The 115,343-nt window shown below is 58.6% G+C and carries 104 protein-coding genes and 4 pseudogenes (2 of these 108 running past the window's edge); 55 read left to right on the plus strand and 53 right to left on the minus strand.

The genetic code is table 11. The annotated features are described in order from the left end of the window. From ACSAMW_RS07870 to ACSAMW_RS07905, 8 genes are all read left to right on the plus strand, one after another. A protein-coding gene (locus ACSAMW_RS07870; RefSeq protein WP_500593999.1) for a glycosyltransferase crosses the window boundary here: on the plus strand, positions 1–3,120 show its 3' portion. The gene continues 1,245 nt to the left of window position 1, outside the view; the window shows 3,120 of its 4,365 coding nt (coding positions 1,246–4,365); the start codon falls outside the window, past its left edge; it ends in the stop codon at positions 3,118–3,120. 251 nt (positions 3,121–3,371) lie between these two features. Next, positions 3,372–4,838: a UbiA family prenyltransferase gene (locus ACSAMW_RS07875; protein WP_500593433.1), complete on the plus strand. Its 1,467-nt coding sequence runs from the start codon at positions 3,372–3,374 to the stop codon at positions 4,836–4,838. Next, entirely contained in the window at positions 4,835–6,148 is a 1,314-nt protein-coding gene (locus tag ACSAMW_RS07880; protein ID WP_500593434.1) for an FAD-binding oxidoreductase, read from the plus strand. The genes ACSAMW_RS07875 and ACSAMW_RS07880 overlap by 4 nt, the downstream gene beginning before the upstream one ends. Next, positions 6,145–6,885 (plus strand): SDR family oxidoreductase, encoded by a 741-nt coding sequence (locus tag ACSAMW_RS07885; protein WP_500593435.1) that lies wholly within the window; start codon positions 6,145–6,147, stop codon positions 6,883–6,885. Before ACSAMW_RS07880 ends, ACSAMW_RS07885 begins: the two co-directional genes overlap by 4 nt. 10 nt (positions 6,886–6,895) lie before the next feature. Next, the gene (locus tag ACSAMW_RS07890; RefSeq protein WP_500593436.1) at positions 6,896–8,935 is read left to right on the plus strand and encodes a hypothetical protein; all 2,040 of its coding nucleotides are present in this window, start codon (positions 6,896–6,898) and stop codon (positions 8,933–8,935) included. A gap of 13 nt (positions 8,936–8,948) precedes the next feature. Next, positions 8,949–9,884 carry an NAD-dependent epimerase/dehydratase family protein gene (locus ACSAMW_RS07895; RefSeq protein WP_500593437.1) on the plus strand — a complete coding sequence of 312 codons (936 nt, stop codon included), beginning with the start codon at positions 8,949–8,951 and terminating at the stop codon, positions 9,882–9,884. Between the two features lies 1 nt (position 9,885). Beyond that, positions 9,886–11,175: an NAD(P)/FAD-dependent oxidoreductase gene (locus tag ACSAMW_RS07900; protein WP_500593438.1), complete on the plus strand. Its 1,290-nt coding sequence runs from the start codon at positions 9,886–9,888 to the stop codon at positions 11,173–11,175. Further along, positions 11,169–11,570, plus strand: coding sequence for a GtrA family protein (locus ACSAMW_RS07905; protein ID WP_500593439.1), 402 nt, complete (start codon positions 11,169–11,171; stop codon positions 11,568–11,570). Before ACSAMW_RS07900 ends, ACSAMW_RS07905 begins: the two co-directional genes overlap by 7 nt. 59 nt (positions 11,571–11,629) lie before the next feature. Here ACSAMW_RS07905 and ACSAMW_RS07910 read toward each other — a convergent pair whose 3' ends face one another. The 7 genes and pseudogenes from ACSAMW_RS07910 to ACSAMW_RS07940 form a co-directional block, all read right to left on the minus strand. Next, positions 11,630–13,954, minus strand: coding sequence for a hypothetical protein (locus ACSAMW_RS07910; RefSeq protein ID WP_500593440.1), 2,325 nt, complete (start codon positions 13,952–13,954; stop codon positions 11,630–11,632). Between the two features lie 496 nt (positions 13,955–14,450). Then, entirely contained in the window at positions 14,451–15,452 is a 1,002-nt protein-coding gene (locus ACSAMW_RS07915; RefSeq protein ID WP_500593441.1) for an MraY family glycosyltransferase, read from the minus strand. Continuing rightward, positions 15,449–16,396: a UDP-glucose 4-epimerase family protein gene (locus tag ACSAMW_RS07920; RefSeq protein WP_500593442.1), complete on the minus strand. Its 948-nt coding sequence runs from the start codon at positions 16,394–16,396 to the stop codon at positions 15,449–15,451. Before ACSAMW_RS07920 ends, ACSAMW_RS07915 begins: the two co-directional genes overlap by 4 nt. Continuing rightward, positions 16,393–17,304: a glycosyltransferase gene (locus ACSAMW_RS07925; protein ID WP_500593443.1), complete on the minus strand. Its 912-nt coding sequence runs from the start codon at positions 17,302–17,304 to the stop codon at positions 16,393–16,395. Before ACSAMW_RS07925 ends, ACSAMW_RS07920 begins: the two co-directional genes overlap by 4 nt. Before the next feature lie 21 nt (positions 17,305–17,325). Then, complete coding sequence (gene rfbA, locus ACSAMW_RS07930; RefSeq protein WP_500593444.1) at positions 17,326–18,213, minus strand: glucose-1-phosphate thymidylyltransferase RfbA; 888 nt, start codon at positions 18,211–18,213, stop codon at positions 17,326–17,328. 231 nt (positions 18,214–18,444) lie between these two features. Continuing rightward, positions 18,445–19,176 carry a CatB-related O-acetyltransferase gene (locus ACSAMW_RS07935; protein WP_500593445.1) on the minus strand — a complete coding sequence of 244 codons (732 nt, stop codon included), beginning with the start codon at positions 19,174–19,176 and terminating at the stop codon, positions 18,445–18,447. Between the two features lie 142 nt (positions 19,177–19,318). Further along, a pseudogene (locus ACSAMW_RS07940) lies at positions 19,319–20,730 on the minus strand (MBL fold metallo-hydrolase RNA specificity domain-containing protein). A gap of 244 nt (positions 20,731–20,974) precedes the next feature. On the opposite strand from ACSAMW_RS07940, the gene ACSAMW_RS07945 reads away from it, so the two are divergent. Continuing rightward, positions 20,975–21,253 carry a hypothetical protein gene (locus ACSAMW_RS07945; RefSeq protein ID WP_500593446.1) on the plus strand — a complete coding sequence of 93 codons (279 nt, stop codon included), beginning with the start codon at positions 20,975–20,977 and terminating at the stop codon, positions 21,251–21,253. Between the two features lie 80 nt (positions 21,254–21,333). On the opposite strand, the gene ACSAMW_RS07950 is transcribed toward ACSAMW_RS07945, so the two are convergent. Both ACSAMW_RS07950 and ihfB read right to left on the minus strand, forming a co-directional pair. After that, complete coding sequence (locus ACSAMW_RS07950; protein ID WP_500593447.1) at positions 21,334–21,603, minus strand: lipopolysaccharide assembly protein LapA domain-containing protein; 270 nt, start codon at positions 21,601–21,603, stop codon at positions 21,334–21,336. A 17-nt stretch (positions 21,604–21,620) separates the two neighbouring features. Beyond that, the gene (gene ihfB, locus ACSAMW_RS07955) at positions 21,621–21,920 is read right to left on the minus strand and encodes an integration host factor subunit beta (RefSeq protein ID WP_500593448.1); all 300 of its coding nucleotides are present in this window, start codon (positions 21,918–21,920) and stop codon (positions 21,621–21,623) included. Positions 21,921–22,250: 330 nt separating this feature from the next. Between ihfB and ACSAMW_RS07960 the strand changes: the two genes are divergently transcribed. Continuing rightward, entirely contained in the window at positions 22,251–23,573 is a 1,323-nt protein-coding gene (locus ACSAMW_RS07960; RefSeq protein WP_500593449.1) for a hypothetical protein, read from the plus strand. Positions 23,574–23,677: 104 nt separating this feature from the next. Here ACSAMW_RS07960 and rpsA read toward each other — a convergent pair whose 3' ends face one another. From rpsA to mtnA, 7 genes and pseudogenes are all read right to left on the minus strand, one after another. Further along, positions 23,678–25,360, minus strand: a complete 1,683-nt coding sequence (gene rpsA / locus ACSAMW_RS07965) for a 30S ribosomal protein S1 (RefSeq protein ID WP_168084725.1) — start codon at positions 25,358–25,360, stop codon at positions 23,678–23,680. Between the two features lie 134 nt (positions 25,361–25,494). After that, positions 25,495–26,181: a (d)CMP kinase gene (cmk, locus tag ACSAMW_RS07970; protein ID WP_500593450.1), complete on the minus strand. Its 687-nt coding sequence runs from the start codon at positions 26,179–26,181 to the stop codon at positions 25,495–25,497. A gap of 168 nt (positions 26,182–26,349) precedes the next feature. Then, a pseudogene (locus tag ACSAMW_RS07975) lies at positions 26,350–27,255 on the minus strand (prephenate dehydrogenase/arogenate dehydrogenase family protein); the annotation flags it as partial. Between the two features lie 93 nt (positions 27,256–27,348). Continuing rightward, positions 27,349–28,455 carry a prephenate dehydratase gene (gene pheA / locus ACSAMW_RS07980; protein WP_500593451.1) on the minus strand — a complete coding sequence of 369 codons (1,107 nt, stop codon included), beginning with the start codon at positions 28,453–28,455 and terminating at the stop codon, positions 27,349–27,351. Continuing rightward, complete coding sequence (gene serC, locus ACSAMW_RS07985; RefSeq protein WP_500593452.1) at positions 28,455–29,537, minus strand: 3-phosphoserine/phosphohydroxythreonine transaminase; 1,083 nt, start codon at positions 29,535–29,537, stop codon at positions 28,455–28,457. Before serC ends, pheA begins: the two co-directional genes overlap by 1 nt. Before the next feature lie 74 nt (positions 29,538–29,611). Further along, a complete protein-coding gene (gyrA, locus tag ACSAMW_RS07990; protein ID WP_500593453.1) occupies positions 29,612–32,287 on the minus strand; it encodes a DNA gyrase subunit A in 2,676 nt (891 codons plus the stop codon). A gap of 447 nt (positions 32,288–32,734) precedes the next feature. Further along, positions 32,735–33,811 (minus strand): S-methyl-5-thioribose-1-phosphate isomerase, encoded by a 1,077-nt coding sequence (gene mtnA, locus ACSAMW_RS07995; protein WP_500593454.1) that lies wholly within the window; start codon positions 33,809–33,811, stop codon positions 32,735–32,737. A gap of 103 nt (positions 33,812–33,914) precedes the next feature. On the opposite strand from mtnA, the gene ACSAMW_RS08000 reads away from it, so the two are divergent. Genes ACSAMW_RS08000 through ACSAMW_RS08015 form a run of 4 tightly spaced genes read left to right on the plus strand, consistent with a single transcriptional unit; the run spans position 33,915 to position 37,431 of the window. After that, positions 33,915–35,246, plus strand: coding sequence for a TRZ/ATZ family hydrolase (locus tag ACSAMW_RS08000; RefSeq protein ID WP_500593455.1), 1,332 nt, complete (start codon positions 33,915–33,917; stop codon positions 35,244–35,246). 42 nt (positions 35,247–35,288) lie between these two features. Beyond that, positions 35,289–35,987, plus strand: coding sequence for a bifunctional 2-polyprenyl-6-hydroxyphenol methylase/3-demethylubiquinol 3-O-methyltransferase UbiG (ubiG, locus tag ACSAMW_RS08005; protein ID WP_500593456.1), 699 nt, complete (start codon positions 35,289–35,291; stop codon positions 35,985–35,987). A 2-nt stretch (positions 35,988–35,989) separates the two neighbouring features. Further along, positions 35,990–36,661, plus strand: coding sequence for an N-acetylmuramic acid 6-phosphate phosphatase MupP (gene mupP / locus ACSAMW_RS08010; RefSeq protein ID WP_500593457.1), 672 nt, complete (start codon positions 35,990–35,992; stop codon positions 36,659–36,661). 29 nt (positions 36,662–36,690) lie between these two features. Further along, positions 36,691–37,431: a YciK family oxidoreductase gene (locus ACSAMW_RS08015; RefSeq protein ID WP_500593458.1), complete on the plus strand. Its 741-nt coding sequence runs from the start codon at positions 36,691–36,693 to the stop codon at positions 37,429–37,431. Positions 37,432–37,572: 141 nt separating this feature from the next. Here ACSAMW_RS08015 and ACSAMW_RS08020 read toward each other — a convergent pair whose 3' ends face one another. The 6 genes from ACSAMW_RS08020 to ACSAMW_RS08045 form a co-directional block, all read right to left on the minus strand. Beyond that, positions 37,573–38,364, minus strand: coding sequence for an iron-containing redox enzyme family protein (locus ACSAMW_RS08020; protein ID WP_500593459.1), 792 nt, complete (start codon positions 38,362–38,364; stop codon positions 37,573–37,575). 68 nt (positions 38,365–38,432) lie between these two features. Further along, entirely contained in the window at positions 38,433–40,871 is a 2,439-nt protein-coding gene (locus ACSAMW_RS08025) for an EAL domain-containing protein (protein WP_500593460.1), read from the minus strand. A 152-nt stretch (positions 40,872–41,023) separates the two neighbouring features. Beyond that, complete coding sequence (locus ACSAMW_RS08030; RefSeq protein ID WP_500593461.1) at positions 41,024–41,656, minus strand: DsbA family protein; 633 nt, start codon at positions 41,654–41,656, stop codon at positions 41,024–41,026. A gap of 3 nt (positions 41,657–41,659) precedes the next feature. Then, on the minus strand, positions 41,660–42,598 hold the full coding sequence (trhO, locus tag ACSAMW_RS08035; RefSeq protein WP_500593462.1) for an oxygen-dependent tRNA uridine(34) hydroxylase TrhO: 939 nt from the start codon (positions 42,596–42,598) through the stop codon (positions 41,660–41,662). Between the two features lie 167 nt (positions 42,599–42,765). After that, the gene (locus ACSAMW_RS08040) at positions 42,766–43,059 is read right to left on the minus strand and encodes a BolA family protein (protein ID WP_500593463.1); all 294 of its coding nucleotides are present in this window, start codon (positions 43,057–43,059) and stop codon (positions 42,766–42,768) included. A gap of 6 nt (positions 43,060–43,065) precedes the next feature. Next, on the minus strand, positions 43,066–43,596 hold the full coding sequence (locus ACSAMW_RS08045; RefSeq protein ID WP_500593464.1) for a DUF2059 domain-containing protein: 531 nt from the start codon (positions 43,594–43,596) through the stop codon (positions 43,066–43,068). Between the two features lie 202 nt (positions 43,597–43,798). On the opposite strand from ACSAMW_RS08045, the gene ACSAMW_RS08050 reads away from it, so the two are divergent. Then, a complete protein-coding gene (locus ACSAMW_RS08050; protein WP_168084743.1) occupies positions 43,799–45,193 on the plus strand; it encodes a class II fumarate hydratase in 1,395 nt (464 codons plus the stop codon). Between the two features lie 32 nt (positions 45,194–45,225). Beyond that, on the plus strand, positions 45,226–45,429 hold the full coding sequence (locus ACSAMW_RS08055; protein WP_500593465.1) for a DUF6316 family protein: 204 nt from the start codon (positions 45,226–45,228) through the stop codon (positions 45,427–45,429). Positions 45,430–45,501: 72 nt separating this feature from the next. Here the strand turns inward: ACSAMW_RS08055 and pap are convergent, their stop codons facing one another. Beyond that, the gene (gene pap / locus ACSAMW_RS08060) at positions 45,502–46,989 is read right to left on the minus strand and encodes a polyphosphate:AMP phosphotransferase (RefSeq protein WP_500593466.1); all 1,488 of its coding nucleotides are present in this window, start codon (positions 46,987–46,989) and stop codon (positions 45,502–45,504) included. Between the two features lie 84 nt (positions 46,990–47,073). On the opposite strand from pap, the gene mnmC reads away from it, so the two are divergent. The 6 genes from mnmC to ACSAMW_RS08090 all read left to right on the plus strand — a co-directional run bounded on the left by mnmC (position 47,074) and on the right by ACSAMW_RS08090 (position 56,417). Then, the gene (gene mnmC, locus ACSAMW_RS08065) at positions 47,074–49,089 is read left to right on the plus strand and encodes a bifunctional tRNA (5-methylaminomethyl-2-thiouridine)(34)-methyltransferase MnmC2/FAD-dependent 5-carboxymethylaminomethyl-2-thiouridine(34) oxidoreductase MnmC1 (RefSeq protein ID WP_500593467.1); all 2,016 of its coding nucleotides are present in this window, start codon (positions 47,074–47,076) and stop codon (positions 49,087–49,089) included. A 118-nt stretch (positions 49,090–49,207) separates the two neighbouring features. Further along, positions 49,208–50,974, plus strand: a complete 1,767-nt coding sequence (locus ACSAMW_RS08070) for a sensor domain-containing phosphodiesterase (protein WP_500593468.1) — start codon at positions 49,208–49,210, stop codon at positions 50,972–50,974. Between the two features lie 360 nt (positions 50,975–51,334). Further along, entirely contained in the window at positions 51,335–53,107 is a 1,773-nt protein-coding gene (locus ACSAMW_RS08075; protein ID WP_500593469.1) for an N-acetylglutaminylglutamine amidotransferase, read from the plus strand. A gap of 3 nt (positions 53,108–53,110) precedes the next feature. Continuing rightward, a complete protein-coding gene (ngg, locus tag ACSAMW_RS08080; protein WP_500593470.1) occupies positions 53,111–54,856 on the plus strand; it encodes an N-acetylglutaminylglutamine synthetase in 1,746 nt (581 codons plus the stop codon). Positions 54,857–54,947: 91 nt separating this feature from the next. After that, positions 54,948–56,123 carry an osmoprotectant NAGGN system M42 family peptidase gene (locus tag ACSAMW_RS08085; RefSeq protein WP_500593471.1) on the plus strand — a complete coding sequence of 392 codons (1,176 nt, stop codon included), beginning with the start codon at positions 54,948–54,950 and terminating at the stop codon, positions 56,121–56,123. A 63-nt stretch (positions 56,124–56,186) separates the two neighbouring features. Next, on the plus strand, positions 56,187–56,417 hold the full coding sequence (locus ACSAMW_RS08090; RefSeq protein ID WP_168084755.1) for a YheU family protein: 231 nt from the start codon (positions 56,187–56,189) through the stop codon (positions 56,415–56,417). A 28-nt stretch (positions 56,418–56,445) separates the two neighbouring features. Here ACSAMW_RS08090 and csrA read toward each other — a convergent pair. After that, positions 56,446–56,610 (minus strand): annotated as a pseudogene (gene csrA / locus ACSAMW_RS08095) (carbon storage regulator CsrA); the annotation flags it as partial. A 155-nt stretch (positions 56,611–56,765) separates the two neighbouring features. Further along, on the minus strand, positions 56,766–57,095 hold the full coding sequence (locus ACSAMW_RS08100) for a YnfA family protein (protein WP_500593472.1): 330 nt from the start codon (positions 57,093–57,095) through the stop codon (positions 56,766–56,768). Between the two features lie 214 nt (positions 57,096–57,309). On the opposite strand from ACSAMW_RS08100, the gene ACSAMW_RS08105 reads away from it, so the two are divergent. Then, positions 57,310–57,462: a DUF3309 family protein gene (locus ACSAMW_RS08105; protein ID WP_163007607.1), complete on the plus strand. Its 153-nt coding sequence runs from the start codon at positions 57,310–57,312 to the stop codon at positions 57,460–57,462. A gap of 74 nt (positions 57,463–57,536) precedes the next feature. Here ACSAMW_RS08105 and ACSAMW_RS08110 read toward each other — a convergent pair whose 3' ends face one another. The 4 genes from ACSAMW_RS08110 to ACSAMW_RS08125 form a co-directional block, all read right to left on the minus strand. After that, complete coding sequence (locus ACSAMW_RS08110; RefSeq protein WP_500594000.1) at positions 57,537–59,561, minus strand: TonB-dependent receptor; 2,025 nt, start codon at positions 59,559–59,561, stop codon at positions 57,537–57,539. Between the two features lie 198 nt (positions 59,562–59,759). Beyond that, positions 59,760–61,415, minus strand: coding sequence for a cation acetate symporter (locus tag ACSAMW_RS08115; RefSeq protein WP_168084759.1), 1,656 nt, complete (start codon positions 61,413–61,415; stop codon positions 59,760–59,762). After that, entirely contained in the window at positions 61,412–61,723 is a 312-nt protein-coding gene (locus ACSAMW_RS08120; RefSeq protein WP_168084761.1) for a DUF485 domain-containing protein, read from the minus strand. The genes ACSAMW_RS08115 and ACSAMW_RS08120 overlap by 4 nt, the downstream gene beginning before the upstream one ends. A 166-nt stretch (positions 61,724–61,889) precedes the next feature. Beyond that, positions 61,890–62,741 carry a glycine betaine ABC transporter substrate-binding protein gene (locus ACSAMW_RS08125; RefSeq protein WP_500593473.1) on the minus strand — a complete coding sequence of 284 codons (852 nt, stop codon included), beginning with the start codon at positions 62,739–62,741 and terminating at the stop codon, positions 61,890–61,892. 291 nt (positions 62,742–63,032) lie between these two features. Between ACSAMW_RS08125 and ACSAMW_RS08130 the strand changes: the two genes are divergently transcribed. Then, the gene (locus ACSAMW_RS08130; protein ID WP_500593474.1) at positions 63,033–64,589 is read left to right on the plus strand and encodes a glycoside hydrolase family 17 protein; all 1,557 of its coding nucleotides are present in this window, start codon (positions 63,033–63,035) and stop codon (positions 64,587–64,589) included. Here ACSAMW_RS08130 and ACSAMW_RS08135 read toward each other — a convergent pair. Then, positions 64,551–64,925, minus strand: coding sequence for a hypothetical protein (locus ACSAMW_RS08135; RefSeq protein ID WP_500593475.1), 375 nt, complete (start codon positions 64,923–64,925; stop codon positions 64,551–64,553). The genes ACSAMW_RS08130 and ACSAMW_RS08135 overlap by 39 nt on opposite strands. A 209-nt stretch (positions 64,926–65,134) precedes the next feature. On the opposite strand from ACSAMW_RS08135, the gene ACSAMW_RS08140 reads away from it, so the two are divergent. The 3 genes from ACSAMW_RS08140 (at position 65,135) to ACSAMW_RS08150 (ending at position 68,205) form a co-directional block, all read left to right on the plus strand. Further along, positions 65,135–66,433 (plus strand): alpha/beta fold hydrolase family protein, encoded by a 1,299-nt coding sequence (locus ACSAMW_RS08140; RefSeq protein ID WP_168084767.1) that lies wholly within the window; start codon positions 65,135–65,137, stop codon positions 66,431–66,433. Then, complete coding sequence (locus tag ACSAMW_RS08145; protein ID WP_500593476.1) at positions 66,426–67,202, plus strand: MlaA family lipoprotein; 777 nt, start codon at positions 66,426–66,428, stop codon at positions 67,200–67,202. Before ACSAMW_RS08140 ends, ACSAMW_RS08145 begins: the two co-directional genes overlap by 8 nt. A gap of 148 nt (positions 67,203–67,350) precedes the next feature. Beyond that, positions 67,351–68,205, plus strand: a complete 855-nt coding sequence (locus tag ACSAMW_RS08150) for a pirin family protein (RefSeq protein WP_500593477.1) — start codon at positions 67,351–67,353, stop codon at positions 68,203–68,205. A gap of 6 nt (positions 68,206–68,211) precedes the next feature. Here ACSAMW_RS08150 and ACSAMW_RS08155 read toward each other — a convergent pair whose 3' ends face one another. Continuing rightward, a complete protein-coding gene (locus tag ACSAMW_RS08155) occupies positions 68,212–69,150 on the minus strand; it encodes a lipid A biosynthesis lauroyl acyltransferase (protein WP_500593478.1) in 939 nt (312 codons plus the stop codon). Between the two features lie 120 nt (positions 69,151–69,270). Here ACSAMW_RS08155 and minC point away from each other — a divergent pair, with 120 nt between their 5' ends. The 11 genes from minC (at position 69,271) to ACSAMW_RS08210 (ending at position 80,919) form a co-directional block, all read left to right on the plus strand. After that, on the plus strand, positions 69,271–70,026 hold the full coding sequence (minC, locus tag ACSAMW_RS08160; RefSeq protein WP_500593479.1) for a septum site-determining protein MinC: 756 nt from the start codon (positions 69,271–69,273) through the stop codon (positions 70,024–70,026). A 137-nt stretch (positions 70,027–70,163) separates the two neighbouring features. Beyond that, positions 70,164–70,979 carry a septum site-determining protein MinD gene (gene minD / locus ACSAMW_RS08165; protein WP_500593480.1) on the plus strand — a complete coding sequence of 272 codons (816 nt, stop codon included), beginning with the start codon at positions 70,164–70,166 and terminating at the stop codon, positions 70,977–70,979. Continuing rightward, entirely contained in the window at positions 70,976–71,230 is a 255-nt protein-coding gene (gene minE, locus ACSAMW_RS08170) for a cell division topological specificity factor MinE (protein WP_168084773.1), read from the plus strand. Before minD ends, minE begins: the two co-directional genes overlap by 4 nt. A 63-nt stretch (positions 71,231–71,293) precedes the next feature. Continuing rightward, on the plus strand, positions 71,294–71,929 hold the full coding sequence (locus tag ACSAMW_RS08175; protein WP_500593481.1) for an RluA family pseudouridine synthase: 636 nt from the start codon (positions 71,294–71,296) through the stop codon (positions 71,927–71,929). Between the two features lie 862 nt (positions 71,930–72,791). Then, positions 72,792–74,081 carry a M18 family aminopeptidase gene (locus ACSAMW_RS08180; RefSeq protein ID WP_500593482.1) on the plus strand — a complete coding sequence of 430 codons (1,290 nt, stop codon included), beginning with the start codon at positions 72,792–72,794 and terminating at the stop codon, positions 74,079–74,081. After that, positions 74,078–76,246: a mechanosensitive ion channel domain-containing protein gene (locus ACSAMW_RS08185; protein ID WP_500593483.1), complete on the plus strand. Its 2,169-nt coding sequence runs from the start codon at positions 74,078–74,080 to the stop codon at positions 76,244–76,246. The genes ACSAMW_RS08180 and ACSAMW_RS08185 overlap by 4 nt, the downstream gene beginning before the upstream one ends. Positions 76,247–76,524: 278 nt before the next feature. Further along, positions 76,525–77,607, plus strand: a complete 1,083-nt coding sequence (locus tag ACSAMW_RS08190; protein WP_500593484.1) for an ABC transporter substrate-binding protein — start codon at positions 76,525–76,527, stop codon at positions 77,605–77,607. 22 nt (positions 77,608–77,629) lie between these two features. Continuing rightward, positions 77,630–78,472, plus strand: coding sequence for an ABC transporter permease (locus ACSAMW_RS08195; protein WP_500593485.1), 843 nt, complete (start codon positions 77,630–77,632; stop codon positions 78,470–78,472). Further along, a complete protein-coding gene (locus ACSAMW_RS08200) occupies positions 78,459–79,256 on the plus strand; it encodes an ABC transporter permease (RefSeq protein WP_500593486.1) in 798 nt (265 codons plus the stop codon). Before ACSAMW_RS08195 ends, ACSAMW_RS08200 begins: the two co-directional genes overlap by 14 nt. A gap of 1 nt (position 79,257) precedes the next feature. Next, positions 79,258–80,247 carry an ABC transporter ATP-binding protein gene (locus ACSAMW_RS08205; protein WP_500593487.1) on the plus strand — a complete coding sequence of 330 codons (990 nt, stop codon included), beginning with the start codon at positions 79,258–79,260 and terminating at the stop codon, positions 80,245–80,247. An 18-nt stretch (positions 80,248–80,265) separates the two neighbouring features. Next, a complete protein-coding gene (locus tag ACSAMW_RS08210; RefSeq protein WP_500593488.1) occupies positions 80,266–80,919 on the plus strand; it encodes an HAD family hydrolase in 654 nt (217 codons plus the stop codon). A 120-nt stretch (positions 80,920–81,039) separates the two neighbouring features. Here the strand turns inward: ACSAMW_RS08210 and ACSAMW_RS08215 are convergent, their stop codons facing one another. Beyond that, positions 81,040–81,627 carry a tRNA-uridine aminocarboxypropyltransferase gene (locus tag ACSAMW_RS08215; protein ID WP_500593489.1) on the minus strand — a complete coding sequence of 196 codons (588 nt, stop codon included), beginning with the start codon at positions 81,625–81,627 and terminating at the stop codon, positions 81,040–81,042. A gap of 819 nt (positions 81,628–82,446) precedes the next feature. Further along, positions 82,447–83,031, minus strand: a complete 585-nt coding sequence (locus ACSAMW_RS08220; RefSeq protein ID WP_500593490.1) for a hypothetical protein — start codon at positions 83,029–83,031, stop codon at positions 82,447–82,449. Between the two features lie 257 nt (positions 83,032–83,288). Here ACSAMW_RS08220 and ACSAMW_RS08225 point away from each other — a divergent pair. The 3 genes and pseudogenes from ACSAMW_RS08225 to ACSAMW_RS08235 all read left to right on the plus strand — a co-directional run. Continuing rightward, a pseudogene (locus ACSAMW_RS08225) lies at positions 83,289–83,600 on the plus strand (transposase); the annotation flags it as partial. Between the two features lie 356 nt (positions 83,601–83,956). Beyond that, positions 83,957–84,730 carry a hypothetical protein gene (locus tag ACSAMW_RS08230; RefSeq protein ID WP_500593491.1) on the plus strand — a complete coding sequence of 258 codons (774 nt, stop codon included), beginning with the start codon at positions 83,957–83,959 and terminating at the stop codon, positions 84,728–84,730. 56 nt (positions 84,731–84,786) lie between these two features. Next, a complete protein-coding gene (locus tag ACSAMW_RS08235) occupies positions 84,787–85,533 on the plus strand; it encodes a hypothetical protein (protein ID WP_500593492.1) in 747 nt (248 codons plus the stop codon). A 147-nt stretch (positions 85,534–85,680) separates the two neighbouring features. Here ACSAMW_RS08235 and ACSAMW_RS08240 read toward each other — a convergent pair whose 3' ends face one another. The 4 genes from ACSAMW_RS08240 to ACSAMW_RS08255 form a co-directional block, all read right to left on the minus strand. Next, entirely contained in the window at positions 85,681–85,803 is a 123-nt protein-coding gene (locus ACSAMW_RS08240) for a PA1414 family protein (RefSeq protein ID WP_267874401.1), read from the minus strand. A 256-nt stretch (positions 85,804–86,059) separates the two neighbouring features. Continuing rightward, complete coding sequence (locus ACSAMW_RS08245) at positions 86,060–86,437, minus strand: transcriptional regulator (protein ID WP_500593493.1); 378 nt, start codon at positions 86,435–86,437, stop codon at positions 86,060–86,062. Between the two features lie 93 nt (positions 86,438–86,530). Next, positions 86,531–87,862 (minus strand): DEAD/DEAH box helicase, encoded by a 1,332-nt coding sequence (locus ACSAMW_RS08250; RefSeq protein ID WP_500593494.1) that lies wholly within the window; start codon positions 87,860–87,862, stop codon positions 86,531–86,533. Between the two features lie 87 nt (positions 87,863–87,949). Further along, positions 87,950–88,804, minus strand: coding sequence for an EamA family transporter (locus ACSAMW_RS08255; protein WP_500593495.1), 855 nt, complete (start codon positions 88,802–88,804; stop codon positions 87,950–87,952). A 134-nt stretch (positions 88,805–88,938) separates the two neighbouring features. Here ACSAMW_RS08255 and ACSAMW_RS08260 point away from each other — a divergent pair, with 134 nt between their 5' ends. The 4 genes from ACSAMW_RS08260 to alkB all read left to right on the plus strand — a co-directional run bounded on the left by ACSAMW_RS08260 (position 88,939) and on the right by alkB (position 93,110). After that, complete coding sequence (locus tag ACSAMW_RS08260) at positions 88,939–89,862, plus strand: LysR family transcriptional regulator (RefSeq protein ID WP_500593496.1); 924 nt, start codon at positions 88,939–88,941, stop codon at positions 89,860–89,862. Positions 89,863–89,997: 135 nt separating this feature from the next. Continuing rightward, positions 89,998–90,561 (plus strand): peptidylprolyl isomerase, encoded by a 564-nt coding sequence (locus ACSAMW_RS08265; protein WP_500593497.1) that lies wholly within the window; start codon positions 89,998–90,000, stop codon positions 90,559–90,561. Positions 90,562–90,614: 53 nt separating this feature from the next. After that, positions 90,615–92,447 (plus strand): ABC transporter ATP-binding protein, encoded by a 1,833-nt coding sequence (locus tag ACSAMW_RS08270; RefSeq protein ID WP_500593498.1) that lies wholly within the window; start codon positions 90,615–90,617, stop codon positions 92,445–92,447. A gap of 3 nt (positions 92,448–92,450) precedes the next feature. Next, positions 92,451–93,110 carry a DNA oxidative demethylase AlkB gene (alkB, locus tag ACSAMW_RS08275; protein WP_500593499.1) on the plus strand — a complete coding sequence of 220 codons (660 nt, stop codon included), beginning with the start codon at positions 92,451–92,453 and terminating at the stop codon, positions 93,108–93,110. Between the two features lie 89 nt (positions 93,111–93,199). Here alkB and def read toward each other — a convergent pair whose 3' ends face one another. The 4 genes from def to ACSAMW_RS08295 all read right to left on the minus strand — a co-directional run bounded on the left by def (position 93,200) and on the right by ACSAMW_RS08295 (position 95,932). Then, positions 93,200–93,727: a peptide deformylase gene (def, locus tag ACSAMW_RS08280; RefSeq protein WP_500593500.1), complete on the minus strand. Its 528-nt coding sequence runs from the start codon at positions 93,725–93,727 to the stop codon at positions 93,200–93,202. A gap of 6 nt (positions 93,728–93,733) precedes the next feature. Then, on the minus strand, positions 93,734–94,672 hold the full coding sequence (locus ACSAMW_RS08285; protein WP_168084803.1) for a YihY/virulence factor BrkB family protein: 939 nt from the start codon (positions 94,670–94,672) through the stop codon (positions 93,734–93,736). A gap of 120 nt (positions 94,673–94,792) precedes the next feature. After that, complete coding sequence (locus tag ACSAMW_RS08290) at positions 94,793–94,975, minus strand: CsbD family protein (RefSeq protein ID WP_168084804.1); 183 nt, start codon at positions 94,973–94,975, stop codon at positions 94,793–94,795. A gap of 117 nt (positions 94,976–95,092) precedes the next feature. Further along, on the minus strand, positions 95,093–95,932 hold the full coding sequence (locus tag ACSAMW_RS08295) for a CvfB family protein (RefSeq protein WP_500593501.1): 840 nt from the start codon (positions 95,930–95,932) through the stop codon (positions 95,093–95,095). A 246-nt stretch (positions 95,933–96,178) separates the two neighbouring features. On the opposite strand from ACSAMW_RS08295, the gene ACSAMW_RS08300 reads away from it, so the two are divergent. Together ACSAMW_RS08300 and ACSAMW_RS08305 are read left to right on the plus strand one after the other, a co-directional pair. Beyond that, positions 96,179–96,898, plus strand: a complete 720-nt coding sequence (locus tag ACSAMW_RS08300) for a TorF family putative porin (RefSeq protein ID WP_500593502.1) — start codon at positions 96,179–96,181, stop codon at positions 96,896–96,898. Between the two features lie 85 nt (positions 96,899–96,983). Continuing rightward, positions 96,984–97,853, plus strand: coding sequence for a DUF6279 family lipoprotein (locus ACSAMW_RS08305; RefSeq protein ID WP_500593503.1), 870 nt, complete (start codon positions 96,984–96,986; stop codon positions 97,851–97,853). A 30-nt stretch (positions 97,854–97,883) separates the two neighbouring features. Here ACSAMW_RS08305 and ACSAMW_RS08310 read toward each other — a convergent pair whose 3' ends face one another. The 3 genes from ACSAMW_RS08310 to cysK all read right to left on the minus strand — a co-directional run bounded on the left by ACSAMW_RS08310 (position 97,884) and on the right by cysK (position 100,627). Then, a complete protein-coding gene (locus ACSAMW_RS08310) occupies positions 97,884–98,411 on the minus strand; it encodes a GNAT family N-acetyltransferase (protein ID WP_500593504.1) in 528 nt (175 codons plus the stop codon). Positions 98,412–98,621: 210 nt separating this feature from the next. Next, complete coding sequence (locus ACSAMW_RS08315) at positions 98,622–99,560, minus strand: aspartyl/asparaginyl beta-hydroxylase domain-containing protein (protein ID WP_500593505.1); 939 nt, start codon at positions 99,558–99,560, stop codon at positions 98,622–98,624. 92 nt (positions 99,561–99,652) lie between these two features. Then, the gene (gene cysK, locus ACSAMW_RS08320; RefSeq protein WP_500593506.1) at positions 99,653–100,627 is read right to left on the minus strand and encodes a cysteine synthase A; all 975 of its coding nucleotides are present in this window, start codon (positions 100,625–100,627) and stop codon (positions 99,653–99,655) included. A gap of 134 nt (positions 100,628–100,761) precedes the next feature. On the opposite strand from cysK, the gene ACSAMW_RS08325 reads away from it, so the two are divergent. The 3 genes from ACSAMW_RS08325 (at position 100,762) to ACSAMW_RS08335 (ending at position 104,007) form a co-directional block, all read left to right on the plus strand. Then, the gene (locus ACSAMW_RS08325) at positions 100,762–101,838 is read left to right on the plus strand and encodes a DUF748 domain-containing protein (protein ID WP_500593507.1); all 1,077 of its coding nucleotides are present in this window, start codon (positions 100,762–100,764) and stop codon (positions 101,836–101,838) included. A gap of 131 nt (positions 101,839–101,969) precedes the next feature. Then, entirely contained in the window at positions 101,970–102,815 is an 846-nt protein-coding gene (locus tag ACSAMW_RS08330) for an AAA family ATPase (RefSeq protein WP_500593508.1), read from the plus strand. A 13-nt stretch (positions 102,816–102,828) separates the two neighbouring features. Continuing rightward, positions 102,829–104,007, plus strand: a complete 1,179-nt coding sequence (locus ACSAMW_RS08335; protein WP_500593509.1) for a vWA domain-containing protein — start codon at positions 102,829–102,831, stop codon at positions 104,005–104,007. A gap of 106 nt (positions 104,008–104,113) precedes the next feature. On the opposite strand, the gene ACSAMW_RS08340 is transcribed toward ACSAMW_RS08335, so the two are convergent. The 3 genes from ACSAMW_RS08340 to ACSAMW_RS08350 are packed head-to-tail and all read right to left on the minus strand — an operon-like array spanning position 104,114 to position 105,973. After that, complete coding sequence (locus ACSAMW_RS08340) at positions 104,114–104,635, minus strand: DUF2937 family protein (RefSeq protein WP_500593510.1); 522 nt, start codon at positions 104,633–104,635, stop codon at positions 104,114–104,116. Positions 104,636–104,644: 9 nt separating this feature from the next. Beyond that, entirely contained in the window at positions 104,645–105,421 is a 777-nt protein-coding gene (locus tag ACSAMW_RS08345; protein WP_500593511.1) for a class II glutamine amidotransferase, read from the minus strand. Positions 105,422–105,445: 24 nt separating this feature from the next. Continuing rightward, complete coding sequence (locus ACSAMW_RS08350; RefSeq protein ID WP_500593512.1) at positions 105,446–105,973, minus strand: MFS transporter; 528 nt, start codon at positions 105,971–105,973, stop codon at positions 105,446–105,448. 111 nt (positions 105,974–106,084) lie between these two features. Here ACSAMW_RS08350 and ACSAMW_RS08355 point away from each other — a divergent pair, with 111 nt between their 5' ends. Both ACSAMW_RS08355 and ACSAMW_RS08360 read left to right on the plus strand, forming a co-directional pair. Beyond that, positions 106,085–108,127, plus strand: a complete 2,043-nt coding sequence (locus ACSAMW_RS08355; RefSeq protein ID WP_500593513.1) for a S9 family peptidase — start codon at positions 106,085–106,087, stop codon at positions 108,125–108,127. A gap of 31 nt (positions 108,128–108,158) precedes the next feature. Further along, positions 108,159–108,623, plus strand: a complete 465-nt coding sequence (locus tag ACSAMW_RS08360) for a Crp/Fnr family transcriptional regulator (protein WP_500593514.1) — start codon at positions 108,159–108,161, stop codon at positions 108,621–108,623. Positions 108,624–108,628: 5 nt separating this feature from the next. Here ACSAMW_RS08360 and ACSAMW_RS08365 read toward each other — a convergent pair whose 3' ends face one another. Next, positions 108,629–108,874 carry a hypothetical protein gene (locus ACSAMW_RS08365; RefSeq protein WP_500593515.1) on the minus strand — a complete coding sequence of 82 codons (246 nt, stop codon included), beginning with the start codon at positions 108,872–108,874 and terminating at the stop codon, positions 108,629–108,631. A 178-nt stretch (positions 108,875–109,052) separates the two neighbouring features. On the opposite strand from ACSAMW_RS08365, the gene ACSAMW_RS08370 reads away from it, so the two are divergent. Both ACSAMW_RS08370 and ACSAMW_RS08375 read left to right on the plus strand, forming a co-directional pair. Continuing rightward, positions 109,053–109,523, plus strand: a complete 471-nt coding sequence (locus ACSAMW_RS08370; RefSeq protein ID WP_500593516.1) for an RNA methyltransferase — start codon at positions 109,053–109,055, stop codon at positions 109,521–109,523. Between the two features lie 59 nt (positions 109,524–109,582). Next, positions 109,583–110,086, plus strand: a complete 504-nt coding sequence (locus tag ACSAMW_RS08375; RefSeq protein WP_500593517.1) for a DUF2892 domain-containing protein — start codon at positions 109,583–109,585, stop codon at positions 110,084–110,086. 58 nt (positions 110,087–110,144) lie between these two features. Here the strand turns inward: ACSAMW_RS08375 and ACSAMW_RS08380 are convergent, their stop codons facing one another. After that, the gene (locus tag ACSAMW_RS08380) at positions 110,145–110,594 is read right to left on the minus strand and encodes a YcgN family cysteine cluster protein (RefSeq protein ID WP_168084821.1); all 450 of its coding nucleotides are present in this window, start codon (positions 110,592–110,594) and stop codon (positions 110,145–110,147) included. A 166-nt stretch (positions 110,595–110,760) separates the two neighbouring features. Here ACSAMW_RS08380 and ACSAMW_RS08385 point away from each other — a divergent pair, with 166 nt between their 5' ends. After that, the gene (locus ACSAMW_RS08385) at positions 110,761–111,357 is read left to right on the plus strand and encodes a nitroreductase family protein (protein ID WP_500593518.1); all 597 of its coding nucleotides are present in this window, start codon (positions 110,761–110,763) and stop codon (positions 111,355–111,357) included. 5 nt (positions 111,358–111,362) lie between these two features. On the opposite strand, the gene ACSAMW_RS08390 is transcribed toward ACSAMW_RS08385, so the two are convergent. The 4 genes in view from ACSAMW_RS08390 to ACSAMW_RS08405 are tightly spaced (at most 58 nt apart) and all read right to left on the minus strand, a layout consistent with a single transcriptional unit that may run on beyond the window. Then, complete coding sequence (locus ACSAMW_RS08390) at positions 111,363–112,295, minus strand: D-2-hydroxyacid dehydrogenase (RefSeq protein ID WP_500593519.1); 933 nt, start codon at positions 112,293–112,295, stop codon at positions 111,363–111,365. Positions 112,296–112,324: 29 nt separating this feature from the next. Next, positions 112,325–112,618: a YcgL domain-containing protein gene (locus tag ACSAMW_RS08395; RefSeq protein WP_500593520.1), complete on the minus strand. Its 294-nt coding sequence runs from the start codon at positions 112,616–112,618 to the stop codon at positions 112,325–112,327. After that, the gene (gene rnd, locus ACSAMW_RS08400) at positions 112,615–113,751 is read right to left on the minus strand and encodes a ribonuclease D (protein ID WP_500593521.1); all 1,137 of its coding nucleotides are present in this window, start codon (positions 113,749–113,751) and stop codon (positions 112,615–112,617) included. The genes ACSAMW_RS08395 and rnd overlap by 4 nt, the downstream gene beginning before the upstream one ends. Before the next feature lie 58 nt (positions 113,752–113,809). Continuing rightward, positions 113,810–115,343, minus strand: the 3' portion of a protein-coding gene (locus tag ACSAMW_RS08405; protein WP_500593522.1) for a phosphoethanolamine transferase. Its footprint extends 77 nt past the window's final position; 1,534 of the gene's 1,611 nt are visible here — the last part of the coding sequence; its start codon lies beyond the right edge, outside the window — the gene reads right to left on this strand; the stop codon is at positions 113,810–113,812.

The following is a 115,343-nucleotide window of genomic DNA, read 5'->3' on the forward strand; positions in this document are numbered from 1 at the left end:
ATAACCTGCCTGCAAGAGTTGCTGGCACAACAGAATTTTGCTACCCCATTGGCTGATGTCTCACAAATTCTGCCTGGTCGCTTCATTGATGCGATTCCTCAAAATATCGTAATCAAAGAGGATATGACGCCCTCCTTGATCGATATCGAATGGGAAAGTGTGGAAGGCGTAGCGTTGGGTCACCTGCTGATGCGTGCCCTGCTCCTACTCATTGCTTCTGCCAACCCGTTTGTAGCCAGCTCGTCAGCGCCAAACCGCCGTGAGTTCATCACCTCGGTGTTTCATGCCGCAGGTTTAAGCGTGACGGCCGCACAGCTGGAAAGCTATATTGCCAGGGAAGCGGGTTTCCAACAGAAAGTCACTGGCAGGCCTGCCCAGGAATTTCTTGACTGGGCGCCTAATGAACCTATTGACCAGAAAAAGATTTCCAGCCGTTCGACGATACAGAGCAAGATTTACTACAGCGATGAAAACGGAAACTTCTCCGAAACGTCCACTCGAACAGCCGAAATATTTCCAGGCAAACAAAAAATAACTTTCAATTTTGCCGAATTCGAACACGCCACCAAATTTATTCGTGTAGACCCTGTAGACACTCGCATCTCATTTTCGATCAACCACATGCGCCTACTAAATGAAGGCACCAGTGCGTGGGAGTGGAACGGCCGTTTCGATGACCTGCAAAACAGCTCGGGGCTCATGCAAGTGGCCCGTCCCGATTGTTCGGGCTTTTTCCTGAGCATGGATGACGATCCAAATTTTCAGCTTCCTATCGATTTGATGACGTTGCATCCACAGACCGGTCTGGCTCTTGAGCTAGAAGTGGTATTGCACACCGATGAGCGCATTGCTCTGGAGATGAAGCTGGAAGATTTGCCAGATGCTAAGCCAGCACAAAAAGACCTGCATGAGCCGCTTCAACTTTTGCTGGGCATCAACGAAAATCTGAAACAACAGCTTGCGGACCAAGAGGCAAAGCTTAATGAGTTGGCGGCTAAGCTAAATGTCCGAAGTGATGCTTACATACAAGAACCTAGTGTTCAAGCAGCGCTGCATGACAAGGATGTGCATATCACCAATCTTGTCAACGACCACGCACGCCAGTTAAGAGACAAAGATACCCATATCCACAACCTCAATTTGCAGGCTATCGCGATCCATTCGTCTTTGAGTTTCCGGGCTACCCGGCCGCTACGTTTGGCGGGCCGCCTAGCCCGCAAGGGAAAACGTGCCATAACGTTGGCACGCGGTATTGTGTACCGCAATGGCGGGTTGAGCTATACGTTGAAGAAAGTACTGAAGGTGCTGCGTACCGGTGGTGTTGCGGAGCTCAAAGCTGCTTTGCGCCGAGCACGCATGGGGTATGGCAATACGACGGCAGCTAATAACCTGGACGAGATTCCAGAAACCAGCTACAGCGCCTGGGTACGCGAGTACGACACCTTGACCGATTCCGATCGGGACAAGGCTCGGGGTGATATCGCCCAATGGGCAAATGCGCCGTTGATCTCCATCCTGATGCCGGTCTACAACCCGCCTTTGCAGATGCTTGAAGAGGCCGTAAAAAGCGTGCAGGCCCAGCTCTATCCTAAGTGGCAGCTCTGCATTGCGGATGACGCATCGACCAATGCGGAAGTTAAGGCCTGCCTTAAGCGCCTGAGCAAATCAGACAAGCGGATAAACGTCGTCTACCGCAAAAGTAATGGCCATATCTCAGCAGCCACTAACTCGACGCTTGATATTGCAAAAGGCGATTACGTTGCGCTGATGGACAATGATGACATGCTCCCTGAGCATGCATTGTATTGGATCGCCCGCACGGTAGTGGAAAACCCTGGCGTGGCGCTGATCTACTCGGATGAAGACAAGATTGACATCCACGGTAACCGATCGGCGCCTTACTTCAAAACGGACTGGAACAACTATCTGTTCCGCTCCCATAACATGATCAGCCACTTGGGTGCCTACCGCCGTGACCTTGTTGAGCAAGTTGGTCGCTTCCGTATTGGTATGGAAGGGTCGCAAGACTATGACTTGGCCTTGCGCTGCGTAGAACAGGTGAAGGACGAGCACATACTGCATATTCCCCGCGTGCTTTACCACTGGCGCGTCCATGCGGGCAGTACCGCCATGTCGCCAGGCGAAAAACCTTATGCGCAATTGGCCGGCCAAAAAGCCTTGGACGAGCACTTGGGCCGTATTGGCGTAGCTGGGCACACAGAACTGCTGGACTTCGGTATGTACCGCGTGCACTACGACCTCCCAGCGAATGAGCCATTGGTTAGCCTAGTCATACCCACGCGAAATGCCAAGGCGCTGGTGAAGCAATGTATCGACAGTATTGTCGACAAAACGCTTTATAAAAATTACGAAATCATTCTTGTAGATAACGGTTCGGATGAGCCTGACAGCCTTGCTTACTTTGATGAGCTGCGTCAAATGCCCAACGTCCGCGTAATACGTGATGATGGCCCGTTCAACTATTCCGCCTTGAACAATCGGGCAGTTGAAAGTGCTAAAGGCGAGCTGATTGGCCTGATCAACAATGATATTGAAGTTATAAACCCTGAATGGCTGGGCGAAATGGTCTCCCTGGCGCTGCAACCTGGCGCTGGCGCTGTGGGCGCACGCTTGTGGTATCCAGACAACCGACTGCAACATGGGGGCATCCTCATGGGCCCGTTGACCCTGGCGGGCCACGCCCATAAATATATGCCAAAGGGGCACCATGGCTACTTTGGCCGGGCATCCTTGATTCAAGGCATGTCCGCAGTAACCGCCGCTTGCCTTGTGGTACGCAAAGCAGTGTTCAAAGAAGTAGGCGGCCTGAATGAAGTCGACTTGAAGATCGCGTTCAACGATGTTGACCTTTGCCTCAAGATTAAATCAGCGGGCTATCAGAATATCTGGACGCCTAATGCAGACTTGTACCATCACGAATCGGCAACTCGAGGCATTGAAAACACACCTGAAAAACAGGCTCGTTTTCAAAGCGAAGTTTCGTATATGCAAGAAAAATGGAAAGGCTTAATAGCCTGGGACCCTTGCTACAATCCTAACCTGACATTCGACAGTGAGGATTTTGCCATAGCATTTCCGCCTCGCATTGCCAGAGTGTAAAATGAGCGAATATAACACGCGTTATTTTAAGCCTTGGTGAGACTCGAACATGAGCCACGAAACTGATACAGGTGGACGGCAGGATACCTTGGGGAAAAAGGCTCGCTCCTCTGGGGCGATCAGCATGCGAACGCCTGCCGGCCCTTTGAGGATTTTTCACTGGGATGGCCGCCGCGGATGAAAATTAGATCCGCGGCCCTTGGCTTATCGCACCTTAATGCACCTGCTAGTCCCGGAATTGAGACCTCAGAATGAATAACGTCACTTCTTCCGCCTTGGCGTCGACGCTTCCAGGCCAAGCGCCGCCACTGGTGGTTGACCTGGATGGCACCCTGCTCAAGTCGGACATGCTGTTCGAATTGGGCATGGCGTTCGTCCGCCAGCACCCGCTGCGTGCTTGGGAGCCCTTACGCTGGCTTGGGCAAGGCAAGGTTGCCTTGAAAGAAGGCCTTACCAACGCCTGCGAATTCGACGTCACTGTTCTGCCATTCGACGAAGCAGTGCTGGAGCTGATCGACGAGGCACGGCAGCAGGGCCGTCCAGTGGTACTGGCCACCGCCAGCCCTCAACAGATCGCTGACAATATCAGCACCCACCTGGGTGTATTCGATCAGGTGCTGGCAACGGGTGCTGGCATAAACCTGAGTGCTCATCGCAAACGTGATCGCCTCGTTGAACTCTATGGCGAGAAGGGCTTCGACTACGTGGGTAATTCCCATGACGACCTTGTGGTGTGGGCCTCGGCACGGCACGCCTATCTTGCCAATCCGGACAGTGGGGTTGAAGCCAAGGCAGCCAAGCAGTGCTTGATCAAACAGGTTATACATTCCAACCCCAGTGGGGTTCGCCCGTGGGTGAAAGCTTTCCGCCTTCACCAGTGGATGAAAAACATCCTGGTGTTCGTGCCATTGTTGGCAGCCCATCAGATCACTAGCATGAGCCTTTGGCTGGCAGGCATTCTCGCTTTTCTGCTCTTCGGTCTGTGCGCCTCAAGTGTCTATATCCTTAACGATCTTCTCGACCTTACCGACGACCGCCACCACAAAACCAAACGTAACCGGCCCTTCGCCTCAGGGAAGGTAAAGATCAAACACGGCATACTCGTGTTTCCGCTTTTGCTCGTGGGTTCTTTCGCCACGGCGGCCTTGCTGCTTCCATGGGCATTTTCCATTGCGTTAGCCTTTTACTACGTGATTACCCTGGCGTACTCCTTTGCATTAAAGCGAATGATGGCACTGGACGTAATAACCCTGGCCTTGCTGTACACAATGCGCATTATTGCAGGCACCGCTGCTCTGGGCCTGGAACTCACGTTCTGGCTCCTCGCCTTCTCCATGTTTATCTTCCTGAGCCTGGCCCTGGTCAAACGCTATGCCGAATTGCACGATGCTCGACTCAAAGGCAAAAGCGGTAAAACACGGGGGCGGGGCTATTACCCTAGTGACCTTGAAATGCTGTCCTCCCTCGGCGCAGCCTCGGGTTACCTGTCTGTGATGGTGATGGCTTTGTACATACACGATGGCACTACTGCCATGATGTACACGCATCCACAGATCATCTGGCTTGCATGCCCGCTGCTGCTGCTATGGATCACTCGCGTGTGGATGCTGACGCACCGCGGCGAAATGCATGATGACCCGGTGGTCTTTGCCATCAAAGACAAACCTAGCCTACTAATTGGCTTGTTGTTCTGCCTCGCATTTTGGGCTGCAGCATGAGCGGGCCTTTGTATTCGTGGGGGCGCTATCCCTACACCCCTCAAACAGGGCACTGCGCTTCCTGGCGGGACGAATGGGCTGATCGACTAAAAACCCTCGGCCAGGCACACGGCACCACCCTGCCCTACGGTAACGGGCGTAGCTACGGTGACAGTTGCATGGCTGCAAGCGGCCACGTGCTTGAAATGCGTAGCACCCGCAAGTTCATCGCTGCCGATTGGGCTACTGGAACTGTTACAGCCGAAGCCGGTGTGACCTTGGCTGATGTGCTTGCATTGAGTGTGCCGCAAGGCTGGTTTTTGCCGGTTACGCCAGGCACGCAGTTTGCCACCCTAGGCGGCGCCATCGCTAATGATGTGCATGGCAAGAACCACCATGTGCGCGGCACGTTCGGGCGCCATGTGCGTGCCTTCGAGCTAGTGCGCAGCGAAGGTGTTCTGCGCTGCTCAGCCCACGAAAACCCAGCACTGTTTGCGGCAACCATTGGCGGCCTAGGCCTGACCGGAATAGTCACATGGGCCACGTTCCAACTGATCCCGATCCACTCCACGCAGATGGATACGCAAAGTCAGCGCTTCGGAAACATTACCGAGTTCTTTTCGCTGTCCAACGAATTGGACCACCAGCATGAGTACAGTGTGGCCTGGGTGGATTGCCTTGCCCGCGGGCAACAGTTGGGCCGGGGCGCTTATTTCACGGGCGACCATGCCACCTATGGCGAGCAAGTGTTGCCCCATCGCAAAAAGCTCAGCGTACCTGTTACGCCTCCTCTGTCGCTAATCAATAAGCTGTCGTTGCGAGCGTTCAACGAACTGTACTGGCGTCGCCAGCCTAGCCAGCGGCGGTATGCCAAGGCGGACTACGAGCCCTTTTTCTATCCACTAGATAGCCTGTTGCACTGGAACCGTATCTACGGGCCTCGTGGCTTTCGGCAGTACCAGTGCGTGATCCCTGAAAACGACGGCGAATATGCTGTGCGTGCCTTGCTGGAAACAATCGCTACGAGCAACCAGGGTTCGTTCCTGGCAGTGCTCAAACGTTGCGGGGATCTACCCTCGCCTGGTTTGCTCTCATTCCCTCTCAAAGGCGTGTCGCTGGCACTGGACTTCCCTGTCCAGCATCGAGAACGAGATGCGCTGTTCACTCGCTTGGACGCCATTGTGCGTGAGGCTAATGGCAGGCTGTACCCGGCGAAAGACGCACACATGGCGGCCCCCGACTTCCAGCGCGGCTACCCGAATTGGGAAGCACTGGAACGCCATCGTGACCCCTCCATTCAATCTGCCTTCTGGGCCCGAGTTACTGCATGAAAAATATAGTGATAATTGGCGCTACATCTGCCATCGCCCAGGCTTGCGCTCAGGTCTGGGCCCGCCAGGGGCATCACCTGATGCTGGTGGGTCGTTCGGAAGGCAAACTTAATGCGGTAAAAGCGGATGTGCAAACCCGTGGCGCCGCGAGCGTGACAACGCTAGTTCAAGACCTAGCAGACGTAAACGCTGGCCAGAGCATACTGGAGGCCTGTCAAGCTCAGTGGGCACAGATCGACTATGTACTGGTAGCCCACGGCACACTTCCAGACCAAGCCAAGTGCCAAGACGATGTGAACTACGCGATTCAGGAGTTCAACACGAATGGCCTTTCTGTGATTGCTCTTTTGACCACCCTTGCCAAACAGCTTGAAACCCAGCGTCATGGCACACTCGGTGTGATCTCATCTGTGGCAGGAGACAGGGGCCGTGGTTCAAATTACCTATATGGCGCAGCCAAAAGTGCTGTGAGTGAGTATTGCAGCGGGCTACGCGCACGCTTGAGCAAATTGAACGTCCATGTGCTCACGATTAAGCCGGGGTTTGTTGCCACGCCTATGACAGCAGGGCTGCCTTTGCCAGAAAAGCTAACAGCAACACCAGAGGCTGTTGCAGCGGACATCATCAAGGGGTTTGAGAAGAAACGGAATGTCCTGTACACACCGTTTTTCTGGTGGCCCATCATGATGATTATCAAAATGATCCCCGAATTCATCTTCAAAAAACTATCTATCTGACTGGCCGACAATGACCTCTATTACTCGCCTTTATAAAGCCATTGTCATGACGCTGGTTGGCATCGTGCTGCTACTGACCGTATGGGGCGCCTACCATCAGTTCTCCCCAGTCCCCTTCTGGGATATGTGGAACGGTTATGTAGGTTTCTTCCAGCAAATCGACCAAGGTAATACAAGTGCCTGGTGGGCACCTCACAACGAACATCGCATCATCCTGACCAGGGTGATATTTTGGTTGAACTTCACTTTATTTGGAGGCATTCAACCGCCGTTGATCGTACTCAATTTTCTGTTAATGGGCCTCGCATTCTGGGCGTTTTATGGCTTTTTGAAACGGACGGTTACATCGGTTAACCGCACTGCGGCGTTTGGGGCAGGTGGTCTTATTCTAGCGTTATGTTTTTTCTGGTCGCAAAGCGAAAACATCAACTGGGGTTTTCAGAGCCAATTCTACCTAGCGCAGCTGCTACCCTTGCTGGCCCTACTCTGGTACTGCATATCGATTCAAGATAACAAGCCAACCTATTTCCTACTATCCACTATCGCTGGCATTGCCAGCGTAGGCACCATGGCCAATGGGATTATGATCCTGCCCATCATGGTGTTGTATGGACTTGTCCAACGACAACCACTGTGGAAACCCATTTTTCACGCAGCCTTGGCGGGCATTCTCGGTTACTTGTATTTCGACGGACCTGCTGCAGACTCTGTGAAGCACGCAGGCCTTGTTAACACTTTCATAGCGCAACCTACGGATTTTATTCAGTATGCCCTTAGCTATCTAGGCAATCCATTCTATTTCGCCGCCCTCGGGGCATCTTGGGGTATAGGCCTTGCCATTGCAGCAGGCGCAGGGTTGATAATAGCGAGCGCAGTATTGACGGTTTATTATTTGCGCAGCCCAAAACGACACTCGTTGGAACTGGCGCTTCTAGGTTTCGTGCTCCACATAGGCGGAACCGCCATCGGCACTGCTGGCGGCCGTCTTAGCTTAGGGGTATGGCAGGCCTTCAGCAATCGCTATAGCACCCCCGCTATTATGGCGTGGTGCGCGCTGATTATTTTACTGTGCAGCTTCGTGAAAAAACCCATTGCGAACAGGCTGTTTTCAGGCTTAGTAGCGATAGCGTTGTTACTTCTGCTCCCTTTTCAGATGTCGGCACGTTCGGATAACGCGCCGGAAAAATCCAAAAAATTGGTAGCGGCCTTGGCTATGGACATGCGCATAAATGACGAACCTCAGCTGAAAACCGTATTTCCTTCGCCTGATCTTGTCATGCATATCAGCCAATGGGCAATCGCTCATAAAACCTCAATATTCAATGAGAAACCTATAAGAGATACGGGCTACATGATTGGGCGCACTGTCGAGCGGACAACCGAACGCGCCTGCTCCTATAAAGCGAATAATATCAGTGTGACCGAAGTCAACGATGAATACGCTCGCGTTTCAGCTTTGATTGAGGCCAAGCCGACGATAACAGGCGAGCAGAGGCTTCTTTTTACAGATGAGGCCAATACAGTCGTGGGTGCTGCGATAGCACAGCGTTCCAACTTTGCAGGGTATATAAAGCGCTCGGCGCTGGGCAAACAGCTTATGCTCGCAGGAGAAGACAGCGCGTGTAGCATTCGTATCCAACTACCCAAACTATATTTCTCTTCGTTCGACTTTGCCCCAGCCAAGCCAGGGGAAATAGCAGTTACAGGCGTACAAGCGGACGCCATTTGGGCAGAAGGCAGTGACTCCTGGCACTCGACTATCGATGGGCTTAAAGTCTATGGCTCATGGAAATCTTCTGATGCCGACAGAGGCACGATTACACTGGATTTGAACAAAGGGGATTCGATCCTTTACCGTTCCGGCCCTGTAAATACACGGCAAATCATAAAGGTTGACGGTACAGGCGCAACCAGCCTACCGGTCACACTGGAATGGACCACCTTGAAATTTGATGCGCCGGACCTCCCTGCCCGCTTCAAGGTCAGCATTTCTGACGACGGGGACGGCTGGGGCGAATGGTCTGCTGTGGCCGTTAAGGCAGCTCAATAATATGGAAAAGCGTATGGACAACAAGATCATCATTCCTGGTGGCGCAGGGTTGGTAGGGCAAAACCTGGTCGCACATCTGCGCAGAGCGGGTTACCACAACCTTGTGATTCTGGATAAGCATGAGGCAAACCTGGCCGTTCTCAAACGAATGCACCCAGACCTTACTATTGAACAGGCTGACCTCGCAGAACAAGGCCCATGGAGCCAGCACTTTGCTGGTGCCGACACGGTAGTGATGCTGCAAGCTCAGATTGGTGCGCCCACTGAAGACCCCTTCACCCGCAACAACCTGACCAGTACTGAACGCATTATTGAAGCCATCAACGCTCACAGCGTGCCGTATACCGTGCATATCAGCTCATCAGTGGTGGAGTCTGTCGCCGATGACTTCTACACGCGCAGCAAAACTGCTCAGGAAAAAATGGTGCTTGCAAGCGGCATTAATTGCGTAGTGTTGCGCCCTACCCTGATGTTTGGCTGGTTCGACCGCAAGCACCTGGGGTGGCTCAGCCGTTTCATGCAGAAGGTACCGGTATTCCCCGTTCCAGGCGATGGGAAGTTCATGCGCCAACCACTGTATGTGGGTGACTTCTGCAGCATCATCATGAGCTGCATACAAAGCCGCACGGCGGGCAACGTTTACAACATTTCGGGCCTGGAAAAAATCGACTACATCGATATTATTCGGCAGATCAAAAATACTACCAAAGCCAAGTCCACGATCGTCAAAATCCCCTACAGCCTGTTCCACGCATTGCTATGGACATGGGCCCTCTTTGACAAGAACCCGCCGTTCACAACCTCGCAGCTAGAAGCTCTGATAGCACCGGACGAGTTTGAGGTGATCGACTGGCCTGGCATTTTCAACGTCACGCCCACACCGTTCAGGAAGGCGATCGAAGAGACCTTCCTGGACCCGACTTATAGCAAGATCGAGATGGAGTTTTAACATGGGCCAACGTATTGCGGTGCTAGGCGCTGGCCCTATGGGCTTGGCGGTAGCCTATCAACTCGCACGAGATGGCCATACGCCCGTCGTGTATGAAGCAGATGACCGAGTGGGTGGAATGACCGCCACGTTTGATTTCGCAGGCATGGATATCGAACGTTATTACCATTTCCACTGCATTTCGGACCATGCGTTTCTAACCATGCTGGATGAACTGGGCCTGTCGCAGAAAATGCGCTGGACCGAAACCCGCATGGGTTACTGGTACCAGCAGCGCTTGCAACCCTGGGGCAACCCTATTGCACTTTTGAAATTCAAAGGGCTAAGCCTTACGGCCAAATTTCGCTACGGCCTGCATGCATTCCTTTCAGTGAAACGCAATGATTGGAAGCCTCTCGACAATGTGGAAGCCACTGGGTGGATCAAACGCTGGGTAGGCAAAGAAGCCTACGACGTGATGTGGCGCAACCTGTTCGCCTATAAGTTCTATCACTACTCAGATAACCTGTCAGCAGCCTGGATATGGAGCCGCATCAGGCGTATCGGCCGTTCACGCTACAACCTCTTCAAGGAGAAGCTGGGATACCTCGAAGGCGGCTCGGCCACCTTCCTCAATGCCATGCACAAGGATATTTTGGCACACGGCGGTGAGGTACGGTTAGGTAAGCCGGTGACCAAGGTGCAGATTGCCAACGGCCGCGTTCATGGCGTTGAAACTGCAGAGGGGGCAGAGGCTTTCGACAAGGTAATCAGTACCGTACCGCTGCCTTACGTTGGGCGGCTGATGCCAGACCTGCCAGCGACCCTGCTTGATCAGTACGCTGCCGTGCCAAACGTGGCTGTGGTATGCGTAATTGCCAAGTTGAAGAAAGCGGTAACGGAAAACTTCTGGCTTAATATCAATGACCCGAACATGGACATCCCTGGTTTAGTGGAATACACCAATCTGCGCCCCATGGACCAGCATGTCGTTTACGTACCTTTCTACATGCCCGGCGAGCACGAAAAGTATGCAGAGCCTAATGAGCACTTCACAGCAAAGGTGAAGCGCTATCTACAGACTATCAACCCCTCATTGCAGGACAGCGACTTTATCGACATTCGGGCCAGCCGGTACCGTTATGCTCAGCCCATCTGCAAGCCTGGGTTCCCAGCTACCCTGCCGCCAGCCAAATTACCCATTAAGGGCCTTTGGGTAGCGGACACGTCCTACTATTACCCTGAAGACCGGGGCATTTCCGAAAGCATCGACTTTGGCCGCGGCTTGGCGAAGGACGCAGCGCAATGCTGAAGGGGTTCCTTACGCCGCAGTTTCTGGCCTTTTTGGTGACAGGCGGCTTCGCGGCAATTGTCAATTTCTGCTCGCGCATCCTCTACAATCTATGGCTTAGCTATTCCTGGTCTGTCATTCTTGCCTACATCACGGGCATGATTACAGCTTTTGCCTTGGCAAAACTGTTCGTATTCAAGGAAAGCAAGAATTCGCTTCGTCATTCTGCATTATGGTTTTTAGCTGTTAACGCGATTGCCGTACTGCAGACTTGGGGAATCAGCGTACTACTTGCGTTCCATGTTTTGCCTGGCCTTGGAATAGATTTCTACAACAAAGAGCTGGCCCATGCAGTGGGTGTAATTTTTCCAGTGTTTACCAGTTATTTAGGCCACAAGCACCTTTCATTTAAGTAGACCTGAATATAAACCCACCTTGTATAGCTGGCGAGCATTGGCGCCAGCTATACAGTTTTTTATCTTGAGATCTTGATCATAGAATCAAGCCCGCTACATGCTGAAACCACACCATCTTGAGCAAACCCTAATCCGACCTCAAACGTACCTTCGAGTTTCCGTACATCTAAAACTGCGTCGTATCCAGCATTTAGCATAGAGTCTGATTGAAAATGCTTAACTAGATCCAGCCTTGCTAGAGAAGGCATATCAAATGCAAAAATTCCTTGAGGACCTTTTAACAACAAAATCGCCTTTCCCCCTTCAGGATAAGAGTTTACCGAAGGTGTGACCCACCCGCTTACAGCTATGTGTGACTCTACACCACGCGTTTCACCTGTGATCGGGGTGCCGTTTAGATAATCGATAACACCAGTACATGCTATTGAAGGCAAATGCTCGATCCTAATTGGTACGGCGATTCCCAAGAGTCCTGAAGCAGTCTCACGCGCGGGCGGCTTAAAGCTATAGAACGAGACCTGAAAATCAGGTTTCCATATGCTGCCTTCACTTCCCGATGCGGAAAAAGTAATATTTTTAACTTTTCCCATTTTATTCAGATCAACATCAGAAAATAGCCTGACGAAATCCTTACTGCTTTCAACGATAGGCGAGACCAGAAATTTAGTCTTGGTCATAGAAGAAATTATTCGATACTCTCTTTTTTCACCGTTAGCAAGATCAAACTGCGCCTTAAGAGAAGAGGGTTTGAAAATGGTGGAAATTAATTTACCTAACAATGTCTGTTGAATATCAACAGTCATGTAGAGGTTGCCCGAGTACTCTGGCAGTTCTACAGCCTTGTCAAAACTTCCTAACTCTTTCTTAATCTCATTGAATACGGGGACTTTATCATCCACTCGCTTCAACACCAAATAATCACCTGAAAGCTTAGTAGGGCTATACATGGAAAAAATGGAAGGCCAGCTAAGCCCGTCTTCCAATGAGGGTAGTCGCCCGTCAATAGGCTGAATACGGAAAACCACGTTCTCAGGTGCTTGCTTAGAGCTTAAATGACTCGCATTCATTTCTAGCAACTGCGGCGTGTATGCAGAATAACTTTGAAAAACTGGCCGAGGCTTCCAGTCCGCACCAGAGGCAATTAGCGCTGTTTGCCCATAGGAGTACACATCTGTAGTACCAGAGATGTCAGGAAAACCTGAAGTCTCTGAAATTTTAGTCATTTGGTCATTGAAGCGTTGAGCTATGGCTCCGGGGTGCCCGATGCGCAGCGCTAGCCCTTCCACATTCGCATAGGCATTGTGATAGGCATGAGTCCAGTGCTGTACCGGATTGAAGGAAGTATTTGCGCAGGTCACAAACAAACCAGTTAGAAAACCTGTACAAGTAAAACCAAGCCCCCTAAGCGACTGTAGTGCAGGCCAAAGCATTATTGAGACCAGCATTAGCGCCAAACCGCTAATCACTGCATGACCATCATCCCTTACGAAGCCAGCTTTGAAGCTTAAAAACAGGTAAATTGCTACAGAGACAATTGTGAGCGCGTTTGATAAAAACGAATTTCTTTTTACTGACCATATACCGTATATCAATACGACCGCGCCGATCATATAGACAGCTACAAGCAAAAGCCCTTCATAGATAGCCATCGCTTCCGTATAGCCCGCTATGATTGGAAGCGAACTCGAAAAATATTTAAAAAGCAAAATTGGTTTTTGTCCGAACGCCACCCAGACGGAAAGACATGAAAATACCGGAATGAGGCAGGTTGCAGCCGCCATCAGGAAGCGTCGTCGATAAGCGAGTAATGCCGCACCTAACCCAATGCATGATACACAGGCTACGACCACACTGAGTTTTATGAGAGGAAGGAACCCTATGGCAGGCAACGATACCAAAAGCAGCAGATCTTTTAACCTAACCCTACGCTCATTTGGCAGCCCTTCAAAAATCAATGTAAAAATCAGAAAAAAAGGTAAAACCATTAAAAAAGCATCTTTTTTTACCCCCCATAAGAAAATCACGCCCGCACAAACCAACATTGGAAGAAAGCGTTTCCGTTGGTAAAAAAGGCCATACAAGCCAATAGAAAGTGAAGCAGCTAAATAAGTAGATATCAACACATAGCTAGTATCATACACTGGCGAGTAAAACCCTGTATAGATATTAGCCAAAGGTCCAAATGTAAAAACTATATCGGTGCCAATTTGTAGTCCATGGTCGACCGCGTACGACATCCCAGCTTTCCAGGCGGGGTCGAGCTCATCCATCGGAGCCGTGGGCAACAATGTAACAAAGCAAAATAAAGAACTCAAAAAAGCTAGCACACAGGAAATTAACCAAAGTTTTTTCCGTGAACTTGATGCAATTAACTCCTGATGCATTTTTCCCCCACCAAAAACAGTTAAGTACGGCTATGCCATTTGGCTTCTATACTTCGCCATAGGCGCAAGCGTGAACGTATGCGCATCGATAGGCGAATAGCAGTACAGGATACTCAAATAAGGGCCTGTTGCAATGAGAATGGTGATTTTTAGCAGATAGATCGCTTGTCCATCACGCGAAATAGGTTTTGTGCAGAATCGCTCAGGAACATTCTATTCGTGCGCACACCCACATTCAGCAAAGTCCGTACCTTCAGGGGTAGACCATCCGCTCGTGGCTGAGCGCTACAAGCTCTTAGACGAGCCCCACGTCTTTGTATAGGGCAGGAAATCGTCTGATGCTCAAAAAACCTGCTGAATGCTCTGTCCGAGAGCTAGTTCGCAAGATACCCAAACGTATGGCCTTGATCGAAAATCTAGCAACGCCTTCGCGACATATGATCTGCAGGGATTATAAGATCCGAAACTCGGCGCACCGCTGCTGATAGGCTGTAATTCACATACCTGCTTTGAACCTTGCCGTCAGCACGACAAGCGGACAACCAGCCACCAACATACCCTGCCAAAGGCTCATCCCCCCATTACCCATTACATAAGCAATGGGCAAAAGCCAACACACATTTAGTACCCCCACCGCCGCCGTCACCTTCCCATGGCTCCCATACCGCATCGCCGCATGCTGATACGCATGGCTACGATGGGCCTCATACACCTTCTCCCCTCGCTTCAACCGCACCAGTAGCGTCCAGGTGGCATCGACCACAAAGACGCCCATCAATACCAGCCCCGCCCAGAACACTAAGGGCGCGTGGGACGAAATCTTCAGCCACAGCAAAGCAATGGCTACCCCTAGGAAGCCGCTGCCCGCATCCCCCATGAAAATCTTGGCAGGGGGCAGATTCCAGCACAGGAAACCTGCTGAAGCCGCCGCCAGCAGCAATGCCAGCGCTACATCGGCGGGTGTGGCATACAGGTAAGCCAGCAGCGCAAACCCCAGGCACACGGTAACGGCCTGCACACCTGCAATGCCATCGATCCCGTCCATGAAGTTGTAGAGGTTGAGCAGCCACACCACCCCGATTACCAATGGCACTGCCAACCAGGCACCGCTCAGGGTGAAGCCATTCCATAGGGGTATCACAGGCAAAGTGTTCAAAAGCGCCAAACCTATTCCTGCAGCCGCGAAATGGCCCAGCAAGCGCCAGCGCGCGGGAATATGCCCGTGGTCGTCAGCAAAACCAATCGCTGCCACGGCCATGCCGGGAATGGCCAATACGCAAGCATCTGCCACTGTGGCCCAGCCGGTCAGTACCAACAGGGGCAGCCCTAGCATAAACGCCGCTACGATACCCACCCCGCCGCCGCGTGGGGTGGGCACGGTATGGGAACTGCGTGCGTTGGGCACGTCCATCAGTTGCTTGTGTAATGCATAACGACGTACTGCCCCAGTGAACCCGGCAGAGAGTACGAACACAACGAGGTAGATGAGGCCGCTCACAGGCGCTCCTTGTGATAAGCCTCGGCGGTAAGGCGCAAGCCTTCTTCGAGCGATAGTGGGGGTTGCCAGCCTAAGTGGGCTGCGGTGTGGTCCAAGCTGACTTCCAAAGGGTCGCACAGCCGGCTGACCACCGCCTGCTTGCCTAACGCCCTGCCCGCCCAGCGCAGCCAACCTGCAGGCATATTCACCAAGCGTGGCTTTTTGCCCAAGGCGCGAGCCAACGCTGCCATGGTTTGGGCGGTGGTAGGCTGTTCCCGGTCCCGCACCAGGAACACGCCTTGGGCAGCAGCTGCGTCCAGGCAGTGCACTGCCAGGTCTGCCAGGTTATGAACGCCGACCATACTGCGGCGGTTGTGCAGCGCCCCAAACGGCAAGGGCACCCCACGGTCCAGCGCTTTCATCATGGCTCGGAAATTGGCCTTTACACCGGGGCCATAGACCAAAGGCGGCCGGATGATCGTTACTTGAAGGCCTGTGCGTGCCGCGAGTTCAAGCAGCCCTTGTTCGGCTTCCAATTTGGCTTGGCCGTAGGGGTCTACCGGCGCAGGTTCATCCAGCGAGGTAAAAGGCGAACGGCCAAGGGTACGCTCCCCATTCACCTTGATGGTACTGATAAACACAAACTGGCGTACGCCGCTCGCAGCCGCATGGGCTGCCAACCGCACGGTCGCATCCCGGTTGGCTTCACGGTAGGCGTGAAGTGGGTCCGCCACGCTGTCAGCCATCACGTGCACACGGGCGGCGCAGTGAATCACCGCATCCACGCCTGAGAGATCCGGCAAGGTGGTTGATAGCAAGTCATAGGCAACCGCCCTTCCCGGCCCTTGCCACTGCCCCGGCTGACGTACAGCGGCCAGCGGCAGGCTGTTGCCTTCCACTAGCCGATCTACCACCGCACGCCCTACAAAACCGTTGGCACCGGTCACCAGCACAAGCCGCTTCATGTCAGTGGCCCTTTGAAACAGGCCAACAACAGGCACAGCCCTGCAAAATAAAGCCGATCACGGGGCCTGCGACGGCATTGGCGGGCGTTGCGAGCCAGCCAGAGCAAGCCTGATCGGCCATTAGCCAATGGCCTGCTCAACTGTGGTGGGCAACCTACTAGCCCGGCTATCAAGCGGACCTGGCCAAACCACCATCCCTGGCGGATACGCTGAAAACGTGCAAGCAAGGGCCGTACGCCCACGTTTGCACCTACCACATTACTGGCGTGCTGCCGGTAGCGAAGGCCGGGCGTAGGGTCTATAAACCACCGCCACCCGGCGGCACGGCACAGGGCATACAGGTACCAGTCATGAAGGGCCACGGCTGCCAGTGCCTCACCTTGCTCTTGTATGTTGGCCTTCAGGAACGCTGCCACCGCTGAGGTGAACACATAGGTGCACCCGGGCCCGGCGGCTTCGAAGAAGTGATCATAGGCCACTTGGGGCTGGGCCTTGTCCAGCAGGCAGGTTTTGCCACTCGGCCAAAACGCAATAACGTTGGAGGAGTAGGCTGCGCAGCGTTGCGCCACCAACTGCTCGGCCGCTCGCTTGAGCTTTCCAGGCAACCAGTGATCATCCTGGTCGCTGAGGGCTACTAGGTCAAAGCCTTCGAAAGGCACGGTGGCCAGGAGATGAAAAAAGTTGGCTGCGGCGCTGCCAAAGCGTTGGCTGCCGCCTATCAACTGTATGCGAGGGTCGGCTGCCGCACGCATGCGGCAGCGCGCCAGGGTGTCGTCTGTACAGGCATCTACACTGATGAACAGCTGAACGGCCACGCCTTCCTGGGCCAGAATGGTATCGATCTGCTCGTCTATCCAAGGGCTGCCATTGAAGGCAGCCAACAGGACCGCAACGCGTTCACCCGGCACGTACAGTGACCTGACAGCGCATTACGCCTTGGACTCGCCTGCGATTTTCAGCAAGTATTGGCCATACCCTGTTTTCGACAGGCGCTGCCCCTGCTCCACCAACTGGGCTTTGCTGATCCAACCCGCATGGAAAGCGATTTCTTCCAGGCAAGCCACTTTCAGCCCCTGGCGGTGCTCAATGGTGTGCACGAAGTGGCTGGCTTCCAACAGGGACTCATGGGTACCGGTGTCCAGCCAGGCAAAGCCGCGGCCAAGCAGTTCCACGTTCAGCGTGCCCTGCTCCAGGTAGGCGCGGTTCAGGTCAGTGATTTCCAGTTCGCCACGGGGCGACGGCTTGATGGATTTTGCAATCTCCACCACCTTGCTGTCGTAGAAATACAAGCCAGTGACCGCGTAGTTGGACTTGGGCGCAGTGGGCTTTTCCTCGATGCTGAGCGCGCGGCCTTGGTCGTCGAACTCCACCACACCAAAGCGCTCCGGGTCTGCAACGTGATAGCCGAATACCGTGGCACCGCTTTCCTGGCTATTGGCCGCGTGGAGATTATCGGAGAAGTGCTGCCCATAGAAGATGTTATCGCCCAGGATCAGGCAGCTCGGGGCCCCGGCCAGGAACTCCTCGCCAATGATGAACGCCTGGGCCAGGCCATCCGGGCTTGGCTGTACGGCATAGTGCAGTTCGATGCCCAACTGGCTGCCATCACCCAGCAGCTTCTTGAACGAAGGCAGGTCATCCGGTGTGGAAATGATGAGAATCTGCTTCATGCCCGCCAGCATCAACACAGACAACGGGTAATAGATCATTGGCTTGTCATACACCGGCAACATCTGTTTGGACGTGCCGAGGGTAAGCGGATGCAGGCGAGTACCTGAACCCCCTGCCAGAATGATGCCCTTGCGCTGTTGTGACATGTTACAGGTTCCTTTTTTCCTAGGCCTTCGCTGGGAAGGTGCTGCAGTTCCATAGTGCCTTGCGCCATGGCGCCGGCATCGGCTCAGTATAACCAGCCGCTTTTGCAGCGGATCAGGCCGGAAACAATACCAAATACAATTACTTGAGGGTAGAAATCCTAACCGCTGCGAATGCCCCCTACCGCACTGACGGCCATTCACGCGCCAACGGCACAATTGATAACGATAGATTCACTGGATACGAAGCGGCGCATTGCTGATGGTCAACAGGTGGGTTTCAACCAGCGGCAGCGCGCCCTGGGTACCCAGTTCCTTGAGCAGCAAGGCGGGATTTTCTACAGCATGCTGGCCCAGCGCGCTCAATTGATAGTCCCACCAGTGGCTGGCCAGCAAAGCCTGCCGGGTAGGCTCGTCAAACCGATAGCGCACCACACGGGCCGGGGAGCCTGCCACGATGGCATAAGGCGGCACGTCCCTGTTCACCAGTGACTGGGCACCTATGACCGCTCCGGTTCCGATGGTTACACCTTTCATCACGATAACGTCTCGGCCAATCCAGACGTCATGGCCGATCGAGGTGGGAAAATCCATGCCTTGGTCAGAGGCGCTATGGGCGTCTGGCTGGTAATCCAGGCGTGCCTGTAGCACCGCGTGGCTGGTGGACAGCCAGTCCAGCGGATGCGATCGCCGATCCTGGCCGATGATGACACGCGCCGCCACTGAACAATAACGACCTATATGGCTGACATGGTGTAGCTCGCACCCACTGACGATATCGGTCTGTGCACCGATATGAAGCTGGCGTGAATACACTTTTACATCGTGCAGTTTCACGCCCTGCTCCAGCAGCAGCACCATGTTGTCGCGCCTCAGCCCACGAATGCCGCTGTCCAGCCGGCATCCATGGCGTGCGAGGCCGCGCTTGAGCTTAGCGCTCAGCCACATTCGCGTGAACACATTCATTACACGGGTCGGGTCCTTGCCTGTCAGGGCCGGGATTCCCAAACCGCTGCAGCGTTATAGTTCTGATAAACAAGCCGAGCCGATTATAGAGTGTGTTGTGGAAAAGCTTCGATTATTTTCATCTGACACAAGCCGGCGCAGGTCAGGGTTGAGTTACCAGGTGCATGGCTGGGTACGCGGACGCCAGTGCCTGCGCCAGGCCATTTCTTGCCCTGGCTTCGCCGTGCACCAGCCGTACTTCACGGGGCGGCTCTGGGATTCCCCTCACAAAGGCAAGCAACCCGGCCTGGTCTGCATGGGCCGAATAGCCTGCCAAGGTGGCCACGCCGGCGCGAATGTCGTACCGCTCGCCATCCAGATCGATACCCATGAAACCCTCCGCGCCTTCGGCGGCCTGTATCACAGCACCCGGCGTGCCTTTGGCCTGGTACCCCGAGAACAGCACGTTATGGCGAGGGTTTCTTAGCATGGCTTTGAGGTAATTGACGATACGGCCGGCAGAGCACATGCCGTTGCCAGCAATCACGATCGCAGGGCGCAATGTGCTGGCCAGGTAATTGACCGTACGCTGATGCTGCTCATGACTATCAAGGGTAATCAGCTGTGGAAAGGCCAACGGTGATCGCCCAGCCTGTGTACGGCCTTGGGCCTCTTCGTTCCAGTGAGGCTGTAAACCCGATAGGCCTGGGTAATACGGCTGGCCAGCGGGGAGTCCAGAATCACCGGCAGCTGTGGCCAATCCACCGCGCCGGCTACACCCGGCGAGCCGCCCATGTCCTTATCGCGCAAAATGGTCTCGATGTCTGCCAGCAGCTCCTGAGCGCGCCCTAGGCTAAAGGACGGGATCAGCACTGTGCCTTGGTCCTCTAAGGCCTTTTCGATCAGCCTTTCCAGCCGCGCTGTCCGCTTTTCCTGTGCGCCATGCACCCTGTCGCCGTAGGTGCTTTCCAGTACCAGCACATCAGCACGTTCCGGTGACACGGGGGGCCGCAACAGCGCCGAACGGCCGCTGCCCAAGTCTCCGGAAAACACCACTCGCTGGCTTTCAAGCGCACGGGATGCACGAATATCGAACTCTACATACGCTGAGCCCAGCACATGCCCGGCTCGCTGCAGCCGGATGCGGCATTGGGAAGGGCCACTGGCTTGGAGCACATGCCAGTGGTCATAAGGCAGCGCAACGATCCGACGCTTCACACTTTGGATGTAACGCTCTACAGGTGCCTGGTCTCGGGTCACCATCAGCCGGAACGCATCTTCCAGCATCAAAGGAAGCAGGTGCGCAGAAGGCTCGCTGCACAGGGTAGGCCCTTCAAAACCTGCTGCCAGCAACCAGGGAATACGCCCCACATGGTCCAGGTGTACGTGGGTCACCACCAGCGCGGAAATACCTGCGATATCGAATTCGATCCCATTGCCCTGCAAGACCGCTTCATTGCCTTGGAACAGCCCGCAGTCCACCAACACGCTGCAGGCTTCGCTTAGGTGCAATTGGTGACAGGAGCCTGTGACCCCTTGGTGGGCGCCGTGATGAGTGATTGTAGGAAATGGCACGGTTCAGCGTTCTCTAACGGGCTTTTGGAGCGGGGATTTAGCCGTGCAAAGGCTGGGATCACTATAGGGTGAGGTCTTAAACAGGCTGGGCCCAATGCCATCATCACCAAACTTTTCTACGCTTTCTGTTACGTATAAGGTAGGTTTGCGGAAACCGGTGGTAATGCCGGCACGGCGTGACATGAATCAGCACATAGCCGAAAGGCTCGGGCAACGTACCGGGGCCAGCAGGATAAGGACGGGCATGAGACGTTTTTTAGTTGCGATAGCATTGGTTGCACTGTGCGGATGTGCGTCAGATTCGCAATCCGAGGTGCGGCAGGGGAAAAAGGGGCTGCACGTCAACTGCTCTGGGCTGATGTCCTCTTGGAACAAATGCTACAAGCGGGCTGAAAAAGCCTGCAACGGCGATTATCGAGTACTGGCGCGTTCGAGCCAGGAAGGCGAGGAAGCCGCCGACTATCCCTTCGGGCTTAACCCGGCAGGGTACACCAGCCGAAGCATGATCATAATGTGCCGCTGACCTACGTTCTGCCTAGATAGGCACCAGGGCCGCCGTGATCGGATTGGGGCCGCCTTCAAGGAAGGCGTACCGGCTACCCTCTATACGCCGGGCGCATTGGCCTTCTGGCGGATCGCAGCACGGCGCAGGCGCCGGCGACCCCGCATGGCAATGAACCAGCCAATCAGCGGGCCTACTGCCAGCCCAACCAATAATGCCAGGAGCACCATTGCAGATACGGGCCATTCAGGGCTTGCAAACCCCAGGAAGCTTAAGGCCACCTTCTGGGAGTTCTCCATCACAAATAGCAGGCACGCTGCTGCCACACTCAATACCAGCAAAACCTGAAACAGGCGCGTGATGCTACGCACGGGCTTACCTCCAGCACTCAAGCGGTTTCACCCGCTTCGTCTTCATTTACACGATCCCGCAATTCCTTGCCTGGTTTGAAATGCGGTACAAACTTGCCATCCAGCGTCACAGACTGGCCGGTTTTTGGATTCCTTCCCACACGCGGGGAGCGGTAGTGCAGCGAAAAACTGCCAAAGCCGCGAATCTCAATCCGGTCCCCCGTGGCCAGGGACTGGGACATTTGCTCAAGCATGGTCTTGATAGCCAGCTCTACGTCCTTGGACGACAGCAGACCCTGATGCGTGACTATGCGTTCGATCAGTTCGGACTTCGTCATGTTTTTCCCTTCTTTATCAAGAAGCTAGGAAACTGCAGGAAGGTTGTAGCATGGCTGGCACGGTTTGAACAGCTTAAGTATTGACTTTTATGAGGTTTTACGGGCGTCGTTGTTTTGACTAAGGGAAAGCCGTCGCGCCCTGCCAAAGCGCTGCTTCCCCCTGAGCCATGCAACATCCGGCAAATCAAATTAACTTATACCTTCCATCGTAAGTGACTTAGCCTCTTGGCCGCTCTCTGCTCACACCTGAAACGCAGTGCAGCCTAGGTGCTTCTACTAGGACAGGAGACCTTCACAGGGATGCCGTTTGCATGAAATAACGGTAATCGCATGGCTATAAAACTGGAACTGTTAACCCAGAACCAAGAAGAAATCTTGTTTATCCACCGCTATTGGGCTACGGACGAAGCCGGTGCCTTTGTTGAACCCGTAAGCGCTTTGTTGCCCTTTCGCGATATTCCTCATGGCGGCGCGGTGGCCGCCTATATTCGCGAACGTTGCAATGCCTACGATGAGGACCAGGCGTGCTCCCGATGTGGCGATCCTATCAAGCTCAACTGTCGCTCCGACCTGAAAAAGTACGTATGCCCAACGCAGCAGCAGTGCGAGGGCTGCAAACGATTGAAGGAGGCCTACAAGCGACAATGCGAGGAAGAAGCCGCTACTGCACTCAATAACTGGCTAGCCGAGCACGACACGCAGCAACGTCACATAACCTGCGACTATCAGGCCATACACGATGCCCACGCACTTTTGCTGATCGCCCTTGAAGCGGCTATCACACCGCGGCTCACCACTGGCAGCTTCTGCGCTGGCGACTGCGAGGCGTTGTGCCCCGGCAACCCTGCCTCATACCTCAAGCAGCTGTATTCAGCAGGCATTCTGGTGCACCGCCCATTCGAAGCGATGGCAGGTACCTACTTTCTGAAGGATGACGCGCTGTGGTTCAAACACGACCAGGTTCAATACTCGCTGGCGCCTGACAGTGGGTCAGGCAGCACCGATGCCCTGCTGACCGAGCTTGCATCACGACACCTGTCCGATGGACCAGGCATTGCGCAGCTGTGGCTGACGTATGCGTTGCAGGATGTGATGGCGTATTTCTGGAGGGAGTGCAGAACCTACAACCATTGGCTGGAACCCGATGTAGCCACAGACGTTGAAAGCAGCTTCCGAAACGCGTTGCATACCTACAGCGTGGCGCAGCTTTGGTCAGTAGCTTGGCGAGTGATACGGGACGCCGCCAGCCTAGCCAACCGTACTTATTACAACCGGGAAAAAGCAGCAGCCACAATTCCGGGCAAGGTCCGCCGCTACCTGGAGAAAGTACAGCGAGAAGGAGGTACTCCAAAAGCCTGGACACGACGCGAAGACCACCCAGCCGGCACCTTGGGCATGGTGTTTTGGCATATGTTCGACATCGACGAGCACACGCCGGGTGTGGACGCGTTGCGCGTTCTTTCTCAGCTCGGAAAGCAGGCAACGCCCCCTGAAGAGACGTTATTACACAGTGCCCATTGCCTGGTAAAAGCTGCGGCTGAGAAAGAAATGGGGGCTCAGGTATTGCTTGATGTGGCGGAGCTTGTGCAAGACGGTGAAGGTATACAAGAAGCTATTCAGCGTGTTTTTGCCAAGCACGGGTTAAAGGTTTAAACCTAACCGGCTCTTTTTTCACGGGCTTCGCCCGCTCCTACAGTGTCAGGGCAAAAAAAAGGGGTGGCCGAAGCCACCCCTTTTCATTTAATGGTTAACAGAACTCAGTTCTGCTTTTCCATTTGAGCGCGGAGCAGATCACCCAGGGTGGTCGGGCCGGCGCTTTCAGAGCTTGGCTTCTCGCGCAGGCTCTGGATTGCTTCTTTCTCGTCTTCAACGTCCTTGGATTTCACGGACAGCTGAATAACGCGAGACTTGCGGTCGACGCTGATGATCTTGGCTTCGACTTCTTCGCCTTCTTTCAGCACGTTGCGCGCGTCTTCAACGCGGTCACGGCTGATTTCGGAGGCTTTCAGGGTCGCTTCGATGTCATCAGCCAGGGTGATTACAGCGCCCTTGGCGTCAACTTCTTTAACGATACCGCGGACGATGGCGCCCTTGTCGTTGACAGCAACGTAGTTGGAGAACGGATCGTCTTCCATCTGCTTGATGCCCAGCGAGATGCGCTCACGCTCTGGGTCAACGGACAGAATAACGGTTTCCAGCTCGTCGCCCTTCTTGAAGCGGCGTACGGCTTCTTCGCCAGCTTCGTTCCAGGAGATGTCGGACAGGTGAACCAGGCCGTCGATGCCGCCATCCAGACCAATGAAGATACCGAAATCGGTGATCGACTTGATGGTGCCGGAGATCTTGTCGCCCTTGTTGAAGTGGCCAGAGAAGTCTTCCCATGGGTTGGACTTGCACTGCTTGATGCCCAGGGAGATACGACGACGCTCTTCGTCGATGTCCAGAACCATGACTTCCACTTCGTCGCCGACTTGAACGACTTTCGACGGGTGGATGTTCTTGTTGGTCCAGTCCATTTCGGAAACGTGTACCAGGCCTTCCACGCCTTCTTCCAGCTCTGCGAAGCAGCCGTAGTCGGTGAGGTTGGTAACGCGTGCATTCACGCGAGTACCTTCTGGGTAACGTGCCTTGATAGCAACCCATGGGTCTTCGCCCAGTTGCTTGAGGCCCAGGGATACACGGTTACGCTCGCGATCGTACTTCAGAACCTTGACGTCGATCTCGTCGCCAACGTTGACGATTTCCGAAGGATGCTTGATACGCTTCCAGGCCATGTCGGTGATGTGCAGCAAGCCGTCCACGCCGCCCAGGTCCACGAATGCGCCGTAGTCGGTGAGGTTCTTGACGATACCTTTGACCTGCTGGCCTTCTTGCAGCGATTCCAGCAGCGCTTCGCGCTCGGCGCTGTTCTCGGCTTCCAGGACGCTACGACGGGAAACGACAACGTTGTTGCGCTTCTGGTCGAGCTTGATGACCTTGAACTCGAGCTCTTTGCCTTCCAGGTGAGTGGTGTCGCGTACTGGACGCACGTCGACCAGCGAACCCGGCAGGAACGCACGGATACCGTTGACGTCGACGGTGAAACCACCCTTGACCTTGCCGTTGATGACGCCCTTGACCACTTCTTCGGCAGCGAAGGCAGCTTCCAGAACGATCCAGCACTCGGCGCGCTTGGCTTTTTCACGGGACAGCTTGGTTTCGCCAAAGCCATCTTCCACCGCGTCCAGCGCGACGTGAACTTCGTCACCGACCTTGATGGTCAGCTCGCCAGCTTCGTTGAAGAACTGCTCGAGCGGGATGACGCCCTCGGACTTCAGGCCAGCGTGTACAGTCACCCAGTCGCCGTCGATGTCGACAACAGTACCGGTGATGATAGCGCCAGGCTGAAGGTTGAGGGTTTTCAGGCTTTCTTCAAAAAGTTCTGCAAAGCTTTCGCTCATTTTAATTCCTGTAGATTGAGCCGGAGGCCGGCCCACAACCACGATCCAGTTAACGTGGGCTGCGTTTAAATAAGGAAAACCTTCAGGGGCAGCGGCCATCGCCGCTTACGCTGGAACCCCTTGGGTTTTCCGGGTCAGGCGAGATCGCGTTGTGCGACCTCGCTCATGATTTTGTCGAGCACCTGTTCGATGGACAGCTCGGTTGAGTCGAGCTGTATGGCATCGGCAGCCGGTTTGAGCGGTGCCACTGCCCGTTGCGTGTCGCGTTCGTCGCGCACACGTATCTCATCCAACAGACTCGCCAGACTAACATCATCGCCCTTTGCCTTCAACTGCAAGTAACGGCGACGTGCGCGTTCGTCCGCGCTGGCGGTGAGAAAGACCTTCAGTGGCGCATCTGGAAACACCACGGTGCCCATGTCCCGCCCATCTGCGATAAGGCCAGGATGCTCTCGAAACGCCTTCTGGCGCTCCAGTAGAGCCTCGCGCACCGCAGGAATGGCAGCCACTTGTGAGGCACCGGCGCCCACCTGCTCATTGCGAATGGCCTGCGACACATCATCCCCTTCAAGGATGATACGGTCCAGCCGATGATCGGTTGCCGCGACGAACTGCACGTCCAGGTGCTTGGCCAGCAGTACCAGTGACGCCTCATTGCTCAGGGCCACGCCATGATTGCTGGCGGCGAATGCCAACAGGCGATAGAGCGCGCCGGAGTCCAGGAGGTTCCAGCCCAGCTTCTCTGCCAGCTTGCTGGCAACGGTGCCCTTGCCTGAGCCACTGGGCCCGTCGATGGTGATGACCGGAGCTTGAAAATTCACAACTGACCCTCTTTGACCCGTGCATTCCCGGGCGCCAGGCCACTGGGAAGGCTGAAATGAAAAAACGAGCATCCCATGCCATTGGCTACCGGCAGCCATGATACCCGATTGGTGTTACAGGCGACCCTGCAATCAGGCTCATTCCCCACCTTGATACGGCTTGCTTCTGGCGCGCTGGGCAAGGATCTCGCCAAAATGCTCGCGAGCGGCACGCGCCTGCGTGAACGTTCTCAGCAGCTCATCGCTGTCACGCTGGCTCACTGCCTCGCGCAGCGCATCCAGGTCGGCCCGGTAGGCGTCCAGCTGGCGAAGCACGGCGTCGCGATTCGCGAGGAAGATGTCATGCCACATGACAGGGTCACTGCCAGCGATGCGGGTGAAGTCACGGAACCCCCCTGCGGCGTAGCGGAAAATCTCCAGGCTCTCATCGCGGCGAGCCAGCGAGTCCACAAGGTTGAAAGCCAGCAAGTGAGGCAAGTGGCTGGTGGCGGCCAGCACCTCATCGTGGCGCGCAACATCCATATGCTCCACATCAGCCCCTAGGGCTCGCCAGAGTGCATCGATAACGCTCAGCGCTGCAGGCTCGGTTTCAGCCAGCGGCGTGAGAATCACCTTGTGGCGCTGGAACAAGGCGCTGTTGGCCGCCTCTACCCCGCTCTGCTCAGAGCCTGCAATGGGATGGCCCGGCACAAGGCGGTGTAGGTGAGACGGCAACGCCACCCGGGCAGCACGCACGATATTGCCTTTGGCGCTGCCCACGTCCGTGATGATTGCATTGCCCAGGTCCAGCTCAGCCAGCATGGCCAGCACTCGCTCCATGGCAAGGATAGGCACGGCCAACTGGATGACATCGGCCCCCACACAGGCTTCGCCCAACGACGCCACACAGCGATCCGTCACCCCCAGCTCCACAGCCCGCGCCCTGGACACAGGGTTCAGGTCTACCCCCACCACTTCGGCACAACAGCCGCTGGCACGCAGCCCCTTGGCAAACGAGCCACCAATAAGGCCCAGGCCGACCACCACCAAGCGGCCAATGAAGGGCGCACGGCCGGTGGAGTGTTCATTCAACATGGAAAAGGTCCGCAAAGGCACAGGCACATCGATAACGGTACGGCATGCCGGGTTGTACAGTGCGGCCGACAGGCGACCGCAGGTGTAATAGGGTCAGAGCACAGCCTTTGGATAGGAGCCCAGTATTTTCAGCGCTACGGATTCGTTGCTGATCTGCTCCAGCACCGCCTTGATCAGCGGATCCCGGTGATGGCCTACGAAATCGATAAAGAACACGTACGTCCACTTGCCACTGCGAGAAGGCCGCGTCTCGATGCGGGTGAGATCGATGTGGTTTTCATGGAAGGGCATCAGCAATTCGTGCAACGCGCCTGGCTTGTTCTGCATCGACACGATGACAGACGTTTTGTCGTCACCGGTAGGTGGCACTTCCTGGTTGCCGATGATCAGGAAACGGGTCGCGTTGTCGGGCCGGTCTTCGATTTTTTCGGCCAGGCGCTCAAGCCCGTAAAGCGTCGCCGCCATGTCACCTGCGATGGCAGCGGAATTCCACTCCCCTTTTACCCGCTTGGCCGCTTCGGCGTTGCTGGACACCGCCACACGCTCCACGTTGGGGTAATGGGCATCCAGCCATTTGCGGCACTGGGCCAGGGACTGGGCATGGGAGTAGATGCGCGAAATGCTGTCCGTCTTGGTGTTGGGGCCAATCAGCAGGTGATGGTGAATACGCAGCTCCACCTCCCCGCAAATGACCATGTCATGCTCAAGGAAGCTGTCCAGAGTATGGTTAACCGCGCCTTCAGTGGAGTTCTCTACCGGCACCACGCCAAAATTCACCGCACCGGCCACCACCTCACGGAACACTTCATCGATAGCCGCCATGGGCTGGCTGATAACGGCGTGGCCGAAGTGCTTCATCGCCGCTGCCTGGGTAAACGTCCCTTCAGGGCCCAGATAGGCTACTTTCAGCGGCTGCTCCAGCGCCAGGCAGGTGGACATGATTTCGCGGAACAGCCGCGCCATCTCTTCATCACCCAAAGGCCCCTGGTTGCGGTCCATCACGCGCTTGAGCACCTGCGCCTCACGCTCGGGGCGATAGAACACCGGTGTTTCGCCCACGGCCAAGGTGGCCATCTTGACCCGCGCCACTTCCTGGGCACAGCGCGCACGGTCGCTGATCAGTTCCAGGATTTTCTCGTCAAGGTTATCGATGCGCAGGCGCAGTGCCTTGAGCGCCTGATCGGAGCTGGCGTCGGTCATCAGGCGCGCTCCTTCTCGAATTCGGTCATGTAAGCGATCAGCGCCTCGATAGCGTCTTGCCCCAGGGCGTTGTAAATCGAAGCACGCATACCACCGACGGAACGGTGGCCCTTGAGGTTCAACAGCCCCCGCGCATCGGCACCGGCCAGGAAGGCCGCATCCAGGCGCTCGTCCGCCAGGCGGAAGGGCACGTTCATCCACGACCGGGCCGCGGGTGCGATGGGGTTGCTGTAGAAGGCGCTGTTGTCGAGGAAGCCGTAGAGGCGGTCCTTCTTGAGCCGGTTGCGCTGCTCCATCACCGTTACCCCGCCCTGCTCTTTCAGCCACTCGAACACCAGCCCAGAGAGGTACCAGGAATAGGTCGCCGGCGTGTTGTACATGGAGTGGTTATCCGCCGCCACCTTGTAGTCGAGCATGGTGGGGCAGATAGCCCGGGCATTGCCAAGCAGGTCCTCACGAATGATGACGACTACCAGGCCGCTGGGGCCGATATTCTTCTGGGCGCCGGCATAGATCATGCCGTAGTCCGCCACATTGATAGGCCGCGAGAGTATGTCCGAAGACATGTCCACCACCAGGGGTGCTTCGGCCCGCGGCACCGAATGAAACTCCAGCCCGCCGATGGTTTCGTTACTGGCATAGTGAACGTAGGCAGCGCCCTGGGTAAGCTGCCACGTGCTTTGTTCGGGAAGGTCCAGGTAATCCTGGCCTTTGGCACTGGCCGCCACGTTGACTGTGCCATAGCGCCGGGCTTCGTCGATGGCCTTGCGCGACCAGATGCCCGTGTCGATGTAGTCCGCCACGCCGCCTTCAGGCAACAGGTTGAGCGGAATCACGGAAAACTGCTGGCTGGCACCGCCCTGCAGAAAGAGCACCTTGTAATTCGAGGGGATGGACAGCAGGTCGCGCAGGTCTTGTTCGGCCTTTTGTGCCACGGCCGTGTAGTCTTCACTGCGGTGGCTCATTTCCATGATGGAAAGGCCTTTGCCATGCCAGTCGAGCATCTCCGCCTGGGCGCGCTTCAAAACAGCTTCAGGCAGCGCGGCAGGGCCTGCGCAGAAGTTAAAGGCTCGGTTGCTCACGTCACTCTCGCTCTACAAAAGGGATATGCCTTGCATCGCCGGGCGCTCGGGCACCCGGCTGCCTGTCTAACCTGTTACTCGTCGTCCAGCGGTGCATCGCCGGTGTCGCCCAGCTCATCGGCCGGGGTTTCGACGCCATCTTCCGGCGCGTCGATCAGCTCCTCGACCATGCTCTGCGCCAGCGCGTCCTCGCTTTCGAACAGCTCCACTTCTTCCTCTGAAGGCTCCTGTACACGCTCAAGGCCTACCAGTTTCTCATCGGTAGCCAGCTTGATCAGCGTTACACCCTGAGTGTTGCGGCCCAGGCTGGAAACTTCACCGACGCGGGTGCGCACCAGGGTGCCCTGGTCGGAAATCAGCATGATCTCTTCGCCTTCCAGCACCTGAACAGCGCCTACCAGGCGACCATTGCGGTCGTTGCTGACCATAGCGATCACGCCCTGGCCGCCACGGTTGTACTGGGGGAACTCGGCAATCGCAGTACGCTTGCCATAACCGCGCTCAGAGGCCGTGAGGATCTGGCTGCCTTCTTCAGGAATGATCATGGAGATCAAGCGTTGGCCTTCGGCCAGGCGCATGCCGCGAACGCCGCGGGCGGTACGGCCCATGGGGCGCACATCTGCCTCGTTGAAGCGGGTTACCTTGCCTGCGTCGGAGAACAGCATCACTTCGCGCTGGCCATCGGTAATGGAGGCGGAGATCAGGACGTCGCCTTCATCCAGCTCCAGCGCGATCAAGCCTACGCTGCGCTGACGGCTGAACTGAGGCAGCGGCACTTTCTTCACGGTGCCGTTGGCGGTGGCCATGAAGATGAAGTGGCCCTCGGTGTACTCCTCCACCGGCAGCATGGTGGTGATGTACTCGCCTTCGCTCAGCGGCAACAGGTTCACCAGCGGGCGGCCACGGGCGGCACGAGAGGCTTCGGGAATTTCGTAAGTCTTGAGCCAGTACACCTTGCCTTTGCTGGAGAAGAGCATAAGCGTGGTGTGGCTGTTGGCAACCAGCAGGTGGGAAATGTAGTCCTCGTCCTTCACACCCGTGGCGGATTTGCCCTTACCGCCGCGACGCTGCGCCTGATAGGCCGCCAGCGGTTGGGTTTTGGCGTAGCCGCCGTGGGAGATGGTCACCACGCGGTGCTCTTCGGGGATCATGTCACCCAGGGTAAGGTCCAGGCGCGCGTCCAGGATCTCGGTGCGGCGCACATCGCCATATTCGGCACGAATGAGTTCCAGCTCTTCGCGGATCACTTCCATCAGGCGCTCGGCGCTGTTGAGGATGCGGATCAGTTCGCCGATCTGGTTGAGAATTTCCTGGTACTCGGCCAGCAGCTTCTCGTGCTCAAGGCCGGTCAGGCGGTGCAGGCGCAGGTCCAGGATAGCCTGGGCCTGTTCCGGCGACAGGAAGTACTTGCCGTCGCGCATGCCATACTGCGGGTCCAGGTTCTCCGGCCGGCAGGCATCGGCGCCCGCACGCTCGACCATGGTCATCACCGCCGAGGATTCCCAGCCGGTGGATACCAGTGCTTCCTTGGCCTCGGAAGGCGTAGGGGACGCCTTGATCATGGCAATCACGGGGTCGATGTTGGACAGGGCAACGGCCTGGCCTTCGAGGATATGCCCACGCTCGCGCGCCTTGCGCAGCTCGAACACGGTACGGCGGGTGACCACCTCGCGGCGGTGGCGCACGAATGCTTCGAGCAGGTCCTTGAGGTTCAGCACGCGCGGGCGGCCGTCGATCAAAGCCACGATGTTGATGCCGAACACGGCCTGCAGCTGGGTCTGGGCGTACAGGTTGTTGAGGATCACCTCCGGCACTTCGCCACGGCGCAGCTCGATCACGATGCGCATGCCGTCCTTGTCGGACTCGTCACGCAGCTCGGTGATGCCTTCGAGCTTCTTCTCCTTCACCAACTCGGCGATTTTCTCGATCAGGCGCGCCTTGTTCAACTGGTAAGGCAGCTCGGTGACCACGATCTGCTGGCGGCCACCCACCTTGTCGATGTCTTCTACCGTGGAGCGGGCACGCATGTAAATGCGGCCACGGCCGGTGCGGTAGGCTTCGATGATGCCCTGGCGGCCATTGATGATGGCTGCAGTGGGGAAGTCCGGGCCTGGGATGTGCTGCATCAGTTCGTCGATGGTCACGTCCGGGTTGTCGATGACGGCCAGGCAGCCATCGAGCACTTCGCCCAGGTTGTGGGGCGGAATGTTGGTGGCCATGCCGACCGCGATACCGCTGGAACCGTTGACCAGCAAATTGGGGATGCGGGTTGGCATCACCGCCGGGATCTGCTCGGTGCCATCGTAGTTGGGCACCCAGTCCACGGTTTCCTTGTGCAGGTCGGCCAGCAGCTCATGGGCCAGCTTGGTCATGCGCACTTCGGTGTATCGCATGGCCGCCGCATTGTCGCCGTCCACCGAACCGAAGTTGCCTTGGCCGTCTACCAGCAGGTAGCGCAGGGAGAATGGCTGCGCCATGCGCACGATGGTGTCGTACACCGCCGTATCGCCGTGGGGGTGATACTTACCGATCACGTCACCGACCACACGGGCCGATTTCTTGTAGGGCTTGTTCCAGTCGTTGCCCAGCTCGCTCATGGCGAAGAGCACCCGGCGGTGCACCGGCTTCAACCCGTCGCGGGCGTCCGGAAGGGCGCGCCCCACGATTACGCTCATGGCGTAGTCGAGGTAGGACTGCCGCAGTTCGTCTTCGATATTGACCGGTAGGATTTCTTTGGCCAGTTCGCCCATGAGAAGCCTTATTCCTTAATGTGATGAAACTCAGCCGAGCCAGCATTTGGCCAGCAATCTACCTGACGACGTGCGCCTCACAAACAGCGGGCGGCACCTATGGAAATAGCCGCCCTGAAAGCGCTGGATCTTACCACAGGGCGCGTCAGGGGCCTATCCCCCTCGGGGCTTTGGAGGAGAAGCGTATTCGCCGAAAAACGCTCAGAGCGGCGCGTAGGGGCTGCGGCAGTCGTTACAACCTTCGTGAACCCTGTTCGCCGGCTTTGCCGGCTCCCACAGGGGTTCCACACACAAAGAGAGGTTACTAGGCTGTGTGCGAAATGTTCTGACGCGAAGGTCAGGCAAGGCGAAAACAGCTGAGGAAGCGGAGTTTACTGGTTGTAAATGAGCATTCCGAAGCTGTTTTCAACGCAGCATCACCGAGTGACAGGACTTTTCGAACATAGCCTAATGCAGCCGCTTGCGGCACATAAGCTGGTTCATCTTGGCGGTATCAGGCCGCTCCACAACGCCCTTTTCTGTCACGATCACATCGATCAGGTCGGCCGGGGTCACATCGAACACTGGGTTGAAGGCTTCCACGTCCGCGCCAAACCGCACGCCGCTGACTTCAAGCAGTTCGCTGCCAGTACGCTCTTCGATGGGAATGTCTTCACCAGTGGCCAGGCTCATGTCGATGGTAGAGCTAGGCGCCACCACCATGAAGCGCACGCCGTGGTGCATGGCATTCACAGCCAGTTGGTAGGTGCCGATCTTGTTGGCCACGTCGCCATTGGCCGTAATACGGTCGGCGCCCACGATTACCCAGGTAATGCCCTTGGTTTTCATGATATGGGCCGCAGCCGAGTCGGCATTTAGTGTTACCGGTATGCCCTCATTGGCCAACTCCCAGGCCGTCAGGCGCGAGCCCTGCAGCCAAGGGCGGGTTTCGTCAGCGTATACCCGTTCCACCATGCCTTCGATCCAGGCCCCCCGGATCACGCCCAGCGCAGTACCAAACCCGCCCGTGGCCAGCGCGCCCGTATTGCAATGGGTGAGCAAGGCCTGAACGTTGCCCTGGTGCTTGCGGATCATGTCCACACCCAGCTGCGCCATGGTCAGGTTGGCTTCACGGTCACTTTCATGAATATCCGCCGCCTCTGCTTCCAGTGCGGCCACGGGCGACTCGCCGCTACGCAGCCGGGCCAGGCGCTCGCGCATACGGTTGAGCGCCCAGAACAGGTTCACGGCCGTGGGGCGGGAAGCTGCCAACAGCGCCATGTCGGCGGACACGGCGGCGTGCCAGTCGCCACCGGCTTCGAGCCGGCGTGCCGCCGACAGAGCCACCCCATAGGCGGCGGCGATGCCGATAGCCGGTGCGCCACGCACCACCATGCTGCGAATGGCCTCGGCCACGCCGGCCGCATCGGTGTAGCGCAGCCAGGTTTCAGAGGCCGGCAACAGGCGCTGGTCGAGGAGGAACAAGGCACCTTCACGCCAATCGATCGCCTTTACCTTCTCAGCCGCCAACAGTCGATCGCGCATGCCGTACCCCACTCAAGCCTTCAAAACCGCCGATTATACCGCCCCCCCAGGAAACACGCTCGGGTATACTTCGGCCACGTGTTCCTCCTATCGGAAGCTGCCCATGCCCCCTGCCCCTACCCTCGACCTTTTGCTGCTGCCAACCTGGCTCGTGCCTGTTGAACCGGCAGGCGTGGTGTTCAAGGATTACGCGCTGGGTATCCGCGACGGGGTGATCGACTTTCTAGGGCCACGGGCCGACGGCATTGCCCGCTCAGCCGTGGAGGTGATCGAGCTGCCAGGCTGCGTGCTCACCCCTGGGCTGGTCAACGCCCATGGGCATGCCGCCATGAGCCTGTTCCGTGGCCTGGCTGACGACCTGCCACTGATGAGCTGGCTGCAGGACCACATCTGGCCCGCCGAAGGCCGGTGGGTGGATGAAGCGTTCATTCAGGATGGTGTGGACCTGGCCATTGCCGAGCAGATCAAGGGCGGGATTACCTGCTTTGCGGACATGTACTTCTTTCCCACTGTGGCGGCAGACCGTGTACACGAGGCGGGGCTGCGTGCACAGATTTCCATCCCGGTACTGGATTTTCCTATTCCCGGCGCCCGGAGCAGTGACGACGCCATTCGCGAAGGCATCGCCTTGCACGATGCCCTGCGCGAGCACCCTCGCATCACCCTGGCATTCGGGCCTCACGCTCCGTACACGGTAGGCGACGACAACCTGCTCAAGGTGCAAGTGCTCGCCGATCAGCTGGATATTCCGGTGCAGATGCACGTTCATGAAACGGCTTTCGAGGTGCAGCAGGCGACGGAAACCACTGGCGAGCGGCCCCTGGCGCGGCTGGCGCGCCTTGGCATGCTGGGCCCACGCTTCCAGGCTGTTCACATGACCCAGGTGAGCGACGACGACCTGGCCCTGCTGGTGGAAAACAACTGCAGTGTGGTGCATTGCCCTGAATCCAACCTCAAGCTGGCCAGCGGTTTCTGCCCGGTAGAGCGGTTATGGCAGGCCGGGGTGAATGTGGCCATCGGTACAGATGGCGCGGCCAGCAACAACGACCTGTGCCTGCTGTCCGAAACCCGTACTGCAGCGCTTCTGGCCAAAGCCGTGGCGGGCAGTGCCACGGCCGTGGATGCCCACAGGGCCTTGCGCATGGCCACGCTCAATGGCGCCCGCGCCCTGGGCCTGGATGCCTGTATCGGCTCGCTCGAAGTAGGCAAGGCGGCTGACATCGTTGCCGTGGACCTGTCCGGGCTGGCGACTCAGCCGGTCTATAACCCCGTGTCCCAATTGATCTATGCCGCTGACCGTCACTGTGTAAAGCACCTCTGGGTCGCCGGTAAACCATTGCTGCAAGACGGCCAGCTCACCGGGTTCGACGAGGGCGAGCTTGTCGCCCGCGCCCGCGCGTGGGGTGAACGTATTGCAGAGGGCGAGGCCCATTGAACAGGCTGCCCATTTTTTTCCTATTTGCCCCAAGGACTGCCCATGAGCAACGTCGACCACGCTGAAATCGCCAAATTCGAAGCCCTCGCCCACCGCTGGTGGGACCGCGAAAGCGAGTTCAAGCCGCTCCACGAGATCAACCCGCTGCGCGTGAACTGGATTGACGAACGGGCGCCTTTGGCCGGCAAGAAAGTACTGGATGTAGGCTGCGGTGGCGGTATTCTCAGCGAAGCCATGGCCCTGCGAGGCGCGACTGTTACTGGTATCGACATGGGGGAAACCCCACTGGCTGTGGCGCGCCTGCATCAACTGGAGTCCGGCGTACAAGTGGACTACCGGCAGATCACGGCCGAAGCCATGGCCCTCGAAGCCCCGGGCGAATATGACGTGGTCACCTGCCTGGAGATGCTTGAGCATGTGCCAGACCCCTCGTCCGTGATCCGCGCCTGCGCGCGTTTGGTCAAGCCTGGCGGGCAGGTGTTCTTCTCCACCATCAACCGCAACCCCAAGGCCTACCTGTTTGCCATCATCGGCGCCGAATACATCATGAAGCTGCTGCCCCGTGGCACCCATGATTTCAAGAAATTCATCCGCCCGTCCGAGCTGGGCAGTTGGAGCCGCGATGCCAGCTTGCGTGTGAAAGACATGATCGGTTTGACCTATAACCCACTGACCAAGCATTACAAGCTGGCCTCGGATGTAGACGTCAACTACATGATCCAGACCGTTCGGGAGGCCTGACTATGCGCCTGGACGCCGTGTTGTTCGACATGGACGGGACGTTGCTCGATACCGCCCCTGACTTCATTGCTGTAGGCCAGGCCATGCTCGCCCATCGGGGCCTGCCCCCCGTGAACGACCAGGTGGTGCGTGATGTGGTGTCTGGCGGTGCGCGCGCCATGGTCAGCGCCCTCTTCGACCTTCCCGTGCAGGCACCTGAATTCGAGGCCCTGCGCCTGGAGTTCCTGGAGCGCTACCAGAACGCCTGTGCGGTTCACACTCGCCTGTACGATGGCATGGCCGAGCTGCTGGTGGATATCGAAAAAGCGGGCCTGGCATGGGGTGTGGTGACTAACAAGCCGGTGCGGTTCGCAGAGCCCATCATGGCGCAATTGAACCTGGCACAACGCTCCCGCGTGCTCATCTGCCCGGACCACGTCACTCATGCAAAACCGGACCCGGAACCGCTTACGCTGGCATGCACTACCTTGGGCCTGGATCCGTCGCGGGTGCTGTTCGTGGGTGATGACCTGCGTGATATCGAATCAGGCCGGGAGGCGGGGACCAAAACGGTCGCCGTGCGTTACGGCTATATTCACCCAGATGACAACCCTGACCATTGGGGCGCGGACGCCGTGGTAAACGATGCATGGGAACTGCGCGACCTGCTCGATCGCGCGCTCTGCGGCTGCTGACCGCCCCACCTACCGCAAGGAGAGGTGTAATGTTCACGTATCAGGCAGCACCAGACCTGCTGGCGGACCGAGTGATACTGGTCACAGGTGCGGGCCGAGGCATCGGTGCAGCGGCAGCCATGGCCTATGCCGCACATGGCGGGCAGGTGATTTTGCTGGGCAAGACCCGTTCGAACCTGGAGGCAGTTGCCAACCAGATTCGTACTGCCGGGCACCTGGAGCCCATGGTGTACACACTGAACCTGGAAACTGCCACGACAGCCGACTATGAGAAGCTTGAGGTGCAGCTGGACGACCGTTTCGGACGGCTTGACGGCTTGTTGCACAACGCTTCGATACTCGGCCCTCGCGCCACCTTGGACGAAACCCCTGACGCGGAATTTGCCCAAGTGATGCGAGTCAATGTGACGGCCACCTTTATGATGACCCGTGCCCTGCTGCCGCTACTGCACCGCTCAACCGATGCGTCGGTGATTTTCACGTCCAGCAGCGTGGGGCGCAAAGGCAGGGCTCAGTGGGGCGCCTACGCGGTGTCCAAGTTCGCCACTGAAGGGCTTATGCAAACCCTGGCTGACGAGTCCGCTGGCAGCTCGCTCATCCGCGCCAACAGTTTGAACCCAGGCGGAACGCGCACCCAGATGCGTGCCGAGGCGTACCCGGACGAAAACCCTGACCGCGTGCCTACGCCTGAACAGATCATGCCGGCCTACCTGTACCTGATGGGGCCGGACAGCGCTCATAAGAATGGCGTGGCCTTTGATGCGCAGTAGGCACTAGCCCGGGCTCACCGAGGTGAGTTCCCACCATGTCCCAGGTGGCAGGTTCCCGGTCTACGCCTTCGGCTACGACCGGTCCTACAGCACGCAGCGCATGGCATGACTCTAAGGGAGCCAGAGCCTGCCACATACCGCTCACGCGATCGCTTCGCGCTCCCGGTGCACGGCCTTGTTTTCGATTTCCATGCACCGTTCCAGGAACAGGAACATGTAGTCGTAACTTTTGCAGATGGCTTTGCGCAATTCGCCCTGCAGCGCAACGGAGGGTGTGTTGCCTACCAGGGTGCAGATGATTTCCAATGCTTCCCATGGGTGAGCATCGTCGTATTGCGCATGCATTTTCAGCCACTTCATGGCGCGCTTGCGGGTGTCTTCAGGGAACGCATTGGCATAGACATCACTTGAACACACCACGGCCGACCATTCGCCCGTCGCACCTTCGATGGCATAGTTGGTCGCGGCCATGGCAATGGCCAGCGACTCGGTAGCACAGGCCTGCCAGCACCAGTGGCTCAGTGCCTGCAACTCAGGCGGCACTTTCTGTGCCTGTAGCTCTTCCAAGCTCACGCCGTGGCCGGCGCACCAGTTCACCCAATAGTCCGCATGGTTGAGCTCTACGCGAATATTGCGCATCAACCAGCGGCGAGCCATGTCTTCACCGGGGTGCCGGCCAAATCGGGTCTTGGTGAGATTCTGTGCCATGTACAAGGAAAACTGCTCTACCACTGGCCAGCCCCCGATCAGGTACTGACGCATGGTAGCGTGGCTCAGTGCATTGTCTCGCATGCGCTGATAAAGCTCATGCTGTACCACCCGGCGCTTGGCAATGCTGCAATCACGCAGCAACTGCTGGGCCCAGGCCGGGTAGCTGCTGGCTTCCATCAGCGGCCCGGTGCGGGTAAAACCTGAGTCTGCTATATCGTTCATCGACAACTTCCTTTCTGTTGGTGAAAAACTACCGCCTGGCATGAATGAAAGCCTTCCGGCTCACAGGTTCAGGGTGCTTCACGAACCTTGTCGCCGCACCGCAAGCTTTCGCAGGTGAACAAGTGAGGGCGTTCGATCAGATAGCCCTGCGCGTAGTCCACGCCTATTTCCATCAACGCCTGCTCGATCAGAGGTGTTTCCACGAACTCGGCAATGGTGCGCTTGCCCATCACATGCCCAATATGGTTGATCACCTCGACCATGGCACGGTTGATGGGGTCATCAAGCATATCTTTGACAAAGCTGCCGTCGATCTTAAGGAAGTCTACCGGCAGGTGCTTTAAGTAAGCGAACGAAGACATGCCCGCGCAGAAATCATCCAGCGAGAAGAGGCAACCCAACGCCTTCAGTTCATTGATGAACCGGATGGCGCTCCCCAGGTTGGAAATGGCACTCGTCTCGGTGATTTCAAAGCAGATCAGATGGGGTGCAATACCATACCGGCGGAACTGCTCACGAAGATAATCCAGGAAATCGTCGTCGCCGATACTGATCCCGGACAAATTGATAGCACATACCGCCAGTGGTGTCCCGCCCTCGTCCATCGCCTGGCGAATGACCTTGAAGACGTTCTGCACCACCCACCGGTCCAGCGCTGTCATCAAACCATAACGCTCGGCCGCCGGAATAAACGTATCGGGAAGAATCAAATGGCCCGCTTCATCCTTGAGGCGCAGCAGAATCTCTACATGCTTGGCCTGCCCAGCACCATGACGGTCATTGGCCAGCAAGGCAATTTCCTGAGCGTAAAGGATAAAACCATCTTCTTCGATCGCCAGGCGCAGGCGCTGTATCCACGCCATTTCGCCAAAGCGGTTAGACACTTCCGAGTCGTCGGCGTGGTACACCTGAACCCGGTTACGGCCCTTTTCCTTGGCCATGTAGCACGCCATGTCGGCTGCGCGCAGCGACAGCTCAAGCGTTGCAGGCAAGAGGTTGAGGTGAACCAGGCCAATACTCACAGAGGTCATGAAGGGCCGCCCCTTCCACACAAAATGCAGGCTGTGCACGCTTTCACGCAGGTATTCGGCAATGCGCTCGGCGTGCTCCGGGGCGCAATCCTCCAGCAACACACCGAACTCATCGCCGCCCAGCCGAGCCAACGTGTCGGTTTCCCGCAACCCGGCCTGCAGCACTGCGCAGATATGGCGCAGCAATTCATCGCCTGCAGCGTGGCCGCACGTGTCGTTCACGAGCTTGAACTGGTCCAGGTCCAGGAACATCAATGTATGGCGGCCCTTGCCGTTGCTCATTCGGCTCAACGCCTGCTCCAGGCGCACTTCGAACTCCCGCCGGTTGGCAAGCCCGGTGAGCGCGTCATGGCTGGCCTGCCATGACAGGTTGGCAATGTACTGTCGCTCCTGGGTCATGTCGTGGAGCACCAGCACCGTACCGCTGATGCGCCCATCGGTCTGGATGGGCGCACCCACCAGCGTCACTGAGACCGTGCTGCCGTCCAGCCGCTGAATCAGCTTGGCGTGTTCGCTGCCCCCAGCCAATTGGCCGTTCAAGATCCGTTCGATAAGCGTGAAACAATCCTGGTCAACGCCCTCGTCCAGCAGGTTGAACAATGCAGACAGCGGTAAACCGGCAGCCTGCTCAGCCTTCCAATGGGTAAGTTGTTCAGCAGCCGGGTTCATATAGGCGATGGCCCCGGTCACATCGGTTGCAATCACGCCGTCGCCAATGGACGCCAGTGTGACCTGTGCCCGCTCCCGTTCAAGCAGCAGCGCCTGTGCCATGTTATGGCGCTGCCTGAGCAACTTGCGCGTGATCCATAAGGCCAGGCCGATCAGCACGAACGCCGTGATCAGGTTGGTGGCAATCAGCAGCCGTTGGAGCACGCGGCTGCCTTCCCCCAAGGCGTCACTAAAGGCCTTGGCGGCTGGCGTGACCGCCTCGTTGACCGCCACGATCTGCTCTTTCCAGTGATTCATGTCAGCACTGGTGGCCGTTCCTGCCTCCACCGCACTGTGCATCTGCTGAGCAATGCCGTCGAGCTGGCCGAGGTAGCGATCGCCGATGTTCCACAGCTCGATGGCCCTGGCAAAGTAAGCAATGTGACGAAAATTGAGGAACAGCCAGATGATGCCGTCGAAATCCTCGGGGTGGTTGCCACCCTGCGCCAGGTCGCGCCGCGCCAGTTCGACGTCGGGCTCGGGGCGGTCCAGCGCATGGCGCAGCTCGCGGCTACCTTCAGGTACTAGCATGGCTTCCCGGTACTTCAGGAATACCGCTTCCTGCCGGTTATCGGCATACAGGCTCAGGTAGAAAATCGCGTCTTTCTGGCCCTTGGACCAGAGGCTTTCGCCTGCCACATAACCACGCACTGCAGAGAGCGCGTAGAGGCTTATGCAACCCAGTAGCGCCAGCAACAGCACCACGGCGATGAACGGCCAGGCAATGCTGATGAGTCGTGGCGTTTCGGGCGTCCGATTGTGCTTCATGTCATCCTTTGCGTCGCAGAAGCCGGGACACAAGAAAACGAGAGTCCGGCGCACCGTAAGCGGGGTTTGGCCAGTGTTTGCGGGCCCTTGGCCATGCACCCTGCTTGCCTATGCCGCAACCGATGCTTCGGGGGTGAAGTGGCATTGAGCGACTATAGCGCGGTGGCGCGATCAAGCCAACGTGCCAGCAAGGGCGCCAGTTCTTTCAAGGGTTGATAACCATTGGTGAGTAGAGCAAATTGGCGGTCGTGTTCGGCCAGTACCGTTGGAAAACCAGAGATACCCAGCGACTGGGACCATTGAAAGTCGCCCTGGGTTGCCTCGGCAGTCGATGCCAGGTCGAATGTTTCAGCGAAACGTATACGCGACATGCCGGCCGCTTCGGCGATGTCCACCAGGGCCGCTGTGCAGGTTACATCCACGCCGTCCCGGTAGAATGCCTGGGCAACGCCTTTGGCCATCGCCCAGGCGAGGCGTTCATCGATACGGCGAGCCGCCACCACAGCACGGCAGGCCGGCTCGGTGTCATAGACGAAACCCGCCGGCATGGCCCCTTCGAACCGAAAAGGCTGGCCTGTGGCTTCGTTTACGCTGTGCCAGTGCTCGAGAATGCGCGCGCGCGTTGCTGGGTCCAGTGGCGTACGGCCCGTACGCAGGCCGCCGACTACAAGGTGCACCCCCACCCCTGCCGCTGCCGCCTGATCGATCAGCCCCTCCATTACAGGTGCGAAACCCCAGCACCATGAACACAGCGGGTCCATCACGTATACCAGGCGGTTCGACATGGCTCAGGCCTCGGTCGCTTTGCGGTAGTTATGACCAATAGGGTGTGGTTGGTTGCGGGCCTTGGCCAGTTCGATCTGCTTCTGCCGGTCGATGGCGCTGCGGCGGGTTTTCTCGCTCAGGCTGTCCCAGCAATAGCCGCAGCTGATGCCAGGCGTGTAGTGGGGCGATTCCCGATCTTGGGCGCTGATGGGCATGCGGCAGGCGTGGCACTGATCGTACTCGCCTTCGGACAGGTCGTGCCGAACGGTTACCCGGTTGTCGAACACAAAGCAGTCGCCTTGCCACTTGGTGTCTTCCTGGGGCACCTCTTCCAGGTATTTAAGGATGCCACCCTTGAGGTGGTACACCTCTTCGAACCCTTCCCCAAGCATGTAGCTGGAAGCCTTCTCACACCGGATGCCACCGGTGCAGAACATGGCGACTTTCTTATGGCGGGCGGGGTCGAAATTGGCCTTGATGTAGTCCGGAAACTCACGGAAGGTCTCGGTCTTAGGGTCCATGGCGCCCTCGAAGGTACCGATGGCGACTTCGTAGTCATTACGCGTGTCGATCAGCAACACTTCCGGGTCGCTGATCAAGGCGTTCCAGTCCTGAGGCTCTACATAGGTGCCAACCTGTTTGTTTGGGTCCACACCGGGCACCCCAAGGGTCACGATCTCTTTCTTGAGCTTGACCTTGGTACGGTAGAACGGCTGCTCGTCGCAGTAGGATTCCTTGTGGTCCACGCCCACTAGGCGAGGGTCGCTGCGTAGCCAGGCCAGCAAGGCATCAATGGCGGTACGGGTACCGGACACCGTGCCGTTTATGCCTTCGTTGGCCAGCAGCAGGGTGCCTTTAATGTCATTGCTCAACAGCACATCGAGCAGGGGCTGACGCAGGTCGGTGTAGTCGTTCAGGGTGACGAACTTGTACAACGCCGCCACAACAATAGGGGGAGTCATCTTTGCTTCTCCTGGTGGTCACCCTCGCAAAGGGCGGACCGGGCGATTGGGAATACGCGCCGTGGTAAACGGCGGCGCGCATTCTAGCAAAGGGATCAGCCGCTGTGTTGCCTAGGCTTTGTACGAAAAGTGGCTGTGCTCGCCGACCTTTCGTACAAACTCCAGCGTCAATGCCCGCCTGCACACACCGGCGACGCAGGGGCGGCACCGACAGCGGCCCACTCCTCCGGGGTATAGGTGTGAAGGGCCAGCGCATGGAACTGGCCCATCAACTCGCCCAGCGTGCCATACACCAACTGGTGACGTTTGACGCTGTTCAGGCCCAGAAACCGCTCGCTGACCACCACGGCTTTGTAGTGGGTCTGCTCGCCACGGCTGTGCATGTGGCTTTCATCTGCCACGCTCAGGTGCTGCGGCTGCAGCAGGCCCAAGGCCTGCTCAATGCGGGTTTGCATGGTCATGTGCGATTACTTCTTCTTGGGAGCGTCTTTAGCCGGTTCAGCTGCCTTGGGTGGCGTGACCTCGGCGGTCATGTCGGCCAGCAGCTTGTTCACCGCCGGTACGGCGGGCTCCAGGTGCTTCTGGCTCAGCTCGACCGACTGCTGGGTAACCTTGGGCATGGTGTTCAGCACTTTCTGGCCCAAAGGGCTTTTGTAGAACTTGACCAGGTCTTTGAGCTCTTGTTCGCTGAAATTGTCGGTATACAGCTTGATCATGTCCGGCTTGACCTGGTTCCAGCCAATGGCCTTGTCCAGCTCTGCATTGGCCTTGGCCTGGTAGGTTTCCAGCGTGGCTTTCTTGCTTTCCGGGGCACCGGATTGTTCGAAGCGCTGGGCGAACATCTGCTGCACTTGCATGTATACCGGAGTGCCGATCTTGTCGGCATGCGCCATCATCAGAAAGGCTTCCGCACTGGCGTTATGGCTGGCGGTATCGGCCATCACCGGCCCGGCGCAGGCCAGAACAGCCGCTGTGCAAAGGGCGCGAACTCGATTCATCGATTTTCCTTACTGTGGCAATAGGAGCAACAAGTGGGCAAGCCCATGAACGGACCATTCTGCGCCCAACCCGACCGGTGGCTCAACCCTCCCTGACGAGTTGCCCTGCCCTGCACCTGGCCGCTGCCCCATGAAAATCAGGGAACCCCACCTGTCTGGCAGCGCCTAACCTGGCTATAGAACCTTCACAAGCGAGCATGAAATGACCCGCATTGAAACCGACAGCATTGGCCAGATCGACGTCCCTGAAAACGCTTACTGGGGTGCCCAGACGCAACGTTCATTGATCAACTTTGCCATCGGCGACCAGCGCATGCCCTTGCCGGTCGTGCACGCCCTGGCCCTGATCAAGAAAGCCGCGGCCCGTGTAAACAGCCGTAACGGCGACCTGCCGCCGGACGTTGCACGGTTGATCGAGCAAGCTGCCGATGAAGTGCTGGCTGGCAAGCACGACGGCGAATTCCCCTTGGTGGTGTGGCAAACCGGCAGCGGCACCCAAAGCAACATGAACGTTAACGAAGTGATCGCCGGCCGCGGCAACGAACTCGCAGGGCAAGGGCGCGGAGGCAAGGCACCGGTACACCCCAATGACCATGTAAACCGCTCGCAAAGCTCCAACGACTGCTTCCCCACGGCCATGCATATCGCGGCAGCCCAGGCTGTACAACACGATTTGCTGCCGGGCATCGCCGAGCTGTCTGCAGGCCTTGCCGAGCTGTCTGCCCGTCATATGCACTTGGTGAAGACTGGCCGTACGCACATGATGGATGCTACGCCCATCACCTTCGGCCAGGAACTCTCTGCCTTTGTGGCCCAGCTCGACTATGCTCAGCAGGCTGTCCGTGCGGCCATGCCGGCCGTTTACGAACTGGCTCAAGGGGGTACGGCCGTAGGCACCGGGCTTAACGCCCCAACTGGCTTTGCCGAGGCAGTGGCGGCAGAAATTGCCGCGCTCTCAGGCCTGCCTTTTGTCACGGCGCCCAACAAGTTTGCGGCCCTTTCAGGCCATGAACCCTTGGTGACATTGGGCGGTGCCCTGAAAACGCTCGCTGTGGCACTGATGAAGCTGGCCAATGACCTGCGCCTGCTGGGTTCCGGGCCCCGCGGCGGCCTGGCCGAGGTTCGCTTGCCGGCCAACGAACCTGGTAGCTCCATCATGCCCGGGAAGGTCAACCCTACCCAATGTGAAGCGCTGTCCATGCTGGCCTGCCAAGTATTAGGCAATGATGTCACGATCAGCATGGCGGCCAGCCAAGGCCACCTGCAGTTGAACGTGTTTAAACCGGTGATTATCCATAACCTGTTACAATCGATTCGCCTGCTGGCGGACGGCTGCCGCAACTTCAATACCCATTGCGTTGCCGGGCTAGAGGCAGACACCGAAAAGATGGCCGAGCACTTGGAGCGCGGCTTGATGCTAGTGACTGCACTCAACCCTCACATCGGTTATGACAAGGCAGCGCAGATTGCCAAGAAGGCCTATGGGGAGAACCTGACCCTTCGCCAGGCAGCGCTGGACCTTGGCTACTTGACCGATGAGCAGTTCGACCAATGGGTGCGCCCGGAGAACATGTTGTCTTCCGGAAGCAACGGCTAACCCTTCGGCTTTCAGTTCGTTCGGAGATTCACATGTTCAGCAAACGCGCAGAAGAACCTGCCCTCGCTACGCACTTTCGTAGCGACCGGTTTACATTGATAAACGGCAGTTTCTTCTTTAGTACGCGAGAAAACACCCTTGAAGGCCCCTTCCCTAACAAGGCTGAGGCTTTCAAGGAGAGCCTGGTCTATATCGAACGGGCACTGGGCCGTAATCGCAACACCGCTACTGCATAGCCCAAGGTAGCAAACCACCGCCTCCGGCCGCATAAGGCCGGAGGGCAGGTTGTCGAGGCCAGGTACTCCAGCTCAGTCGTGTTTCCTGAAAGCCTTCTCCAATGCATCATTAATGGTACGTACTACTTTGACCCGCGCCCATCGCTTGTCATTGGCTTCCACAAGGGTCCAGGGTGCTATTTCCGTGCTGGTGCGGTCCACCATGTCCCCGACCGCTGTTCGGTAGTCGTCCCACTTCTCACGGTTGCGCCAATCGTCCTCTGTGATCTTGTAGCGCTTGAAAGGCGTTTCTTCCCGCTCGTTGAACCGCTCCAGTTGCGTTTGTTCATCGATAGCCAACCAGAACTTGACTACCACAATGCCGGCCTCTGTGAGCTGCTGTTCGAAATCATTGATTTCGCTGTAGGCCCGCAACCAGTCCACTGGCTCGCAGAAGCCTTCCACCCGCTCCACCAGCACACGCCCGTACCAGGAACGGTCGAACACCGTGAATTGGCCTTTTGCCGGGATGTGCCGCCAGAATCGCCAGAGGTAGGGCTGGGCCAATTCTTCCTGGGTAGGGGCTGCGATGGGGACGATGTGGTACTGGCGCGGGTCCAGGGCCGCGGCGACCCGCCGGATAGCGCCACCCTTGCCCGCGGCGTCGTTGCCTTCAAACACCGCCACCAAAGCGTGCCGGCGCATGCGCTTGTCTCGCAGCAAGGTGGCCAGCCGCGCCTGCTCTTGAATCAGCTGCTCGTGGTAGTCGGCCTTGCTCAGGGAGCGGGTCAGGTCCAGAGCATCCAGCAGGGTACGTTCATCCAGACTGGTGCCCAGTGGCGGCACGGCCTGCTGCACGGCCCTCGCCGGGGCCTTCAAACGCGCCTGTAGCCCTTCGAGCAGGATGTTGCCAAAGGCCAGGCTACGGTAGTTGCTGTCTTGCCCTTCTATCACATGCCAAGGTGCGTATTCCCGGCTTGTGCGGCGCAGCACCCGCTCTCCGTACCGTACGAAACGGTCATAGGTCTTGGACTGCTGCCAGTCCAGCGGGCTGATCCGCCAACTGTGAAGGGGGTCGTCCTTCAGCGCCTTGAGCCGGTGCTTCATTTGCTGCTTGGACAGGTGGAACCAAAACTTGAAGATCAGCGCACCTTCATCGCACAGCATCTGCTCCAGCCGCTCGGCTTCACTAATGGCCTGGTCTAGCACAGCATCCTTGAAGCGACCATGCACACGGCCCTGAATCATCTGGCTGTACCAGTTACCGAAAAACACCCCTATGCGGCCTTTCGCAGGCAGCTGACGCCAGTACCGCCAGGCCGGCGGGCGGGATAGTTCTTCGTCGGTCTGTTGGTCAAAGGTACGCACTTCGATCAGGCGGGGGTCCATCCACTCGCTCAATAGTTTTACCGTTTCTCCTTTGCCCGCGCCCTCAATGCCGTTAATCAGCACAATCACCGGAAAACGGCCTTGCTCTTTGAGTTCATATTGGGCCTGCAGCAGGGCCTGGCGCAGTGCAGGCACAGCCGCCTTGTAGGTCTCATCATCGACGGCGTGGCCGATTTCAGCGGATTCGAACATGGGTGGGGTTTCCTCCTAGGGCTGCTTATCTGGACACTGGCCTGTGGCAAAATACTGCTTTCCCGATTCTGACGTGCTCGCCCAATGCCCAGCGTTATCACCCCTGCCCAGCTTGACTGGGATGAAAACGGCCAGCCTGTGTCACAGGCCTTCGGCGACGTGTATTTTTCCAGCCAGGCGGCCATGGAAGAAACCCGCTATGTGTTCCTGGAGCAGAACCAGCTGGCGTCGCGCTTCAGTGCTTTGCCTTGCGGCCATGGCCTGGTGATTGGCGAAACAGGCTTTGGGACGGGCCTGAACTTCCTGGCCGCCTGGCAATTGTTCGCCACAACGGCCCCGCCCGGCACGCGGCTGCACTTCATCAGCACCGAAAAATACCCGCTCGCCCTGGCTGATCTTACCCGCGCGCTGGCCCTCTGGCCCTCCCTGGCATACTGGGCCGAGCAACTGTTGGCCGCCTACCGGGCTATCCATGCTGGGATGCAAAGGCTGGTGTTTGACGAGGGGCGCGTGACGCTCACCTTGTTGGTCGGTGACGCGCAAACTGAGCTGGCTCAGCTTGAGGGCTGCGTCCATGCCTGGTTCCTGGACGGTTTCGCCCCTGCCAAAAACCCGGACATGTGGACCGACGCGCTGTTTGCCGAGGTGGCCCGCCTGTCTGCCGAGGGCACCACCCTAGGTACATTCAGCGCGGCCGGGGCCGTACGCCGGGGCTTGAGAGCCGTAGGGTTCAAGATGAAACGGTTGCCTGGCCAAGGCAAGAAATGGGAAATCATGCGCGGCGAGTTCATCACGCCACCCGCGCCCCTGGGTGCGCCAACCCCTGCCCCTTCCAAGCCCTGGTTCGACTACCCGCCACCTGTGCCCGGTGAACGCAAGGCCCTGGTAATAGGCGCAGGGCTGGCCGGTTGTGCCACGGCCTTCAGCCTGGCCACCAGAGGCTGGAAGGTGACCCTACTGGAGCGCCATAGCGGCCTGGCCCAGGAGGCCTCGGGAAACCCTCAAGGGGTGCTGTATCTCAAGCTGTCGGCCCATGGCACAGCTCTGTCCCAGCTGATCGTGAGCGGTTTTGGCTATACCCGTCGCTTGCTTGAGCGGCTGCAACGGGGCACGGACTGGGACGGTTGCGGCGTGTTGCAGCTGGCTAGCACTGCAGCGGAGGGCCAGCGCCAGCACACTCTGGCCAATGCTTTTGCCCCTGGCCTGCTGCACCTGGTCACACCAGCACAGGCCAGCGAACTGGCCGGCGTGCCGTTGCCCAACGGCGGCGTGTATTTCCCTGAAGGTGGCTGGGTCCACCCCCCTGCCCTCTGCGCCTTAATGGCCGCTCACCCGAACATTGAGCTGGTGACACATCAACACGTGCTGCGCCTTGAACAGGTGGCGCAGGGCTGGCAGGTGTGGAACGCAAACGAACAGCTGGCCAGTGCCCCTGTGGTGGTGCTGGCTTGTGCGGAACAGGTACGGGCGTTCGAGCCTACCGCTGCCCTACCGCTCAAGGCGATTCGCGGCCAGATCACCCGCCTGCCGGCCACCGATACCAGCCAGGCCTTGAAGGCCGTAGTATGTGCCGAGGGCTACGTAGCCCCTGCACGGCTAGGCGAACACACCCTTGGGGCCAGCTTCGACTTCAACCGGCTGGACCGCGAGCCAAGCGTAGCCGAACACACGCATAACCTGGCCTTGCTCAACGCTATCTCGCCTGACCTGGCCGAGCGCCTGGCCCCGGCCAGTGCCGAACAGTTGCAAGGGCGCGTTGGCCTGCGCTGCACTAGCCCTGATTACCTGCCCGTTGTAGGGCCTGTGGCTGATCCTCAGGCGTTCGATGCTACCTATGCTCAACTTCGGCGTAACGCCCGGGCTGCCTGCGATGAACCCTGCCCATGGCTGCCCGGCCTTTACGTAAACAGTGGCCATGGCTCACGCGGCCTGATCACGGCGCCGTTCTCCGGTGAACTGATTGCCGCCTGGCTGGAGCGTGAACCCCTGCCGCTACCACGGCCGGTAGCCGACGCCTGCCACCCAAACCGGTTTGGGGTACGGGCGTTGTCCAAAGGCAACGCAAGCCCGCCAAAACGGGCCGGCCTGGACGGCCGCTGATTGTTACGCTTCAGATTCTACCGAAGCGGCCGATACCCTAAGGCGAAGTAGGGCTTTTTGATACCGAACGAGCACCTACTCAAAGGCCCATAGCGGAAGACACTGTATGATCCAGCCAATGCCCATGCCCACGAACGAGGCAGCGCGCTTGCAGCGTGTGGCAGACCTGTGCCTGCTTGAAGGCACTACGGATCCGGTGTTCGAACATATTGTTGAATTGGTGCAAGACTATTTCGACGCGCCCATCGCCCTGATCTCGATTCTTGAAGAACAGCGCCAGTGGTTCAAGGCCCGCCGTGGCCTGGGCGTGGCGGGCACACCTCGCGACATTTCCTTTTGTACCCACACCATTCTGTCCAAGGAACTGTTTGTGGTGCCCAACGCTTTGGTAGATGAGCGCTTCAAGGGCAACCCCCTGGTGACAGGCAACCCGGATATCCGCTTTTACGCAGGGGTACCGCTGACCACCCAGGACGGCTTGGGGCTGGGCAGCCTGTGCGTAATTGACACTGTGCCAAGGCCTCCCTTGACGCCCCGAGAGGAAAACGCTCTTCGCAACTTCGGCTCGCTGGTAATGCACCGTATCGACAGCCTGCGAGACCTGGCTTTTCGTGATCAACAGACCGGCCTGCTTAACCGCCTGCGGCTGGAGGAAGACATTGGCAGCCGCCGTGGCGAACAGCCCCACTCGCTGGTGGCTATCGACATGGTGTCACCGCAGATGCTCAATGACATCGTCAAAGCTTTGGGGTACCAGTTCTCCCAGGAGCTGATGGTCAGCATGCATGCTGAACTGGCCGTGCTGCTGCCTACCTCTACGCCGATCTACCGGATAAGCCAGACCCGCTTTGGCTTCTTCCTGGCGGGCCATCATACCCCGGAAAATGACGCGGTATTTAGCTGCATCGCCCAACGCTTCAAGCGCCCCCTGATGTGCAGCGGCATCCCCATACAGACCCAGATCGGTATTGGCGCGATCGAGCTGACCCAAGGCCAGGCCAGCCTGCCGGACTGGCTGCGTATGGTAGTCAGCGCCTCCGATGACGCCCGCACCAAAGGCACGGGCTGGGCGTGGTACGAGCCAGGGTTGGCACGCGCTCAGCAGCGCGCGTTCATGCTGTTGAGCGCGTTGGCCGATGCGCTTCAAGGGGTTGAGCAGTTACGCTTGGCCTATCAGCCCCGCTTCGATGCGCAAACGGGTGCCCTGCTATCGGTGGAGGCATTGCTACGCTGGGAGCACCCTTTCCTGGGTGCGGTAAGCCCCGCCGAGTTCATTCCCCTGGCCGAGCGCACGTCCATGATCCGGCCTCTAAGCCTGTGGGTGATTCGCCAGGCCGTGGTGCAGGCTGCACAGTGGCACCACCAAGGGCGAAGCCTGAAAATGTCGGTGAACGTGTCCGCCGAGGACCTGGACGGCGCGGCGTTCACAGACAGCCTGCTGGGCCTGCTGACCGACGCCGGCCTGCCTCCGCGCCTGCTGGAACTGGAATTTACCGAGAGCGCCTTGTGCCAGAGCCCGGAGCTGGTGCGCGAGCAACTGGAGCGATTGCGCGAAGTGGGGATCGACGTGGCCATCGACGACTTCGGTACCGGCTACAGCAATTGGACGTACCTGCGTCAATTACCGGCTACGGCGGTAAAGCTGGACCGGTCGCTGATCTGCAACATCAGCAATGACGAACGCAACCGCCGCCTGGTGGAAACCCTGATCGACCTGGGCCTGCGCCTGGGCTACCGCATTGTGGCGGAAGGCATCGAGTGCGCCGAAACACTGGAGGTGCTGCGCAAGGCCGGGTGCCATGAAGTACAGGGCTTCTTGCTGGCACGGCCTATGGAGCTAGAGGCGTTGGAGGTGTGGCGGGAAGGTGTGATTGGTATCGACTAACTGCAGGTTTTGCAGCAGGTCAGCATTCGCCCACTGCGTGGGCTCCCACAAGGTTCGCGTACGTGCACACACCCTGTGGGACTTGGCGCAGCCAGGGAACGAACTTCACCACGCCTAACCCTCACAGCCCGCCTGCATGACCAGCAAACAGGCTTGGTTGAGCGCGGCAAACGGAACGATCCCCCCCACCTACCCTCCAACACCCCAAGCCCCTGACAGCGCACCGCGACTGGCAGGGCCACCTGCGCTACTGGCTGACCATGCCGTGCGCGATTGGCTCGCCTGGCCCATTCAAAAGCTAGGTACAAGGCCCGCACGCCCCCAGTAGCGCCCAACCTTGATAAAGAAGGTTCAAGCTACATGTGTGGAATCGCAGGAGAGTTTCGGTTCGATCAGCAGCCCGCCGACCTGGGCGCTGTCGAACGCATTACCCACAGCCTCGCACCGCGGGGCCCGGACGCGTGGGGCTTCCATAGCCAGGGGCCGATTGCCTTCGGCCACCGCCGCCTGAAAATCATGGACCTGTCCGACTGCTCTGCGCAGCCAATGGTGGACGGCCAGCTAGGCCTAGCGCTGGCCTTCAATGGCGCCATCTACAACTACCCCGAATTGCGCAAGGAGCTGGAGGCCTTGGGCTACAGTTTCTATTCCGATGGCGACACCGAAGTACTGCTCAAGGGCTATCACGCGTGGGGCGAGGCCATGCTGCCCAAGCTCAACGGTATGTTCGCCTTTGCCGTGTGGGAACGGGATAACCAACGTCTGTTCATCGCCCGGGATCGCCTCGGCGTGAAACCGTTGTACCTGTCCCGCACCGGCCAACGCCTGCGCTTTGCCTCTACCCTGCCCGCCCTGCTCAAAGGCGGCGACATTGACCCCATGCTGGACCCCGTGGGCCTGAACCACTACCTGAACTTCCATGCGGTAGTGCCCGCGCCACGCACCATCCTGGCAAACGTGCAGAAGCTGCCAGCCGCCACTTGGCTGCGTATCGAAGCCGATGGCACCACCGAGGAAAAGGTCTGGTGGACGTTGCCCTATGGCCCTACCGGCGAAGAGCGCACGCTCGACCTCGAAGGTTGGGTGGACCGCGTATTGGATTCCACCCGCGAAGCCGTGGCTATTCGCCAGCGCGCCGCCGTAGACGTGGGCGTGCTGCTGTCCGGCGGCGTAGATTCCAGCCTGCTGGTGGGCCTGCTGCGTGAAGCCGGGGTCGACAACCTGCTCACCTTCTCCATCGGCTTCGACGACGCCGGCGGCGAACGCGGCAATGAATTCGAGTACTCGGACCTGATCGCCAAGCACTACGGCACCCAGCACCATCAGTTGCGCATCGCCGAGCACGAGATCATCGAGCAGTTGCCCGCAGCATTCCGGGCCATGAGCGAACCCATGGTAAGCCACGACTGTATTGCCTTCTACCTGTTGTCTCGGGAAGTGGCACGGCACTGCAAGGTGGTGCAAAGCGGCCAAGGGGCAGACGAGCTGTTTGCCGGCTATCATTGGTATCCCCAAGTGGACGGCGCCAGCGACCCGTACGCCGCCTATCGCGAGGCGTTCTTCGATCGCGACTATGCCGACTACGCTGACACTGTTCAGCCTAAATGGCGGCTGGACCACGATGCAGCAGGTGACTTCGTGCGCGAACATTTCGCCATGCCAGGTGCCAATGCCGCTGTAGACAAAGCGCTGCGCCTGGACAGCACGGTGATGCTGGTGGAAGACCCCGTCAAACGGGTGGACAACATGACCATGGCGTGGGGCCTGGAAGCGCGTACCCCCTTCCTGGACTACCGCTTGGTGGAGCTGTCGGCCCGTGTACCTGGCCAGTTCAAGCTGCCCAACGGCGGCAAGCACGTGCTCAAAGAAGCCGCACGCCGGGTGATCCCCAGCGAAGTGATCGACCGTAAGAAAGGCTATTTCCCTGTGCCTGGCCTCAAGCACCTGGAAGGCGCCACCTTGGGCTGGGTGCGCGACCTGTTGCTGGACAGCAGCCAGGACCGTGGCCTGTTCAATCCCGCACGCGTGGAGGCGTTGCTGGCCAACCCCACAGGCCAACTCACCCCGCTGCGAGGTTCCAAACTGTGGCAGCTGGCGGCATTGAACCTTTGGCTCAGTGAACAAGGAATCTGACGGATGAAAGCCCATTCACATTCGGTAAGCCAACGCCTGCAACGGGGCCAGCCCCCCTCCTACGAGCGGCTGCAGGCCATGTGCGCGGAGGATGGCTTGCCTATGGCCGGCACACCACGGCCCTTGCACTGTGGCTGGGGCCGGTTGCTGATGGGCCATACGTGGCCAACCCCCCAGGCCCTGGCAACCACATTGTTGGAGGAAAGCCCAGGGCAGCGAGACATTGCACTGTATGTGGCCGCGCCCCAGCAGGTGCTGGCCCAAGCACCGCAGCAGCTGTTCCTGGACCCGTCCGACACCCTTCGCCTCTGGTTCACTGACTACCGCCCAGCCCAGCGTGTTTTTCGTGGTTTCCGGATTCGCCGAGCCTGCACCGAGCAGGACTGGGAAGCCATCAACCATTTGTACCGCAAGCGCCGCATGCTACCTGTGGACCCCGCGCAACTGACACCACGCCACCAAGGTGGCCCGGTGTATTGGCTGGCCGAGGACGAGACAGACGGCAGCGTGATCGGGAGCGTGATGGGCTTGAACCATCGCAAGGCCTTCCACGACCCGGAGGGCGGCAGCAGCCTGTGGTGCCTGGCTGTGGACCCGCGCTGCACGCGCCCCGGCGTGGGTGAAGTATTGGTCCGCCATTTGGTGGAGCACTTCATGAGCCGGGGGCTGGCCTTCCTGGATCTGTCTGTGATGCACGACAACCGACTGGCCAAGAACCTTTACGCTAAGCTGGGCTTCCGTACCCTTCCCACCTTCGCTGTGAAGTGCAAGAACAGCATCAACCAGAAGCTGTTCCTGGGCCCCGGCCCGGCCGGTGACCTGAACCCCTATGCGCGGATCATCGTAGATGAGGCCTACCGCCGTGGCATTGAGGTGCAGGTGGATGACGCCGAGCATGGCCTGTTTACCCTCAGCCACGCCGGGCGCAAAATCCGCTGCCGCGAGTCGCTGTCCGACCTCACCAGTTCCATCAGTGTGATGCTGTGCCAGGACAAAAGCCTGACTCACAAGGTGCTGTCTGCAGCAGGGTTGTCCTTGCCCGCTCAGATGCTGGCAGGCAGTGCGGACGACAACCAGGACTTCCTCGAAGAACACGGCCGTGTGGTGGTCAAACCACTGGACGGCGAACAAGGCCTAGGCGTGGCGGTGGACCTGACTACCCTTGAAGACGTACAGGCGGCTATCGACGTTGCCCGCCAGTACGACAGCCAAGTGTTGCTAGAGAGCTTCCACGAAGGGGCCGACCTGCGCGTGGTAGTGATCGGGTTTGAGGTGGTTGCCGCCGCGATCCGGCGCCCGGCGCAGATCAAGGGTAATGGCCAGCACACGGTGCGGGAATTGATCGAAGCCCAGAGCCGTCGGCGCCAGGCGGCCACCGGTGGGGAAAGCCGTATTCCCCTGGACCGCGAAACCGAGCGCACCGTGCAGGCTGCAGGCTTTGAATACGAGAGCGTGTTGAAGGACGGCCACACCCTCGTGGTGCGCAAAGCCGCCAACCTGCACACGGGCGGTCACCTGGAAGACGTGACCGACACGCTTCACCCGGTACTGCGCAACGCGGCCATCACAGCGGCCCGCGCTTTGGACATTCCCGTGGTGGGCGTGGACCTGCTGGTGCCTGCCGCCGACCAGCCCGACTATGTGTTTATCGAAGCCAACGAGCGTGTGGGCCTGGCCAACCATGAGCCCCGCCCTACGGCGGAACGCTTCGTGGATTTGCTGTTCCCACATATACAACCCGCACGCTGACCCCCTGCCCGTTTTCAGCGGGCAGCAACAGGCCTGAGGGCGCTACCTGGCGCCCGCTGGTCCGCCTTACGTATCCCCGAGGAGCCTAACGATGTCGAACATCCCCGAGCCGGATATGGACTATCTGCGCAAGGTGCTGCTGGAAATGCTCGCCATTCCCAGCCCTACTGGTTTCACCGATACCATTGTGCGCTACGTGGCCGAGTGCCTTGAAAGCCTGGGTATCCCCTATGAACTCACTCGTCGCGGCACGCTGCGTGCCACCCTCAAAGGCAAACGCAGCTCCCCCGACCGCGCGGTGTCTTCGCACCTGGACACCATCGGCGCCATTGTGCGCGTGATTCAAGACAATGGCCGCCTGGGCCTCGCGCCTGTAGGGTGCTGGTCCAGCCGGTTTGCCGAAGGCAGCCGCGTAAGCGTGTTCACCGATAGCGGTATTGTGCGCGGCAGCGTGCTGCCACTGATGGCCTCCGGGCATGCGTACAATACGGCCATCGACGAAATGCCGGTGACCTGGGACCATGTGGAACTACGCCTGGACGCCTATTCCTCCACACGCGCAGACGCCGAAACCCTTGGCGTGAATGTAGGCGACTTCGTTGCTTTCGACCCCTTGCCCGAATTCACGGAAAGCGGGCACATCAGCGCTCGCCACCTGGACGACAAAGCCGGTGTGGCAGCGGTACTGGCCGCGCTGAAGGCCATCGTGGACAGCGGTGCCGAACCCCTGATCGACTGCCACCCTATCTTTACCATTACCGAAGAAACCGGCTCGGGCGCTGCGGGGGCCTTGCCTTGGGACGTGAGTGAATTCGTGGGTGTGGACATTGCCCCGGTAGCCCCAGGGCAGCAGTCCAGCGAGCACGCCGTGAGCGTGGCCATGCAGGACTCCAGTGGCCCCTATGACTATCACCTGTCCCGGCACCTGTTGAAGTTGGGCGCAGAGCATGACCTGCCCATGCGCCGGGACCTGTTCCGCTACTACTACAGCGACGCGCATTCTGCTGTGAATGCAGGCAATGACGTGCGCGCGGCCTTGCTTGCCTTCGGGTGCGATGCCACCCATGGTTACGAGCGTACCCACATTGACAGCCTAGGCGCGCTGAGCCGGTTGCTGACCGCCTACATGCTCAGCCCGCCTGTGTTTGCCAGTGACGCCGACCCGGCCAACGCTTCGTTGAGCAAGTTCAGCAAACAGATCGAGCACGAAGCCCATATGGAAAGTGACACCCGTGTACCTGCAGTGGACGAACTGATCGGCAAGTAACCCTTCAACGCGCCCGGCAGTGCGGTAAGCTGGGCGCCACTTCATTTTTAGTGGTGTAACATTGTGCTGATTCCCTATGACCAACTGGCACCCGACACCCTGAACCGGCTTATCGAAGACTTCGTAACCCGGGACGGTACTGACAATGGCGACGAAACACCCCTTGACACCCGCGTTCTCCGTGTACGCCATGCATTGGCCAAGCAGCAGGCCTTCATTCTGTTCGACATGGAGAGCCAGCAGTGTCAGTTACTGGCCAAGCACGACGTTCCAAAGGAACTGCTAGAGGGTTGACGCCATGGCCCCCCAATTCCTTGCCCTGGCGTTCCCGTAGCAAGCGGCGGTAGATTTCCTCCCGGTGTACCTCCACCTCCCGAGGGGCGTCTACCCCAAGCCTTACCTGGCTTCCACTCACTGAAAGCACCTTGAGGCGAATACTGTCGCCGATGATGATCTCCTCACCGACTACGCGGGTCAGTACAAGCATGGTCTGCATCCTTTGCTGGGTGGAGTACCGAGCCTGCCTTGGAATGCACAGAGGTTCAACGCCGAACAGGATTTAAAGGCCATGCAAGGTAAAAATTGGACACTTTCCTACAACCTCTCGGGCAAATGCTGCGCTCATCGGCATTCAGTGTGCCGCTAGCTGGAAAACCGAGGGCCGAACAACACCACGGTAGCGCCAACCAGGCACAACGCTACACCTGCCCAATCTGTCAGCAAAGGCTTGCCGCGCTCTACCAAGGCTAACCAGGCCAAAGAGGCTGCGATGTAGATCCCCCCATAAGTGGCATAGGCACGGCCTGCATAGGCGGCTTCCACTTTGGTCAGCAGCAAGGCGAAACACACTAGGCTAAGCAGGCCTCCAACGGCCCAGAGCGGCCCTTTGCCCAAGCGCAGCCACAGGTAAAAGCCATAGCAGCCGATGATTTCAAACAACGCTGCCAGGGCGAACCATAGGTAATTGAGCACAACACCCCCTCCAGATACATTTGCACCCAACATACGCCACTGGCTGGCTGCCACAAGCCTGTAGAACGCCAGCACACTGAATGCCGGGACATGTTTCACAGTATTTCAAACTTTTTGCGCACTCCATGAGTCACAGGTACAAGCGGACGGCCTACACGCTCCGCCTTTAACCGCGGCAGGCGCCGCACAGGGATCAACAAAAAAGGAATCCGCCATGGGCACCATACTTATCATCGTCTTGATCTTGCTGCTGATCGGTGGTCTACCTGTCTTCCCCCACTCACGCAGCTGGGGCTATGGCCCGTCCGGTATCATCGGTACCGTGTTGGTCATTCTGCTGATTCTGGTATTGCTCGGGAAAATATGACGCCCCTGGCGTAGCCTGACAAGCAAAGCCCCGAGCGGTCTACAGACCCTCGGGGCTTTGTTTTGATCAGGTGTTCAGAAGGTAGTGCGCAGCCCTACCTGAACACTTCGTCCCTGGGCCGGTGCCAGGTCTCGAAGGATGGAACTGGCATAGCGGACAGTCTGGTTGGTAAGGTTCTCGCCGCTGACAAAGGCCAGCCATTGGCTGTCCCCTACGTCAAACCCGTACCCCACGCTTGCGCCCAGCGTGGTATAGCCGTTTGTTCCGGCCTCATTACGGGGTACACGGCGCTGCGCACTGGCATGTTCCACATCCACGCGTGCCTGCCAGGCATTGCGGTTCCACAGCAGGCCTGTGCGCAGGCGCAGGGGCGCGATGCGTGGCAGAGGCTCGCCCGTGTCCAGGTTCTTGGCACGGGTGTAGTCGGCCGAAGACTCCAGCGCGAAGCTGCCATAGGGCGTATCCCCCAACCGCCAATGGTCTTGGGCCTCCACACCGGCAAACCGCGCCCGCACCCCTGAGTAGGTGTATTCCGGAATGCCTGATACATCCTCCTCGCCCTCCTCATCCAAGGTACGGCCCGTGCCGAGCAGGCCGATGTAGTTGGAAAAGTGGGTATAGAACACGCCGATACTGCCTTTATGCACCCGGTTGTCGAAGCGCAAGGCCAGGTCGCTGGCCACGGCTTTTTCTTTTCCAAGGTCGGCATCACCTCGTTCATAGGTGCCCGTGGCCACATGAGCGCCATTGGCATACAGCTCATAGAACGTGGGGGCGCGCTCTGTGTAGCTAAGGGTGGCAGCGACAGCCCACACCGGCGTAAGGGTGTACACGGCGCCTGAGGACACACTGCCTGCCGTGAAACTGTTATCCGTGACACCTTCAAACCGGTCATTGCCGCCAGCCTCCGGGGCCAGGGTGGTATGTTCCAGTCGCCCGCCCAAGGAGGCCTTCAAGCGGTCCGTCACTTGCCACTCTTCCAGTACGAACAGCGCAGCAGTGTCTGTATCGGTCTGCGGCACAAAGGCTTCCTCGCCTAGGGCCGAAAATTCGCTACGCGACACCTGTGCCCCGATCACGCCATTCACCGGCCCTAACGGCTTGTGCCGGGCCTCGATTCTGGCTTCATACCCCTTGTTCTTGAACAAGGTCCCCGTTTCGCCGTCCTCGATCTCGCGGTGTTCATAGTCGGTGTAGCCTGCATCCAGCTTGACCAAGGTGAAGGGGCCTTCGAGGTTGCGAACCTCTGAAGCGAAGCCATAGTGTTCCTGCTGCATGCGCAGGCGAACAGCCTGTTCGGCCGGTGAACCGTAGTTGCTGTCGTAATTGCTGTAGGACACGCCCGCGTAGCCATTATCCCACGTGTAAGCACCGCCTACGGCGCCACCGTCCTGGCGGCCATCACTGTTTCCCAGCCGGTGCTTGCGATCGTCCTCAGGTTCAAGCGCGCGCTGGTCGGCGGTACGGGCGTAGCCCGGAATGCGCAGGTCATTGAAGGTCCGGCTGTTAGCGTCCAGGTGCAGGGCGAAGGTGCCGTTGCCGGCCTCCAGCTTGCCAGCGCTGCTGCGGGTGGTGTCCGCGCCTCCATAGCGCAGTTCCCCTGCCCCATGGATGCCTTCGATAGCCTCAGTGGGAATGCGGTTGTCGAACGTATTGACCACACCACCAATAGCGCTGCCCCCGTACAGCAGGGCAGCAGGCCCGCGGACCACTTCAATGCGGTCTACATTGACAGGGTCCAAGGGTACGGCATGGTCGTAGGACAGCGACGAGGCATCCAGCGCCCCGATACCATTGCGCAACAGGCGAATCCGGTCGCCGTCCAAGCCTCGAATGATAGGCCTGCTGGCACCAGGGCCGAAGTACGACGACGCCACACTGGGTTCGTGGGCCAGGGTTTCTCCCAGGCTGCCTTTTTGAGCAAACGTGAGTTCATCACCGTTGAGCACGGTGCTAGGTGTGGCGGATTGTTCACTGCCTAGTGGGTTGGCTGTCACAACGACCGGTTGCAGGGCGACTGTGTCGGCCGCCTGGGCCATAGGCGCCGACAGTGCAGCCGCTAGCGCCGACAGCGGCCACAGGGTATTCCTTGATTGCATCAACATTGCCACATTCCTGAAGGGCGTAAACCTCACAGCGTGTCGACCCGCTGTGGGGTTTACCGAAAGACACCTTTACCGCCAGGCCTGACGGAAATGTTATCTTATAACACTTCTTTCACATGACAAGGGTTTCATACAGTAAAACGCCACCGGCACAGGCCGATGGCGTTTGGGTGCTGCTTTATGCTGAATACCTTAGTGAGCGACGGCCCCACTGGCGCCCAGGCCAGTTTGCGACCTTACAAATTGCGGGTAGAACAAGGCACGCTCCTCGTCAGCGGCTTTGGATTTGTCCGTGACCGAGAAGAACCAGATACCTACAAACGCCACTGTGATAGAGAACAGGGCTGGGTATTCGTAAGGGTAGATCGGCGTAGCATGGCCCAGAATCTGCACCCAGATGGTCGGGCCTAGGATCATCAGCCCTACTGCTGTAACCAGCCCCAGCCACCCACCGATCATGGCGCCGCGCGTGGTGAGCTTTTTCCAGTACATGGAAAGCAGCAGCACCGGGAAGTTACAGCTGGCGGCAATGGAGAAGGCCAGGCCTACCATGAAGGCGATGTTCTGTTTCTCGAACAAAATGCCTAGCCCGATCGCCAGCACACCCAACGCGATGGTGGTGATCTTCGATACGCGGATCTCATCCTTCTCGTTGGCATGGCCCTTCTTGATCACAGACGCATACAGGTCGTGGGATACCGCCGAAGCGCCAGCCAGGGTAAGCCCTGCGACCACCGCCAGAATGGTGGCAAAGGCCACTGCCGAAATGAAGCCCAAGAACACACTGCCGCCTACCGCATTGGCCAGGTGAACTGCTGCCATGTTGTTACCACCCAGCAGGCCACCCGCAGCGTCCTTGAAGTCTGGGTTGGTGCTCACCAGCAGGATCGCGCCGAACCCAATGATGAAGGTGAGAATGTAGAAGTAGCCGATGAAGCCTGTGGCATAGAGCACGCTTTTGCGGGCTTCCTTGGCGTCGCTTACGGTGAAGAAGCGCATCAGGATATGCGGGAGGCCAGCGGTGCCGAACATCAGCGCCAGGCCCAGGGAGAATGCGGAGATCGGGTCTTTCACCAGGCCGCCGGGGCTCATGATGGCCGCCCCTTTGGGGTGTACCTTGATGGCCTCGGAGAACAAAGCATTGAAGTCGAAGTTCACGTGCTTCATCACCATCAGTGCCATGAAGCTGGCCCCAGACAGCAGCAGCACGGCTTTGATAATCTGCACCCAGGTGGTGGCCAGCATGCCGCCAAACAGCACGTAAAGGCACATGAGAATACCCACTAGCACCACCGCTACGGTGTAGTCCAACCCGAACAGTAACTGGATAAGCTTGCCCGCACCCACCATCTGGGCAATCAGGTAGAAGGCCACTACCACCAATGAACCGCAGGCCGACAGGGTACGGATTTCCTTCTGCTTCAAGCGGTAGGAGGCCACGTCCGCAAACGTGTATTTGCCCAGGTTGCGCAGCCGCTCGGCAATCAGAAACAGAATGATCGGCCAGCCCACCAGGAAGCCGATGGAATAGATCAGACCGTCGTACCCTGAGGTGAATACCAGCGCCGAGATACCCAGGAAGGAGGCTGCCGACATGTAGTCCCCGGCGATGGCCAGGCCGTTTTGGAAGCCCGTGATGCGCCCGCCCGCGGCATAGTAGTCTGCCGCAGACCGGTTACGTTTGGAGGCCCAATAAGTAATGCACAGCGTGGCACCCACAAACACCACAAACATGGCAATGGCGGCCACGTTCAGGGGTTGTTTCTGCACGGCGCCGGTCAGGGCGTCGGCAGCCATGGCGCAGGGGGCCAATACACTGGCGGCTAGTGCTACAAGAAGGCGGCTCATGCTTGCACCTCCTTGAGTAGCGCGCGGTTCATGTCATCGAACTCGCCATTGGCGCGGCGCACGTAGATGGCGGTCAGCACAAAGGCCGACAGAATCAGGCCTACCCCTATGGGAATGCCCCACGTGATGGAAGAGCCTGGGCTGACAGGCGTACCCAGCACCTGAGGGCCATAAGCGATCAACAAAATAAAGGCGGCGTACAAGCCCAGCATGATTGCCGAGAGCAGCCAGGCAAAACGCTCGCGCCTGGCCACCAGCTCCTTGAAACGCGGGTTGTTCTGTATTGCGAGATAGATGCTGTCGTTCATTGTTTTTGTCTCCGCAGCACGGTTTAGTGGAACCTTGGCCACTGTATGCCTGGTGCGGAAGAACGATAGACGACCTTAGTCTTAAATGATGGGACCGTTCGCGGGCTTCGCCCACTCCTACAGCCTGTGTAGGCATGGGCGAAGCCCGCGAACAGCGGCTGAAACGTTATTTACCCGTCCACTCCGCTACGCGATCTGCATGGGCCGCGACCCATTCTTTGGCAACGGCATCGGGCTTCTTGCCGTTCTGGATCGCGAGCATCACGTCACCGATTTCGTTGGCATCTTTCCAGGAAAACTTCTTCAGGAAGGCTGCTACCTCAGGCGCCTTGGTGTCCAGCTGCTTGCTGCCCACGCTGTCCACATGCTCGGCTGCGCCATACACCCCTTTAGGGTCGTCCAAGAAACGCAGCTTCCACTTGGCGAACATCCAGTGGGGCACCCAGCCGGTCACAGCAATGGATTGCTGTTTGTCATAGGCACGCCCCAGTTCAGAGGTCATGGCCGCCCCAGAGCTGGCCTGCAGCTTGTAGCCGTCCAGGCCATAGTCCTTGATGGCTTGGTCAGTCTTGAGCATGACGCCAGAGCCTGCGTCGATCCCTACAATCTTCTTGTTGAAGCTGTCGTCGGTTTTCAGGTCCGCTACCGTCTTGGCCTTCACATACTCCGGCACGATCAAGCCGATCTTGGCGTCGTTGAAGTTGGGACCGTAGTCGACCACCTTGTCCTTGTTCTTCTCCCAGTACTCGCCATGGGTGACCGGGAGCCAGGCGGACATCATCAAGTCCAGTTTGCCCGTGGCGATTCCTTGCCACATGATGCCGGTGGCCACGGGCATCAGCTTCACGTCGTAGCCCAGCTTCTGCTTGATGACCTCGGCCGCCACAAAGGTAGTAGCCACGCTGTCGGACCAGCCATCCACATAGCCGATACTCAATTCAGTCTTGGCGCTTGCAACACCTGCCCCCATCGCCAGTACCAATGCCGCCCCCGCTCCCCACAGTGTTCGCGCTTTCATGTTCGCTCCCGATCTTGATGTTGGCGTGGTGCACCGCCAGGCCTGCGTGCCCGCTGATGATGCCTGGGTCACTGCACCCGCGGCCGGCAGGTCGCCGGACAGGCTGATGATCGGCTTGTGCTTGTCCGCAGCCGGTTCTGGGTACGACCTGCAGCAGGTGATCAGCGACACGTCCTCACTCACCTACCCACACTACGCCCATCTTCGCCCGTTACTTGCATGGCCATGCAGGCTGTTACGTGCTCAAGAACCGGTTAAGATCGGCGCCTCCTTCTGCCGCCCGGCCTTGTCATGCGCACAACCCTTCCCCGTTCATGGCTGCTCTGGTGTGCCTCCAGCGTTCTGGCGGCCTGTGCGTTGCTGGCTTTCTGGTTTCACCTGGGTCGGCCTGTGCCGTTGCCTGACGCCACTGCGCCCGGCACGCGCCTGCAGTGCGCCTCCTATTCGCCTTTCGGGAAGGACCAGTCCCCGTTCGACCAGCCCATGGCCCTTCGGCCGGCCCAGCTGGACGAGGACCTGGCCCTGTTAAGCACCCGGTTCGCCTGCCTGCGCACCTACTCGATGACCGGCCTTGAAGGGCTGCCATTGCTCGCACGCAAACACGGCCTGAAGCTGATGCTGGGGGCCTGGGTGAACAGCAACCCGGCCGATACCCAAAAAGAAGTGGATGCCTTAGTCAAAGCCGCCAATGCCTACCCGGACGTGGTAACAGCGGTGATCGTGGGCAATGAGGTGCTCCTGCGCAAGGAAGCGACAGGCGAGCGCATGGCTGCCCTGATACGCGAGGTCAAAAGCCAGGTACGCCAGCCCGTCACCTATGCCGATGTGTGGGAGTACTGGGCGCGCTACCCCCAAGTAGCGCCCGAAGTGGACTTTCTGATGGTGCACCTGCTGCCCTATTGGGAAGACGTACCCTATGGCGTGGACACGGCCCTTACCCATGTACAAGCGATCCACGACGATTTCGCCCGCCGCTTTGCACCCAAGCCCATCATGGTGGGAGAAACCGGCTGGCCCAGCGAAGGCCGGCGCCGCGAAACCGCCGAGCCCAGCCCCGTCAATCAAGCCCGCTTCGTACGCGATTTCGTGCACCTGGCCGATCGCCTGGGCTGGCAATACAACCTGATCGAAGCCATTGACCAGCCTTGGAAGCGCAACAACGAGGGCGCGGTGGGAGGCTACTGGGGCATGCTGGATGCGGACCGGCAGGACAAAGGCGTGCTGTATGGCCCGGTGAGCAATGTGCCCCACTGGCCCCTATGGCTGTGTATCTCCTGCGCTGTAATGCTTGCCACCCTGGCAGTGGCTGGCCGGCCACGTTCGGCCAGGGCCGCGCTGGCCCTGCCCTGGCTGGGGGCTATTGCGGGGGCGTGCCTGGCCGGCTGGGCACGGCAAGCCGGTGTAGGTGCACGCTACCCAGGCGAATGGCTATGGGCGGGTGGGCTTGGGCTAGTGAGTGTGGCGCTGCTCGCCGACACGGCGCTGCGTTCAGGGCACGCCACAGGCTGGCGCACCAAGGCCATGCACCTGGCCACCCGCTACCGCAACACACTGGGGTTGCTTGCCGGCTATGCCACTGCCGTGGAAGCCGTGTGGATGGTGTTCGACCCTCGCTACCGCAGCTTTGCCACCGCCGGCCTGCTGGTGCCGGCCCTGGTACTGCTGTGGCGGCCCGCCGCCCTGGTCCCTCATGCTGCACGCTTGCTGGCTGGCATCTGTGCCGTGAGTGTTCCAGCTCAGTTGATCCGGGAAGGCTGGCAAAACCCTTACGCTTTTGGCTGGGCCGTTGTCGTCGCAATGATGGCCTGGTCACTCAGGCCGGGCGCTGGAAGGCTTCACCGCCCTTAACCCTGCCGCCACAACCACGGCGCCGGCCAGGGACGTGGTGTACAGCACCAACCCAGGTATCGCCAGCGCAACGCCCAGCATGGCCAGGTACCGCCCAGGCGGCCCAGTGAGCAACCAGGCCGCTACGGTGGCTGCCAGGCCTAGCAGGGGCAATACGTTCCAATGGATCATCTGCCCCATGCCGGCCCGTGCCTGGCAAGCCAACTGCTGGGGGTCCGAAGCACAGGCACCTACCCACGCCGTATGCTCCATCAGCCCGTAACGTACGGCATAGGCCGTGGCGACCCAGCCCCCGAGGGCCAGCAAAACAAGCCCTATACGTACGCGGTAATGCATCGGTTTCCTTCCTGTTCAAAGGGCCTGGATAGAGGGTGTACCACGGCTTGCACAAAAGCGCCCGGATACTCTACATGCCGGGGGTGAAATGGGTGTATCGTCTCGCACCACGTACGGCGTTTGCCGGGTGATAAAAACATTTTCAGGGGGTTGGCAACTAGCCATCATGGCAGTTGTCTAGTCAGCATCTCGTCGTCAGGAAACATCACATGCTTCGATTTATACGCCTCGCTGCCTTGATAGGCGGTCTTGTCATGAGTGCGTTTTCGCTGGCCAAGGACGTCGATCCTGCCAGCTACGGCTTTCCGCTGACTAACCCGTTCGAGGCCACTATTGCCTCTACGCCGCCGGATCTGCGCCCCAAACTGCCTCTTGACGACGATATCGACCAGGCTGACTACACCCTGAACATTCGCCCGGAGCGCGAATTCATCCTGCCGGACAACTTCTGGCCGGTGAAAAAGCTTCGCTACCGCCTGGCCGAGCAGGATCACGCAGCACCGTTGATCTTCCTGATTGCCGGGACCGGCGCTCGCTACGACAGCTCGCTCAATGAGTTCCTGAAAAAGCTGTTCTGGCAGGCCGGCTACCATGTGGTGCAACTGTCGTCGCCGACCAGCTATGACTTTATCAGCGCTGCTTCGCGCTTTGCCACGCCAGGCATCAGCAGCGAAGACGCTGAAGACCTGTACCGTGTCATGCAGGGTGTGCGCGCCCAGCACCCCAAGCTTCAGGTCACCGACTACTATCTCACCGGTTACAGCTTGGGTGGCCTGGATGCCGCGTTCGTCAGCAAGCTAGACGAAACCCGCCGCAGCTTCAACTTCAAGAAAGTGTTGCTGCTCAACCCGCCGGTGAACCTCTACACCTCCATCAACAACCTGGACAAGCTGACCCAGACCGAAGTAAAGGGTATCAACAACAGCACCACGTTCTATGAGCTGGTGCTGAAAAAGCTGACCCGTTACTTCCAGCAAAAAGGCTATATCGACCTTAACGAAGCCTTGCTGTATGACTTCCAGCAATCCCGCCAGCACCTCTCCAATGAGCAGATGGCGATGCTGATCGGCGTGTCCTTCCGCTTCTCGGCAGCGGACATTGCCTTCACCTCGGACCTGATCAACCGCCGTGGCCTGATCATTCCCCCCAAATATCCGATCCGCGAAGGCACCAGCCTCACCGACTTCATGCGCCGCTCCATGCAGTGTGACTTCGACTGCTACATGACCGAGCAAGTCATCCCTATGTGGCGTGCCCGTACCGACGGCGGCAGCGTGTTGCAATTGATCGACCAGGTGAGCCTGTACGGCCTGAAGGACTACCTGCAAAGCAGCAGCAAGATCGCGGTCATGCACAACGCCGATGATGTGATCCTGGGCCCTGGGGACATCGGTTTCCTGCGCAAGACCTTCGGTGACCGGCTCACGCTCTACCCCCTAGGCGGGCACTGCGGCAACCTCAATTACCATGTAAACAGCGACGCTATCCTGGAGTTCTTCCGTGGTTAAACAAGCCCTGCTCATTGCCGCGCTACTGTGCGCAGGCGTCGCCCAGGCCGACGACGGCCGGGCCCAGACAGACCCGGATGGTTTCAAGGAGCCGCTCAAGCAACTCACGTTCAACCCCGGCCTGGACCAGCGCGAGTTCGAACGCTCCACCCTCAGTGCGCTAAATGTGTACGACCCGCTGGAATCGTGGAACCGCCGTGTGTACCACTTCAACTACCGGTTCGATGAATGGGTATTCCTGCCCGTGGTACGCGGCTACCGCTACATCACCCCTGGCTTCGTGCGCACAGGGGTAAGCAACTTCTTCAATAACCTGGGCGACATCAGCAACCTGATGAACTCCCTGCTGCAGCTCAAAGGCAAGCGTTCCCTGGACATCACTGGTCGCCTGCTGATGAACACCACCTTAGGCGTTGCAGGGCTATGGGACCCGGCTACTTACTTCGGCTTGCCTCGCCAGACCGAAGACTTCGGCCAGACCTTGGGCCACTATGGCGTGCCGGAAGGCCCCTATGTAGTGTTGCCAATCTTCGGCCCGTCCAACCTGCGTGACACCACAGGCCTGTTGACCGACTTTGCTGCCGAGTCCCAAGTCAACTTCCTGAACGTGTCCGAAGAAAGCGGTCGCCATCCAGAAATCCTGTTGCTACGCGCCGTGGACCGTCGCTACACCACCAGCTTCCGCTATGGGCAGCTGAATTCACCGTTCGAGTACGAGAAAGTGCGCTACGTCTACACCGAAGCGCGCAAGCTCCAAGTGAGCGAATAACGAATTCGCGGGCTGGCACCGGAAAGCCGGCGCCAGCCCGCGACACTCATTCAAAATCGAAAACCTCGATCATTTCCCTCCAAATAACTCACCCATCTATCACGCCTGCCGGCATACCATGGCCCCATTCTGATCTGGAGCCCATACCATGCCCACCCTTCGCAAGGTTCTAAGTACCCACGTTGGCCAGCCCACCTCGGACGGTGCCGGTGTGCGCTTGATTCGCGTATTCGGCGGCCCTGGTATCGAACGGTTCGACCCCTTCCTGATGCTGGACGAGTTCGGTTCGGTGAACCCGGACGACTACATCGCCGGCTTTCCTCCACACCCTCACCGCGGCTTTGAAACCGTGACGTACATGCTCGAAGGCCGCATGCGCCATGAGGACCACATGGGCAATGTGGGCCTGCTGGGCAGCGGTGGCGTTCAGTGGATGACCGCTGCTCGCGGTGTGATTCACAGTGAGATGCCTGAACAGGAAGAAGGCGAGATGCGTGGCTTTCAGCTGTGGCTGAACCTGCCCGCCAAGGCCAAGCTGGGTGAGGCGTCTTACCGGGATATTCCTCCGGCCGATATTCCACGCCTGCAGACGGCCCAGGGGGTAACGGTGGTGGTCATCGCGGGTGAATTCGATGACGGGCAAGTGCAACAGGCCGGTGTGGTTCAACGCCCGGACACAGAGCCCCTGTACTTGGACCTGCACTTGCCTGCAGGGGCGTCAGTGAGCCCCAGCGTACCGGAAGGCCATCGCCCCTTGCTGTATGTCTATGAAGGTAGCGTCACCGTCAGCGGGCACGCCGACGGCATCGGGGCGGGCCAATTGGTAAGGCTGTCTGAACAAGGCGCGCTATCGCTCACCAGCACAGCCGGTTGCCGTGTGTTGCTGATTGCAGGTAAACCCCTGAACGAGCCGATCGTGCAGTACGGCCCGTTCGTGATGAATACCCGTGAAGAGATCGAGCAGGCCATGCGTGATTTCCACGCCAACCGGCTGACGGCCTGACAGCGCTTAGCGCTTGGTGCGTTTGGGGTAGATCCGAGAAGCCCCCTCCGGGCGAGACTTGAACCGGCGGTGGGCCCACAGGTACTGGGCCGGGCATTCACGGATAGCCTGTTCAACCCACTGGTTGATACGCAGGCAGTCCTCTTCAACGGTATCGGCTGGAAACGCCACCAACGGCGGATGCACCACCAACCGATAACCGCTGCCATCGGCCAGGCGCACTTGAGTAAACGGAATGACACGGGCCTTGCCCAACCGGGCGAAGGTACTGGTAGCCGTCACGGTGGCTGCGGGAATGCCGAACAGCGGTACGAACACGCTTTGCTTGGTGCCGTAGTCCTGGTCCGGCGCATACCAGATGGCCCTCCCCTTGCGCAGCAGCTTCATCATGCCACGCACGTCCTCGCGCTCCACGGCTAGCGCATCCAGGTTATGCCGCTCGCGGCCACGGCGCTGCACGTAATCGAATACGGGGTTGGCGTGTTCCCGGTACATGCCGTCGATCGTATGGTGCTGGCCCAACAATGCAGCGCCAATCTCCAGGGTGGTGAAGTGGGCAGCCATCAAGATGGCGCCCTCTCCTTCGGCTTGGGCCTGGCGAAGGTGTTCAAGCCCCTCGATATGGGCCAGGCGAGCCAGCCGTGCCTTGGGCCACCACCAACTCATGGCCATCTCGAAAAAGGCGATGCCAGTGGACTGAAAGTTTTCCTTCAGTAACTGCTGGCGCTGACCTTTGGAGAGTTCAGGAAAGCATAGTTTCAGGTTAAGCGCCGCGATCTGGCGCCTATCGGTGGCGAAAATACTCATCACCCACCCCAAGGCACTACCTAGGCGCAACAGCAGAGCATAGGGCAGTTGCACGGTCAGCCACAGCAGCCCAAGGCCTAGCCATAGCGGCCAGAAACGGGGGTGCAGAAAGGCTCGGCGAAAGTGCGGTCGTTGCATGAAGAAATCCGGGCAAAGGCAAAGCTGCGCATTCTACATGGGTTGCGCATGGCTTGCGGCTGGCAAGCGTTCTCGCTATAAGTCACGGCACTTTTCGCGACAAGGCGACATTTGCCGACCATGAGCCAAACCGAACCTCAGCAGCCTGACGCCGTGTTCCAACTGAAGGGCAGCATGCTGGCCATCACCGTGCTGGAGCTGGCTCGCAATGACCTTGAAGGCCTTGACCGCCAATTGGCCGTCAAGGTGGCCCAGGCACCTAACTTCTTCAGCAACACGCCACTGGTACTGGCGCTCGACAAGTTGCCTGCCAATGGTGGCCCTATCGACCTGCCGGGCTTGATGCGGGTATGCCGCCACCACGGCCTGCGCACGCTGGCCATCCGCGCTGCACGCATTGAGGACATTGCCGCCGCGATCGCTATCGACTTGCCGGTGCTGCCGCCTTCCAATGCCCGTGAGCGGCCGGTGGAGTTGGCAGAAGAACGCAAACCGATTGTGGAAGCGCCACCGCCTGTAGTGGAAGCGCCACCCAAACCTGTTACGCAGCCCACTCGGGTGATTACAACACCCGTGCGGGGCGGCCAGCAGATTTATGCCCAGGGTTGCGACCTGGTTATCATTTCATCGGTAAGTTCGGGTGCGGAACTTCTCGCCGACGGCAACATCCATGTCTACGGGCCGATGCGGGGCCGGGCATTGGCAGGTGTAAAAGGCGATACCCGGGCGCGTATCTTCTGTCAGCAACTGGGGGCAGAGCTGGTGTCAATCGCAGGCCAGTACAAGGTGGCCGAGGACCTGCGGCGCGAGCCACTCTGGGGGAACCCTGTGCAGATCAGCCTCAGTGGCGATGTGTTGAACATCACCCGCCTTTAACGGATACTTGCCGCCATTTTATGCGCAGTTGTCTGCATGGCGGCGCAGTTACGTAGTACGTACATCCATAAGTACTCGATCTTCATCTTCACGTTTTCAAGGACTCAACGTCCTTTTTTCATTAGGGGTGATACACCTTGGCCAAGATTCTCGTGGTTACTTCCGGCAAGGGTGGTGTGGGCAAGACCACCACCAGCGCTGCCATTGGCACCGGCCTGGCATTGCGCGGCCACAAAACCGTTATCGTCGACTTCGACGTCGGCCTGCGTAACCTGGACCTGATCATGGGCTGCGAGCGGCGCGTGGTGTACGACTTCGTGAACGTTGTGAATAACGAGGCCACGCTCAAGCAGGCCCTGATCAAGGACAAGCGCCTTGAGAACCTGTATGTGTTGGCCGCCAGCCAGACCCGTGACAAGGACGCCCTCACCCAGGACGGCGTAGAAAAGGTATTGAACGAGCTCAAGGAAGAGTTCGAGTACGTGATCTGTGATTCGCCGGCAGGTATCGAGAAAGGCGCCAGCCTGGCCATGTACTTCGCAGACGAAGCCATCGTGGTCACCAACCCGGAAGTGTCCTCGGTGCGGGACTCGGACCGCATGCTGGGCCTGCTGGCCAGCAAGTCGCGCCGCGCCGAGAAAGGCGAAGACGCTATCAAGGAACACCTGCTGCTGACCCGTTACAACCCGGAGCGCGTCAGCAAGGGTGAAATGCTGGGCGTCGAAGACGTTGAGGAAATCCTTGCCATCCGGCTGCTGGGCGTGATCCCGGAATCCCAAGCCGTGCTCAAGGCGTCCAACCAGGGCGTGCCGGTAATCCTGGACGAGCAGAGCGATGCCGGCCAGGCCTACAGTGACGCCGTGGACCGCCTGCTGGGCAAAACCGTCGAACATCGGTTCCTGGACGTGAAGAAAAAAGGCTGGATTCAACGCATCTTCGGAGGTCGTGAATGAATATTTTCGACTTCTTTCGAGACCGTAAAAAGGCGAGCACCGCCTCGGTCGCGAAGGAGCGTCTACAGATCATCGTGGCGCACGAGCGCGGTCAGCGGGCGACTCCAGACTACCTTCCTGCCTTGCAGAAAGAGCTGGTCGAAGTGATTCGCAAATATGTCAGTATCGACAGCGATGACGTACAGGTTGCCCTGGAGAACCAAGGCAGCTGTTCGATCCTCGAACTCAACATCACCCTGCCCGACCGTTAAGCCGGGTTTGCTACAGGCGCGGCGACCCATGGGTCGCCGCGTGTGTTTTCAGAGACCAGTGCAATGCCCCTGTCCAACATCCGCATCCTGCACCAGGACCCTACCTTCCTGGTGATCGACAAGCCCACCCTGCTACTGTCCGTGCCCGGCCGGGCGGATGACAACAAGGATTGCCTGATCACCCGGCTGCAGGAAAACGGTTACCCGGAGGCGCTGATCGTTCATCGGCTGGACTGGGAAACCTCGGGGATCATCCTGTTAGCGCGCGACCCCCACAGCCACCGTGAACTGTCCCGTCAGTTCCATGACCGGGAAACCGAAAAGGCCTATACCGCCCTGTGCTGGGGCCAGCCTGAACTGGACAGCGGCAGTATCGACCTGCCCCTGCGCTACGACCCGCCCACCAAGCCACGGCATGTGGTGGACCACGAACAGGGCAAGCACGCGCTGACCTTCTGGAAAGTGCTGGAGCGCCATGGCCAGTGGTGCCGCGTGGAGCTCACGCCAGTCACGGGGCGGTCGCATCAGCTGCGTGTGCACATGCTAAGCATTGGCCACCCGCTGTTGGGTGACAGGTTGTATGCTGAAGGTGCTGCATTGGACGCCGCACCACGGCTGTGCCTGCATGCCTCGATGTTGGCCTTCAGTCATCCGGCTACCGGCGAGCGCCTACGCTTCCAATGCCCGGCGCCGTTTTAACGGCTGCCTACGGTCCCTATTCGCGGGCTTCGCCCACTCCTACAAAAATCCAGCCGTACCCCTGTGGGACCGGGCGTAGCCGCAGGCGTAGACCGGGAAGGCTGCTTACAGGCCCTATTCGCGGGCTGCGCCCACTCCTACAAAAATCCAGACGTGCCCCTGTGGGACCGGGCGTAGCCGCAGGCGTAGACCGGGAAGGCTGCTTACAGGCCCTATTGGCGGGCTTCGCCCACTCCTACAAAAATCCAGCCGTACCCCTGCGGGACCGGGCGTAGCCGCAGGCGTAGACCGGGAAGGCGGCTTACAGGCCCTATTCGCGGGCTTTGCCCACTCCTACAAAAATCCAGACGTGCCCCTGTGGGACCGGGCGTAGCCGCAGGCGTAGACTGGGAAAGCTGCTTACAGGCCCTATTCGCGGGCTTCGCCCACTCCTACAAAAATCCAGACGTGCCCCTGTGGGACCGGGCGTAGCCGCAGGCGTAGACCGGGAAGGCTGCTTACAGGCACTATTCGCGGGCTGCGCCCACTCCTACAAAAATCCAGACGTGCCCCTGTGGGACCGGGCGTAGCCGCAGGCGTAGACCGGGAAGGCTGCTTACAGGCCCTATTCGCGGGCTGCGCCCACTCCTACAAAAATCCAGACGTGCCCCTGTGGGACCGGGCGTAGCCGCAGGCGTAGACCGGGAAGGCGGCTTACAGGCCCTATTCGCGGGCTTCGCCCACTCCTACAAAAATCCAGACGTGCCCCTGTGGGACCGGGCGTAGCCGCAGGCGTAGACCGGGAAGGCTGCTTACAGGCCTGTTCACCCCGCTAGGCAGCCGAATGCGATAGACTCGCGCCATTGCTGCCAGGAGCCCCCCGATGCGCGACACCCTGAACCAGGGCCTGATTGAATTCCTCAAGGCCTCGCCTACACCCTTCCACGCCACCGCCAGCCTTGCCAAGCGCCTGGACGCAGCAGGCTATCAGCGCCTTGACGAACGCGAACGCTGGAACACCATACCCGGGGGGCGTTATTACCTGACCCGCAATGATTCTTCGCTCATCGCCATTCGCCTGGGTAAAGAGTCGGCCGTCACCGAGGGCCTGCGCCTGGTAGGCGCGCACACCGACAGCCCCTGCCTGCGGGTCAAGCCTCAGCCCGAACTGCAACGCCACGGTTTCCTACAACTGGGCGTTGAAGTCTATGGCGGTGCCTTGCTAGCCCCCTGGTTCGACCGGGACCTGTCCCTGGCCGGCCGTGTGACCTTCCGCCAGGACGGGCGCGTGGCCAGCCAACTCGTGGATTTCCGTGTGCCACTGGCGATCATCCCCAACCTGGCCATTCACCTGAACCGTACCGCCAACGAAGGCTGGGCGATCAACGCGCAGAACGAACTCCCGCCCATACTTGCCCAGGTGGCCGGTAGCGAGCGATTCGATTTCCGTGCCTTGCTCACCGAGCAACTGGCGCGGGAACACGACGTGATTGCCGATGTGGTACTCGACTACGAGTTGAGCTTCTACGACACCCAACCCGCTGCCGTAGTGGGCCTGCACGAAGACTTTATCGCCGGCGCCCGACTGGACAACCTGCTGTCCTGCTATGCAGGCTTGCAAGCGCTGCTCAAGGCTGAGGGTGATGAAACCTGTGTGCTGATATGCACCGACCACGAAGAGGTCGGCTCCAGCTCGGCCTGTGGCGCCGACGGCCCCTTGCTGGAACAAACCCTTCAGCGCCTGCTGCCCAATGGCGACGACTACGTCAGGGCCATTCAGCGCTCGTTGCTGGTGTCTGCCGACAATGCTCATGGGGTACACCCCAACTACGCCGACAAACACGACGGCAACCATGGCCCCAAGCTCAATGCCGGGCCGGTGATCAAGGTCAACAGCAACCAGCGCTATGCTACCAACAGCGAAACCGCCGGTTTCTTCCGCCACCTATGCATGGCCGAAGAAGTACCGGTACAAAGCTTCGTGGTGCGTAGCGACATGGGCTGCGGCTCCACTATCGGCCCCATTACGGCCAGCCGCCTGGGCGTGCGAACCGTGGACATCGGTGTACCTACCTTTGCCATGCACTCCATTCGGGAACTGGCAGGCAGCCATGACCTGGCACACCTGGTGAAGGTTCTGAGCGCGTTCTACGCCGCCCGAGCCCTTCCGTGACGGCCAAGGTACAAGGGCGGCGCCTGTTCTGGGCGCATGCCCTTGGCGCGCTATTGTGGTGCCTGCTGGCCTGTACCCCTTCCGCCCAGGCCGCTGGCTTGCCTGGCCTGTTGGGCGGCACCACCAAGGCAGAAGCGCCTGCCCAGAGCCTGGACCAGTCACTGGACCAAGTGATCGCGACGCTGGAGAACGACGCCCAGCGTGCCAAGCTGCTCAGTGACCTTAAGCAGCTGCGCGAGGCTAGCGCCAAATCCAAGCCCACCCCGGAAGAGGGGGTGGTAGGGTTTCTCGGCGGCACCGTGCGTACACTGGAACGGCAGTTTTCCGGCGAGGACAGCCCGCTGCACCAGTGGCTGGACGAATTGTCGCTGGCACGTGATGAGCTACTTGAACGCTCCACCAGTTTCGCTGACCAGAGCACGGTCATCCTGGTATTTGCCCTGACCATTCTGGCCTGGGCGCTGCTGGCATATGCCCTGAACTGGCTAAGCCATCGCATGCGCGAACGCTTCGGCCTGACCGAAGAGCTACCCCAACACCCAAAAACCTGGGACCTGCTGCGCTTTGCCTTGCGCAAGATAGGCCCTTGGCTGGTGGCGCTGGGGCTGACCCTGGGCGTTGGCTACATGGTGCCCTCGTCCCTGGGCAAGGACCTGGCGCTGGTGGTGGCCTACGCGCTGGTGGTGGGCACCTGCTTTGCAGCTATCTGCGTCATTGCCTTCTCGCTGCTGGACGGCCCGCACCGTCATCGTGCCTTGTATATCCTGCGCCGCCGGGCCTTCCGGCCCATGTGGCTGATCGGCAGTTGCGCTGCATTCGGCGAGGCGCTCAGCGACCCTCGGCTGGTCGATGGCCTGGGGGTGCATCTGGCCCACAGCGCTGCGGCACTGGCCAACGTACTTGCAGCTATTTTCAGCGGCCTGTTCATTCTGCGGTTCCGCCGCCCCATCGCACACCTGATCTGCAACCAGCCGTTGGAGCGACGGCTGCACCGCCGTGCCATGACCGACACCCTCGAAGTGCTAGGCACTTACTGGTACGTGCCAGCTCTGCTACTGGTGGGCGTTTCCCTGGTGGCCACGTTCATTTCAGCAGGCGATGCCAGCACTGCCTTGCGCCAGTCCTTGTTATGCACGGTGCTGCTGGTGGTATGCATGGTCATTAACGGGCTGGTCAGCCGCCAGGCACAAAAACCCAGCAAAGGGCCTCGCCGCCAGGAGGCCTATGCCGAGCGGTTGAAGAGTTTCTTCTACACCTTGGTGCATATCTTCGTCTGGGTAGTGTTTGTGGAGCTGGGCCTGCGGGTGTGGGGGCTATCGGTTATTCGCTTCACGGAAGGCAGCGGTCATGAATTCAGCCTGCGCCTGTTCGGGCTTACGGGCACGCTGATGACCGCGTGGCTGGTGTGGATCCTGGCCGATACCGGCATTCAGCATGGGTTGGCGCGCTCGCGCAAAGGGTTGGCCAATGCCCGTGCCCAGACCATGATGCCGCTGATTCGCAACGTGCTGTTCGTCACCATCTTTGTAATCGCTGGCATCGTGGCCCTGGCCAATATGGGGGTGAACGTGACCCCCTTGCTGGCCGGTGCCGGTGTGATCGGCCTGGCCATCGGCTTTGGGGCACAATCCTTGGTGGCTGACCTGATTACCGGGTTATTCATCATTGTGGAAGACTCCCTGGCCATCGATGACTACGTGGACTTGGGCGGGCACTTGGGCACCGTGGAGGGCCTGACCATTCGCACTGTCCGCCTGCGGGACATCGATGGGATCGTGCACACTATTCCATTCAGCGAAATCAAGAGCATCAAGAACTACTCCCGGGAGTTCGGCTACGCCATTTTCCGCGTACACATCCCCCACACGGTTGGTATTGATGACGCCATCAAGCTGATGCGCGAAGTGGGACAGAAGATGCACAGCGACCCGCTGCTGCGTCGGGAGATCTGGTCGCCGCTTGAATTTCAGGGTGTGGAAAGCTTTGACTCAGGCTCTGCCGTACTGCGTGCCCGTTTCAAGACAGCGCCGTTGAAACAGTGGGAGATTTCCCGAGCCTTCAACCTGCTGCTCAAACGTACCCTGGACGCCGCAGGCCTGGACCTGGCCACACCGCGCCTAAGCGTACAGGTGGTGCATGCCGGGCCGCCTGCCATCAAGACTTAAAGCTCGACAGCATCGTCGTCGACATCTGCAGGCTCGCAGGCGTCGGCGCCTTGCTCCAGCAGTGCCTCTTCGTACTCGTTCATTACAGTGCTCCCTGGCGTGTTCACAGCAGCGTGACAGGGGCGGTTTACAGAACCGTGACAGCGTCACCCTTCTCTGCACGCTAGGCACCATCCTGGTCTACGCTTGGTAGCGAAACGGCGCTGGGGCGTGCGACATCAAACGGTCATACAGCACCCCTAGGCTGGCCTGCACTTTTCACTCGCCTGGAGCCATTCATGAAGAAACAGCCTACGTTCAAGACACTGTGCCTTGCTTCTGTGCTGGGGGCGGCCCTGGCCCTGGGCAACCAGGCCGTGGCCGCCGATGACCTGGCCAGCCTGGAAGCCGCTGCAAAAAAAGAAGGTGAAGTGAATAGCGTAGGCATGCCCGATGCCTGGGCCAACTGGAAAGGCACATGGGCGGACCTGGCCAAAACATACGGCATCAAGCACATGGACACGGACATGAGCTCGGCCCAGGAAGTGGCCAAGTTCGCAGCCGAGAAAGACAACGCCAGCGCCGACATCGGTGACGTGGGCGCCGCTTTTGGGCCCATTGCGGCGGCCCAAGGTGTGACCCAGCCTTACAAACCCACGACCTGGGCACAGATCCCCGAGTGGGCCAAGGATGCCGACGGCCACTGGATGCTGGCCTACACCGGCAGCATCGCTTTCATCATCAATAAGCAATTGGTGAAGGAAGCTGACGCGCCTAAAACCTGGAAAGACCTGGAGACCGGCACCTACAAGGTCGCCATTGGCGATGTGAGCACTGCTGCCCAAGCCGCCAATGGTGTGTTGGCAGCGGCCATTGCGTTCAAGGGCGACGAAAGCAACCTGGCCCCTGGCCTGGCACTGTTCACCAAACTGGCCCAGCAGGGCCGGCTCTCCCTGGCTAACCCTACTATTCAAACCCTGGAAAAAGGCGAGATCGAAGTGGGTGTGGTGTGGGATTTCAACGGCCTTAGCTACAGGGACCAGATCGACCCCAAGCGCTTTGACGTGCTGATCCCAGCTGATGGTTCTGTGATTTCCGGCTATACGACCCTCATCAACAAATACGCGAAGCACCCCAACGCGGCCAAGCTAGCACGCGAGTACATTCTCAGCGATGCAGGGCAGATCAACCTGGCGGCGGGCTACGCTCGCCCTATCCGTGCCGACCACGTGAAACTGCCGCCTGACGTGGCCGCCAAGCTCTTGCCAGCCGAGCAGTACAAGCGCGTGAAGCCCATCACCGATGCGGCGGCCTGGGAAAAAAGCTCAAAAGCCCTGCCGCAGCAGTGGAACGAGCAGGTGATTACCGAGATGAAGCAATAGCACTGCTGCCGGGAGTGTGACAGTGAGCAACCGGCCTCGCGGCAGATGGCTGGCAACCCTTTGGTTGCTACCCTTTGCCGCGTTCTTCATCGTATTTCAACTGGCGCCCCTGGCCTGGGTCGCCCTCAACAGCGTGCAGGGGGCGGGCGGCTGGGGCCTTGCCAATTTCGCCAAGGCCTTCAATTCAAAGTTCTACCGCCAGGCCATGCAGTTCAGCCTGGAGATCAGTCTGTGGTCCAGCCTGTTCGGGCTGATCATCGCCTTGGTAGGCAGCTACTCATTGCGCCAAGTGGATTCACGCCTGCGCAACTTCGTGACTGCCTTTGCCAACATGACCAGCAACTTTGCCGGAGTGCCGCTAGCCTTCGCCTTTATCATCCTGCTGGGCTTCAATGGGGCTATAACCCTGTTGCTCAAGCAGAGTGGGCTGCTCACCGACTTCAACCTGTACTCCAAGGTTGGCCTGATCGTGGTGTACACCTACTTCCAGGTTCCACTGGGTGTACTGCTGCTCTACCCCGCCTTCGACGCCTTGCGGGAGGACTGGCGCGAGGCGGCTTCACTGCTGGGTGCCAGCCCCTGGCAGTACTGGCGGCTGGTTGCGTTGCCGGTGTTGATGCCAGCGCTGCTGGGTACGTTTGTGATTCTGCTGGCCAATGCCCTGGGCGCCTATGCCACGGTGTATGCCCTCACCACGGGCAACTTCAACGTGCTGCCCATCCGCATCGCCGCCATGGTCGCCGGGGATATTTCACTGGACCCGAACCTGGCCAGCGCCCTGGCGATGATCCTGGTGGCCATGATGGCGCTGGTTACCGTGGTTCACCAATGGATACTGCGCAGGAGCTACCATGGCCGCCGCTAAGCCCACGCCTGCGTCGCTCTACCACCGCCTGGTGGTATGGGCGTTGTTCCTGATCTTGGTGCTGCCGCTGGCAGGTACCCTGTTGTATTCCCTGGCCACCAGTTGGTCTGCCACGCTATTGCCCAGCGGGTTGACGTTCAAATGGTATGTGGCACTCTGGACTGACCCCCGCTTTTTGGCGGCCTTTGGGCACTCGCTGCTGGTATGCCTAGGGGCGCTGCTGCTGGCAGTGGTGCTGATCCTGCCCTTGCTGTTTGTGGTGCACTACCACTTTCCGCGCCTGGACGGGCTGATGAACATGCTCATCCTGCTGCCGTTCGCCGTGCCACCCGTGGTGTCTTCAGTTGGGCTGCTGCAGCTCTACGGTTCCGGCCCGCTGGCCATGACGGGCACGCCCTGGGTACTCATCGGCTGCTATTTCACGGTCGCGCTGCCCTTTATCTACCGCGCCATTTCCAACAACCTGCAGGCGATCAACCTGCGAGACCTGATGGACGCGGCTCAACTGCTCGGTGCCAGCCCCTGGCAGGCGGCGTGGCAAGTGGTGCTACCTAACCTGCGCAAAGGCCTGATGGTGGCGCTGTTGCTATCGTTTTCCTTCCTGTTCGGTGAGTTCGTGTTCGCCAACCTGCTGGTGGGTACACGGTATGAAACCCTGCAGGTGTACCTGAATAACATGCGTAACAGCAGCGGCCACTTCAACAGTGCGCTGGTCATTTCCTACTTCTTTTTTGTACTGATGCTGACGTGGGTGGCCACGTGGCTGAACAAGGAGCGCCCCTGACATGAGCTTCATGACGGTTAATGCGCTGCGCAAGAATTTCGGCCCTACCTCTGTGTTCGCCGACATAAACTTCGGGATCGCCAAGGGCGAGTTCGTGACCCTGCTGGGGCCTTCGGGCTGCGGGAAGTCCACCTTGTTGCGCTGTATTGCCGGGCTCACGCCCGTGGATGCGGGCCAGATCATGCTCAATGGCCAAAACCTGGTGCCGCTGTCTCCACAGAAGCGTGACATTGGCATGGTATTCCAGAGTTACGCCCTGTTCCCCAACATGACCGTGGCGCAGAACGTAGCTTTTGGCCTGCGCATGCAAAAGGTCGGCACGGAGGCCATCAGGGCCCGTGTGCAAGAAGCGCTCGGCATGGTGGAACTGGAAACCTTTGCCGACCGGTATCCGCACCAACTGTCAGGCGGGCAATCTCAACGGGTAGCGCTTGCACGCTCACTGGTCACTCGCCCTCGCCTCTTGTTGCTGGACGAGCCGCTGTCGGCACTGGACGCGCGTATTCGCAAACACTTGCGCGAGCAGATACGGGACATCCAGAGAAGCCTGGGGTTGACCACGATTTTCGTGACCCACGACCAGGAAGAAGCTCTGACCCTCAGCGACCGCATTTTCCTCATGAATGAGGGCCAGATTGTTCAGAGCGGTGATGCCCAAAGCCTGTACACCTCGCCGGCCAATGCCTTCGCCGCGGGTTTTATCGGCAATTACAATGTGCTCGACGCCGCTGCGGCCAGCCGCCTGGTGCAACGTGAAGTAGCCACCCGCCAAGCTATTCGGCCCGAGGCGATCGAGCTGTTTCCGGAACTTGGCGGCCAGGGTGAGATTCTGAGCCATAGCCTGCTAGGCAGCGTGATCCGCTACCGTGTGCGTGCTCATGAGGTGGACCTGGTAGTGGACGTGCTGAACCGCGCGGCTGAAGACCTGTACCCCAATGGTACGCGCGTACGCCTGCACATCGCTGCGGCCGCCCTACGGGACGTCGCCTGAATTCTGGAGAATACCGCAATGCCCCTGGCTATCTTTGACCTGGATGAAACCCTGATCGACGGCGACTGCTCCTCCCTGTGGAGCACGCAAATGGCCCGCCTGGGGTGGGTCGACCCTGAGAGTTTCATCCGCAAGGACGCTGAACTGATGGACGCCTACAGCCGTGGTGAACTGGCCATGGAGGACTATATGGCGTTCACGTTGGAGCCATTGGTGGGCCGAACGGAAGAAGAGGTAGACCACTTGGTAGGCCCTTGGGTGGAGGATGTGATTGAACCGCTGATTTTTAGTGACGCCACCCGGTGTATCGCCCAGCACCGCGCGGCCGGTGACCGCCTGCTGGTGATTTCGGCCTCCGGGGTGCACCTGGTCAAGCCCATTGCCGACCGCATCGGCATTGACGAAGTACTGGCCATCGACCTGCACATCGCCCATGGCGTGTACAGCGGCCAGACCCAAGGGACCCTCACCTACCGCGAAGGCAAAGTTGCCCGCCTGCTGGACTGGTTGGCGGCTGAGGGCGAGAGCCTAGAAGGCGCGGCGTTCTACTCAGACTCACGCAATGACCTGCCCTTGCTGGAAAAGGTAAGCCGGCCAAACGCAGTAAATCCTGACCCGATACTGAAGGCACGGGCTGAGGCCATGGGTTGGCCGGTACTGTATTGGAAATAAAACGCGCAGCCTTTCTGATCTAGCCCGGCCAGGCCTATAGCGTGCAATAGGCGTTGGCAGGTTCCCGGCCTCCGCCTGCGGCTGCGACCGGTCCCACAGCGGGTATGCCATGAACGAGTGTTAAGCCCCATGCCCATGGTTACGCTGATACACCGCGTCCCCCATGGCCTGAATCTGCCCGTCTATCAGGGCTTCGAAGGGTGCCAGCAAGGGCTGGAATGAAGTTGGCGCCTCCATCACCTCCAAGGCCTGCACAATGGCTTCGACTGTTGAAAGCGCCTCGGGCCCCGGGGCCTTGCGTAGCCGGTAGCGTGTGGGCTGCACCTGAGCAAGGGATACCCTGGGCAACGCTGCCAGCGCCGGGTTGAGGTGCAGCAGCTTGCGCGCCTTACGCCAGGTGCCATCCAGCGCAATCAACTGAATCGCCTTGCCTGAACTCGGTTGTAGGAGTTGTGAGCCTTCTCCAGGGAACAGCACGCAGGCCTCCCCTTCATGTGCCGACCAAAGCGCAGGGTCTACGAGTTCGGTAATGACCAGCTCACTGTTGTTCAGGCCCAGGTGAGCCAGGCGGGCTGTATTGAGGGCATGCCCGGCTTCACTGGGGTGCTGAAGGATCAACACCCGCGTGCTGCTTGGCAGGCTAGGGATCAACGAGCAGAGGCAATGGCCTTCTGGCCGCTGGCAGCGAGGGCACTGTAGGCGGGGCATGAAACGTCCTTTGGAAACTTGAAGAGTGCGGCAGCGTTGAGTGGCCTGGAGGCTGCATGAGAGGCAATCCAACTTCGGGTTCACCTAAACGCTAGCCTTGTACTGGCTCGCACTATGGTCGCATAGCTGCGCGAATATATGCATCACATCACCTGGGCCACTACCAGCCTTTTGGGAAAAGGGGGTTTGAAGAATCGTAGGGTCATGCATTCCGCAGTTGAAAATCGAGAAGAAAATATCAACCGAAGCTATTACATTCCTGAGGGCCGAAAAACACTGGCCTAGATTCCATAGTTGGCTCAGCAGTATCCATTTCGATGGGTATGCGCCGTATTTCAACTACCTTGTTCTCGGCACTCTCGTTCTCGGCACTATGGCTACCTCTCTCGGATGGCCCTAGCCGCTATAATGTTACCGCATGACTGTCTTCAAAACCCTTACTTATATGGTATCACCTAATTTTCGAATATAACCATAATGCTATGAGTGCAATAAAAAACACGGCACACAACCCCCACGAAACCATTAGCCGGCTTTTCAAGCTGGGTGAAAATCTCCTGACGTCTTCCAAGTTTACCAACCCCCTCTTTGCACACAGCTCTGGGGTGAGCAAAACCAAAGTCAAAAAACCATTACGGAAGATTTTCCCGACCAAACCCGCTTGGGAGTAGGCATTTTTATTAGCCTCTACAAAGCTACTGCGAGGCATTAAACTCTCAGCTATCTCTGTATACCTAAAAACAACATATATTAGCCACAAAACAGTTAATATCATTGGTATGCCGATAACCCCTGCTAGAAGGCCCAAAGGTATTTTGATCATTGTAGTGTTTTTCCATAAATATACTCACCAAAACTTTCGCCCATATCACTACCTATTTCTCCGCCCGCCCAACCTCCTACTGCTCCACCGAGCACCCCACAAGCAAGTGCGCCGACACCTCCAGTAGCTAAGCCTAAAAATACTACGCAGCCGAAGGTAGCAGCAGTCCCCCCAAGAGCTCCTCCCGCCATCCCACCGCCTAAGCCCAATGCAAATGAAGAGCTTTCTACATATTTAGCTTTAGTACATTGATCTTCTCTTCCTTCAGAACAGGCTTTTCTAATTTTCAGCGCGCTAGCTCCGACATCTAGCGCAGTACCAACATAAGTCCCTTTTTTGATAAGATTAGATGCCCTTGCCACACCGTCGATTTTTTCCGCATAACCAGCGATTTCGCCGGTTTTCAAATAACTTTTTGTAGATATCCCTAATGCTTTTTTTACTGAATTTTCTCTGCGCAGCCCAGAACCATAGGCGGCGAGACTTTCAAGGTGACCCTCCAGCTTTCTAAAAAGAATACCTCGTTCTATAGAACGATCTATCACGATCCATAATCGAACCATTTTTGAGGTGATTGCCATGCAATTTCTTAAAATCTAAAAAATAGTTCTTAATGCGATCCATGTGCTTACTCCATGCATCGCTTGCTATACCTGCCCCAATAGAACCTTTAGAGCTTAGTTAGTTCCGAGAAACCTTCCCGCGGGATAGTTTATACGTAGTTTTTAAAATGGCAAGCTGAGGTGCTAGGCTTTGTACGAAATTGATTGTAACTATTTAAACCAGCACCTACGCATACAATCAGCAGAGTTTACGTGCACCAAGGAAGGCTTCTTTGATGGCGACCCGCTACGAAGTTTTAGTCGAATCCTGGACGTTGATGGGAGAGCTTTTCTCTGCGCCGCGATACAGCCGGCGCCTTCGTGCTCATGATCGCCCGACGCTCAACGGCATCCTATGAGCGCTCTGTTAGGGCGTTGCCTGGCGTGATATGCCCGAGCGGTTTGGTCCTTGGTCGACGGTCTATCAACGCTTTCGTGATTGGCGAAACTCGGGCACCTTTGGCCTGATGCTCCAACGCCGCCATATACGGCTCAACGAACAATGGCTAATGGATGTACAGACGTGGATGACTGACTCCACGGCAATTACGAACCAAAACAATTTAATACAAATAAGCATTTTGAAATAATTTACACCCTACCAAAATGAAATAACCATGCTTTAATTTAAATCAACAGGTGCTAATTAAAGGACCAAAAATGGATTTTGACGCTTATATAAAATTCGATACCATCCAGGGCGAAACGTCCGATCAGACTTATGCAGGGTGAATCAAATTGGCAAGAAGCCGCGATCCAGCCCCACCAATACCAACTCTCAAATTTCCGCAAAAGTGATATAATAATGCTTTTTATGAAGGCCCAGGAAATCGAATTACAACCAATAAAAATACGAAGCACAGGATAATTAAATACTTTATAACTATAAGAATTTTTTGCTGGCATGATAACAAAAATCAAACCTAATCCAGAACGCAGATTTTTATTTTGCTTAATGCTTCTCGCATCAATATTCCAGAAAACCAACGCCAGAGATCTTATTCCCCCAGAAGTTGCCGGCTTGGACCTTCCAGAAATAACCTACTCATCAGTGCCGTTAACCTCTAGAAAAGCCCTAGAAGTCATGCTCGATCGCCCCTTTTATGCGGCTTTCAGCACGAAGGGTCATCCTGAACCATTAAAAACCTGTACAGAAGTGCTTGAGCTGCAAAACTCTTTACAGCATTACCTAGAGCCAAGCAAGGAATGGGAAACGCCCACACTTACTGATATTACCAGCACCTGCATTGCAGCAAAACTCAATCTGAACGCTGAGCACTCAAAAACTACTTTTATCTCAAAAAACCCAATTGATGAGAGCATGTTGAAATCGGCGCCCTACGCGCTAGGGCTAAATAGCAGCTATTATGAAAAGCAGCATTTTCTACACGATCACCCTGAAGCAAAATGGGCTGATTCCGGGCCGATACTTCAGCTAAAAAAACATGACAACTACAATGTAACACTGATACTAAATGGTGCAAGACAGCATATAAAAATGGTTGGAAGAGGTGATATAAACGGTGATGGCATCGAGGATATAATTTTGAAAATCACGAATACGATGGACCCACCGTCGAACTATTTCACCACCAACCTTTGGGTCTTAACCAGATTTCAGCCTAAAGGTGACTATATCGTTCTGGAGTCTTATGATGGATTTGGTGGAGGGCCCTGATATCTACTTAATCCATAAAAAACACGCATCTCATCCACCCAATTTTTCTTTATATCATGCTGACACTGCTCCCCGCTTTATTATTACTTGCAACTACACCTGCCCATGATTTATCAATAAATAAAAAAATATTTCCAGTAAGCACTATCGTTGTGCACGGTAGCAATTTTGACACCCATTCGAAAAAAATACTTAAAACTAGCCTAGCAAAGAAGTTTGATTACCCTTTTTTGGCAATAGGCCACCCCAGCCCCATGACTAACTGTTTGGAAGTATTGGAAACTTTGGGCACCTCCAAACGCTTTTTCAATCCGGCGTCTGTAGTGGACACGCAATTTTATACCAGTCTTACTGCGGACTGTGTAGCAGCGAAGCTGAACTATCAGGCAAAACCTTTTAAAACCAGTTTTATTCCAACCGATTTCTTCACTAAGGAAACGATCAACAAGGCACCTTACCGCCTGGGGATGAATGCCAGCCTCAGCGAACTGAATGCAGTTTTGAAAGAAAGACCCGATGCCACATGGGCGGAATCTGACCGGACCTTTAAAATCTTAGAAAAAAATGACCACCGCGCTGTTATTAAACTCAACGGCGCCCGGCAAACGGTGTTCATTCAAGGCCGAGGGGACATGGATGGTGATGGTATAGAGGATATCGGACTGAAAATAGTCAGCACCGCTGACTACCCCGCGTCCTATTTCGGCGTGGGTCTGTACGTTCTGACCCGCTTAGAAGAAGACGGCCGCTACAGTATTATCGATGCGTATGAAGGGTTTGAGGACATACCCGACCCAGAATGACCCGCCGGCAGGCCTTGGGCCTGCTGGCCGCGAACACCTAACATAGGGCTGCGCGGCGACTTGAACAAAGCGCGCGCTCCGGCTTTTCAAGACCTCTTATGCCTCATTTTCAAAGCACAACAGCCTTAGGCCGCTCGCCGCTGCCTGTTACCGCCGAGGCTGACGCCGCTTGCGTTCGTCTTCTGCAGGAATAGGAATAGGTTGCATGGGTGGGATGAGGCCTAGCGCCACGGCCAGGTCGTGTAGCCAGTTGAAGAGTTTGCCTTGCATAACACGCCCCCTTGGGACTTGCCCGATACGGCGACCGCATGTGCCGTTACTGTCTGATCATAAGCCAGGGAATGGTTTCACGCATTGATTCATGTGTGACTAAACGTCGCTAAGGAGGGCATACCCTACCTGTAGCGGCCGATGTTGCGAGTGAACCCTACTCGCCCCTGTATCGGCATCCCTGGCGACCCCTTTAGGGCCGCACGTCTGTTTCTGTCGATGTAGGGATGACCTGCCTAGGGAAACAGTGGTTCCCTCAAGGCGCTACCTGGGCTTTGGCGGCCAGTTCCACGAAGGTCAGCGGATCGAGTGCGTCATCCTGTTCATCCAGCACATCACGTGGGTGCTCGCTGTCGGGAATACTGCTGTCCAGCAGGGCCAGCAAGCGGGCGCCATTGGTGGTGAGCTGATAGCCCTGCTCTGTTCCACCCTCGATAAAGCCGCGCTCTAGAAGCAACACTTCGTATTCGCTAGCAGCGGCTTTAAGGGTATCAAGGGCTTCAGGCTGGGCGCCCTCGGCAGCCTGTGTGCGGGCCAGTTCCTCAGCGTGACCGTGGGCGTCGAAGCGTTCGCCGGCAGTGGCCTGCACCTTATGCAGCAGGCGCTCGATCAAGTCCCAGTTGTAGGTAGGCATGGTGCGGTAACTCCAGAAAAGGGTGTGGAGGTGGCATGCCTAACTGTGACCGAGCCTGGAAGTGACCGTTCGGTCAACTCCAGGCAACAGGGTTTACTCAGGTTTGCGCTTTCTCAGCGGAGCCAGCCCGTCCTGGCTGGACAAGCCAGCACCTTCGGCTTTGGGTGCATTTGGCTTGCGCTTGGGTGTGGCCTTGGCTTTGGGCTTGGCCGCGCTCTTCTTGTCCTTGTCCGCCTTTTTCTTCTTCACGCCAACGGCTTTGCCGGAGGCCTTCAGCTTTTTAGGCCCGGTATAGGTGCCCTTCACTTCTTTGATGGTACGGCGCTCGAAGTGCTGCTTCAGGTAGCGCTCAATGCTGGACATCAGGTTGAAGTCGCCATGGCAGATCAGGGAAATGGCCATGCCTTCGTTACCCGCACGCCCCGTACGGCCTACGCGGTGCACGTATTCGTCGCCGCTGCGAGGCAGGTCGAAGTTGATGACCAGATCCATGCCTTCCACGTCCAGGCCCCGGGCGGCCACATCGGTGGCCACCAGGACTTTTGCCGAACCCTGCTTCAAGCGCTCGATGGCCAGCTTGCGATCCTTCTGGTCCTTCTCGCCGTGCAGTACGAAAACCTTGAAGTCCTTGGCCACCAGATGACCATACACACGGTCAGCCATGCTGCGCGTGTTGGTGAACACAATGGCCTTGCGGTAGGTTTCGTTGGCCAGCAGCCACTGCACAATCGCTTCCTTGTGCGCGTTGTGGTCGGCCATGATGACCTGCTGCTTGATGGTGTCGCTCAAGTCGCTGACATTGTTGACCATCAGGTGCTCTGGGTCTTTCAGCACTTTGGTGATCATGTCACGCAAGCCCGCGCCGCCGGTGGTCGCCGAGAACAGCAAGGTCTGGCGTTGTGCAGGGCACAGGTCGCACAGGCGGCTTACATCTTCGGCAAAGCCCATATCCAGCATGCGGTCGGCTTCGTCCAGCACTATCACTTCGACCTGAGCCAGGTCCAGGTTACCGGCATTGAGGTGTTCCAGCAGGCGGCCGGGTGTGCCGATCAGGATGTCCGGCACTTTGCGCAACATTGCGGCCTGCACCTTGAAATCTTCGCCGCCAGTGATCAGGCCTGCCTTGATAAAGGTAAAACGGGAAAAACGCTCTACTTCCTTCAAGGTTTGCTGGGCCAGCTCGCGGGTAGGCAGCAGGATGATCGCGCGAATATCCACCCGCGGACGCGCTGGGCCGATCAGGCGGTTGAGCAAGGGCAGCACGAAGGCGGCGGTCTTGCCGCTACCGGTCTGGGCCGTTACCCGCAGGTCACGCCCTTCGAGCGCAGGCGGAATGGCTGCGACCTGCACAGGCGTCGGCTCGACGAAATTGAGCTCGGCCACGGCTTTGAGCAGGCGTTCATGAAGGGCGAATTGGGAAAACACGGGTACTGACCTCGAAGGGGAACATGGAACGACGGCATAGGGTAGCGGAGCCGGGGCTGACAAGCGAGCGAGATGCACCCAATGGCACTATACGGCCATCAGGCGCCGCCGGCTGATCCACACCGATAACAGAATGATCGACCCGCCCAAAGCCAGCCGCCCAAGGGGCTCGTTATGGTTCCACACTAGCAGGTTGAGCAGCAGCCCCACAGGCACGTGCAGGTTGTTCATCACCGCCAGGGTAGCGGCCGGTACCTGGCTGGCGCCCCTGTTCCAGGCATACATGCCAAAGGCTGTGGCCACCAGGCCAAGGAACAGGAGCACGCCCCATTGCAACGGCGCTGCAGGCAAGCGTGCGGGGTTGCCGAACACCAGAAATGCTGGCAGGGCCACCAGCAGCGCACCCACGAAGAAATAGCCGAACCCCTGATAATGTGGGCCGGACAGGGGGTGGCTTGCGAGCAAGCGTTTGTAAAGTACCTGCCCTGCCGCGTAGGTAAAATTGGCCACCTGCAACAACAAGAACCCGCCCAAGAAGTGCGCGCTGATGCCGTCAAAACGGATGACCGCCGCACCGGCTACCGCCACCAGAGCCGCCATTAACGCCCAGCCATTGAACCGCCTTTCCAAGGCGTCCTGAAGCAAGGTCACGTGTACGGGTGTAAGGACGGTGAACAGCAGCACCTCCGGCACTGTGAGTACACGAAAACTCAAGTACAGGCACACGTAAGTTACGCCGAACTGCAGCGCACCGATCAGCACCATACGCCGTATGAAAGGGGCTGCCAGGCTGCGCCAGCGAGTGAGGGGCAGGAACACTAGGCCGGCCATGACCACCCGTGCCAGTACGGCAAAATAGCTGTCCACCTGGCCGGCCAGGTATTCGCCGATCAGGCTAAAGGACAGCGCCTGGATAAGGGTCACAATAAGAAGGTAAGGCATGCGCGGGCCAGTTCGCAAAAGCGCGCGACCTTATCACGCCTTTGCGCTCACTTGATGAAACTTTGCCAAAAAGTAAGGCCAAACATCGAATTTCCTGTTTAATAAATACCCTCTAATCCGGCAGACCTGTGCACATGAAAGCGCCCCGCGTGACCCTCGATCAATGGCGAACCCTTCAGGCCGTGGTAGACCACGGTGGCTTTGCGCAAGCGGCCAATGCCCTCCATCGGTCCCAGTCGTCTGTAAGCTACACCGTGGGCCGCATGCAGGAGCAGCTAGGCGTGCCGCTGCTGCGCATCGACGGTCGCAAGGCCGTGCTTACCGAAGCCGGAGCCGTGCTGCTGCGGCGTTCGCGGCAGTTGGTCAAGCAGGCCAGCCAATTGGAGGACCTTGCTCAGCATATGGAGCAAGGCTGGGAAGCCGAAGTCCGCCTGGTAGTGGACGCCGCCTACCCCAATGCCCGCCTGGTACGCGCCCTGAGCGCCTTCATGCCCCAGAGCCGGGGCTGCCGGGTTCGCTTGCGAGAGGAGGTGCTGTCAGGCGTTGAAGAGGTGTTGCTCGATGGTAGCGCCGATCTGGCCATCAGCGGCTTCAACATACCTGGCTACCTAGGCACTGAAATGAGCGCTGTGGAGTTTGTGGCAGTTGCCCACCCCGAACACCCTCTGCACCGCATGAACCGTGAGCTGACCTTTCAGGACTTGGAAAGCCAGCTGCAGGTGGTGATTCGTGACTCCGGGCGGCAGCAGCCACGCGACGTCGGCTGGCTGGGTTCCGAGCACCGGTGGACGGTAGGCAGCCTGGCCACGGCCGCCAGCTTCGTAGGCAGCGGCCTGGGCTTTGCCTGGCTGCCGCGCCATATCATCGAACGGGAGCTGCGCGACGGCATGCTCAAGCCGCTTCCCTTGGACCAAGGCGGCACGCGGCACCCTGTTTTTCACCTTTATGCGAGTAAAGAAAAGCCGCTCGGGCCTGCCACGCAGATCCTTGTGCAATGGCTACGCACGTTCGATACCGCGCCTTTGGACGCGCCCTTCCCTATCCCTGCTCAGCCCTGACACACACGACGGGAACACCTGCAGAACATAGGCAGTCCATAACAGGGTATCGAAGGGTCATCAGGTATCCTGTAGCGCTGCCTCGCGCAGTACACCGCCTATGCTTTAACCCTTAACCAAGGAAGCCTTACCTTCATGTTCAAACAACTCGTGCTGTCTGCCTGCTCTCTGGTGTTCGCCGCTACCCTTCACGCTGCACCGGCAAACAAGCCCCACGTCCTGTTGGATACCGACATGGGCCAGATCGAAATCGAGCTGGACGCTGACAAGGCGCCCATCAGCACCAAGAACTTTCTGAGCTACGTGGACAGCGGCCATTACAACGGGACACAGTTCCATCGGGTTATCCCTGGGTTCATGGTTCAAGGCGGTGGCTATGACCGCAACATGAACGAGAAGCAGACCCAGGCACCTATCAAGAACGAAGCTGACAATGGTTTGAAGAACGTGACTGGCACCCTGGCCATGGCCCGTACAGCCGATGTGAACTCGGCCACCAGCCAGTTTTTCATCAACGTTAATGACAATGCGTTCCTGGACCACGGTGGCCGCGACTTTGGCTACGCTGTGTTCGGCAAGGTGGTCAAAGGCATGGATGTGGTCACGAACATTGTCCAAAGCCCTACCACCACGCGTAGCGGCATGCAAAACGTGCCGACCAACCCGATCATGATCAAGACCGCAAAGCGCATCGACTGATCTGCGCCTTACCGCCCGGCCTCGGGCGGTTCTCAGACCTTGAGGGGATGCCCATGCTGTACCGCCGCTTTGAACAGTGGATCGACATTTTTCGTGACCCACCTACCGACGCACCGCCTGGCAAGGTCACCTCGTTCTACCTGTATTACCTGCGCCAGGTGTGGCCTAGCTTCGCAGCCCTGCTAGTCGTTGGCCTGATCGCTGCGCTGATCGAGGTGGCGTTGTTCAGCTACCTCAGTGACATCATCGATATGGTGAACAGCACCCCGCGCGAGAATTTCTTCAGTGAACACTGGGGTGCCTTGGCATGGATGCTGATCGTGGCCATGATTATTCGCCCGGTATTCGTGTGCCTTCACGATTTGCTGGTGCACCAGACCATCGCCCCAGGTATGACCAGCATGATTCGCTGGCAAAACCATAGCCATGTGCTCAAGCAGAGCATGAACTTCTTCCAGAACGATTTCGCAGGGCGCATTGCCACCCGCATCATGCAGACGGGCAACTCATTGCGTGACTCTGCAGTGCAGGCCGTGGATGCGCTGTGGCACGTCGCGATCTACGCCATCAGCTCCCTGGTACTGTTTGCAGAAAGCGATTGGCGGCTAATGATTCCGCTGCTGGCCTGGATCTTCTGCTATGTGATCGCCCTGTGGTACTTCGTGCCCAGGGTAAAGGAGCGCTCGGTGGTGTCTTCAGATGCCCGCTCCAAACTGATGGGGCGCATGGTAGACGGCTACACCAACATCACCACCCTCAAACTGTTTGCCCATACCAAGCTTGAGCAGGAATACGCCAAGGAGGCCATGAGCGAACAAACCGAGAAAACCCAGCTGGCCAGCCGCGTTATCACCAGCATGGACGTCGTGATCACCACGTTGAATGGCTTGCTGATCGTCGGTACCACAGGCCTGGCCCTGTGGCTGTGGACCGAAAGCCTGCTGACCGTGGGCGCCATTGCTCTGGCTACGGGCCTGGTGATCCGTATCGTCAACATGTCTGGCTGGATCATGTGGGTGGTCAATGGGATTTTCGAGAACATCGGCACCGTACAAGACGGCCTGCAGACGATTTCCCAGCCCCTGAGCGTGACCGATTTGCCCAATGCACCCCCTTTGAAAATCGGCCAGGGCGGCGTTCGCTTTGAAGCAGCCGAATTCCACTATGGCAAGGTAGGGCGTGTTATCAGTGGCCTGGACCTGGAAATCAAGCCTGGCGAAAACATCGGGTTGATCGGCCCTTCGGGTGCCGGGAAGTCCACTGTGGTGAACCTGTTGCTGCGTTTGTACGACCTGGAAAGTGGTCGCATCCTGATCGACGATCAGGACATCGCCCATGTAAAACAGGAGAGCCTGCGTGAGCAGATTGGCCTGATTACCCAAGACACCGCCCTGCTCCACCGCTCCATCCGTGACAACCTGCGCTATGGCCGCCCTGAGGCCACAGACGAAGATTTATGGGAGGCTTTGCGCAAGGCACGTGCGGACGAATTCCTGGCGACCTTGACCGACGCACAGGGTCGCGTTGGTTTGGATGCCCATGTGGGCGAACGTGGTGTGAAGCTGTCAGGCGGCCAGCGGCAACGTATCGCCATTGCCAGGGTATTGCTAAAGAATGCGCCCATCTTGATCATGGACGAGGCGACGTCCGCCCTGGACTCTGAGGTGGAAGCGGCCATTCAGGAAAGCCTGGAAACGTTAATGGAAGGCAAAACGGTGATTGCCATTGCGCACCGCCTCTCCACCATCGCGCAGATGGACCGTTTGGTGGTGATGGACAAAGGCCGAGTGGTGGAAGTGGGAACTCACACTGAGCTGTTGTCGCACAAGGGGTTGTATTCCCGGCTGTGGCGCCACCAGACCGGTGGGTTCGTTGGGGTGGACTGACCTATGTTCACACTGGACTTGTTCTCCGACCTGCCTCGCAGCACGGGCAGCCGGCAGCAACTAGGCCCCGGCGCCTGGTTGCTGGAAGGTTTCGCGCTGGCGTCTGCCTGTGAACTGGTAGACGCGGTTGAAGATGTGCATCAGGCGAGCCCACCCCGGCATCTGGTCACGCCCGGCGGTTTCACGATGTCTGTCGCCATGACCAACTGTGGCCGTTTGGGATGGACCAGTGACCTGCGCGGTTACCAATACACCCCCATGGACCCGCTTACACAACGCCCATGGCCCACACTGCCGCCTATGTTCTTATCACTGGCTACGCAGGCGGCCGAGGCAGCGGGTTATCCGGCCTTCACACCCGATGCCTGCCTTATCAACACCTACACAGCGGGTACTCGCCTCTCACTGCACCAAGACAAAGACGAACAAGACCTGAGTGCCCCTATCGTCTCTGTGTCTCTAGGGCTACCTGCCGTATTTCTGTTCGGTGGCGCCCGGCGCACAGACCCTGTACAACGCTATGAGGTACGGCATGGAGACGTTGTCGTGTGGGGGGGCGAAGACCGGCTCAGGTTCCATGGTGTCTCCCCTGTAAAACAAGGCGAGCACCCGCTCACAGGTGCAAGGCGCCTGAACCTCACCTTCCGCAAGGTTGACCTCTAGACGGGCCGTTCACAGGCCGCTTTGATGACAATCGGTGTGTCAGGCCTTGTTTGTAGGAGTAGGCGCCAGCCTGCGAACAGTTGATTTGCCTAACCTTCAAGCTCCGGAAACAACACGCTGGTAAAGCCAAAGCGGCTAAAGTCCGTAATGCGAGAAGGGTACAGCCGCCCTATCAGGTGATCGCATTCGTGCTGCACTACCCTGGCATGGAAGTCGTGGGCCTCTCGCTGTAAGGGCACCCCTTGAGCATCCACGCCTTCATAGCGGATATGGGTATAACGCGGCACGGTTCCACGCAGCCCAGGAATGGACAGGCACCCTTCCCATCCCTCCTCCCGCTCCGGTCCCAAAGGAGTTATCAAGGGGTTGATCAACACCGTGCGCTCTACCGCGGCGGCAGAGGGGTAACGGGCAGTACGTTCGAAGCCGAACACTACCACTTGCAGATCTACACCGATCTGAGGCGCAGCCAGCCCTACTCCGCCGGCCTGGTCCATGGTCGCGAACATGTCCGCGACCAGTTCATCCAGCTCATGGCTGCCCAAGAGGGCCGCTGGAACAGGTTGGGCAATACGCAACAGGCGCTCATCACCCATCTTCAGGATTTCGCGAATCATAGTGCCTCACTGATTGGCGGAAGCAGGTCCTCCGGCGAGGCCGGCCTTCTCCTCAGGGGCGCCTTCAGAAGGCTCACCTGGGGCTTTTTCACCTTTATCCTTGCCTTCCTCAGACATGTGCTCAATCACCGCGTTCATTTCAGCCCCAAGGAGCAGCACTGCGGAGGAAATGTAGAAATACAGCAAGAGGATAATGATCGCCCCGATGCTGCCGTACATGGCGTTGTAGTCAGCAAAGTTGGTCACATAATAGGCAAAGCCCATGGATGCCAGAATCCAGACTACTACCGCCAGCACGGCCCCTGGGGTGAGGAAGCGGAAGCGCTGGTCCACATCAGGCATCAGGTAGTACATCAGGGCGACAGCTAGGGTCAGCAACAACACCACCACTGGCCAGCGTGCGATGGTCCAGATCGTTACGGTGATGCTTTCCAAACCGATTTGCCCGGCGATCCAGTTCATCACCTGAGGCCCCAGCACCATCAAGGCCGCTGCACATAACAGCATGCCGGCCAGCCCCACGGTGTACAGCACTGACAGCGGCAGGCGTTTCCACAGCGGGCGCCCTTCGGCCACGTCATATGCCGCGTTCATAGCGCTCATCAGCGAACGTACGGCTGCAGAGGCCGTCCACAAGGCTGCAATGATCCCGAAAGACAGCAACCCACCCTTGGACTGTTGAAGCTGGTCAATGACAGGGTTAACCGAATCCAGGGCCTTGCCGGGCAGCACCAGGCTGGCCTGTTCACGCAACCAGGAGAAGAAATCAGGAAGGTGTAAAAAACCGATCATGGCGATCAGGAACAGCAGGAACGGGAATAAAGAAAAGAGCATCTGGTACGCCAGCGCCGAGGCGTACGTGGGCATTTCGTCGTTGGAGAATTCCTTTACGGTACGGATCAGTACCTTGCCCAAGGGCAGTTTTTTCATGTCTGGGAAAATCATCCGGCGCTCCTGTGTCGTGCCCCTTGGCTCATTGAGCCAGTCCATTCAATTTGCCTCGCCCGAAACGCACGGCGGCCATCCTGAGATGACCGCCGGGGTAGTGCGTAACGCTACTCAGTATCAGGATTTGCCTTTGATGGCATCCTTGGCTTCACCCTTGACCTGCTGGGCATCGCCCTTCACTTCACGGGCTGCGCCCTTGGCCTGAGTTTCGGTGCTGCCAGTGGCCTTGCCAATTTCCTGCTGTGCTTTGCCAGCCAGTTCGTTCGCTTTGCCTTTGATTTTGTCGCCAGTGCCACTCATGAGTGTTACTCCTAGAATGTGGATTGAAATCAATTCAATCGGCATAAGGATTGACACACCGCTACGCTCGCGAGTTTCAAAGTTTTTTTTAAAACATTCTTGCGCCCCGACGAAGGGTTATTTCACCAAAGCAATGCCATCGGGCCGTATCACGAGCTTTCCGGCTTTGTATAACGCGCCAATGGCCTTCTTGAAATTGCCCTTGCTGACGCCGAACTGTTGGGCGATCACTTCCGGCTCGCTTTTATCGCTCAATGGCAGGCTGCCGCCAGCCTTTTCCAAGGCGCTGAGAATCTGACCTTGCAAGCCTTCCACCGCCTGTTGCCCCACGGGCTGAAGGCTCAGAGCAAGCTTGCCATCCTCTCGCACCTCTTTGATGTAGGCCGTTTCACGCATGCCGCTGCGCAGGAACTTGAACACTTCGTTCTTGTGGATCAGGCCCCAGTGCGCGTTTTCGATGATGGCGTTGAACCCCAGGTCCGTCTGGGCTGCCACCAGTATGTTCACTGCCTGGCCCACCTTGTAGTTCGCCGGTGACTTGTCCAGGTAGCGATCCACTTTGGCACTGGCCGTGATCCGCCGGGTACGGCGGTCCAGGAACAGATGCACGATGCCATAGTCGCCCACTTTCATCTGCCGCTTTTCTTCTGAAAAAGGCAGCAACAGGTCTTTAGGCAAACCCCAGTCCAGGAAAATGCCAATGGCATTGATCTCCTTCACCTTCAGGCTGGCGAATTCGCCTACCTGAGCCTTGGGGCGCTCGGTCGTCGCCAGCAACTTGTCTTCGCTGTCCAGGTACACGAACACATTCAGCCAGTCCTCGACCTCATGGGGCGTGTCCTTGGGGATATAGCGGTTGGGCAGCAGAATCTCCCCGTCCGCACCACCGTCCAGGTACAACCCGAAATCCGTATGCTTGACCACTTGCAAGCTGTTGTAGCGACCTACCAAAGCCATGACCGACACCTATGTTGACAAGCCGCTAGTGTAACCCACAGCGGCCGCGTTAACGCCTGCACACGCTACTGAGTAGCTGCAGGCCAAAGTCACCCGGCTGGGAGGAACAGGCCAAATCGACGAGCGGTGCTCATTCCGAGGCAATCAGAGGTATCCTCTGAGCCGTCTAAACCGGCCCTTGCGCCTCACATTGACCGTTGCGAGCATTACGCAGCAACCTCGCGCCCTGTGCCAGGGGAGACACGCATGCTCAAGCGCAGCCTGATGCTGACCGCTGGCCTGTTGGCCGCACCTCACCTTTATGCTCAAACGATACAGCGTGAATTGGGCGACTTCGACCTCAAGCTGGGTACCACGCCTACACGTAGCATGGCCCAGGGGCTGGTCGCGCCTGGAACGGCCGGGTCCTTTCACGGTGGTATCGACATCACCCATGACAGCGGCTGGTATGCAGGCCAATGGTCTCCCAGCGTTGGCCTTACCCCAGACAGCGACTTCGAGCTGGACAGCTACCTAGGCTATAAACGCCGCCTGGTACCGGACTTCGGTTACGAGCTGGGCATGATCAGCTATGCCCGCCCAGACGTGGCCAATGGCAACAGCCACCAACTGTATGCAGGCATGCGTGTGTTCGATAGCCGCTTTGGCGCCGCCTTCAGCCAGGCAGTGGGTAGCCGGTCGGGTACATTGTTCGCCGACCTTGGCCAATTGCCACTGGTGGACGTTGACGTGACGGTTAAAGTTACCCGCTACGACCTGACAACACCTTATTCCCTGGGCAACGGTGACTTGGTCGACGGCTACAGTGACTGGTCCATGCAGGTCTCCCGCCCCTTGATGGGGGTGGACCTGAACCTCATATACAGCGCGTCGGACCTCCAAGGTAGCCAGTGTGTGGCGTATTCGGGGCACAACCCGGCCTGCGACAGTATGGTGATGCTTAAGGCTCAGCGCGCCTTCTTCTAAGCACCCCAGGTGGCGTAGCGGCGGCAACCGTTCTACGGTTAGCACGGCTGTAAGCACGGCTGTAGCCGCCACTATGGGGAAAACGATGAGAAGTTCTGCAGTACGTCACGTTGTAATGCTGCTCGCCGGGGTTGCCCTATTGGCCTGCGCGGCCTGTACCCGTATGGACCTGGCCTACCGCAACCTCGATACCCTCATCCCTTGGTCCCTGGATGACTACCTGGACATGAACCGGAGCCAGAAGGCCTGGTTCGACAAACAACTGGAAGACCACTTGCGTTGGCACTGCCAGACGCAACTTCCCGGTTACCTGCCTTGGCTGGATCGCCTGCAGGCACAAGTGGCCACGCAACACGTCAGTGACAACGACCTTCAAACCCTTACCCAGGAAGGCGAACAGGCCGCTCAGGATATCGCCCGGCAAATTACGCCTTCAGCCGTGCAACTGCTGAAAAACCTCGACGATAACCAGGTGGCCGAACTGCGGGAGGCCTTTGCAAAAGATATTGCCAAACGCCGTAACGAGCAGGTCAGCCCCTCAATGGTTCAGCAAGCCAAGGACCGAACCGAGCGCATGCGCAAGCGCTTGCAACCTTGGCTGGGCGACATCAATGCCGACCAGCAAGCAGCGATCGAGCAATGGTCCGTGAGCCTGGGCAACCATAATCAGGTTGCATTGGAGGCTCGCTCACGTTGGCAGCAAGCGCTGCTCTCGGCGTTGGCCCAACGAGATCAACCGGGGTTCGACGACAAGGTGGCCCAGTTGCTGCAACACCGTGACACCCTGTGGACTGAGACCTACCGTGCCGACCGTGCCCACAGCCAGGCCGCAGCCCGGGAACTGACCATTGCAGTGATGAACGCCAGTGACGCCCGGCAACGGCAGACCCTCAGCCAGCAACTGCAGGCCTTGCGCGATCGCTTTGCTGCGCTTCGGTGCCTCAGGAAACGGTAGTGCCCAGTGGCTCGGTGTTGCCCCGCTTGCTTAAGTAAATGTGCGAACGAACCCCGGGAAGCGGCCAACAGCCTGAGGAGCAGCCCCACCCAACGTAAGGCACCAGTACTCGGCGTCTCCGCGCATATCCAGCGCCTGCCCTAAGCCGATATGAACGAACCCGAAAGCTTCGTGGGCAGCAATTGCAGCGGTATCTGTTACTGCCAAGCCGGCGTAGACCGCCAGGTAACCCTGCTCGTGCAGGTGCTCTAGCAGCAGGCGATACAGGGAACGCAGCATGCCCGCTTCACGGCCTTGGGGCGTCATGTAGACGGTGATGTCCACAGACCAGCGTAATGCCAAGGAGGCCTTGTGGGCACGGGCGTAGGCGAAGCCCACTATTGAATCGTTACACTCGGCCACCAGGAACGGGTAGCGCCCCAAGGTGGTGGCCAACAACCCACACAGGTCGGGGTCGTTGTCTGCGGGTACGGAAATACCATGAGCAGGGTTTGCATGAACAGCACGCAAAGCCACACAGTCAGTGAGGCGCGCCGTCCTTACCAGGCAAAACGTCATAAAACAGACATCCTGAAAAAATTCCCGAAGTGCGAGGAATCCATCGCAAGCACAGCTCCATCAGGTAAAGCATGCATGATGGATCCAACCACCCGGCACTGCAAGCTTACCCGGACGTGAGGCAGCCTACTGATGCAAAAGTGCCGCTCCGTTGAGCTAAAGTGCCACTATCGGACATATTTGTGATGCCTGTCCCAAAACCAGCCTGGATCAGCCGAACAGCCAGTACCCCAGTGCCGTCAGCACCGCCACTGCCAGCACTGGGCGAAGCACCCGGTAGGCTTTGGGGTGTTTGCGCTTGAACTGCTTCACGCCGCTGCTGGTGCGGTCACTGAAGCGCTTGCTCCACGCATAAGCCTGGTTGATGCCGCCCACACGTTCGTCATCTAGGTTCTGCGGTGCGGTAGCACGGCCCAGGAACGCACTGACACGGCGGTTGATACGGGTCATGAAACGGTTCGAGAGCGGGCGTTCGATGTCGCAGAACAGAATCACACGGGTTTCGTTGGTTTCGTTCTTTACCCAGTGCACGTAGGTCTCATCGAACATCACGTCCTGCCCGTCCCGCCAAGCGTAGGGCTGGCCGTCCACATAGATGCGGCAGTCATCCGAATTGGGCGTCGCCAGGCCCAAGTGGTACCGCAGCGAGCCGGCAAAAGGATCACGGTGCGGGTTGAGATGGCTGCCGCCTGGCAGCAGCGCGAACATGGCACCCTTCACATTGGGAATAGCGCTCACCAAGGCTACGGTACGGGGGCACAACGCCATAGCTGAAGGCAATGGCTTGTCATACCACTTGAGGTAAAAGCGCTTCCAGCCCTTCTTGAAGAAGGAGCCAAAGCCCGCGTCGTTATTCTTTTCTGCGGCCCGAATATAGCCCTCGTCAAACAGACGCATGGCTTCTTCACGAATATCGCCCCAATTGTCACGCAGCACATCCAGCTCGGGGAAATGCGTACGGTCCAGGTAAGGTTTGGACGGTACGCTGGAAAACAGGTACATCAGCGCGTTATAGGGGGCAAACAGCGCCGAGTGGTTAACGAACTGGCGCAGCACCGGCAGCCGTGCCTTGCCGCGCAGGTGCACATAGAGCGTGCTGCCTATGAACACAAGCAGCACAAGGGCCTTGACGGTGAACGAGAGGGTCATGCGGTGCTCCTGGGGTTTGGCAGTCGGCCATGATAAACCCGTAGCCGCCTTCCGCACAGGTCAGTGACGGCACCGCTTGACCAGCGTCATCCTCAGGCCTGGTTTTCCTGCTCGGTAAACAGGTCGCTGAACAGCATGCTGCTCAAGTAGCGCTCGCCTGAGTCCGGCAGAATCACCACCAGTGTCTTGCCTTGCATCCCTGGCTGCTCAGCCAGCCGCACAGCCGCCGCCATGGCCGCGCCGCAGGAAATGCCGCACAGAATGCCTTCCTCACGCATCAGCCGCAGCGCCATGGCCTTGGCGTCGTCGTCACTGACCAGCTCTACTTTGTCCACCAGGCTCAGGTCCAGGTTCTTCGGCACAAACCCTGCCCCTATGCCTTGAATCTTGTGGGGCGAGGGCTTGATCTCCTCGCCGGCCATGGCCTGGGTAATCACAGGTGAACCTATAGGCTCCACAGCCACCGACAGGATTGGTTTTTTCTGGGTGTGTTTGATGTAGCGAGAGATGCCGGTGAGGGTGCCGCCGGTGCCCACGCCGGCCACCAGTACATCGATCGCACCCTCCGTGTCGTTCCAGATTTCCGGCCCCGTGGTTTTTTCGTGAATGCCCGGGTTGGCCGGGTTTTCGAACTGTTGCGGCATGAAATACTGGGCAGGGTCGCTGGCCAGAATCTCCCCGGCCTTCTCGATGGCACCCTTCATCCCCTTGGCAGGCTCGGTGAGCACCAGTTCGGCCCCCAAGGCCTTGAGTACCTTGCGCCGTTCCAGGCTCATGGAGGCAGGCATGGTCAACAGCAGCTTATAGCCGCGTGCCGCCGCCACGAATGCCAGGCCAATGCCGGTGTTGCCCGACGTAGGCTCTACGATGGTCATGCCCGCCTTGAGGCGGCCATCGGCTTCGGCGTCCCAGATCATGTTGGCGCCCACTCTGCATTTCACGGAATAGCCAGGGTTGCGGCCTTCGATCTTGGCCAGGATCGTTACCCCTAGTGGTGTGATCCGGTTGATCCGTACCAACGGCGTGTTGCCGATGGCGTGGGCGTTGTCAGAGAAAATGCGGCTCATGCCATATCCTTTGTGAACGTCGGAACCTGAGGTGGCCAGCAGGGTAAGCTTGCACCAGGAAGGCGTCCAGTGCCGGCAAGCCGAACGCTTTGGGCGCCAGAAAGTCCATTGAGCATGCTGAAGGAGCTGCTCCCATGAAACGTCGCTATCGCTGGCCCCTTGTGGCCATTGTCACCCTGGTTGTGTTGCTGGTTATCGTACATATCGCCCTGCCCTTCCTGGTGCGGGACTATCTCAACGACAAGCTGCATGACATGGGCGCCTACAGCGGCCACGTGGATGACGTGGACATTGCCCTGTGGCGCGGTGCCTACTCCATCAACGGCCTGCGCGTGACCAAAGTGGACGGCAAGGTGCCGGTACCCCTGGTAGACATTCCGCAAACCGACATTGCCGTGAGCTGGCACGCGCTCTGGTACGACCATGCAGTAGTGGCCCGTATCGCGTTTATGCAACCGGCGCTCAACTTTGTGGACGGGGGCGAGAACAAGCAGGCGTCTCAGACCGGTGCCGGTACCGACTGGCGCGCGCAGCTGGAAAAACTGCTGCCGATCACCCTGAACGAGATTCGGATCGATAACGGCAAGATCACCTTCAACAACTTCACCTCCAAACCCCCGGTTAAGCTGGCCGCTACCGATATCAACGCCAGCCTGTACAACCTCACCAATGTCGAGGACTCCGACGGCAAACGCGACGCCCGCTTCGAGGGCAAGGCCGTGCTGTTCGGCCAGGCCCCTTTGGACGCCAAGGCCACCTTCGACCCGTTCAACAATTTCGAGGATTTCGAATTCCGCCTGCGCGTGACAGACATCGAACTCAAGCGCGTGAACGACTTCGCCTCGGCCTATGGCAAATTCGACTTCAACGCAGGCCACGGGGACGTGGTGATCGAAGCCCAGGCAACCAATGGCAAGCTATCGGGCTACATCAAGCCTCTGCTACGTGATGTAGACGTCTTCAATTGGCAGCAGGACGTGGAAAACAAGAACAAAGGGTTCTTCCGTTCGGTATGGGAAGCCTTGGTAGGGGGTACGGAAACAGTGCTCAAGAACCAGCGCAAAAACCAGTTCGCCACCCGTGTAGACCTGAGCGGCAATGTTCATCGCCAGGACATCAGCCCATTGCAGGCCTTCTGGGAAATCCTGCGCAATGGATTTGTACAAGCGTTCAATGCCCGGTACGAGCAGGCGCCGCCTAGCCAAGATTGACCGGTTTTTAGCGGCAAGCTATAAGCCACAAGCTGCAAGCTATAAGCTGCAAGTAAAGGCAGATTGGCTTGCGGCTTGCGGCTTGAAGCTTGAAGCTTGAAGCTTGAAGCTTGAACCAAAAGGACCTCTGCATGAAATTCGAAGGCACGCCCACCTACGTAGCCACTGCTGATCTGAAACTGGCCGTGAACGCGGCGATTACCCTTGAGCGGCCCTTGCTGGTCAAAGGCGAGCCTGGCACAGGCAAGACCTTGTTGGCCGAGCAGCTGGCTGAGGCCTTCGGGGCGCGGTTGATTACCTGGCATATCAAATCCACCACCAAGGCTCACCAAGGCTTGTACGAATACGATGCGGTCAGCCGCCTGCGGGACTCCCAACTGGGGGTCGACAAGGTTCACGATGTGCGCAACTACCTGAAGAAGGGCAAGTTGTGGGAAGCCTTCGAGGCCGAGGAGCGGGTGATTCTGCTGATCGATGAAATCGACAAGGCGGATATCGAGTTCCCCAACGACCTGCTGCAAGAACTCGACAAGATGGAGTTCTACGTATACGAAACGGATGAAACCATCCGTGCCCGTCATCGCCCGATCATTATCATTACCTCCAACAATGAAAAGGAACTGCCCGACGCGTTCCTTCGCCGGTGTTTCTTTCATTACATTGCCTTCCCGGACCGGGATACCTTGCAGAAGATTGTGGACGTGCATTTCCCTGGTATTCGGCAAAGCCTGGTCAGTGAAGCACTGGATGTGTTCTTTGATGTGCGCAAAGTGCCAGGGCTGAAGAAAAAGCCTTCCACGTCCGAGCTGGTGGATTGGCTCAAGCTGCTGATGGCTGACCACATTGGCGAAGCCGTGCTGCGCGAGCGCGACCCTACCAAGGCCATTCCGCCGCTGGCCGGTGCCTTGGTCAAGAATGAACAGGATGTGCAGCTGCTAGAGCGCCTGGCCTTCATGAGCCGGCGTCACAATCGCTGATGGGGCGCACGCCATGCTGCTGAACCTGTTCAATGAAATGCGCGCCGCCAAGGTACCCGTATCCCTGCGCGAATGGCTGGACCTGCTGGAAGCGCTTGAGCACCACGTTGTGTTTGCCGACATGGACGCCTTCTACTACCTGGCCAGAGCCATTCTGGTGAAGGACGAGCGCCACTTCGACAAGTTCGACCGCGCGTTTTCCACCTACTTCAATGGCCTTCAGAACCTCGGCGAGCACCTGGAAGCAATGATTCCAGAAGACTGGTTGCGCAAGGCGTTCGAGCGCTCCTTGAGCGCCGAAGAACGGGCCCAGCTCCAGACCCTGGGTGGCCTGGACCAACTGATTGAAGCGTTCAAGCAGCGCCTGGCAGAACAGACCGCGCGCCATGCCGGGGGAAGCAAGTGGATCGGTACAGGCGGCACCAGCCCCTTTGGGTCCGGCGGCTATCACCCCGAGGGCATTCGGGTCGGCAACGAAGGCCAACGGCAGGGCAAGGCGGCGAAAGTATGGGACCAGCGGGACTACAAGAACCTGGACGATCAGGTAGAGCTGGGTACGCGCAACCTCAAGCTGGCACTGCGCAGGCTACGCAAGTTCGCGCGCCACGGCGCTGCTGATGAACTGGACATCGATGGCACCATCGACCACACCGCCCGCGATGGTGGCTTGTTGAACATCCAGCTGAGGCCGGAACGGCGCAACAGTATCAAACTGCTGCTGTTGTTCGACATTGGCGGCTCCATGGATGCCCATGTAAGAACCTGTGAAGAGCTGTTTTCTGCCTGCAAGGCCGAGTTCAAGCACCTGGAGTATTACTACTTTCATAACTTCGTCTACGAAGACGTATGGAAGAACAACCTGCGCCGCACTTCGGAGCGCACCGCCACTTACGACCTTTTGCACACTTATGGCGCTGATTACAAAGTGATCTTTATCGGTGACGCAGCAATGTCGCCGTATGAAGTCACTCACCCAGGCGGCAGTGTGGAGCATTGGAACGAAGAGGCCGGTGAGGTATGGATGCGCCGCTTTCAGGACAAATTCCGCCGGATCATCTGGCTCAATCCCTACCCTCAGGACACCTGGCACTACACCGCCTCAACCCGCGTGGTGCAAACCTTGGTACACAACCACATGTACCCCCTCACCTTGGCAGGCCTGGAAGAGGGAATGCGCTACCTGGCCAAGTGAGGGGCCATCAGCCGGTGCTTGTTCCCAGGCTTCGCCTAGTCCTACAAGGTGACCAGGCAGGGAATGGCTTTTGTAGGAATAGGCGCTAGCCTGCGAACATAGGCGCCTACCGCCAGCTCTCAGGGATGGGCTTTCTTGGCCGGATACCAAAGGTGTACCCCACGCCAATAAGCAACCATTCCACAGCGGCAGCCAGCAACAACGCCACCACAATGCCCCAGGCAATGGCTTCAGGCGAAAGGGGCACGCGGTAGTCATAGTTGCTTAAAGTTTCATCGCGGATCTGCCGATCAGCTGCCGTCGCCACATGCCAGGCCCGTTCGTACCAATGGCCTTGCAGCGCCTGCCATTCCTGTTCCAACGCCAGCTCGCGGTTGACCAGCCCCGCCACGCTCTGGGCATCGCTGCGGAACACAGGGTCCTCGCTGCTCTGGTAATGCTGTACCAGGGCCTGCAGGTCACCGTTGAAGAACTTGCGGGCCGTTTCATTGAAGCCTTCCAGGGCCCGCTGCGCCTCGATCAAGTGCGCCTGCACCCGCTGGGTATAGTCATTGATCACACCGGGCACTTGCACCCCTACCAGCAAACCCACCGCGAACAGTATCAGCCGAAGGTAACTACGCAGCATGGAGCATCCTTATTCGATATGGCCTTCAGACACGCACTCACCGCCCCGCCACAGCGCCCAGCGCCCTGGCTCATGGCGGTGCCAGGTTTCATCTTCGGTGAGCGGTTCGGTGGCAATCACCGTTACCACGTCATCGGGTGTGGTCTCAGCGGTAAAGTCCACGATCACGTCCACGTCTTTGAGCCGGGCGGGCCCGAAAGGTGCCCGCCGGGTAATGTGGGACAGTTTGGTAGAACAGAAGGTGAACAACCAGTCGCCATCGCTCAGCAGGCCGTTGAACACACCTAGCCGGCGGTAGTGGGCGCACGCCTCTACCAGAACAGGCAGCAGGTATTCTTCCTGCACAGCCTCGGGAAACGCGGTGCGCACACGGTTGAGCAAGTCGCAGAAGGCAGCTTCGCTGTCCGTGTCGCCAATAGGGCGATAGAAGCCGGGTGAGGGTACGAAGTTCGTCAATTGCCCATTGTGGGCAAAGCACCAGTTGCGGCCCCAGAGCTCACGCACGAAGGGGTGGGTGTTGGCCAGGCACACCTTGCCCACATTGGCCTGGCGCACATGGCCGATCACCACTTCGCTCTTGATAGGGTAGCGCTGCACCAACTCTGCTACGCGGGAGTCACAACTGGGGGTCGGGTCCTGGAACAGCCGTAGGCCGCGGCCTTCATAAAATGCGATACCCCACCCATCACGGTGGGGCCCGGTGCGGCCGCCTCGCTGCATCAGGCCGGTGAAGCTGAATACAATGTCGGTAGGCACATTGGCGCTCATGCCAAGCAATTCGCACATAAAGCCTCCCGAAACGTTAGCGTGTCAAAGCCTGGGTTCTACTCGCAAGCCGGTGTCCGGCGGGCGCCGTGGCGTGCCAGTGACCGGGCGTGGGTCCGCATCGTAACGGCCGGGTGCTGGTGCGGTGGCCTGCAGTGGCTCGTAAGGCACGCCGGCGTCAGCCTCTGCCAGTTTTGCCTGCCGCTCGGCGGCGGCCTCACGCTCTGCCCGGCGAGCACGTGCACTGCGCTCCAACGGCCAGCGGACCAACGCAAACACAACATACGCCGCCAGCGCTATCACACTGTACATGGCCAGGTCCGAGATGGCCCGCCAGGCGTTGCCGGCGACCTTGAATACCAGGTCCAGCGCAGATATGGCGACGGCCGGCGCATATTGATCCTTGGCCGGATCTACCACGGTAGGGGTCAGCAGCAAGGCGGCGCCCAGTACCCGCAGGGGTTCACGAAGCCATCGCCACATCCAGCCGGTAAGGCGGAACCACACCAGCAGGCAGCCCAGTGCGGCAACGGCATAGATGCCCCAGGCAATGTAATAATCGTTCTCGGTCATGGTGCTCGTGGCATGGCAGCAAAGTGACGCTTATGATAACGGCTTTTGGCCGACGGCGCAGTGCCGCTGGCCCGCGTGGCCACGCCGCGTTGCCACAGTGAGGACACACGCATGTCACAGCCGATGCCCCCGATTGCTCGCAAGGCCGATGGGAACGACCCATATGCCTGGTTGCAGCACAAAGACAGCGACGAAGTGCTGGAGCACCTGCGTGCCGAAAACAGCTATCTGGACGCACAGCTGGCTGACCAGGCGCCCTTGCGCGAAGCCCTGTTCGAGGAAATCCGCAGCCGCATCCAGGAAACCGACCTGAGCCTGCCCTCCCCCTGGGGCCCGTGGCTGTATTATTCGCGTACCACGGCAGGCGACGAATACGCCCGCCATTACCGTGCGCCGCGCCCGGCTGATGGTTCGCTCACCGTGGATGCCACACAGGAAGAACTGCTACTGGACCCCAACGCCCTGGCAAACGGTGGGTTCCTGTCCCTGGGCGCCTTCAGTGTCAGCCCGGACCACCAGCGCCTGGCCTATAGCCTGGATACCCAAGGAGACGAGGTGTATCAGCTGTTCGTGAAAACCCTGGCCAGCGGCGAGGTGGAGCATCTGCCATTCGAAGACTGCGCCGGCAGCATGACCTGGGCCAACGACAGCACCACCCTGTTCTTTTCCACCCACGACGACACCCACCGCCCTTACCGCCTGTACCGGCACCGCCTGGGGACGCCAGGCGCAGAGCAGGTATTCGAGGAAGCCGATGGGCGCTTCTTCCTGCATTGCTATCGGTCCAGCTCCGAGCGGCAACTGGTGCTGCACATCAATAGCAAGACCACCGCAGAAGCCTGGGTACTGGACGCAGAACACCCCGAAAAGCCTTTCGCTTGCGTGGCAGAACGCCGCGAAGGGCATGACTACGACATTGACCATGGCCAGTTGAATGGCCAATGGGCCTGGTTCATACGCACCAACCGGGACGGCCTGAACTTTGCCTTGTACCAGGCCCCAGGCGACACAGGCGTACCCGGCGAAGACCGTTGGCAATTGCTGGTGCCCCATAGCCCGACCCGCATGCTGGATGGCTTCAGCCTGAACCATCGGGCTTACGTGCTGAGCTTGCGCGAAGGCGGCCTTCCCATCGTCCAGGTACACCCTGCAGGCGCAGCGGACTACCGCGTACAGCTTCCGGATGCCGCCTACAGCCTGTATGTGCAGGACACCCTGGAATTCACAGGCGACCACATGCGCCTGCGCTATGAAGCCTTGAACCGCCCGGGGCAGGTGCGCCAGCTAAGCCTGGCCGATGGCGGGCAGGTGGTGCTCAAGCAAACACCGGTACTGGGCGCGTTCAATGCCGACGACTACCTGAGCGAACGCCTATGGGCCACTGCCCCGGACGGGACCCAGGTGCCCATCAGCCTGGTGCGCCGCCGCAACCGTATGGGTGAGCCGATGCCACTGTACCTGTATGGGTACGGTGCCTATGGCGAAAGCCTGGACCCTTGGTTCTCCCATGCCCGCTTGAGCCTGCTGGACCGCGGCATAGGGTTTGCCATCGCTCACGTACGTGGCGGTGGCGAACTGGGGGAGCAGTGGTACCAGGCAGGCAAGCAGGCCAACAAGCACAACACGTTCACAGACTTCATTGCCTGTGCCGAGCACTTGATCAGTAACGGCATTACCCGCGCCGACCAGTTGGTGATCAGCGGCGGCAGCGCAGGCGGGCTGTTGATCGGTGCAGTGTTGAACCAGCGCCCCGAACTGTTCGCAGCAGCCATTGCCGAAGTGCCTTTCGTGGATACCCTCAACACCATGCTGGACCCAGACCTGCCCCTGACCGTGACCGAATACGACGAATGGGGCAACCCGCAGGAGCCCGAGGTGTATACCCGTATCCAGGCCTATGCCCCCTACGAAAATGTGAAGGCTCAGGCCTACCCTCACCTGCTGGCAGTGGCGGGCTACAACGACAGCCGAGTAGCGTATTGGGAGGCTGCCAAATGGGTGGCACGGCTGCGCGAACTCAAGACCGACAACCACCTGTTGCTGCTCAAGACAGAGCTGGGCGCAGGCCACGGTGGCATGAGCGGGCGTTACCAAGGCCTGCGCGATGTCGCCCTTGAGTATGGGTTTGTACTCAAGGTGCTTAAACTGGTGTAAATCACGATCACGGCATAGCGAAGGCATCAGCATGGCAAACGCCGCTTCACTGAACAACGAAATCCGCATCATGCTCATGGACTGCGGGCTGTTCAGCCAATTGCACCCCGATGACTGCGGAGTAGCCGCTGGCTACTTCAGCATCGTTTCCATGGACCAAGGTACCCGTGTGTTCGAAGAGGGTGACGCGGGCACCTTCATGTGCATCATTCATTACGGCAATGTATCGGTCGCCAAGACCGATGCCGACGGCAACCAGGTGGAGATCGCCTTGTTGCGCAAGGGCCGGTCGTTCGGAGAAATGGCCGTGCTCGATGGTGAGCGCCGGTCAGCGACCTGCACGGCGGCCACCGACTGCCAGTTGCTCAGCCTGGGCAAAGACTCCCTGGAAAAGATGATGAACGAGGCGCCGAAAGTGGCTGCCAAGGTGATCCGGGCGCTGGCCGTTGCACTGTCCAAGCGCCTGCGCATGGCTGACGGCCAACGCTTGTCCTAAGCCCGCTAGCCGGTGGCTTTCTGGACAGCCGCCGGGCTAACCGGTGGTGGCTGAGGAACCTGCAACTCTGGCAAGGGCACGGCTGGGCTCGCTGGCGAGGCCGTGGCGCCGGGGCCGCCCTGCACAGGCGTAGTAGTGGGTGCATTGGCAGGCACGGGGGGTGCTGCATCCACCGTCGCGGGCGCCTCGGTCGCCGCGTTGGCCGCCGAGGTGAGCAGTGACAGCAACAGCAGAAAAAGAGGTCGAGTCATGGCAGCCTTGCACTGCTGAAATAAGGCGTAAAGCTATCCCTGCCCACGACTTACGGCAAGCCTTATGTGAACGCCATCACAGTGCAGGCAAAAAGCTTTATCGGCGGCATGCCGGCTAGCGCTTGCCTGGCGCTTGCCGCCCCCCGATAATCGCGCACTTTTCAAGCAGGGCCTGGCCGTGGGTAACAAGCGATACAGTTGCATTGGGTTGTCCAACCCCAAGTCCCCGGAGAACGTAGGCTCGGTGATGCGCGCGGCGGGCTGCTATGGGGTCAATTCCGTGTTCTATACGGGCCGCCGTTACGAGCGGGCAAGGGACTTCATCACCGACACCAAACGTGTGCACTACGATATTCCGTTGATTGGCGTAGACGATCTGCGCGCGATCCTGCCCCTCGATTGTGTGCCGGTTGCGGTAGAACTGGTGCCGGATGCACGGCCTCTGCCGACCTATACCCACCCGGATCGCGCCCTGTACATCTTCGGCCCTGAAGACGGCAGCCTGGATGAAGACCTGCGGCAGTGGTGCGAAGAAACCATCTACATCCCCACCGAAGGGTGCATGAACCTGGCAGCGACGGTGAATGTGGTGTTGTACGATCGCTTGGCCAAAGGCAACAATACCCGTTCCGGGCCGCGCTTCAAATAAGCGGAACAGCTACGGTGTTCAGGGGTCTGCTGATTACGTTCAATCGCCGGAGACCCCTAATGAGCAAAGACATTATCACTGAAGCTGTAGAAGCCCTGCCTACCTCTACCACTGATGACACCAACGTCCATGGCTGGGAACGTGCCGGCTCCATCGCGGGTGGCGCAATGTTGGTGGGCAAAGGCATCCGCCGCGGCGGTTTCCTCGGGCTGATTCAGATTGCCTTGGGGGGTGTAGCCCTCGCCCGTGGCTTTACCGGCCGCAGCAAAACCAAAACCCTGCTGGCCAAGGGTCGGGAAGAACTGGACGGCCTGCGCGGCAACATCGAACGCGCCGGCGACCAGCTCAAGGAGCTGACGGGCGACGCAGTGGACAAGGCCAAAGAGGTCAAAGACACCGCCGTGGCTAAAGCAAAAGACGTGACAGACACGGCCGCTGACAAAGCCCAGGACGTGAAACGGGACGTTGAAGACAAAGCCAGCAAGCTGAAAGACAACGCCGAGGCAGCAACCCAATCCGCTACAGTGACGGGCAACGACAGCCTGAACACGCCCAAAGTCTGAATCGCGCCACCCACGCGCGGTACTGCCAGTACCGCGCCAGGTTCACCATACACTCGCCTCAACCCGCCCTGAAAATCAGGTGCTCCTCCCAATCATCAGGCGCTACCGCATTCTCGCTCAGCATGCGCCCAGCCTGGGACACCCGTTGCTTGTGCACCTGTTGAGGGTCTCCACATACCAGATGGTGCCATAGGGGCAGGTCCTGTCGTTCGCTGACCAGCCTGTAAGCGCAGGTCGGTGGCAGCCACTTGAACTCGTCAGCTTGGTCCGGGGTGAGCTGAATGCAGTCTGGCACCTGCAGCTTGCGGTTGGGGTAGTCGCTGCAACGGCAGGTATCGCGATCCAGCAGGCGGCAGGCGATGCGTGTGTAATACACGCTGCCATCGTCCTCGTCTTCCAGCTTTTGAAGGCAGCACAGGCCACAGCCATCGCACAGCGACTCCCATTCCCCCGCATCGAGCTGGTCGAGGGTTTTGCGCATCCAGAAAGGTTCTACTTTTGCGGCCATGGGCGTTCCTGAGACGAAAGCGCGCCGACAGGTGCATCGGCGGAAGCGGCGCAAGTCTAGTGATGTGTAGCGGCCGGGGGAAGCGATTACGACTACTGGTAGCCATTGCTTGCCAGCTGGGGTCGGCTTGAGTAGGTTGCTGTCTTCTCTCTCAGGAAGATCAGCCATGCCCGATACCCCACGCGTTGCCGACCATGCTATCGACCCGCAATTTCTGGACCGCTGGTCCCCACGTGCTTTCAACCCGGAGCCCATTGCCGAAGACACCCTGCTGAGCTTTTTCGAAGCGGCACGCTGGGCACCTTCGGCCTATAACTCGCAACCCTGGCGGTTCCTGTATGCGCGCCGGGACACCCCGGACTGGGATCGCTACCTGGGCCTGCTCAACGAGTTCAACCGCAACTGGGCACAGCACGCCTCTGCCTTGGTAATCATTGCGTCGAAAACCACCTTTACGCCACCGGGGGCCACTGAAGAAGGCCCGGCACTGTGGCACACCTTCGACACCGGCTCCGCGTGGGCCTACTTCGCCTTGCAGGCAAGCCTGAGCGGTTACTACACCCACGGCATGGCCGGTTTCGACCAGGCCAAGACCCGCACAGAGCTGAAGGTACCGGAAGGCTACGACCTGCACGCGGCGGTGGCCGTGGGCAAGCTGGGTGACAAGAGCAGCCTGCCGGAGTACCTGCAAGGCCGCGAAGTGCCAAGCCCACGGCGGCCTGTCAGTGAACTGGCCAGAGGCGGCGATTTCGCCTTCGACTGATACCTTCAGTAGCCTCGATCGAAGTCCACCACACCGCGCATGGCCTGCCCTGCCTCGAAGGCCGCTAGGTTTTCGAGAAACAGGTCAGCCATCAACGGGGGCGACGTCGGCCCGGCCGTGTGCCCGGTAAGCAGCAAGCCCCAGGCCGTCCAGAAAGGATGCTGTCGCGGGAGCGGCTCTTGCCGACATACGTCGATCACAGCACCGGCCAAGTGGCCCTCACGCAGGGCCTGAACCAGGTCGGCATCCACCACCGATGAACCTCGCCCAATATTGATGAACAACCCGTCAGGCTTGAAGGCGGCGAACACCTTGGCATCGAACAGGTCCCGGGTGGGCCAGGTGTCTGGCAGCAGGTTGATCACGTAATCCACCTCCCCTACCAGCCGTGGCAAGGCGTCAAGTGCGGCCACCTCCTTGAAGGGGGGCAGGTCCCGCGGCGCTGTCGCGATGCCGTACACCTCGATACCCAATACGGACAGGCAGTGGGCCACGCTGCGACCAATGTCACCTACCCCGACGATCAATGCCTTGCGCCCGGCCACGCTGGCGGCAGGGCGACTGTCCCACTGGCGCTCCACCTGGCTGACCACACGGGTCATGACCTTGCGCTCATGCCCTAGCACATACGTAAGCACGTATTCGGCCATTACTTGGCCAAAGATGCCCACGGCGCGGGTAAGGCGATAATCGCGAGGCAGGCCCAGCGCCAACAGGGGCGTTATGCCAGCCCATGTGGACTGTACCCATTGGGGCCGGTGCCCTTGACGCAACAGGCTGGCCAGCAGGTCAGGCTGGCCTAGCCATACTGGGCAGTCCGAGGCCATGCGGGACAGCTCTGCTGAATCATCGCTGGTAAACACGTTCAGGCCAGGGGCCTTTGTTTCTAAAAGAGCGGTGTAGGCGGCAAAAGCCTGCTCCGCGATAAGCACACGCATGGGTAAACCTTGGAAACAGAGTGGGAGCGTCAGACCGGGTCGTTTCGCCGCAACAGTTCTTCAGGGAGGTGTTCGATGTATTCCTCCTCCGGCGGCGGCATTTGCAGGTGGTACCCCTGCGTGTCCAGGTTGGCCAGCACCTTGGTGATGTCCTCTCTTGCCAAGGCGCGCTCGGGCGTCAACACTAGGTCGAACGCATGCACAGGCTTGCCAAACCCGGCCAACAGGCCTTCAGGTACGCGCGCCAAGGCATCGCTCTTGAGCACATAGAGGTACATTTCGTTTTTTTTCGGGCTGCGGTAGATCGAGCAAATACGTTTCAAGGGTGTTCTTCTCCGGCACTGGCCAGGCTATCAAGCAGGGCCTGGCCCAAGTGTTCGCGCCGCCAGCCACGCAGGTTGTCAGGTAGGGTGTAGGGGCCATGGGGGAAGCCGCTGCGCAACAGCGCTTCGATGACCTTCTTGCGCAGCACCAGCTCCGGGGCGATGCCTAGGCGCTCGGCCTCGGCCTGCCCCACGGCACGCAATTGCTTGACCAGGCCAGAGGCTTCCATCGGCAGCGGGTCTGGCAGCCGTGCAGGCAGGTCTTCCTCGGCCGTGAGCGCACCCTGGCGAATGAGCTCAAGCAAGGTCTCGCCATCCTGGCGAATGGTGCGCGGGTGCATCTCCTCAACCTTGGCCAGCGCTGTCAGGTTGTTGGGCTGGAAACGTGCCAGGGGCCATAGGGTCTGCTCCTTGATCACCCGGTTGCGCGGCACATCACGCAGGTGGGCCTGCTCTTCGCGCCAGGCGTACAGCTCACGCAGCACAGCCAGTTGCCGGGGGTTGAGCTTCCAGCCCAGGCGGGCATCCCGGTACAGCTCACGCGGGTCAACCTCCCGGCCCCACTGAGCCACCAGTTCATGGCCGTCTTCCAGCACCCAGGCAAATCGCTCATCGCTCAGGCGGGGGCGTAGTGCCTGGTACACCTCTGCCAAGTGCAGGGCGTCTTCGGCCGCGTAGCTGACTTGCAGTTCCGATAGAGGCCGTTGCAACCAGTCCGAGCGTGTTTCGCCTTTGGGCAACTCGATACCCAGTACGTCTTGCACCAGCCGCGAATAACCCATAGAGAAGCCAAGCCCCAGGTAGGCAGCCGCCAGCTGGGTATCGAACAGGGGGGTGGGTAGCTGGCCGGTCAGCCGGGCCAGCACTTCAAGGTCTTCGCTGCACGCATGCAACACCTTGACCACAGCCGGGGCAGCCAGCAGTTCGGCCAGCGGCGCCCACTGAGAGATACTGAGCGGGTCGATCAGGAAGGCAGTGTGCCCGTCGCTGATCTGCAACAAGCCCACCCGTGGATAGAACGTGTCTACCCGCACGAATTCGGTATCCAGTGCGATGAAAGGCAGTGTTCGCCAGGCAGCACACTGCTGCGCCAGCGCCTCGTTGTCACAGACCCACTTTATCGCTATGGCCACAAGCCTCTCCTCGAACAATGCGGGGCAGTATAACGCCGCGCGCAGGGATCGTTACAGGTCAGCTTCGGCAACCGGCAAACAGGTCCAGCCGCGGGGCGTAGACTGACGTATCGATCTGCAACAGGCCCAGCAACGACGAGAAGAGGTTGTCCTGGCTCAAAGGGTCGCTCTGGTGGTGCTCAAGGCATTGGGTATCAACCTGGAATGTACGGCGGTACCCCGAAGAAAACCAAGCAATCAAAGGCACGTGTTTTTGCTGGTCCGGCGCCAGCATGTAGGGGGTGCCGTGCAGGTAGAGGTTGTACTCCCCCAAGGACTCGCCATGGTCGGACAGGTACAGCAAGGCGCTGTCAACCTGGCCCTGCCTGCTGCGCAGAGTATCGATCAGGGTGCTCAGCACATAATCGGTGTAACGAATGCTGTTGTCGTAGGCATTGACGATACTGTCCTGTGCACAGGTGTCCAAGGCATTGCTGGTACACACGGGGGTAAAGTGCTCGAAACCGGCTGGGTAGCGCTTGTAATAATCCGGGCCGTGGCTGCCCATCTGATGCAATACCAGCACAGTGTCCTGCGTCAGGTTGGCCAACAAGGCAGGCACGTCCTTGAGCAAGATTTCGTCATGGCATTCGCTATCGCAGTAACGCGGGTCTTTGCTTTGGGTAAGGTTCTGGTACGCCACACGGGTGCAGGTGCCTTTGCAGCCAGACTGGTTGTCCAGCCATAGCACCTTCATGCCTGCCCGTTGCAACACGTCCAGTACCCCTTCCTGGTTCTGCGCCCGCACAGCATCGTAGGCCTGGCGCCCCATGCCAGAAAACATGCAAGGCACCGACACGGCTGTTTCCGTACCACACGAATGCACATTCTTGAAGGCCAGCACGCCGTCTTCGGCGGCCAGGGCCGGGGTCGTGTCGCGGCCATACCCTAGAATGCCGAAATTATCGGCCCGAGCGCTTTCACCAATCACCAGCACGGTAAGAGAGGGGCGTGCATGGCCGGCCCAGGCTGCGCCTTTGTGAGCATCGGTGCCAATTTGCACAAACGGTTGGCGGGCAGAGGCTACCTGCTCGTTCAGGTACGCCATCCCAGCACCCACAAGGTTGCTGGGCACCACTAGCAGGCGAAGTTCGTGATGGTTTCGAAACAGTGAAGACAGCCCTTGGTAGTTACTCAGCGCAACGGCCGCCATAAGGGCTGCGCTTGCAGTTACCGCCAAGAGTTTAGATACGATTGCAGGCATACCTTTGCGGTAACTCACAGGCAAGCGCCAGATGGCCAGAGCGGGGACCACCCCGCACAAGAACATATAGATGACGAACTTCACAGAAAGGAGATCGCGCACTTCGGCACTATCTGTTTCAGCGATATTCCGGAACATGGCGGCATCGATCACAATGCCGTACTGGCTCATAAACCAGGCGGCACCTGCGCTGACCGGAAACAGCAGCATCAACAACGGCTTGAGGGTCCAGCGCCCGGCCAGCAAGGCCAGCACCAAGTTAAAGGCAAACACCAGCAGGGCGGCAAATGCGATGGCCAGGGTAAGGCTGTTGTGTTGCGTGACAACTGCCACATGGCGCCACAGGGGA

The organism is Pseudomonas sp. AB39(2026) (genome assembly GCF_059831485.1).

Bases quoted from the DNA above. Each gene is read 5' to 3' on its own strand.
- ACSAMW_RS08390 (WP_500593519.1), bottom strand. From the start codon at position 112,295: ATGCGTGTGCTTATCGCGGAGCAGGCTTTTGCCGCCTACACCGCTCTT.
- ACSAMW_RS08045 (WP_500593464.1), bottom strand. From the start codon at position 43,596: ATGAATCGAGTTCGCGCCCTTTGCACAGCGGCTGTTCTGGCCTGCGCC.
- ACSAMW_RS07935 (WP_500593445.1), bottom strand. From the start codon at position 19,176: ATGAATGTGTTCACGCGAATGTGGCTGAGCGCTAAGCTCAAGCGCGGC.
- ACSAMW_RS08340 (WP_500593510.1), bottom strand. From the start codon at position 104,635: ATGCTGCGTAGTTACCTTCGGCTGATACTGTTCGCGGTGGGTTTGCTG.
- ACSAMW_RS08365 (WP_500593515.1), bottom strand. From the start codon at position 108,874: ATGACTCGACCTCTTTTTCTGCTGTTGCTGTCACTGCTCACCTCGGCG.
- ACSAMW_RS08050 (WP_168084743.1), top strand. From the start codon at position 43,799: ATGACCCGCATTGAAACCGACAGCATTGGCCAGATCGACGTCCCTGAA.
- ACSAMW_RS08135 (WP_500593475.1), bottom strand. From the start codon at position 64,925: ATGCATTACCGCGTACGTATAGGGCTTGTTTTGCTGGCCCTCGGGGGC.
- ACSAMW_RS08175 (WP_500593481.1), top strand. From the start codon at position 71,294: ATGCCCCTGTCCAACATCCGCATCCTGCACCAGGACCCTACCTTCCTG.
- ACSAMW_RS07905 (WP_500593439.1), top strand. From the start codon at position 11,169: ATGCTGAAGGGGTTCCTTACGCCGCAGTTTCTGGCCTTTTTGGTGACA.
- mnmC (WP_500593467.1), top strand. From the start codon at position 47,074: ATGCCCAGCGTTATCACCCCTGCCCAGCTTGACTGGGATGAAAACGGC.
- ACSAMW_RS08290 (WP_168084804.1), bottom strand. From the start codon at position 94,975: ATGAGTGGCACTGGCGACAAAATCAAAGGCAAAGCGAACGAACTGGCT.
- ngg (WP_500593470.1), top strand. From the start codon at position 53,111: ATGAAAGCCCATTCACATTCGGTAAGCCAACGCCTGCAACGGGGCCAG.
- ACSAMW_RS08305 (WP_500593503.1), top strand. From the start codon at position 96,984: ATGAGAAGTTCTGCAGTACGTCACGTTGTAATGCTGCTCGCCGGGGTT.
- ACSAMW_RS08285 (WP_168084803.1), bottom strand. From the start codon at position 94,672: ATGATTTTCCCAGACATGAAAAAACTGCCCTTGGGCAAGGTACTGATC.
- ACSAMW_RS08230 (WP_500593491.1), top strand. From the start codon at position 83,957: ATGATAACAAAAATCAAACCTAATCCAGAACGCAGATTTTTATTTTGC.
- ACSAMW_RS08110 (WP_500594000.1), bottom strand. From the start codon at position 59,561: ATGCAATCAAGGAATACCCTGTGGCCGCTGTCGGCGCTAGCGGCTGCA.
- cysK (WP_500593506.1), bottom strand. From the start codon at position 100,627: ATGAGCCGCATTTTCTCTGACAACGCCCACGCCATCGGCAACACGCCG.
- ACSAMW_RS08155 (WP_500593478.1), bottom strand. From the start codon at position 69,150: ATGCAACGACCGCACTTTCGCCGAGCCTTTCTGCACCCCCGTTTCTGG.
- ACSAMW_RS08055 (WP_500593465.1), top strand. From the start codon at position 45,226: ATGTTCAGCAAACGCGCAGAAGAACCTGCCCTCGCTACGCACTTTCGT.
- rfbA (WP_500593444.1), bottom strand. From the start codon at position 18,213: ATGTCACAACAGCGCAAGGGCATCATTCTGGCAGGGGGTTCAGGTACT.
- ACSAMW_RS07960 (WP_500593449.1), top strand. From the start codon at position 22,251: ATGGCTATAAAACTGGAACTGTTAACCCAGAACCAAGAAGAAATCTTG.
- ACSAMW_RS08270 (WP_500593498.1), top strand. From the start codon at position 90,615: ATGCTGTACCGCCGCTTTGAACAGTGGATCGACATTTTTCGTGACCCA.
- ACSAMW_RS08015 (WP_500593458.1), top strand. From the start codon at position 36,691: ATGTTCACGTATCAGGCAGCACCAGACCTGCTGGCGGACCGAGTGATA.
- ACSAMW_RS07875 (WP_500593433.1), top strand. From the start codon at position 3,372: ATGAATAACGTCACTTCTTCCGCCTTGGCGTCGACGCTTCCAGGCCAA.
- ACSAMW_RS08265 (WP_500593497.1), top strand. From the start codon at position 89,998: ATGTTCAAACAACTCGTGCTGTCTGCCTGCTCTCTGGTGTTCGCCGCT.
- ACSAMW_RS08130 (WP_500593474.1), top strand. From the start codon at position 63,033: ATGCGCACAACCCTTCCCCGTTCATGGCTGCTCTGGTGTGCCTCCAGC.
- gyrA (WP_500593453.1), bottom strand. From the start codon at position 32,287: ATGGGCGAACTGGCCAAAGAAATCCTACCGGTCAATATCGAAGACGAA.
- ACSAMW_RS08150 (WP_500593477.1), top strand. From the start codon at position 67,351: ATGCCCACCCTTCGCAAGGTTCTAAGTACCCACGTTGGCCAGCCCACC.
- ACSAMW_RS08375 (WP_500593517.1), top strand. From the start codon at position 109,583: ATGAGCAAAGACATTATCACTGAAGCTGTAGAAGCCCTGCCTACCTCT.
- ACSAMW_RS07890 (WP_500593436.1), top strand. From the start codon at position 6,896: ATGACCTCTATTACTCGCCTTTATAAAGCCATTGTCATGACGCTGGTT.
- alkB (WP_500593499.1), top strand. From the start codon at position 92,451: ATGTTCACACTGGACTTGTTCTCCGACCTGCCTCGCAGCACGGGCAGC.
- ACSAMW_RS08040 (WP_500593463.1), bottom strand. From the start codon at position 43,059: ATGACCATGCAAACCCGCATTGAGCAGGCCTTGGGCCTGCTGCAGCCG.
- ACSAMW_RS08360 (WP_500593514.1), top strand. From the start codon at position 108,159: ATGGCAAACGCCGCTTCACTGAACAACGAAATCCGCATCATGCTCATG.
- mtnA (WP_500593454.1), bottom strand. From the start codon at position 33,811: ATGCGCGATCGACTGTTGGCGGCTGAGAAGGTAAAGGCGATCGATTGG.
- ihfB (WP_500593448.1), bottom strand. From the start codon at position 21,920: ATGACGAAGTCCGAACTGATCGAACGCATAGTCACGCATCAGGGTCTG.
- mupP (WP_500593457.1), top strand. From the start codon at position 35,990: ATGCGCCTGGACGCCGTGTTGTTCGACATGGACGGGACGTTGCTCGAT.
- ACSAMW_RS07945 (WP_500593446.1), top strand. From the start codon at position 20,975: ATGAGACGTTTTTTAGTTGCGATAGCATTGGTTGCACTGTGCGGATGT.
- ACSAMW_RS08380 (WP_168084821.1), bottom strand. From the start codon at position 110,594: ATGGCCGCAAAAGTAGAACCTTTCTGGATGCGCAAAACCCTCGACCAG.
- ACSAMW_RS08260 (WP_500593496.1), top strand. From the start codon at position 88,939: ATGAAAGCGCCCCGCGTGACCCTCGATCAATGGCGAACCCTTCAGGCC.
- ACSAMW_RS08355 (WP_500593513.1), top strand. From the start codon at position 106,085: ATGTCACAGCCGATGCCCCCGATTGCTCGCAAGGCCGATGGGAACGAC.
- ACSAMW_RS08000 (WP_500593455.1), top strand. From the start codon at position 33,915: ATGCCCCCTGCCCCTACCCTCGACCTTTTGCTGCTGCCAACCTGGCTC.
- ACSAMW_RS07920 (WP_500593442.1), bottom strand. From the start codon at position 16,396: ATGAAGCGGCTTGTGCTGGTGACCGGTGCCAACGGTTTTGTAGGGCGT.
- ACSAMW_RS08020 (WP_500593459.1), bottom strand. From the start codon at position 38,364: ATGAACGATATAGCAGACTCAGGTTTTACCCGCACCGGGCCGCTGATG.
- minC (WP_500593479.1), top strand. From the start codon at position 69,271: ATGAGCCAAACCGAACCTCAGCAGCCTGACGCCGTGTTCCAACTGAAG.
- ACSAMW_RS08255 (WP_500593495.1), bottom strand. From the start codon at position 88,804: ATGCCTTACCTTCTTATTGTGACCCTTATCCAGGCGCTGTCCTTTAGC.
- ACSAMW_RS08115 (WP_168084759.1), bottom strand. From the start codon at position 61,415: ATGAGCCGCCTTCTTGTAGCACTAGCCGCCAGTGTATTGGCCCCCTGC.
- ACSAMW_RS08220 (WP_500593490.1), bottom strand. From the start codon at position 83,031: ATGGCAATCACCTCAAAAATGGTTCGATTATGGATCGTGATAGATCGT.
- ACSAMW_RS08335 (WP_500593509.1), top strand. From the start codon at position 102,829: ATGCTGCTGAACCTGTTCAATGAAATGCGCGCCGCCAAGGTACCCGTA.
- ACSAMW_RS08350 (WP_500593512.1), bottom strand. From the start codon at position 105,973: ATGACCGAGAACGATTATTACATTGCCTGGGGCATCTATGCCGTTGCC.
- ACSAMW_RS07900 (WP_500593438.1), top strand. From the start codon at position 9,886: ATGGGCCAACGTATTGCGGTGCTAGGCGCTGGCCCTATGGGCTTGGCG.
- ACSAMW_RS08215 (WP_500593489.1), bottom strand. From the start codon at position 81,627: ATGCCCCGCCTACAGTGCCCTCGCTGCCAGCGGCCAGAAGGCCATTGC.
- ACSAMW_RS08025 (WP_500593460.1), bottom strand. From the start codon at position 40,871: ATGAAGCACAATCGGACGCCCGAAACGCCACGACTCATCAGCATTGCC.
- ACSAMW_RS08310 (WP_500593504.1), bottom strand. From the start codon at position 98,411: ATGACGTTTTGCCTGGTAAGGACGGCGCGCCTCACTGACTGTGTGGCT.
- ACSAMW_RS08085 (WP_500593471.1), top strand. From the start codon at position 54,948: ATGTCGAACATCCCCGAGCCGGATATGGACTATCTGCGCAAGGTGCTG.
- ACSAMW_RS08295 (WP_500593501.1), bottom strand. From the start codon at position 95,932: ATGGCTTTGGTAGGTCGCTACAACAGCTTGCAAGTGGTCAAGCATACG.
- ACSAMW_RS08205 (WP_500593487.1), top strand. From the start codon at position 79,258: ATGAGCTTCATGACGGTTAATGCGCTGCGCAAGAATTTCGGCCCTACC.
- ACSAMW_RS08300 (WP_500593502.1), top strand. From the start codon at position 96,179: ATGCTCAAGCGCAGCCTGATGCTGACCGCTGGCCTGTTGGCCGCACCT.
- ACSAMW_RS08030 (WP_500593461.1), bottom strand. From the start codon at position 41,656: ATGTCGAACCGCCTGGTATACGTGATGGACCCGCTGTGTTCATGGTGC.
- ACSAMW_RS08180 (WP_500593482.1), top strand. From the start codon at position 72,792: ATGCGCGACACCCTGAACCAGGGCCTGATTGAATTCCTCAAGGCCTCG.
- ACSAMW_RS08075 (WP_500593469.1), top strand. From the start codon at position 51,335: ATGTGTGGAATCGCAGGAGAGTTTCGGTTCGATCAGCAGCCCGCCGAC.
- ACSAMW_RS08200 (WP_500593486.1), top strand. From the start codon at position 78,459: ATGGCCGCCGCTAAGCCCACGCCTGCGTCGCTCTACCACCGCCTGGTG.
- def (WP_500593500.1), bottom strand. From the start codon at position 93,727: ATGATTCGCGAAATCCTGAAGATGGGTGATGAGCGCCTGTTGCGTATT.
- ACSAMW_RS08190 (WP_500593484.1), top strand. From the start codon at position 76,525: ATGAAGAAACAGCCTACGTTCAAGACACTGTGCCTTGCTTCTGTGCTG.
- ACSAMW_RS08070 (WP_500593468.1), top strand. From the start codon at position 49,208: ATGCCCATGCCCACGAACGAGGCAGCGCGCTTGCAGCGTGTGGCAGAC.
- ACSAMW_RS08325 (WP_500593507.1), top strand. From the start codon at position 100,762: ATGAAACGTCGCTATCGCTGGCCCCTTGTGGCCATTGTCACCCTGGTT.
- ACSAMW_RS08245 (WP_500593493.1), bottom strand. From the start codon at position 86,437: ATGCCTACCTACAACTGGGACTTGATCGAGCGCCTGCTGCATAAGGTG.
- ACSAMW_RS08140 (WP_168084767.1), top strand. From the start codon at position 65,135: ATGCTTCGATTTATACGCCTCGCTGCCTTGATAGGCGGTCTTGTCATG.
- ACSAMW_RS08105 (WP_163007607.1), top strand. From the start codon at position 57,310: ATGGGCACCATACTTATCATCGTCTTGATCTTGCTGCTGATCGGTGGT.
- ubiG (WP_500593456.1), top strand. From the start codon at position 35,289: ATGAGCAACGTCGACCACGCTGAAATCGCCAAATTCGAAGCCCTCGCC.
- ACSAMW_RS08125 (WP_500593473.1), bottom strand. From the start codon at position 62,741: ATGAAAGCGCGAACACTGTGGGGAGCGGGGGCGGCATTGGTACTGGCG.
- ACSAMW_RS08235 (WP_500593492.1), top strand. From the start codon at position 84,787: ATGCTGACACTGCTCCCCGCTTTATTATTACTTGCAACTACACCTGCC.
- ACSAMW_RS07910 (WP_500593440.1), bottom strand. From the start codon at position 13,954: ATGCATCAGGAGTTAATTGCATCAAGTTCACGGAAAAAACTTTGGTTA.
- ACSAMW_RS08210 (WP_500593488.1), top strand. From the start codon at position 80,266: ATGCCCCTGGCTATCTTTGACCTGGATGAAACCCTGATCGACGGCGAC.
- ACSAMW_RS07885 (WP_500593435.1), top strand. From the start codon at position 6,145: ATGAAAAATATAGTGATAATTGGCGCTACATCTGCCATCGCCCAGGCT.
- ACSAMW_RS08240 (WP_267874401.1), bottom strand. From the start codon at position 85,803: ATGCAAGGCAAACTCTTCAACTGGCTACACGACCTGGCCGTGGCGCTA.
- ACSAMW_RS08385 (WP_500593518.1), top strand. From the start codon at position 110,761: ATGCCCGATACCCCACGCGTTGCCGACCATGCTATCGACCCGCAATTT.
- pap (WP_500593466.1), bottom strand. From the start codon at position 46,989: ATGTTCGAATCCGCTGAAATCGGCCACGCCGTCGATGATGAGACCTAC.
- pheA (WP_500593451.1), bottom strand. From the start codon at position 28,455: ATGACCGACGCCAGCTCCGATCAGGCGCTCAAGGCACTGCGCCTGCGC.
- rpsA (WP_168084725.1), bottom strand. From the start codon at position 25,360: ATGAGCGAAAGCTTTGCAGAACTTTTTGAAGAAAGCCTGAAAACCCTC.
- minE (WP_168084773.1), top strand. From the start codon at position 70,976: ATGAATATTTTCGACTTCTTTCGAGACCGTAAAAAGGCGAGCACCGCC.
- ACSAMW_RS07880 (WP_500593434.1), top strand. From the start codon at position 4,835: ATGAGCGGGCCTTTGTATTCGTGGGGGCGCTATCCCTACACCCCTCAA.
- ACSAMW_RS07895 (WP_500593437.1), top strand. From the start codon at position 8,949: ATGGACAACAAGATCATCATTCCTGGTGGCGCAGGGTTGGTAGGGCAA.
- ACSAMW_RS08120 (WP_168084761.1), bottom strand. From the start codon at position 61,723: ATGAACGACAGCATCTATCTCGCAATACAGAACAACCCGCGTTTCAAG.
- ACSAMW_RS08330 (WP_500593508.1), top strand. From the start codon at position 101,970: ATGAAATTCGAAGGCACGCCCACCTACGTAGCCACTGCTGATCTGAAA.
- trhO (WP_500593462.1), bottom strand. From the start codon at position 42,598: ATGACTCCCCCTATTGTTGTGGCGGCGTTGTACAAGTTCGTCACCCTG.
- ACSAMW_RS08345 (WP_500593511.1), bottom strand. From the start codon at position 105,421: ATGTGCGAATTGCTTGGCATGAGCGCCAATGTGCCTACCGACATTGTA.
- ACSAMW_RS08315 (WP_500593505.1), bottom strand. From the start codon at position 99,560: ATGACCCTCTCGTTCACCGTCAAGGCCCTTGTGCTGCTTGTGTTCATA.